Annotated in this window: 80 protein-coding genes and 3 tRNA genes (1 of these 83 running past the window's edge); 34 read left to right on the top strand and 49 right to left on the bottom strand. The window is 45.6% G+C overall.

Translation table 11 applies throughout. The features are described 5' to 3' along the window. Positions 1–523: 523 nt before the first annotated feature. From KN811_RS16860 to KN811_RS16940, 17 genes are all read right to left on the bottom strand, one after another. Positions 524–847, bottom strand: coding sequence for a DUF3024 domain-containing protein (locus tag KN811_RS16860; RefSeq protein WP_187967401.1), 324 nt, complete (start codon positions 845–847; stop codon positions 524–526). Between the two features lie 77 nt (positions 848–924). Next, on the bottom strand, positions 925–1,371 hold the full coding sequence (locus KN811_RS16865) for a hypothetical protein (protein WP_187967402.1): 447 nt from the start codon (positions 1,369–1,371) through the stop codon (positions 925–927). Between the two features lie 168 nt (positions 1,372–1,539). Continuing rightward, on the bottom strand, positions 1,540–2,034 hold the full coding sequence (locus KN811_RS16870) for a hypothetical protein (RefSeq protein ID WP_187967403.1): 495 nt from the start codon (positions 2,032–2,034) through the stop codon (positions 1,540–1,542). Then, positions 2,035–3,180: a type VI secretion system tube protein TssD gene (gene tssD / locus KN811_RS16875; protein ID WP_187967404.1), complete on the bottom strand. Its 1,146-nt coding sequence runs from the start codon at positions 3,178–3,180 to the stop codon at positions 2,035–2,037. Between the two features lie 283 nt (positions 3,181–3,463). After that, positions 3,464–3,757: a hypothetical protein gene (locus KN811_RS16880; RefSeq protein ID WP_187967405.1), complete on the bottom strand. Its 294-nt coding sequence runs from the start codon at positions 3,755–3,757 to the stop codon at positions 3,464–3,466. A gap of 143 nt (positions 3,758–3,900) precedes the next feature. Beyond that, positions 3,901–4,215 carry a hypothetical protein gene (locus tag KN811_RS16885; protein ID WP_187967406.1) on the bottom strand — a complete coding sequence of 105 codons (315 nt, stop codon included), beginning with the start codon at positions 4,213–4,215 and terminating at the stop codon, positions 3,901–3,903. Positions 4,216–4,220: 5 nt separating this feature from the next. Then, positions 4,221–5,411: a HEPN domain-containing protein gene (locus KN811_RS16890; RefSeq protein ID WP_187967407.1), complete on the bottom strand. Its 1,191-nt coding sequence runs from the start codon at positions 5,409–5,411 to the stop codon at positions 4,221–4,223. Between the two features lie 59 nt (positions 5,412–5,470). Continuing rightward, positions 5,471–6,676, bottom strand: coding sequence for a site-specific integrase (locus KN811_RS16895; protein WP_187967408.1), 1,206 nt, complete (start codon positions 6,674–6,676; stop codon positions 5,471–5,473). A 272-nt stretch (positions 6,677–6,948) separates the two neighbouring features. Continuing rightward, a tRNA-Asp gene (locus KN811_RS16900) sits at positions 6,949–7,022 on the bottom strand. Positions 7,023–7,108: 86 nt separating this feature from the next. After that, positions 7,109–8,038, bottom strand: a complete 930-nt coding sequence (locus tag KN811_RS16905; protein ID WP_187967409.1) for a DUF58 domain-containing protein — start codon at positions 8,036–8,038, stop codon at positions 7,109–7,111. Positions 8,039–8,139: 101 nt separating this feature from the next. Then, positions 8,140–8,457 carry a thioredoxin gene (trxA, locus tag KN811_RS16910; protein WP_187967410.1) on the bottom strand — a complete coding sequence of 106 codons (318 nt, stop codon included), beginning with the start codon at positions 8,455–8,457 and terminating at the stop codon, positions 8,140–8,142. A 127-nt stretch (positions 8,458–8,584) separates the two neighbouring features. Beyond that, the gene (locus tag KN811_RS16915; protein WP_187967411.1) at positions 8,585–9,970 is read right to left on the bottom strand and encodes an alpha-amylase family glycosyl hydrolase; all 1,386 of its coding nucleotides are present in this window, start codon (positions 9,968–9,970) and stop codon (positions 8,585–8,587) included. A 294-nt stretch (positions 9,971–10,264) separates the two neighbouring features. Further along, on the bottom strand, positions 10,265–12,172 hold the full coding sequence (locus tag KN811_RS16920; protein ID WP_187967412.1) for a glycoside hydrolase family 13 protein: 1,908 nt from the start codon (positions 12,170–12,172) through the stop codon (positions 10,265–10,267). A 122-nt stretch (positions 12,173–12,294) separates the two neighbouring features. Continuing rightward, a complete protein-coding gene (locus KN811_RS16925) occupies positions 12,295–14,604 on the bottom strand; it encodes a glycoside hydrolase family 65 protein (RefSeq protein ID WP_187967413.1) in 2,310 nt (769 codons plus the stop codon). A 127-nt stretch (positions 14,605–14,731) separates the two neighbouring features. Next, positions 14,732–15,397 (bottom strand): beta-phosphoglucomutase, encoded by a 666-nt coding sequence (gene pgmB / locus KN811_RS16930; protein WP_187967522.1) that lies wholly within the window; start codon positions 15,395–15,397, stop codon positions 14,732–14,734. Between the two features lie 21 nt (positions 15,398–15,418). After that, entirely contained in the window at positions 15,419–16,768 is a 1,350-nt protein-coding gene (locus tag KN811_RS16935) for an MFS transporter (protein ID WP_187967523.1), read from the bottom strand. A 360-nt stretch (positions 16,769–17,128) separates the two neighbouring features. Then, the gene (locus KN811_RS16940) at positions 17,129–18,154 is read right to left on the bottom strand and encodes a LacI family DNA-binding transcriptional regulator (protein WP_187967524.1); all 1,026 of its coding nucleotides are present in this window, start codon (positions 18,152–18,154) and stop codon (positions 17,129–17,131) included. Positions 18,155–18,553: 399 nt separating this feature from the next. Between KN811_RS16940 and KN811_RS16945 the strand changes: the two genes are divergently transcribed. The 12 genes from KN811_RS16945 to clpX all read left to right on the top strand — a co-directional run bounded on the left by KN811_RS16945 (position 18,554) and on the right by clpX (position 37,003). After that, a complete protein-coding gene (locus KN811_RS16945) occupies positions 18,554–21,499 on the top strand; it encodes a SusC/RagA family TonB-linked outer membrane protein (protein ID WP_187967525.1) in 2,946 nt (981 codons plus the stop codon). A 22-nt stretch (positions 21,500–21,521) separates the two neighbouring features. After that, entirely contained in the window at positions 21,522–23,096 is a 1,575-nt protein-coding gene (locus tag KN811_RS16950; RefSeq protein WP_187967526.1) for a RagB/SusD family nutrient uptake outer membrane protein, read from the top strand. A gap of 97 nt (positions 23,097–23,193) precedes the next feature. Then, the gene (locus tag KN811_RS16955) at positions 23,194–24,255 is read left to right on the top strand and encodes a SusE domain-containing protein (RefSeq protein WP_187967527.1); all 1,062 of its coding nucleotides are present in this window, start codon (positions 23,194–23,196) and stop codon (positions 24,253–24,255) included. Positions 24,256–24,384: 129 nt separating this feature from the next. Further along, complete coding sequence (locus KN811_RS16960) at positions 24,385–25,818, top strand: alpha-amylase (protein WP_187967528.1); 1,434 nt, start codon at positions 24,385–24,387, stop codon at positions 25,816–25,818. Between the two features lie 339 nt (positions 25,819–26,157). Continuing rightward, a complete protein-coding gene (locus KN811_RS16965) occupies positions 26,158–29,241 on the top strand; it encodes a SusC/RagA family TonB-linked outer membrane protein (protein WP_216334910.1) in 3,084 nt (1,027 codons plus the stop codon). 10 nt (positions 29,242–29,251) lie between these two features. Continuing rightward, a complete protein-coding gene (locus tag KN811_RS16970) occupies positions 29,252–30,835 on the top strand; it encodes a RagB/SusD family nutrient uptake outer membrane protein (protein WP_187964179.1) in 1,584 nt (527 codons plus the stop codon). Positions 30,836–31,060: 225 nt separating this feature from the next. Further along, a complete protein-coding gene (locus KN811_RS16975; RefSeq protein ID WP_187964178.1) occupies positions 31,061–31,414 on the top strand; it encodes a phage holin family protein in 354 nt (117 codons plus the stop codon). Positions 31,415–31,464: 50 nt separating this feature from the next. Beyond that, on the top strand, positions 31,465–32,076 hold the full coding sequence (locus KN811_RS16980) for a Crp/Fnr family transcriptional regulator (RefSeq protein ID WP_187964177.1): 612 nt from the start codon (positions 31,465–31,467) through the stop codon (positions 32,074–32,076). Between the two features lie 159 nt (positions 32,077–32,235). Continuing rightward, positions 32,236–33,354, top strand: a complete 1,119-nt coding sequence (locus tag KN811_RS16985; protein WP_187964176.1) for an oxidoreductase — start codon at positions 32,236–32,238, stop codon at positions 33,352–33,354. 143 nt (positions 33,355–33,497) lie between these two features. Beyond that, the gene (gene tig / locus KN811_RS16990) at positions 33,498–34,820 is read left to right on the top strand and encodes a trigger factor (protein ID WP_187964175.1); all 1,323 of its coding nucleotides are present in this window, start codon (positions 33,498–33,500) and stop codon (positions 34,818–34,820) included. A 177-nt stretch (positions 34,821–34,997) separates the two neighbouring features. Next, positions 34,998–35,675: an ATP-dependent Clp endopeptidase proteolytic subunit ClpP gene (gene clpP, locus KN811_RS16995; RefSeq protein WP_187964174.1), complete on the top strand. Its 678-nt coding sequence runs from the start codon at positions 34,998–35,000 to the stop codon at positions 35,673–35,675. Between the two features lie 95 nt (positions 35,676–35,770). Next, positions 35,771–37,003 carry an ATP-dependent Clp protease ATP-binding subunit ClpX gene (clpX, locus tag KN811_RS17000; RefSeq protein ID WP_187964173.1) on the top strand — a complete coding sequence of 411 codons (1,233 nt, stop codon included), beginning with the start codon at positions 35,771–35,773 and terminating at the stop codon, positions 37,001–37,003. Positions 37,004–37,189: 186 nt separating this feature from the next. Here clpX and KN811_RS17005 read toward each other — a convergent pair whose 3' ends face one another. Further along, positions 37,190–38,746, bottom strand: a complete 1,557-nt coding sequence (locus KN811_RS17005; RefSeq protein ID WP_187964172.1) for a GH3 auxin-responsive promoter family protein — start codon at positions 38,744–38,746, stop codon at positions 37,190–37,192. 68 nt (positions 38,747–38,814) lie between these two features. Here KN811_RS17005 and KN811_RS17010 point away from each other — a divergent pair, with 68 nt between their 5' ends. Continuing rightward, complete coding sequence (locus KN811_RS17010; protein WP_187964171.1) at positions 38,815–39,609, top strand: DUF2797 domain-containing protein; 795 nt, start codon at positions 38,815–38,817, stop codon at positions 39,607–39,609. Between the two features lie 185 nt (positions 39,610–39,794). Here KN811_RS17010 and KN811_RS17015 read toward each other — a convergent pair whose 3' ends face one another. The 4 genes from KN811_RS17015 to KN811_RS17030 all read right to left on the bottom strand — a co-directional run bounded on the left by KN811_RS17015 (position 39,795) and on the right by KN811_RS17030 (position 43,243). Next, entirely contained in the window at positions 39,795–40,526 is a 732-nt protein-coding gene (locus KN811_RS17015) for a LytR/AlgR family response regulator transcription factor (RefSeq protein WP_187964170.1), read from the bottom strand. Positions 40,527–40,600: 74 nt separating this feature from the next. Next, positions 40,601–41,857, bottom strand: coding sequence for a sensor histidine kinase (locus KN811_RS17020; RefSeq protein ID WP_247716535.1), 1,257 nt, complete (start codon positions 41,855–41,857; stop codon positions 40,601–40,603). 8 nt (positions 41,858–41,865) lie between these two features. Next, positions 41,866–42,201 (bottom strand): DUF4907 domain-containing protein, encoded by a 336-nt coding sequence (locus KN811_RS17025; protein ID WP_187964169.1) that lies wholly within the window; start codon positions 42,199–42,201, stop codon positions 41,866–41,868. A 34-nt stretch (positions 42,202–42,235) separates the two neighbouring features. Then, on the bottom strand, positions 42,236–43,243 hold the full coding sequence (locus tag KN811_RS17030) for a Kelch repeat-containing protein (RefSeq protein WP_247716536.1): 1,008 nt from the start codon (positions 43,241–43,243) through the stop codon (positions 42,236–42,238). Between the two features lie 248 nt (positions 43,244–43,491). On the opposite strand from KN811_RS17030, the gene KN811_RS17035 reads away from it, so the two are divergent. After that, entirely contained in the window at positions 43,492–44,826 is a 1,335-nt protein-coding gene (locus KN811_RS17035; RefSeq protein WP_187964168.1) for a DUF4270 family protein, read from the top strand. A 78-nt stretch (positions 44,827–44,904) separates the two neighbouring features. Then, complete coding sequence (gene bamG / locus KN811_RS17040; RefSeq protein WP_187964167.1) at positions 44,905–46,149, top strand: BamG family beta-barrel-assembly machinery protein; 1,245 nt, start codon at positions 44,905–44,907, stop codon at positions 46,147–46,149. Between the two features lie 130 nt (positions 46,150–46,279). Here bamG and KN811_RS17045 read toward each other — a convergent pair whose 3' ends face one another. The 3 genes from KN811_RS17045 to sppA form a co-directional block, all read right to left on the bottom strand. After that, the gene (locus KN811_RS17045; protein ID WP_187964166.1) at positions 46,280–48,922 is read right to left on the bottom strand and encodes an AsmA-like C-terminal region-containing protein; all 2,643 of its coding nucleotides are present in this window, start codon (positions 48,920–48,922) and stop codon (positions 46,280–46,282) included. Positions 48,923–49,140: 218 nt separating this feature from the next. Beyond that, entirely contained in the window at positions 49,141–49,842 is a 702-nt protein-coding gene (locus KN811_RS17050) for a queuosine precursor transporter (protein ID WP_187964165.1), read from the bottom strand. A gap of 106 nt (positions 49,843–49,948) precedes the next feature. Then, positions 49,949–51,712, bottom strand: coding sequence for a signal peptide peptidase SppA (gene sppA, locus KN811_RS17055; protein ID WP_187964164.1), 1,764 nt, complete (start codon positions 51,710–51,712; stop codon positions 49,949–49,951). A gap of 356 nt (positions 51,713–52,068) precedes the next feature. Between sppA and folK the strand changes: the two genes are divergently transcribed. Then, complete coding sequence (gene folK, locus KN811_RS17060; protein ID WP_187964163.1) at positions 52,069–53,211, top strand: 2-amino-4-hydroxy-6-hydroxymethyldihydropteridine diphosphokinase; 1,143 nt, start codon at positions 52,069–52,071, stop codon at positions 53,209–53,211. A gap of 264 nt (positions 53,212–53,475) precedes the next feature. Here the strand turns inward: folK and KN811_RS17065 are convergent, their stop codons facing one another. Both KN811_RS17065 and KN811_RS17070 read right to left on the bottom strand, forming a co-directional pair. Next, complete coding sequence (locus KN811_RS17065) at positions 53,476–53,859, bottom strand: DUF3037 domain-containing protein (RefSeq protein WP_187964162.1); 384 nt, start codon at positions 53,857–53,859, stop codon at positions 53,476–53,478. Further along, entirely contained in the window at positions 53,837–54,619 is a 783-nt protein-coding gene (locus tag KN811_RS17070) for a HipA family kinase (RefSeq protein ID WP_425596710.1), read from the bottom strand. Before KN811_RS17070 ends, KN811_RS17065 begins: the two co-directional genes overlap by 23 nt. A gap of 124 nt (positions 54,620–54,743) precedes the next feature. Between KN811_RS17070 and KN811_RS17075 the strand changes: the two genes are divergently transcribed. Then, positions 54,744–55,487, top strand: coding sequence for a hypothetical protein (locus tag KN811_RS17075; RefSeq protein WP_187964160.1), 744 nt, complete (start codon positions 54,744–54,746; stop codon positions 55,485–55,487). An 86-nt stretch (positions 55,488–55,573) separates the two neighbouring features. Here KN811_RS17075 and KN811_RS17080 read toward each other — a convergent pair whose 3' ends face one another. Next, positions 55,574–56,149: a pentapeptide repeat-containing protein gene (locus KN811_RS17080; RefSeq protein WP_187964159.1), complete on the bottom strand. Its 576-nt coding sequence runs from the start codon at positions 56,147–56,149 to the stop codon at positions 55,574–55,576. Beyond that, on the bottom strand, positions 56,146–56,685 hold the full coding sequence (locus KN811_RS17085; RefSeq protein ID WP_187964158.1) for an RNA methyltransferase: 540 nt from the start codon (positions 56,683–56,685) through the stop codon (positions 56,146–56,148). Before KN811_RS17085 ends, KN811_RS17080 begins: the two co-directional genes overlap by 4 nt. A gap of 363 nt (positions 56,686–57,048) precedes the next feature. Between KN811_RS17085 and mutS the strand changes: the two genes are divergently transcribed. The 9 genes from mutS to KN811_RS17130 all read left to right on the top strand — a co-directional run bounded on the left by mutS (position 57,049) and on the right by KN811_RS17130 (position 71,193). Continuing rightward, positions 57,049–59,619 (top strand): DNA mismatch repair protein MutS, encoded by a 2,571-nt coding sequence (gene mutS, locus KN811_RS17090; RefSeq protein ID WP_187964188.1) that lies wholly within the window; start codon positions 57,049–57,051, stop codon positions 59,617–59,619. Positions 59,620–59,790: 171 nt separating this feature from the next. Beyond that, a tRNA-Gly gene (locus tag KN811_RS17095) sits at positions 59,791–59,863 on the top strand. A 100-nt stretch (positions 59,864–59,963) separates the two neighbouring features. Then, positions 59,964–60,049, top strand: a tRNA-Leu gene (locus KN811_RS17100). A 395-nt stretch (positions 60,050–60,444) separates the two neighbouring features. Beyond that, positions 60,445–61,884 carry an MBL fold metallo-hydrolase gene (locus KN811_RS17105; RefSeq protein ID WP_187964157.1) on the top strand — a complete coding sequence of 480 codons (1,440 nt, stop codon included), beginning with the start codon at positions 60,445–60,447 and terminating at the stop codon, positions 61,882–61,884. A 382-nt stretch (positions 61,885–62,266) separates the two neighbouring features. Continuing rightward, entirely contained in the window at positions 62,267–63,796 is a 1,530-nt protein-coding gene (locus KN811_RS17110) for an alpha/beta hydrolase-fold protein (RefSeq protein WP_187964156.1), read from the top strand. A gap of 802 nt (positions 63,797–64,598) precedes the next feature. Next, on the top strand, positions 64,599–67,811 hold the full coding sequence (locus KN811_RS17115; protein ID WP_187964155.1) for a SusC/RagA family TonB-linked outer membrane protein: 3,213 nt from the start codon (positions 64,599–64,601) through the stop codon (positions 67,809–67,811). 11 nt (positions 67,812–67,822) lie between these two features. Next, the gene (locus KN811_RS17120; protein WP_187964154.1) at positions 67,823–69,367 is read left to right on the top strand and encodes a RagB/SusD family nutrient uptake outer membrane protein; all 1,545 of its coding nucleotides are present in this window, start codon (positions 67,823–67,825) and stop codon (positions 69,365–69,367) included. A gap of 20 nt (positions 69,368–69,387) precedes the next feature. Then, positions 69,388–70,041: a fasciclin domain-containing protein gene (locus KN811_RS17125; RefSeq protein ID WP_187964153.1), complete on the top strand. Its 654-nt coding sequence runs from the start codon at positions 69,388–69,390 to the stop codon at positions 70,039–70,041. 63 nt (positions 70,042–70,104) lie between these two features. Continuing rightward, a complete protein-coding gene (locus KN811_RS17130) occupies positions 70,105–71,193 on the top strand; it encodes a DUF5007 domain-containing protein (protein WP_187964152.1) in 1,089 nt (362 codons plus the stop codon). A 73-nt stretch (positions 71,194–71,266) separates the two neighbouring features. On the opposite strand, the gene KN811_RS17135 is transcribed toward KN811_RS17130, so the two are convergent. The 5 genes from KN811_RS17135 to KN811_RS17155 all read right to left on the bottom strand — a co-directional run bounded on the left by KN811_RS17135 (position 71,267) and on the right by KN811_RS17155 (position 81,507). Further along, on the bottom strand, positions 71,267–72,031 hold the full coding sequence (locus tag KN811_RS17135) for a LytR/AlgR family response regulator transcription factor (RefSeq protein ID WP_187964151.1): 765 nt from the start codon (positions 72,029–72,031) through the stop codon (positions 71,267–71,269). 89 nt (positions 72,032–72,120) lie between these two features. Then, positions 72,121–73,437: a RagB/SusD family nutrient uptake outer membrane protein gene (locus KN811_RS17140; protein WP_187964150.1), complete on the bottom strand. Its 1,317-nt coding sequence runs from the start codon at positions 73,435–73,437 to the stop codon at positions 72,121–72,123. Between the two features lie 12 nt (positions 73,438–73,449). After that, entirely contained in the window at positions 73,450–76,788 is a 3,339-nt protein-coding gene (locus KN811_RS17145) for a SusC/RagA family TonB-linked outer membrane protein (protein WP_187964149.1), read from the bottom strand. A gap of 21 nt (positions 76,789–76,809) precedes the next feature. Beyond that, positions 76,810–79,317, bottom strand: a complete 2,508-nt coding sequence (locus tag KN811_RS17150; RefSeq protein ID WP_247716545.1) for a zinc-dependent metalloprotease — start codon at positions 79,315–79,317, stop codon at positions 76,810–76,812. A gap of 633 nt (positions 79,318–79,950) precedes the next feature. Beyond that, positions 79,951–81,507: a histidine kinase gene (locus KN811_RS17155; protein WP_187964147.1), complete on the bottom strand. Its 1,557-nt coding sequence runs from the start codon at positions 81,505–81,507 to the stop codon at positions 79,951–79,953. A 460-nt stretch (positions 81,508–81,967) separates the two neighbouring features. Here KN811_RS17155 and KN811_RS17160 point away from each other — a divergent pair, with 460 nt between their 5' ends. Beyond that, positions 81,968–83,029 carry a transporter substrate-binding domain-containing protein gene (locus KN811_RS17160; RefSeq protein ID WP_187964146.1) on the top strand — a complete coding sequence of 354 codons (1,062 nt, stop codon included), beginning with the start codon at positions 81,968–81,970 and terminating at the stop codon, positions 83,027–83,029. A 124-nt stretch (positions 83,030–83,153) separates the two neighbouring features. Here KN811_RS17160 and KN811_RS17165 read toward each other — a convergent pair whose 3' ends face one another. The 8 genes from KN811_RS17165 to KN811_RS17200 form a co-directional block, all read right to left on the bottom strand. Next, the gene (locus KN811_RS17165; RefSeq protein WP_187964187.1) at positions 83,154–85,367 is read right to left on the bottom strand and encodes a S9 family peptidase; all 2,214 of its coding nucleotides are present in this window, start codon (positions 85,365–85,367) and stop codon (positions 83,154–83,156) included. Between the two features lie 53 nt (positions 85,368–85,420). After that, positions 85,421–86,812 (bottom strand): aminopeptidase P family protein, encoded by a 1,392-nt coding sequence (locus KN811_RS17170; protein WP_187964145.1) that lies wholly within the window; start codon positions 86,810–86,812, stop codon positions 85,421–85,423. A 363-nt stretch (positions 86,813–87,175) separates the two neighbouring features. Further along, positions 87,176–89,302, bottom strand: a complete 2,127-nt coding sequence (locus tag KN811_RS17175) for a thioredoxin domain-containing protein (protein ID WP_247716537.1) — start codon at positions 89,300–89,302, stop codon at positions 87,176–87,178. Between the two features lie 666 nt (positions 89,303–89,968). Then, on the bottom strand, positions 89,969–90,592 hold the full coding sequence (locus KN811_RS17180) for a thioredoxin family protein (RefSeq protein ID WP_187964144.1): 624 nt from the start codon (positions 90,590–90,592) through the stop codon (positions 89,969–89,971). 294 nt (positions 90,593–90,886) lie between these two features. Next, positions 90,887–91,300, bottom strand: a complete 414-nt coding sequence (locus KN811_RS17185; RefSeq protein ID WP_187964143.1) for an OsmC family protein — start codon at positions 91,298–91,300, stop codon at positions 90,887–90,889. An 86-nt stretch (positions 91,301–91,386) separates the two neighbouring features. Continuing rightward, complete coding sequence (locus KN811_RS17190; RefSeq protein ID WP_187964142.1) at positions 91,387–92,259, bottom strand: helix-turn-helix domain-containing protein; 873 nt, start codon at positions 92,257–92,259, stop codon at positions 91,387–91,389. 38 nt (positions 92,260–92,297) lie between these two features. Next, positions 92,298–93,389 (bottom strand): trypsin-like peptidase domain-containing protein, encoded by a 1,092-nt coding sequence (locus KN811_RS17195; protein ID WP_187964141.1) that lies wholly within the window; start codon positions 93,387–93,389, stop codon positions 92,298–92,300. Positions 93,390–93,416: 27 nt separating this feature from the next. Further along, positions 93,417–94,586: a type III secretion system chaperone family protein gene (locus tag KN811_RS17200; RefSeq protein WP_187964140.1), complete on the bottom strand. Its 1,170-nt coding sequence runs from the start codon at positions 94,584–94,586 to the stop codon at positions 93,417–93,419. Positions 94,587–95,174: 588 nt separating this feature from the next. On the opposite strand from KN811_RS17200, the gene KN811_RS17205 reads away from it, so the two are divergent. Beyond that, positions 95,175–98,246, top strand: a complete 3,072-nt coding sequence (locus KN811_RS17205; RefSeq protein WP_187964139.1) for a SusC/RagA family TonB-linked outer membrane protein — start codon at positions 95,175–95,177, stop codon at positions 98,244–98,246. A 39-nt stretch (positions 98,247–98,285) separates the two neighbouring features. Beyond that, positions 98,286–99,908 (top strand): RagB/SusD family nutrient uptake outer membrane protein, encoded by a 1,623-nt coding sequence (locus KN811_RS17210; RefSeq protein WP_187964138.1) that lies wholly within the window; start codon positions 98,286–98,288, stop codon positions 99,906–99,908. 254 nt (positions 99,909–100,162) lie between these two features. On the opposite strand, the gene KN811_RS17215 is transcribed toward KN811_RS17210, so the two are convergent. From KN811_RS17215 to KN811_RS17245, 7 genes are all read right to left on the bottom strand, one after another. Further along, positions 100,163–101,224: a substrate-binding domain-containing protein gene (locus KN811_RS17215; protein WP_187964137.1), complete on the bottom strand. Its 1,062-nt coding sequence runs from the start codon at positions 101,222–101,224 to the stop codon at positions 100,163–100,165. A 119-nt stretch (positions 101,225–101,343) separates the two neighbouring features. Next, a complete protein-coding gene (locus tag KN811_RS17220; RefSeq protein ID WP_247716538.1) occupies positions 101,344–102,921 on the bottom strand; it encodes a glycoside hydrolase family 16 protein in 1,578 nt (525 codons plus the stop codon). 26 nt (positions 102,922–102,947) lie between these two features. Then, a complete protein-coding gene (locus KN811_RS17225) occupies positions 102,948–104,465 on the bottom strand; it encodes a RagB/SusD family nutrient uptake outer membrane protein (RefSeq protein ID WP_216334911.1) in 1,518 nt (505 codons plus the stop codon). Between the two features lie 18 nt (positions 104,466–104,483). After that, positions 104,484–107,975, bottom strand: coding sequence for a TonB-dependent receptor (locus tag KN811_RS17230; protein ID WP_216334912.1), 3,492 nt, complete (start codon positions 107,973–107,975; stop codon positions 104,484–104,486). A gap of 133 nt (positions 107,976–108,108) precedes the next feature. Beyond that, positions 108,109–109,071 carry a FecR family protein gene (locus tag KN811_RS17235; RefSeq protein ID WP_187964134.1) on the bottom strand — a complete coding sequence of 321 codons (963 nt, stop codon included), beginning with the start codon at positions 109,069–109,071 and terminating at the stop codon, positions 108,109–108,111. Positions 109,072–109,165: 94 nt separating this feature from the next. Then, positions 109,166–110,434, bottom strand: a complete 1,269-nt coding sequence (locus KN811_RS17240; protein ID WP_187964133.1) for a metallophosphoesterase — start codon at positions 110,432–110,434, stop codon at positions 109,166–109,168. Positions 110,435–110,461: 27 nt separating this feature from the next. Next, positions 110,462–111,058 (bottom strand): RNA polymerase sigma-70 factor, encoded by a 597-nt coding sequence (locus KN811_RS17245; protein ID WP_187964132.1) that lies wholly within the window; start codon positions 111,056–111,058, stop codon positions 110,462–110,464. 479 nt (positions 111,059–111,537) lie between these two features. On the opposite strand from KN811_RS17245, the gene KN811_RS17250 reads away from it, so the two are divergent. The 5 genes from KN811_RS17250 to KN811_RS17270 all read left to right on the top strand — a co-directional run. After that, positions 111,538–111,954 carry an HYC_CC_PP family protein gene (locus KN811_RS17250; protein WP_187964131.1) on the top strand — a complete coding sequence of 139 codons (417 nt, stop codon included), beginning with the start codon at positions 111,538–111,540 and terminating at the stop codon, positions 111,952–111,954. A gap of 244 nt (positions 111,955–112,198) precedes the next feature. After that, positions 112,199–112,759: a DUF3347 domain-containing protein gene (locus tag KN811_RS17255; protein WP_187964130.1), complete on the top strand. Its 561-nt coding sequence runs from the start codon at positions 112,199–112,201 to the stop codon at positions 112,757–112,759. Then, complete coding sequence (locus tag KN811_RS17260; RefSeq protein WP_187964129.1) at positions 112,760–113,209, top strand: heme-binding domain-containing protein; 450 nt, start codon at positions 112,760–112,762, stop codon at positions 113,207–113,209. It abuts the gene before it with no gap. A 203-nt stretch (positions 113,210–113,412) separates the two neighbouring features. Next, positions 113,413–113,808 (top strand): hypothetical protein, encoded by a 396-nt coding sequence (locus KN811_RS17265; RefSeq protein ID WP_187964128.1) that lies wholly within the window; start codon positions 113,413–113,415, stop codon positions 113,806–113,808. A gap of 295 nt (positions 113,809–114,103) precedes the next feature. Next, a protein-coding gene (locus KN811_RS17270; protein ID WP_187964127.1) for a TolC family protein crosses the window boundary here: on the top strand, positions 114,104–115,343 show its 5' portion. Its footprint extends 122 nt past the window's final position; only the first 1,240 of its 1,362 coding nucleotides appear in the window; its start codon is at positions 114,104–114,106; its stop codon lies off the right edge, out of view.

Here is a 115,343-nt window from a genome sequence, read left to right on the forward strand (position 1 = left end):
GTCAAACTCTTTTAAAATCCTGGCGATTTGCTGGGGTGAAAATTTACTCTTTTTCATTTTTTGAACTGAGGTTTAAAATTAATCATTTTTATAATTTTAAACAGTTCAGTTTTTAGGGAAGCTTACACACTCTAACAACATATTTGTTTTTTGCATTTGAAATAAAATAAGTGTGATTTAATCCTGTTCTGAACAGTTTACATTCAAAATTTCCACTTAAATTATATTGATCTTTTACCAAATTTCCTAATTCTTTTTCCGATAGGATAGAAGCTGTTACTGGAAAAGTTGTCATTCGGATTGTTTGATTTTTAATTGTGATTAACTCGTTATTATAGGTGTTAAAATTATCATTAATTCCTGAAAATTACCGAATAATAACACTTTTTGATCTTTTTTAGTTTGGTTCGATGACGAGTAAGGTGAAAGATTTTTTTTAATATCCCTTCTCTTTTCCTGGAAAATAAGTTGGCATGTTGGCAAACGTCAAGTTGTCAAGTTTTTTGATTGAAAAGTATAGCCCCTACCCCCAAAACAGGGAATGTTCGTCTTCATCTATCAATTTCAAAAACTCATAAATATCCTTTACTTCAGGTTGTTGATTATAAGGTGTCCATTTCATATATCTCCCCATACAATATACTTTCCATATACCTCTGGACTTAATACGTTTGGCTTTGGCTATTGGAAATTTCATTTCCCCAATATCAATATCATAAATTGTATAAATTTCTAAAGTTTGATTTTCATAAGAGAAATATACAGGTGAATCTTCTTTCTTTTCATTGGGAAGTAATCGGCTATCCAAATAATCCTGGACAAGTTTAGTGATAAGGTCTATTTCCATAAGACCAAGATATAAAAACCCCTCCTGAGAAGGAAATTATTGGGGAGTGTCAAAGTTAGAAGAAAAGCCCTTAACTATTACTTGTGCTTTACTTTAATTCTTACACTTTTTACTAAAATTTCAGCAGGATAGGAATTTAGATGCCCGAACCCATTAATAGTATCTTTATTGAAAACACCTATCACCGTCATTATGGCTTTATGGGTTGGATAATTATTATATAATCTTCTTAATTGAGGGTCAATTAAATAATCTCTCTCATTTTCATAAAACTCTTCAAAATTCAAATCAACTTCATTATTTAGATCACAATCTTCAAAGCCCCTGGCACCCCAATATTCTTCCATGCCTGAATATTCTAATGTTGTTTTAATTAGCTGCCCCTGGTAGTTATTTAGCCTACAAAACTCAACTTCTGTGATTTCAGATTTATCAAAATCACTTCCTGAATTTACCATAGTGACCCCACATGATTGAAGCACTATTACCAAAATCAACAATGTTATATACTTTGGTATTTCCATATCCAAAATATTTTGCATAGATATAATCGGCTCAACCTAAAAGTGCAATTTTTTTGGCGATATACACAAATTTTTTGTTTAAATTTTTCTCTGATTTTAAACACCATTTAAAAGTCCCTTTAGCAGGGGCCTCTTGGTTAAACATATTTAGGAAGCCTTAATAGGCTTTTATTCGTAACGTTCTTTTGATAACGTGAATGCGGGAGGACTTTTCCCTGTATAGTTTAAAGTGCCGTCTTCATCTACATCAAAACGCCAAATCCTCGGATTAAAGTCGTCACTGTCTTCTGTTTCAAATAAAAATTGCTTAGGAGGTTCCCCAGTATTTAGGCACGATTTAATATCTTCATTGTTGGGATATTCATCCAATTTGTAAAAAGCCACCATTATTCCGCGCATTTCTATCCATCCATCCAATTTTAGATCGTTTAATTCTTCCGAGTAAAATGGGTCGTTAGTGATGTCTAAATACCGATGTTTTCCGTCATAACTTTTATCGAAACTAATTTTTAATATGTTAAAATAACCACCAGGGGGTATTTCAGGATTTTTTAATATTTCATCTATCACCTCATACACAGGGGTTTTATGAAATTTTTCACATGGGGCATTACACGAAATAGACAGAAGCAAAAACGCTATTACAGACAGATATTTAGCCATTTATAAAATATTTCTTGTTATACTGCTGGACACAAATTTTCGGGCTATAAAAGGGTCGTAATAGTATAGACCTTTTTGGGGAAAGTAATGGTAATGATTAAACACTCTTTTCCCTGCTTTTTCAAAACGTTCGTATCTTTCCTGGGCTCTCAATACGTCCCCTTTATTTTTAGGAGGTCGAATAACTTTTCCGTGTATTTGATTTTGCATCCATACTGATTTCATATCGCCAATACCCCAGTCTAAATCCTTGTCTATATCCACGTGAGGATAAGGATGTGAATGTATCCGAAAAGTTTGATTAAATATACTAACTCCAAGTGCAGTTTCACTATTAGGGGCTAAATTTTGATTTCTATATGTCCCTACGAAATACACCTCTTTCGATGCCTCCGTAGGCTTATGTCCGTCAAAACCCCACTCCACATTAGAATTATCTGCCGCAAACTTAAAGACCCTTGCCGCCTCATTAAAATCACGAACTATGGCAAAACTCAAGTCTTTTACCTCTACATTGCTTTTTTTGTCGTTATGTGAAAGCGAATATAAAATGGACTTATCCTGCACCTCTATCTTTTTGGACATATCTTCGTTGTACAGATAGTCTATCGGTTCTGCATCATTCTCTTCCTTACTGCAAATAAGTTCAATGCAACCGTTGGTATATAGTTTATACCCAGTTAATGTTTCTTCTTCTTCCTGATCTTCATCTTCTTCTGGTTCATAGGATTTATATGCAGTAAACGGGTCAGATATTTTCCACGGCTTTTCGGCAATAGTCCCTCCTGGGGTTTTAAAAATTCCAGGCATGAGTTTCATGGACATCCCCATTGGTTCCTCTGTGTTGTGTTTAAAATCTTCTTTCCAGTTCACACAATAACAGTCCCAAAACTCATATTTACGCTGCTCTTTCATACCGTCGGGGCCATAAAACACTATTTTTCCCTGTTTCATAGTATCGTTAGAAGTGATCCAGTGATGAAATAACTCATCGTTGTTTGTAGATTCTATTTGAACAAATATTCCCTCTAATTGAGGTCTTCTACTGGGTTTACCACTCCAATCTGTCCCCTGTTCAAAAAGTAGATCAAAGGCAAGCAAATTGCATACTTCATCCTCTACATATAATTTTCCCTGTACTATCATATTCGTAGGAAATTTAGGTCTTCAATTTACGATTTTTTAGGAAATAAAGGTTTGGAAAAAAGAAGCTGCCCTTTTACAGACAGCTCCCTGGAATTACTGCGCTTATTAAATTAACATTTATCATGTTAAACTACCCCAAAAATAAACAACAGTAAAAGTACATGCCGACTGTCATAAAGTAGGGGAAACCAAATTTAGCCAGCATATATATTTATATACTACGTGATATATACAGTCCCAAATTCTCTGCAAAAAAATTCTATCCTGCAATCAGGCATAAACTCTAAACAGTGCCTCGTTGAATATAAAGCATATAAGGAATCTTATGCCCGTACAGATGAATAACACCAAATGCGTTACTAATATACACCTTATCTACTTCAAACAAATTCTGTGTTTCGTCAATTTCAATGATTGATCCCGCAGATGGTATAAAGGGAACTGACATCTTTTTTCCTATAATGTCCCCTTTCTCAACGAGATAAATATTTACTTTGTGATCTTCCAGGAGTTCTTCACAGATGTCCTTAAAAAACCGCCTCATTTTCAAAAGTAATTTCTTTTTAAACTTGCCCATAGTCTTAGTGTTTAGATGAAATAAATAAAAAGCCCCCTCTCCATTTAAGGAAAAAGGGGGTAGTTCGATTGCAAGATATTATGAATAAGTGATATAAAATTACGGGGTTCCGTAATTGTACTATGAAACAGGTTCATTCTTAGTTAAAATAGCTTATACGCCTTATCCAAAAACTCCCCCTCCTCAAAGGGCATAAGTTTGCAAGCCAGTTCCAAAGTGAGGCGAATATTATAGATAGGAGATTTGACAAAAGGAGGCCTGTGCTGATCTTCCTGCGTAGCCAATACACATACTTTAAGTAGGGCTTCTATGGTAGCAAACAAGTCCGTGTAACCCTCAAAATTTACAAAGGGTACTTCAAATTTATCTGTGTAGCCCTTACGGGGTTGTAGTGTGATTAGCGTACTTTCTGCCAGTTCTTTTAATTCCTTTAGATTTTTCTTTTTTGTTTTCATCATCGTTTTTAATTTTCCGTGGTTGCTGCTGCCTCATTTTTAACTGGCATCATATACTCTTCTATAATCTTTTCCAAACATTCCACCTCTTCAAAAGGCAATAACTGTAAAGCATGTTTCAACGCCGTTTGTATGTTGATATGGGGTTGAGGAATAAGACTGTTAAACCTGCCATCTGCATATTCCAGAGCGATGATACAGGCCTTCATAATACCTGCTATATCATAAAGCATATCCGCAGGACCATTGACTAAAAAATCTGTTTTATAATACAGTTTATCCGAGTTAGGAGATAGTTTATGCAACTTCATTTCCATCAATCTTTCTATCCTTTCTTTGATTTTCAGGTTGTCCTGGGGAGACCATGAAGGTGATATAACAGACTTTTCTTTAGTAGACGCTGGTTGACTTGTTTTTCCTTTACAATCTTCCAGTTTTTCTCGGTATAAATCACCTATGATGCCCATTAAATGCCGTACTTTCTCCGATATGGTCTTCAACTGCAACTTTGTGATGTGATAGTTCTTATGGTAGCGGGTAGCCATATAAGCATCATCCAGTAATTTTAATAGTTCGACATCTTCCTCCTGATCCATATTGAAAATACGCCCAAGTTCTGGTACAAAAGCCCTGATATAATTTTGATGTTCCTTAATACTGTGACTTTTTCGTTCCCTGCCCAGCATGGTCAGTTCTGCATTACGGAATGATATTTCCATATACTGATGTAACAAAAGGGCTGCCAGCGGGAAATTCTCTTTTCCCATGTAAAAAGCAGCCCCATCCATCAAAGCACTGACCCGGGTGAGTTCATCTTCAAAATCCAATTCTATTTCTTCCCGTGTTTCTTCGCTTATGGCAGGTACTTTCAATCCTGTATCAATTTCATCACTTTTGTAGATTAGATTGGACGGATGACATCCATGAATAAAAAACAGGTTTTTATCCTTTAGTTGTTCCTGGGCATATTCAAATGAAAATATGCGATATAAGGCGTTGGTTTCCTCCTGGAATATCTTGGCTACCATAGCGGAGAGTTCCGTTGTTAATCCTGTTCTATTCCCTTTGAGGATAACTATCCATACGGGTTTTGAATAGTCTTTATTCCCTGTTGCAGACAAGTAGATATACTGTACTTCCAGTAGCTTGGTCAGCTTCTCTACAATCTCTTTTTCGTCTATATCTGTTTTGTAGTTCATATCACTTTAATTTTTTTGATCCTGTTTTTAAAAACTCATACACAAACGAGGATAAATAACTATTTATCAATCTTTTTGCTTAATTTTCTCATTTCCTCACTGACTTTCTTCTGTACCACCTTACCATAATGTTCTTGGGTAATCTGCATTTTGGAATGTCCTAAAAGTTCACTTACTACCTCCATAGAAACATCATTATACAGCAATACTGTGGTAGCAAAAGTTTTTCGGGCTATATGGTGAGTGAGATGTTTCTTTATACCAACCAAATCAGCTATTTCCTTCAGGTAGGCGTTAAACTTTTGGTTGGTTATTCCAGGCAATATCTTTGTATCTCCACTATACCGTTCCATTATTCGTATTGCAGGAGGCAATAAGGGTACAGAAATTGCTTTCCCTGTCTTCTTTCTGGAATCCTGTATCCATAAATTACCGTCAAACCCTTTTACGATATGCTCAGGTTCAAGATTTGCCATTTCATTAAAACCCAAACCAGTATAGCAACAGAATACAAACATATCCCTGATCTGTGCTAAACGGGGTATTTCAAACTCGTGCTGTTCCAGTTTTTGCAGCTCTTGAGTAGTAAGATATACCACTTCTTTCTTTACTCTCTTAGCCTTGTACAACATAAAAGGGTCTTTGTCCATGTAATCTTGGGCTACTGCATACCTGATCACTTTCCTAAAGCGCTGTATAGCCTTATTTATGGTACTTTGCTGAAGGTTCTTCTCTGTTTTGAGGTAATACTCATAATCCTCGATAAAGCTGTATTTCAGCTTATTTAAGGGCACATCCCTTGTCTTATACTTCCACCATATAAAATCCTCCAAATGTCCTTTGGATTCCTCGTATTTATTGTAAGTTACCTGCTTTAAATCCTTTCCTACCAGCTTTTCTATTCTGGCATTATGTTCTCTAAAGCATTCAGCGACTCTAACGTCTTTGGACAACCTCTCTCCCTTGTATTGGCGGTACAGATCATCCACAGAGAAGTCAGGTTCATTCACCTGTAAAAACAAAAAAGCCTGATTAATTTTTGATTTAACCAGGCTCAACTGAGTGTTTATAAAGTCATTTTCTTCATTGGGAGGCTCCGTTTTTTGGAGTTTGCTGTTCCAATTTCTAAGCGGGACAAATAGCCCTACTGCAAACTGTCTTCTTTTCTCTCGGTAAGTAATTCTACAATATAATGGTGAATGACCTTTCTTATTTATTCTACTTTTCGATATTACGAATAGTATTTTCAACCTATTAGCAAGCATAACAAAATATTTTAAAGTTTTGATTATTAGATTTTTAATTGCAACCTCGAAGAAAATATTGCAACCTTTTTTACACCCTTTTTAATGAAGAAATCTGGATACATAAATTAAAGAAGAAACACCCCCAAACAAAAAAAGCCCTCCGCACACGGCGGAAAAGCCTTTCATTGGTCTAACTACTAAACCTGGGCAGATCAGGTCTGCCCTAAACAACACAACTAAATTTTCAGTGCCAAAAAAAGCCCCTTTTGGCGGAGCTTTCTTTGTTTTAGCGGTCCGGACGGGATTCGAACCCGCGACCCCATGCGTGACAGGCATGTATTCTAACCAGCTGAACTACCGGACCTCCTCTGTATTGCGGATGCAAATATACACCCCATTTTTAATTCCGCAAATGTTTTCACCAAAAAAATGTCCTTTATTTCCCCTTCCTCAAATAAACTTTTGTCTTTCAACCAGGTAGGTTTGTAAAATTTTTTCGAGATCCCTGTTTATATCGGCTTCGACATATTTGATGCGGTATCGGGCCGCTCTCAGTTTTATCGTTTCAGTATAGGATTTAACAGCCTCCCGGTAATCTTCCCGGACATTGTCGGCATACAGGTTAATGTATTCCCCGGTTTCCACATCGACAAACCGCTTGGGGCGATTGTCAAAATCAAAATGATATTCACTGGCTTTGTCCATTACATGAAAGAGCACAACCTCGTGCTTATTGTATTTCAGGTGGCGAAGGGCATCGAACAGTTCTTCATCTTCCGTTTCGTCCTGGAACATGTCGGTAAAGACGAAGATCATGCTTCTGCGGTGTATCTTTTCTGCGATCTGGTGTAAATAGGTATAGGTCTTCGTAGCCCTCTCCTTTTCGGCGTGAGAGGCGATATCTTCCAGGGTTTTGAGCAACATCCGGTAATGCCGGTTGCTCCCCTTTTCCGGAGCATAAAAATTATAGGCATCGGAATAGATGCTCAATCCCATGGCATCGCGTTGCCGTTTCAGCAGGTTCATCAGGGCAGCAGCGGCCAAAACGGAAAAACCGATCTTATTGAGACTGGCTGCCGACAATTGTTTCACTTCCGGGTAGTACATGGAAGAAGAATTATCTATGATAATATGACACCTGAGATTGGTTTCCTCTTCGTAGCTCTTGGAATAAAGTTTGTCGGTCTTTGCATAGAGTTTCCAGTCTATATGCCGGGTACTTTCTCCGGGGTTATAGATACGGTGTTCTGCAAATTCGGAAGAAAACCCGTGAAAAGGGCTTTTGTGCATACCGCTGATAAACCCCTCTACGACCTGGTTGGCCAGTAGCCCGAGGTTTTTAAAAAGCTGTATATTGTTTAATTCGTTCTGTATGTCCACATGCTTGTGTTTATCGTCCTGAAAAAAGGACCGGCGTATAAAAATAAAAAAGGTTTGACTGTACGCCAAACCTTTTTTTATTTCTTATGCTGCAATAACTTTTACAGCAATGTATCGATTGCCTCGGTATAAGTAGCCTTAGGTGCTACGCCTACCTGTCTTCCGACTACTTCTCCGTTTTGGAAAACCAGTACAGTAGGAATGTTGCGCACTCCGTATTTGGCGGCAAACTCCTGGTTGGCGTCTACATCCACTTTTCCGATTACAGCTTTACCTTCATACTCGGAGCTGATCTCTTCAATGATAGGCCCTACCATTCTACAAGGCCCGCACCAGGCTGCCCAAAAGTCTACCATAACCGGTTTATCGCTTTTTAATACTACTTCCTCAAAAGTAGCGTCTGTGATCTCTAATGCCATAATATAAAATTTAAGTTTCCTAATCAGGTTTACTATGCAAATTTAATCAAATATTCTTCCAAATTTCATGCCAACATATTAGTTTTGATTATGAGTGCATTAAGAAAACCAATAACCAGAAGTTCGTTTACTTCCCGACGAGGATAAGGTATTGCCAGGGTTTAAAATCATACGGGGTTCCTGCATTGATCTGCATTTCCTCCCCGGTCATATAATTCTTGTATTCCCCATCTGTCTCCACCGTAAATTTCAGAGATTCGGCCGACAGGTTAGCGATAAACACCACACGGTCCCCATCCTTTTCCCGGACAAAGGCCAATACCTTCTCATCATCGGAAGTGCTGAGGCGTTTATAGGAAGCGGCCTTTTTACCGCCATTCAGGGCCTTGTTCCCGTTTTTCAGCTTTCCGAGCTTTTCGTACAGCGGATAGAACTTCCCTTTTTCCTTATTGATGGTATCTTTTTCAAAAAACAGCAGCCTCTTGTCCATATCGTATTCCTGTCCGCTGTAAATAAGCGGCATTCCCGGAATTGCGTAAGTCATGGCGGCAAAGGTCTCCGCAGCATCACCCATACGTTCGAAAACCGTTCCGTTCCAGGAGTTCTCATCGTGATTGGAAGTAAAGTTCATAAAAATATCATCGGCCTCCAGCAGGGTATCGTTCTTAACCATGTAGGCATCCCAGTCTTTGACATTTTTCTTGCCCTGTGCGATCTCGTTAAGGAGATGATGCCCTTCCCAGGCATATTGCATGTCAAAAGCGTTTTTCAGCAATTCGGGCTGTTCTGCTTCGGCCAGCATAAATACCGGTTTTACTTCTCTCAACCTGTCTGCGGCCTCTTCCCAGAAATCCACAGGTACCTGATGAGCCACATCGCAGCGATAGCCGTCTATGTTTTCTTCTTCAATCCAGTAGCGCATGTCTTTGATCATTTCTTCACGCATCTCGTGGTTGTCGTAATTGAGGTCGGCCACATCGGTCCAGTCCCAGGATTCGCCTGTTTCGGGGTTTATCGGGTCTATAATATGGCCTTCTTTATCCTGAGTATAGTATTCCGGGCGCTGTTCGATCCATACGTGGTCCCACCCGGTATGGTTGGCCACCCAGTCCAGGATAACGTATATACCATTGTCATGGGCCGTTTTTATTAGTTTCCTGAAATCTTCCAGCGTACCAAATTCCGGGTTAACTTTGGTGTAGTCGGTTATGGCGTAATAGCTCCCCAGCGATCCTTTGCTCTTTGTGGAAGAGATCGGGTAAACGGGCATCAGCCAGATCACTTTTACTCCCAGCCCTTTTAGTTTCGGAATATCTTGTGTAAATGCGTTAAAACTTCCCTCTTCGGAATATTGACGGATGTTGGCCTCATAGATAACAGCCGTTTCCAGTATCTCATCGGAAACGGGGGCCAGTTCTGTTTTTGGTTCGGCCTTGCCTACCTGCTTTTTCTCCTCCTTTTTGCACGATACGAAGGAAAATATTGCGATGGTAATAATTAAGATCTTTTTCATTTCAGGTTTAGTGTTTGATAATATGGTTTTAAATACTTTTTTTAGCACATAACATAAATTGAATTTCAACAACTCCCCGATTTGTTATCCCAGTTCTATAATTATGTCATCCCTTCGGGATTTAAAAGGCCTGAAAGGCTGACATTTTTATAGAAACAACGGCATTAAACCCCGAAGGGGTGATATATTATTATCAACGGCCTAAAAGGACATTACCCTTTAGGGTCGGGAGCGAGCTGATTTACCGGTGAATAGTCTCAAAAACAATTTTTGTCATGTGCTAAATACTTTTGTTTATTCGAGTTTCAGGATCATGGCTGTTTTAGACGGTATGTTTATCGTTTCGGATATATCTACCGCTTTTCCACTGAGCACTTCTTTTCCTTTAGTGTGATGACCTATACTTTCCGCAAAACGATCTGTCTTTACGGTCCGGGCTTCTGCACTGTTATTGAGCAGTACCATCACCGTGTCATTATCGTTATATCGAAAATAAACATACACATTATTCTCAGGCAGGTAGTGTTTGGTCTTTCCGGTATGGATCACCGGCGTGTGTTTTCTCCAACTGAACAGCTTTGAAGTAAAATCGAAATACTCCTTCTGTTTTTCCGTACGTCCGGAAGCGGTAAAGGCATTGTTTTCATCGCCTTCCCATCCGCCGGGAAAATCCTTACGTATATCGCCGTCGCCCTTGTCCTTATTTCCGGCCATCCCGATCTCGCTTCCGTAATATATCTGGGGAATACCACGGACCGTAGCGATCAGGGTCATGGCCATTTTGTATTTATCGATATCACCTTCATAGATATGGTTCAATCGCTGTGTATCGTGATTCTCGGCAAAGACCAGCAGGTTATTGATATCAGAATAAAGGAAGTCATTTACAAAATTGCTGTAAACCTTCACTATTCCCTTGTCCCATGTAGCCTCGTCTTCGTTAAAAACCACCCCCAGGGCATCGTGCAGGGTAAAATCCATAACACTCGGCAAATGTGAGTTGAAATCCTGAAGGGCACCGATCTCACTGTCTTTCTGCCAGTAGGCGATCTGTGCCTGGTTGTGCAGCCATATCTCTCCTACGATGTTGAAATGAGGGTATTCGTCCATAATGGCTTTGGTCCATTCAGAGATCCCTTCCTTGTCGTTATAGGAATAAGTGTCTACCCGAAAGCCATCGAGACCCGTATACTCGATCCACCAGATAGCATTCTGGATCAGGTAATTGAGCACCAGCGGATTACTTTGATTCAGGTCGGGCATGGTGGAGACGAACCAGCCATCCACACAATACTTTTTATCGATGTCGGAAGTATTGGGGTCATATTGCGTTTCCATCCTGTAATTGGAATTGGCATAGCCGGCCCTTCGGCTCCCTTCGGCTCCGCTCCGGGACCGCCGCTCAGGGAACTCCCTTCGACCATGCTCAGGGAACAGGTGTACCCAGTCATATGTAGGCAGGTCTTTGATCATCCAGTGTTCCGCCCCCCAGTGGTTAGTTACGTAATCCATTAGGAGTTTCATATCCCGTTTGTGCAGTTCATCTGCAAGGCGTTTATAATCTTCATTAGTGCCATAACGGGGGTCTATGCGATACACATCGCTCTGCGCATAGGTGTGATAGGAATATTCCGGGTCGTTGTCCTCAAGCAGCGGTGTGCTCCAGATTGCCGTGGCCCCGAGTTTTTCGATATAATCCAGGTGATCGATGATCCCTTGTATATCCCCGCCGTGGCGTCCGCCGGATTTGCTGCGGTCGGCTGCTTCGGTGGTCCCGGGATGCGAGTCATTTCCGGAATCTCCGTTGGCAAACCTGTCGGGCATCAGGAGATAGATAAGATCGGAACTGTCAAACCCTTTCCGCAGTGCCGAACCTTCTTTCCTTTCCCTGAACTCATAGACATAGCTATCTACTGCCCTTTTGCCGTTTTTCAATAGTTTAAGGGTATATTTCCCTGCGGGTACATTTTCCGTATTTATGGTTACAAACAGATAGTTCGGGTTTTCCGTTTTCCGGATATTGTTGATGGTAATTCCTTCCATTTCCGGGGTATACCGGGCAATATCCTTGCCGTAAAGCATAAGCTGCAATTCGTTACGGTGCATTCCGTTCCACCAGAACGGAGGCTCCACTTTTTCTATTTGCTGAGCGATTGAAGAAGTGGTACTCAAGAAAATTAATATGTATAGTATCTTTTTCATCTAAAGGTGTATTTCGACATAGGACTATAAGACGTATGACATAAGACTATTTTGACTTAGGGATTAGCTTTTGCTTCCCCTGTCTTATATCCTAAGTCCTGTAATCCTATGTCAATTTTTATTTAAATGGCTACGAGGTTTCCCGGTTCTACCGTCACCTGTTTTCCGTTGACGGCCACCGTAAGGGCTTTGTCGCCTTCCAGGACGAACTCGGTCCCTCCGGATTTTACAGACACTTTCAGTACCTGCCCCCTGAAATTAATCTTAAAGGAATAGCCCTCCCATTGCCCGGGTATCTTCGGACTGAAATGCAGAATATTGTCTTTGATCCGCATGCCCCCGAAGCCTTCCACAATACTCATCCAGGTTCCGGCCATTGAGGTAATGTGGCATCCTTCTTTTACTTCCCTGTTGTAGTCGTCCAGGTCCAGGCGGGATGTACGCAGGTAAAAGGCATAGGCCTGCTCCATCCTTCCGAGGAGTGCGGCCTGGATAGAATGCACACAGGGCGACAGGGACGACTCGTGTACCGTAAAGGGCTCGTAAAAATCGAAATGCTTTTCCAGTGCTGAGCGGCTGAAGTGGTCTTCAAAGAAATAAAAGCCCTGAAGTACATCGGCCTGTTTAATGTAAGGCGAACGCAATATGCGGTCCCATGACCATTTTTGATTGAGGGGACGCTGTGATACATCCAGGTCTGCTACTTTTATTAATTCTTTATCCAGGAAACCGTCCTGTTGCAGGTAGATCCCATGCTCTTCGGAATAGGGAAAGTACATATGTTCCGCAACTTCTTTCCATCGCTGTATCTCAGCATCGGACAGCCCGGTTTTTCCCGAGATACGGATATGGTCTTCTGAATATTCCTCTTTTACCTTTTCTACCTGCTCTGCAGCATACTCCAGGCACCACTTCGCCATGTAGTTGGTATACCAGTTATTGTTGACATTGTTCTCGTATTCGTTGGGACCGGTAACGCCCAGGATCACATATTTGTTCCTGGCTTTGGAGAACGTTGCCCTCTGTTGCCAGAACCGCGCTATGCCGATCAGTACTTCCAGTCCCATTTCGGGGATATAGCTGTAATCGCCCGTGTAGCGGTAATAGTTGTATATGCCAAAAGCAATGGCCCCGTTGCGGTGTATTTCCTCGAAGGTGATCTCCCACTCATTATGGCATTCTTCCCCGTTCATCGTTACCATCGGGTAAAGGGCAGCACCATTTCGGAAACCGAGCTTTTCGGCATTTTCGATGGCCTTGTCGAGCTGATTATAGCGATACGACAACAGGTTTCGCGCTACCTGCTGATTTTTCGTGGCCATATAAAAAGGTAGACAATAGGCTTCGGTATCCCAATAAGTGCTTCCGCCGTATTTCTCGCCGGTAAACCCTTTGGGGCCGATATTCAGCCGGGCATCTTTGCCCAGGTAAGTCTGGTTCAACTGGAAAATATTAAAACGTATGCCCTGTTGTGCCTTTACATCCCCTTCGATGGTGATGTCTGCCATTTCCCATATCCGGGACCAGGCTTCTTTTTGTGCTTCCAGCAGGGTTTTGTATCCTTTTTCTGCCGCTTTCCGGATCACTTCCTGTGCGGCAGGAATGAGCTTGTCCTTATCGTGATTCATGGAAACGGTATACCCGCCGAGTTTTTGGATCGAGGCCTTTTCTCCTTTTTTTACCGGGACCTCATAGCTCAATTGCACCTTGTCGTCCGCAGATTCCGTAGTTACCGGGCCAAGGGCCAGCTCTTCCTCATTCCGGAACAGGGTGTTGTGCATATATGTGGCCACCCGGAAATGTGTCTTAAAGGTCTGTGCCACAACAAAGCCTTCACGGTTGGAAAACCTGGTTTCGACCGGTTCCCAGAACTTTTCGTCCCAGTTGGCATCCTCATTGGTGATACCTGCGTCAACATAGGGGTGGAAGACAATATTGATATCCCGGTTCAACGGGGTTACCTCATAATATATCACCCCGAGCTCATCCTGTTCCAGGGAGAGGAACCTCCGGGCATCTACCCGGACTTCGGCATCATTTTGCAACACAGCTTCGAACGAACGGCGATGCCATCCTTCTTTCATGTTCAGTTCGCGGCGAAATGCCCTGATCTCCTTACATCGGGCCAGGTCCAATTTTTCCCCGTCGATCTCCACATCGATACCGATCCAGTTCGGAGCGTTGAGCACTTTGGCAAAATACTCGGGATAACCGTTTTTCCACCAGCCTACTTTGGTCTTGTCGGGATAATACACCCCGGCAATATAGCTTCCCTGGAAGGTAGGGCCGGAATAGCTTTCCTCGAAATTGGCCCGCTGCCCCATGGCCCCATTACCCAGGCTGAACAGGCTTTCGGATGATTCTACCCTGTTTTTGTCAAATCCTTCTTCTACAATAGACCATTCTTCGGGAATGATATAATCTTGGTTCATCTTTATTCTTGTTTTTTGATTTGTCGCAGCTATTTTTATGGAAACACATTGTCCTTTCCCCTGTGGGGTGATAGGCCCAAGTGGAGCCGTTGCATGCAACGGCCTTACGGCTCTGCGGTATTGTTGTTTATCGATTATTTTTTTTAGGGCTGGATCGGGATAAAAGGTTTTCCAGGTCGATCTGTGTAAAATCGGGGAAAACGCGATCCGCCTCTTCCAGGACATCGGCCTCCCCAATACCTATGCTGGCCATCCCTGCGGTATTGGCGGCCTGTATACCGGCCACCGAATCCTCAAAGACCACACAGTCCGCAGGCTCCACATGCAACTGTTTTGCCGCCAGCACAAAAACCTCCGGATCGGGCTTGGCTTTGGAAACATCATTGCCATCAACAATAGTATCGAACAGCGGCATAATTCCTGTTTTTTCCAGGATAAGCCTCGCATTCCTGCTTGCGGACCCCAGGGCAATCCTGCCATCGTTTGCCTTTAAAAACTGCAGGGCGGGGATCACTCCGGGCAGCACCTCCTGTTCGTCCATGCGGGATACATATTGGAGATAACCTTCATTCTTTTGCTGCATCCATTTTTCTTTTTCTTCTTCAGTAGCTTTGACCTCTCCCAATTCCAGGAGAATTTCCAGGGAGCGTGCCCGGCTTACGCCTTTTAGTTTTTCATTGTCCTGTACCGTAAAATCCACTCCGAGTTCTTCTGCGAGTTTTTTCCACGCCAGGAAATGATATCTGGCCGTATCTACGATGACCCCATCCAGGTCGAAAATAAATCCTTTCATTTTAGTTGTCAGGTTAATGGGTTATTGAGTTTTTCGGTCATTTGCTTCGTCTACGTCGTCCACACGGGAAACAAGTGCAGCGGCCAGTAAAAAGGAGATGCCGCTCACCACAATGGCGTAGATGGCATTACCCCCGTAGAGGTATTTTACCATAGGTCCGCCGATAAGAGCATTGATGATCTGTGGGATAACGATAAAGAAATTGAATATCCCCATATAGACTCCCATCTTCCTGGCGGGAATGGACCCGGCCAGGATGGCATAGGGCATGGCAAGGATACTGGCCCAGGCAATGCCCACGGCTAGCATGGAAGCGATAAGCCAGTATTCGTTGGGAGCGAAGTAGACAGAGATCAACCCTATTCCACCTATGACCAGTGAAATGGTATGAGTGGATTTTCTTCCTATCTTTTTGGCCATGACCGGCAGGAAAAAGGCAAATACGGCAGAGACCGCATTGTAGACGCCAAACAGTACACCTACCCAATCCCCGGCAGTCTGATATGCCCTGCTGTGCGAATCATCGAGAGGTAGCCCGTAAATATGATGAGCAATAGCGGGAGTGGAAAACACCCACATGCCGAACAGTCCGAACCAGGAAAAGAACTGTACCCAGCTGAGCTGTCTCATGGTCCCGGGCATTTTTACAAAGTCGGAAAAGATATTTAGCAATCCTGCCTTTTCTTCTGTTTCTTCCGGCTCTTCAGGCTCCATCTTTGCGAGTTCTTCCGGGCTGTACTCCTTCGTAGTGAGCACTGTAAGAAGGATACTCGCCACGAGTATCAGTGCCCCGATAATAAAAGAAAACAGCAAATTGAGCGGAACTTTACCGGCTACTGCCTCATTGGAGATCCCTATCCAGTTGGTAAGGACATAAGGCAGCCAGGAGCCGACTACGGCACCGATACCTATCAATACGGTTTGTATACTAAAGCCGAGGGTACGTTGGTCGGAAGGCAAATTATCTGCTACCAGGGCACGGAAGGGCTCCATGGCTACATTAATGGAAGCATCCATGATCATCAGCATTCCCGCCCCTACCCATAAGGCAGGGAGAAAAGCGACAAATATGTCTGCCCGGGGCAGCAGTACCAGACCTATGGAAGCCAGGATAGCCCCGGTTAAAAAGAATGGCCGCCTTCGCCCCAGCCGGGTCCAGGTCCTGTCGCTGTAATGACCAATGACAGGCTGAACAATAAGCCCGGTCAATGGTGCTACCAACCAAAACCAGGACAACTGGTGTACGTCTGCTCCGAAAATCTGTAAAATCCTGCTGGCATTGGCATTCTGGAGGGCAAAACCCATCTGTATTCCCAGAAAACCGAAACTCATGTTCCAGATCTCCAGGAAACTCAGTTTACGCTTTTTCATTATCGTAATTTATATTAATACTACGATAAGCGCTGTGAACTTGTTTAGGCTTTCCCGAATTGGCTGTAAAGTGATCTTTCAGTTCCAGACCTTGTCTTTTTATTGTCCCGTAGCCCTGCTATGCAACGCAAAAAAGACAAGGTCTGGAACTAAAATCTCTATTTTTCGCTTCAATTAAAAAAGCCTAAGCAAGTTCATGACCTATCAAGACTTGTTTATTGGGTTGAGAAGTAAAATCACAAGCCTTGACGGGTGTAAATATAAAATATTTTTCTCTGGTAAGTGGTTAATTTACAAGTTTTTTCTACTACAACGTTGTAGTCCCTCGGCTTCACTGGGAAACCGGTACAGCAGAAATCATTAGTTACTTTTGGTACTCTCTCTTTCCGTAATAGAAGTCCTGATGACTTCTGTTACATACGATTCATCATCTACCTCATCGCTTTCCAGTCTTTGTATCAACATCTTTGCAGCCATCTCTCCCATTTCCGGTCCGTGCTGGGCCACGGTGGTGAGGGCCGGAAAGGCGTATTTGGATAAAATTCCATCTGTAAAGCCCATAAACGATATATCTTCCGGTATTTTGTATCCCCGTTTCTGTGCTTCCTTCATGGCGGTGACAGCAAACAGTTCGTTTACGGCAAAGACCCCGTCGAACCCGGCACGGTCAAAAAGTTCCGCAATTTGTTTTTCGCAATTGTCAATGTCCTCTATCTTAAGGATGAGGGATTCGTCCACTTTTCCCCCGGATTCTTCCAGGGCCCGGACATAGCCTTCGGTACGCAGTTTTCCCACACTCACATAGTCTACCGTACTCAGGAGGGCTATTCGTTTACAGCCGGTTTTCATCATGTATTTTACGGCTTTTGAGGCTCCGTCCACATCGTCTATCACCACTTTATCACAAGGGATCTCCTCTGCAATACGGTCGAACATCACCAGGGGCATTCCCTGATTGATGGCTTCCTGCAGATGATGGAAGTCTTTTTTGGCCTGTGTTTCCTTCGACAGTGAAAGGATAAAACCGTCAATGCTTCCGTTGGCCAGGGTTTCCATGTTGATCACTTCTTTGTCAAACGATTCGTCAGACAGGCATACGATCACATTGTACCCGGCCTTATTCGCCTCCCGTTCTATACCACTGATCACCGTGGTAAAAAAGTGGTGCACGATCTCCGGAATGATAACACCAATATTCTTTGTTTTCCGGTTCTTCAGGCTAATGGCAATGTTATTGGGCCTGTAATTCAACAATTTGGCGAACGCCTGTACTTTTTGCCGGGTATCCAGGCTTATTTCTTTGCTGTCGCGCAATGCCTTGGACACTGTTGAAACAGATACATCGAGCTCCCGGGCTATTTGTTTTATGGTGACTTTCTTTTTCATGATCCCTACAAAGATACCCCTTCTTTTCTAATGGTCTGAACTACCCTTAAAAAACTAAAAATAAGCACGGGTAAACAGCACTTTCCCTTTTGATTGTTTCTCCTTTTACACAACCTGTTTTTATCAATACGGCAATTCGTTTCATTTATAATTCACAATTCAACAATTTCACCCTGCAAAAGCTAAAAAATTACGCGGTTTTCAAAAAGTTTTTCACACGAAAACGTTGTAATGACCACCTCCCGGTTTACTTAACATAAAATTTACATAGTTTTAGCTCCGAGAAGTAAAATTACAAGCCTGATTTTTAATCAAATCAACAAAAAAATTGCATGAAAAATACGCAAAATGTATTGAACTCATTTCATGTATGTTTTTAAAATCAAATCAATCTACAGCATGAAAAAATTCCATATTTACACTTTGCTGTCGTTGTTTTTATGTGTTCCCCTGGGAACATATGCGCAGACGACGGTAAACGGTACGGTAACTGAGGCGGGCACCTCCACCCCATTGCCGGGAGTAAATGTCGTTGTCAAGGGCACAACTACGGGGGCTACTACCGATTTTGACGGTAACTATACAATCGAAGCCAATACGGATGATGTCCTTGTTTTTTCCTATATCGGATTTAAAACGGTTGAAGTGACCGCAACCGGCACTACACTGAACGTATCCATGGAAGAGGATACCCAGAAACTGGAGGAAGTGGTCCTCATAGGGTATGGTCAGGTGAAAAAGAAAGATGCCACAGGGTCGGTAACCACGGTAAAAAGTGAAGATTTTAACAACGGTATGGTCGTATCTCCCGACCAGTTGATCTCTGGAAAGACAGCCGGAGTGCAGATCACTTCCAGCGGAGGAGAACCCGGGGCCGGCGCCAATATCCGCATCCGGGGCGGAGCTTCACTCAACGCCAACAACGACCCCCTGATCGTTATCGACGGGGTTCCGGTTGACAAGGAAGGCATCGCCGGGCTAAGTAACCCGCTGAACATTGTAAACCCCAACGACATCGAAAGTTTTACGGTACTGAAAGACGCTTCTGCAGCGGCCATTTACGGGTCCAGGGCATCCAACGGGGTGATCATCATTACCACCAAGAAGGGCAGCAGCGGCGAATTGCAGTTCAATTACAACGCCAAGACTTCCGTGAGCACCGTTACCCAAACAGTAGACGCCTTTTCTGCCGGGGCCTTCCGCGAACTCGTACAAACCCATGGCAATGAGGCCCAACAGGCCCTGCTGAGGGGAAGCAATACCAACTGGCAGGATATCATCTTCAGGGATGCCATCAGCTTTGACCAGAATTTCAGCGTAAAAGGGCAGTTGTTCGGAAACACGCCTTTCCGGGCTTCTGTGGGATACACGGAACAGGACGGGATACTCCAGACCTCCTCACTCGAAAGGTGGACGGGATCATTCGGTGTTACCCCCAGATTCTTTGACAACCACCTCAAAGTGGATATCAATGTAAAAGGCATACTGAACGACAGCCGTTTTGCCGACACCGGGGCCGTCGGTAGTGCCATACTGATGAACCCTACCAATCCGGTGTATGATAACAGCATGCCCTTTGGCGGGTATTACGAAGAATTTACCAACGGAAATGTGGAAACCCTCGCCCCGAGAAATCCCCTGGCCCTTTTAAAACAAAGGAACAACACGGGGGATGTAAAACGGAGCGTCGGGAACATCGAACTCGACTACAAATTCCATTTCCTTCCCGAGCTTCGGGCCAACCTAAACCTGGGGTATGATGTCTCCAAAGGGGAAAGGAACGATAACATATCTGAAAGCTCTGCAAACTACTACAGGAACGGAAAAGGTTACGGCCATCTGGAAACCGAATTCCAGACCAAGAGGAACCTGTTGATGGACTTTTACCTCAACTATACCAAATCGTTTGAGGACCGTTTTATTTCCAACCTCGATATCACGGCGGGGCATTCTTACCAGTCCTTTGTAAACGACGGGTACAAGAACAATTACGACTATATCAACGACCAGGTGATCATTACCCGCTACTACAATCCCGTGGTCATCGCCTCTTTCTTCGGAAGGGCCAATATTTCCATCAGGGACAAATATTTGCTGACCGCCACCCTCAGAAGGGACGGTTCTTCCAGGTTCGACCCGGATGCGAGATGGGGCAACTTCCCTTCGGCCGCTTTCGCCTGGAATATTTATGACGAACCCTGGTTGCAGGATTCCAAAACCCTGAGCAACCTGAAACTCCGCCTGGGCTGGGGTATTACCGGGCAGCAGGATCTCCCCGGCAGGTATTTCCCCTACCTGTCCGTATACCTGGCTGGGAACGAGCAGGTACAGTACCCTTTCGGGGACAACTATTACACGACCTATCGCCCCAATCCGTACAGCACCAGCCTCACCTGGGAAGAGACCACCACCTACAACGCCGGACTCGACTACGGTTTCCTGGACAACCGTATCACAGGAGCGATCGATGTGTACTACCGAAAGACCAGGGACCTTCTCAGCGAAGTGTCTACCCCGGCAGGCAGCAACCTGTCCAATGTGTTTGTAGACAATGTAGGGACCATGGAAAACAAGGGGGTAGAGTTTGAAGTAAGTGCCATCCCGGTACAGACCGACAATTTTACCTGGACCCTGGGCGGAAACGTCACCTGGACCCGATCGGAGGTCACCGGGCTCAATGCCGATACCGATTTTATTTCTGTACAGGACCGGAATATCAGCGGGGGGACCGGGCTTTTTAACCAGGTACACGCCGTAGGAGAAACACCGTATAGTTTCTATGTCTATGAACAGGTTTACGATACTGACGGAAAACCGGTGGAAAACGTGTTTGTTGACCAGAACGGTGACGGGGTGATCGACGATAACGACCGTTACATCCACAAATCGGCACTCCCTGATATGTATTATGGCTTTAGCTCACAGTTCCGCTATAAAAACTGGGACCTCAACATGGTATTCAGAGGACAGGCCGGGAACTATGTATACAACAATATCGATTCTAACGTAGGCTTCCGCAACGGGGTGTTTACCAGCTCCACCTTCCTCACCAATATCGTGGACAACTACAACGACACCGGCTTTGTACAAGCCACGGACGAAGTGCGCCTGTCTGACTACTACATTCAGGATGCCTCTTTCCTGAAACTGGACAATATTACCCTGGGATATAATGCCGGAAATTTTCTGGGGAACAGCCTCTCTGCACGTATTTACGGTTCTGTACAGAATGTGTTTACCCTTACCGGGTATGACGGCCTGGACCCTGAAGTACAGAACGGAAATGACTACAACATCTATCCGCGTCCGAGGACTTTCCTCCTGGGGCTGAGCCTGGATTTCTAAATAAACCCTAAAGACATTCGACATGCAAAAAATAAAGTTCAAAAACATATATGCCGGAGTACTGGGGCTTTTTACAGTCCTGCTAAACTCCTGTACAGGCGACCTGGACACCGATCCCCGGGTGGAACAGACTGTCGACAATATCCTCGAAAACGATCCGGAAGCCTATAAGGGCATGCTGGCCAAAATATACAGCGCCTTTATCCTCACCGGACAGGAAACCTCAGACAAGACCGATGTGGTGGCCCCCGATGCCGGAGCCTCTTCCTATATCAGGAACTACTGGAACTTCCAGGAACTGACCACCGACGAGGCCCTGAACCGTTGGGGCGACGGCGGACTGGACGCCCTCAACCACCTCGACTGGACCGCGGGCAATAACTTTGTACGGATACTCTATGACCGCATTTACCTGGAAGTGGCCATGGCCAATAACTTTCTCCGGGAGACCGAAGGTGCCGAAAATACGGAAATAGAAGATTTCAGGAACGAGGCCCGTTTTTTAAGGGCCCTCGCCTACTGGCATGCCATCGATATGTTTGGCAATGTTCCTTTCGTCACCGAAAACGACCCCGTAGGTAATTTTGAGCCGCCCAGGTATACCCGGGAAGAGCTGTTCAACTATGTAGAAAACGAACTCCTGGAGATCGCCCCGTTGATGAAAGCGCCGCGGTCTAACGAATACGCCCGTGCCGACCGGGTAGCGGCCTGGATGCTCCTGGCCAAGCTCTACCTCAATGCCGAAGTGTATACCGGGGAAGCCAAATATTCGGAGGCCCTGACCTATCTGGGCAAGATCATCAACGAAGGCGGATATACGCTCGAACCCAATTACCAGGACCTTTTCCTGGCCGACAATGACCATTCGGCCGAGATTATCCTCCCCCTGGCTTCTGACGGACTTTACAGCCGGTCCTACGGCGGCACTACCTATATCATCCACGCCGGGATCAGCAACTCTACGATGGACCCTGCCGAATTCGGCGTCAACGGGGGTTGGGAAGGCAACCGCACCACTTCTGCCTTTGCAGACCTTTTTGACGACCCCGATACCGAAGCAGACGGGCGCGCTCTTTTCCACACCGAAGGGCACATCAGGGAAAACACGGACTATACGGCGTTTAACAACGGCTATGCCATTGCCAAGTACAGGAACATCACCTCCACTGGAGAGATGGGTTCCGATATCAGCGGTGAATTTGTAGATACCGATTATCCCATGTTCCGCCTGGCAGACGCTTACCTGATGTATGCCGAAGCTGTGGTCCGCGGAGGTAGCAATGGCGATATAACTACGGCTACAAATCTCGTAAACCAATTGAGGGAACGCGCCTACGGCAATACTTCCGGAAATATTACCTCTTCACAACTAACACTGGATTTTATCCTGGATGAAAGAGGGAGGGAACTCTACTGGGAGGGGCACCGCAGAACGGACCTTATCCGCTTCGGGAAGTTTACCGGCACCGATTACCTGTGGCCCTGGAAAGGTGGCAGCCTCAGCGGTTCGGGCGTAGAATCGTTCCGTACGCTCCTGCCCATACCGCTCACAGATCTGAGTGCCAACAGCAACCTGGTCCAAAACCCGGGATACTAACGGATGTTCGGGTATACGGGTGTTCGAGTTTACTTAATTCAACCATATACTCGTGTACCTGAACACCAAAAAACACTAACCTGAAAACCCATTAATAATGAGAACAACAAGTTTTATAACCGCCCTGGCCTTTTCCGCAGGATTGTTCTGGGCGTGTTCCGGGGATGACGACGGCCCGGTCATTACAGCCAGCGACAAACCTGTTATCACAGCACCGACTTCGGGGAGCAGTTATATCCTTATGGAAGAGAACGCTGACCAACAGGCCGACCGTTTTGTGTGGAACAAGGCTAATTTCAACGTACCTACACAGATCAATTATAGCCTGCAGGCCGACTTCCCGGGAAATGACTTCCAGTCCCCGGCCATATTGGGTGAAACTACGGCCACGCAACTTGCCGTTAGTGTAGAGCACCTCAACAACACGGCCACTACACTGGGATTAACACCCGATGAAGCCACTGCAATAGAAGTCAGGGTAGTGGCATCGGTAAGCGATGATTTCGACAAGCTGATCTCAGAAGCCATCAACATCAGTATTGTCCCTTACAGCACCGAAGCGCCCGGGCCTTCCTATCTCTGGGTCCCTGGCAGCTACCAGGCTGCAGGCGGGTATGGCAGTGACTGGAGCCCGGCCGAAGCACCGCAGCTCAAATCTTCAGCCACTTCGGCTTCGGAGTTTGAAGGCTATGTCTATTTTGCCGGTGATGCCGAATACAAATTTACGGCAGCCCCCGAATGGGGCAACGGCGAATACGGGGACGGAGGTTCCGGTACCCTGCTGCTCAATGACGGAGCCAACCTGTCTGTTTCGGCCGGATACTACAGGATACAGGTAGATACCGAAGCTCTGACCTATGACCTTCTGGATACCAGTTGGGGAGTTATCGGTGATGCCACCCCGGGTGGCTGGGATGCCGACACGGATATGGCCTATAATGCCGAAAGCAAGACCTGGACCATTACTATGGACCTCCAAGCGGGTGAGATCAAGTTCCGGGCTAACGACAGCTGGGACCTGAACCTCGGTGATGACGGTGCCGACGGTTCACTCGAAGAAGGTTCGGCAAATATTGCCATAGCTGAGGCAGGCAATTACACCATAGTGCTCGACCTGAGCAATCCGAGGGAATATAACTATGCGGTGAGTGCAAACTAACCGGCAGGTCGCAGATCTCTCTGCCTGATAAAACAGAATGCGGGAAATACCTTTATCCTATCCCCGCAATAACAACAGGCTTCCTGCATTCTGTATCTTTTCCTTTCCATACCAAAAAAACAGCTTATTATGAAAACACCACGCCTATCTTTAACCACCATTATATTTACATTCTTTTTAATTACAATCCTCTCAGGCTGTAACAACGGCGACAGCGACAATTATACCGTAGCCCCACCCGAACCCCTGCCCGGAAAGGCGGACCTTTCTCAATACGACAACGGTAAAAGGGTTATGATGCAGGCCTTCTACTGGGATGTGGAGCCCCGGTTCGAATGGTGGGAAATCCTCTCCCGAAAAATAGAAGACTGGGCCGCGTCGGGTATAGACCGGATATGGCTTCCTGTAGCGACCAAGGGACAATCCGGGGAGTTTTCCATGGGATACGACCCTTCGGATTACTTCGACTTCGGCGAATTTGACCAGCACAACACCATCCCCACCCGTTTCGGTACCCGTTCAGATCTGGAAGCCCTGATCGGTAAGGCTCACAATAACGGACTGGAGGTCATTGCCGATATCGTGCTCAATCACAATTCGGGGGGCGGGGAAGAATTCAATCCGTACCGGAACAAGAACACCCATACGCTTTTTAACAAGGACCACGGCAATGCTTCCGGAATGTTCAACCGGAATTACGAAGATTTCCACCCGAACAGTATCCACGAACATGATGAGGAAGCCCTTTTCTTCGAAGAACAAGACCTCTGCCACCACCAGTCCCGGGTGCAGGAATGGCTGTGGAAAGGAGAAAATTCCGTGGCCAGGTATTATAAGGACATCATGAAATTCGACGGCTGGCGCTTCGATTACGTCAAAGGATACGGTTCCTGGGTGGTCAAGGCGTGGAACGATGAAGTTGGCGGATTTTCCGTTGGGGAATACTGGGACGGCTCTGCCCCGAAACTCATAGAATGGGTGGAGGCCTCCGGTTCGGCCGCTTTTGATTTTGCCTGTTTCTATAAACTGGATGAAGCCCTGGACCGCAACAATGACCTCACCATACTGGAAGGAGACATGCTCTGGAAAACCCATCCTGATAAGGCGGTGACCTTCGTAGCCAATCACGACACGGAAAAGGACGAAAATCCCGAAAACAATATCAGCACCGCCAATAAAATGCTCGCGTACGCCTATATCCTTACACATAATGGCTATCCGACCATATTTTACAGTGATTATGAGAACGAGACCTATAAATCGAGGCTGAAAGATCTGATACGTATCCATAACACCATGGCTACCGGACCGATAGAGGTGTTGTACAGCAGCCCTGAAGAATACATCATGCGAAGAAACGGAACGAAAGACAATCCCGGGCTTATTCTCTACATGAATATCAGTAGCGGCCACAAACAAAGAACCATTCCTTCGAACTGGAAAGACCAATCCCTAGTAGACTACTCCAATAATACCAGTGCCTGGCTTATGACAGATAGTGAAGGGCAGGTTACCATAGAAGCCCCTGCGCGTAGTTTTTCCATATGGTCCGTTTCCCAATAAGTAACGGCATTCTTTTCAAAAGTAAATGTTAATCTGTTAAGGACATCAACCCTTTATTTTTCCTAAAAAATAACACATAAACAGTCCCCAGGTTAATTATTAACGAAAAAATCAATATATTTATATAGATTGATTTTTCGGAATAACGGTATTTGTAAGTATATTTTTTACATATATATTATTTTAACAGCTTTTATAATGCATATACGTCAATTCACTAAAAGTTATCAACACTACAACGTTTTCGTGACACCAGGTCCTGGGATTAATAAAAAATTAATATAATTTTAACTTTAGTTTTGATTTAAACTAACTCAAACACACCAAAAACCACCATTTATGAAAATCGATTTACTTAAAAATCTGGTCTTTGTTTTTTCCATATTATCATATGGTGCTATACAGGCCCAGATCACGGTTTCCGGAACGGTTTCCGATGATATGGGGCCGCTGGCCGGGGCCAACATCCTGGTAAAAGGCACCACTAACGGAACACAGTCAGATTTTGACGGGAATTTTACCCTGGAAGATGTTGCAGAAGATGCTGTTCTGGTATTCAGTTACGTAGGGTTCAAAAGCCAGGAAGTGGCCGTGAACGGAAGATCCACGATCAACGTTACAATGGCCGAAGATGCACAGGCACTTGATGAAGTGGTTATTATCGGATATGGAGAAACCACCCGAAGGGATGCTACCGGTTCTGTAGTCTCCGTGAAAGCAGAAGACTTTAACAAGGGGGTCATTGCTGCTCCCGAAGAACTCATACAAGGTAAAAGCGCCGGGGTACAGATCACTTCTTCCAGCGGTGAGCCCGGTGCTGGGATCAATATCCGTATCCGGGGTACTTCTTCCGTAAGAAGTAACAACAACCCTCTGTTTGTGGTTGATGGTATTCCTCTGGCCGGGGATGACACTTCTTCCGGCAGCGCAGATATCGGCCGGGGTTCTTCATCTTCTAAAAATCCGCTGAATTTCATTAATCCAAACGACATTGCCAGTATAGACGTACTTAAAGACGCCTCGGCAACAGCCATATACGGCTCCAGGGGAGCCAACGGCGTGGTTATCATTACCACTAAAAGCGGAAGGGGTCAGGAGGGCACTCTGGAATATTCCAATACTATGAGTGTTTCCAGTGCTGCAAAGGAATACGACCTGTTGAACAGAGAACAATTTTTACAAGGTATAGACCAGTTCGGGGGCAATGTTGAAGAACAGGACCACGGATCAAGCACCGATTGGCAGGACCAAATCACACGGACATCTTTTTCCCATACCCATAATTTGTCTTATTCCAACGGGTATGACACTGGAAATTACAGGGTTTCACTGAGTTACTCAGACCAGCAGGGGATTATCAAAAACTCCTCTATGGAGCGCCTTAACGGAAGGCTGAACTTTAATCAACGTCTTTTTAAGGACAAACTGAAACTCGGAGCCCAGATCACCATTTCACGGGTAAATGACGAAGCTCCCCTAATAACAAACAATGCAGGGTTTGAAGGAGATTTACTCGGTGCCTCATATATGGCCAATCCTACCTGGCCATCTGACCCGGATTTCCAGTTTTCCAACTCCAACCTGAATCCCCTGTCCATGTTAAAATACTACCAGGACAAAACAAAAACGAACAGAAGTCTTATAAACCTGTCCGCCGAATACGATTTTACGAACGAATTCAATGTAAAGGTAAACACGGGCTTTGATAACTCTTCTTCCGACAGGGATGGTGTACTTTCACCTGAATTGTTCATGGGGGATGGAGTATTTGGGAACGGACGCGCCTTTATCTCCGAAATCGAAACCAGCAGTCAGCTACTTGAAGTACTCTTTAACTACCGAAAAGAATTTGAAAACTCTAAATTGACAGCCTTGCTGGGGTACTCTTACCAGGAGTTTAACAATGAAGGAAGAAATTATCAGGGCTGGGGTTTTTCGGGCACCAATATGAACGGAATTGTGGACGATCTGAAAGCCACTGACCGGATTGTGAGAAATTCCATTACCGGGGCCTATCAGCAATACGGTTACGGGACAGATGGCGCTTTTGTAAACCGCCTGTTTCCCGAACCTGTTTCCGAAACCATCACTGTAGCCGATACACCGGCAAGAGCGGCGGTTTCTGACTGGTATAATTACACAGACGAACTTCAGTCATTCTTCGGGCGGATAAACTATACCCTCAAAGACCGATACCTGTTTACCGCTACTCTGAGAGCCGACGGTTCTTCCAAATTTGGTGGAAATAACAAATACGGATATTTCCCCTCCGGTGCCTTCGCATGGATACTTTCCGACGAAGAATTTATCCCGGAAGCCTTTTATAATCTGAAATTACGCCTCGGTTATGGTGTTACCGGTAACCAGGAATTACCACACAACCTCTATCAGACACGGCAACGATACGGTGGGCTCGGGGTTAACGACAGCGGAGTGGTGCAATCATCCGGGCTGAACGACTTGGCCTTCGCCAATCCTGACCTCAAATGGGAACAAACCCAGCAATTTAACATAGGTATTGATTTCGGTTTCTGGGACAACCGTTTCAACGGTTCCGTAGACCTCTACCGCAAAAATACCACAGACTTGCTGATGCAAATAACATCTGCCCAACCTGCATCGCAACCCTTTGTATATCGTAACCTTGATGCCGATGTAATCAACAAGGGCTTTGAGATCACCTTGAATTATGGCCTGATAGAAACAGAAGATTTTACATGGGACCTGAGCACTAATTTTTCCTATAACGACAATGTGGTAAAAAACTTTGACGGCATTGTGGATACTGGTGGAATCAACGGACAAGGACTTACAGGAGCTTTTGCCCAAAGAATTGAGGACGGACAACCGCTGTTCTCCTATTTCCTCCGTGAATTTACCGGTTATGACGAAAACGGACTGTCCACCTACGAAGGAGGTGACCTTCAGAAGTTTGTGGGAAAAAGTGCCCTCCCCAAGTACAATCTGGGGATTTCCACCAATTTCAGGTATAAGAGCTGGGATTTATCGGCTTTTTTTTCCGGCCAGTTCGGGCACTATATATATAATAATACCCAAAACGCCTTCTTTACAGCCGGGTCCATAGGAAACGGAAGAAATGTCACTAAAGATGTCCTCGGCAGTGAAGAGTCTGGTGCCAATGCCCCAGATGTATCTACAAGGTTCCTTGAAAAGGGAGATTTTTTAAGGCTGCAGAACATCACATTAGGGCACAATTTCGAATTTGCCGACAAATCCAAAGTATTTAAATCCCTTCGAATATATCTAAATGCGCAAAACCTCGTTGTGATCACCGATTATTCTGGGCTGGATCCAGAGGTAAACACGAATAAAGAGCTCAACGGTGTTCCCTCCCTGGGTATAGATTACACCTCCTATCCGAGGCCGAGAACATTTACATTAGGGTTAAATGCATCATTCTAAAAAACACATCATGAAAAATATAACGAGAAACATTTTCACTATAGGTTTTATCATCCTCGCCTTTTCCTGTACAGACCTTGATGTAGACGAAAAAGACTCTATCGTGATACCGGATACGGACGAAGGTTTTGGAGGTGTGAATCCTGGAGAGGCACTGGGAGCTGCATATATCGATATTCGAAATACATTTAACACCCAGGAAGCCCTATATGCTCTTTCTGAAGTATCTACAGACGAAATGCTTGTACCTACAAGGGGTACCGATTGGGGAGATAACGGGGTATGGCGGGTACTGCACGAACATACCTGGGACCCCACTCACAGAGATGTGTTAAGTGCATGGAACAGGTTAAATTCCAATGTTTTCAGACTTAATCAACTCCTGGCTCCCCAATCACAGGCCAGCACACAACAAGCAGCCGAAGCCAAGTTTTTAAGAGCATTCAGTATGTTCCACGTTATGGACCTCTACGGACAAGTCCCTTTCCGGGAAGCTGACGAAGGAGTGGAAGTAGATCCCAGGGTAATGACAGCAAGTGAGGCCTTTGACTTTATTATAAACGACCTCAACGAGGCCCTTGCCGATCTTCCCTCAACCTCTCCGGGCGCCGGGACTATTAAAGCTTCCAAAGCAGCCGCCAATTTTTTACTGGCTAAGTTATATCTCAATAAACATATATATAAGGGCACCGGAAATCCCGAAGCCGCAGATATGACCATGGTGATCCAGGCTGTTGACGCCATAAAGAATGACGGTTTCGACTTACAGGAAGGGTTCTTTGACCTCTTCAAGAACGATCCGGATAACGAAACGATTTGGTATACTGATGCGGGTGTCGACACTAGAATGTGGAATGGACTTCACTACCACCAGGTTGTTCCCGATAACGACGGCGGCGGATGGAACGGTTTCTCTACCCTGGCCGAGTTTTATAACCTGTTTGAGGGCGATCCCGAAACCAATGTTGCCGGTTCCGGCCAGGAAGAAAGACGGGGATTTGTACCTGACATAGCTTCAGACAACATAGACGACACGAATTATGGCATTGGGTATGGCTTTTTGGTAGGCCAACAATATGGTGTGGCCAAAGACAACAATAATAAAATTATCGTGCCGCTCCAACCCATTGCCCTGAACGACCGCCCGGGCAACCCCCTTGTATTTACAAAAGACTTCCCGGCATTGGTAGGAAATAATGAAAGAACCGGAATAAGGGTATTAAAATACCACCCGGCCAATGGAGCTTTTGCCACGGGAATGATCATCTTCCGGTATGCCGACGCACATCTGATGAAAGCGGAAGCAATTTTAAGAGGAGGTTCTTCCGGAGAAGACGCAACGGCATTGGTAAACGAATTGAGAACCCTGAGGAAAGCCTCTACTCTCTCTTCCGTAGACCTGGAAACCCTACTCGACGAAAGAGGAAGGGAACTCTACAACGAAGGATGGAGAAGAAATGACATGATCCGTTTCGGCGCCTATACAGGACAATGGGAATTTAAAGAGAATACCGAAGAGTTCAGAGTATTGTATCCGATTCCTGCAACTGCCCTGGTATCTAACCCCAACCTGGAGCAAAACCCAGGATATTAACAGCATTTTTTTGAACGATTGTTTGTTCCTCATATCTATTTTGAATTAAAGAGACTGCTTTTCCGGCAGTCTTTTTTTTGCTTATATTCATTACAGGGGTTACTTTACTACTTTTAACTGTAAAAAACGAAAGAATTTACTTATTTTTGTTAGAACAACACATACCGGGCAGTGACAGGCAGGATAGATTTCTACAACTGTTGCCTGTCCAAAACAAAAGAGATCATGAAAACTGTTTTAAAAGTATTGCTCACTGCCTTAGCCGTGGTACTCCTTGCAAGAATACTCCCCGGCGTAAGCGTTGACAGTTACCTCACAGCCATTCTCGTAGCTGTGGTACTGGCCCTGCTGAACCTCATCGTAAAACCCGTGCTCATTATATTTACACTCCCCATTACCATACTTACACTGGGGCTTTTCCTCCTTATTATCAATGCACTGGTTATCCTGATCACGGACAGCCTGATAGGAGGTTTTCAGGTGGCCAATATCTGGTGGGCACTGCTCTTCAGCCTGCTGTTGTCTTTTCTTCAGTCCATACTGCATTCGTTCCTTCGGGAAAACCGGCAGGACGGTTAAAAGACGCTGTCAACCATGTATACAGAATAATAAAAGTACCGTACCGCGCTATGAGTGATATCCCTGCTCTATATCTCGAAAAATTCAGAGAGCACCTTCAAAAGATCATCGCGGTCAATGAAGATGACTTCAGGCTTATCTCCCCGTTTTTTACCCTGAAAACCCTCCGGAAAAAAGAATACCTGCTCCGTCCACCCCAGGTGTCCGGATATGAAAGCTATATCGTAAAAGGGTTGTTTCAAAGTTCCCTTATCGATGACAGTGGCAAGCTACACCTCCTCTATTTTCCACATGAGGATTGGTGGGTCGGGGATTTTAAAAGTTTCAGGACCGACCAGGCCTCATCCATGGAGATCGTAGCCCTGGAAGACGCCGTATTATTGCAGATCACAAAGGCATCGCTGGAAGAGCTGTACCAGAGCCTCCCCGTATTTGAACGGTTTTTCAGGATCTTGAATGAAAATTCCGCCATCGCCCTGCAAAACAGGCTTGTGCAACACTTTTCCAAGGATTCTGAAAAAAAATACCTGGACTTCCTGAAAAAATACCCCACACTGAAAAACAGGCTGACCAACCGGCAGATTGCAGGTTTTCTGGGTGTCACCCCCGAATATTTCAGTCTTATGCGTAAAAGGATACTCCAAAAAGACCGGGATTCCTGAATTCACCCTTATATCCTCATTCCGGATAAACCGAATTTGTGACAGGGCGAATCCTCATCTCGAATATTTTATAACTCCGTTAAATGTCTTAACATACCTTAAGTTTTTCCCGCCTGATGTCCCCTAAGTTTGCATTGTAAAACAAAAAACAAACGAACAATGAAAACTTTTTTTGACGAAACCCACATCAACAAAAACAAAATATCCAACCGTTTTTTTGTAGCTCCCATGTCTCGCGTAAGCGCGGAATTTTCCGGGATACCTACCGAAGAAATGGCGGCTTATTACACGGGCTTTGCCGAAGGCGGCTTCGGGGGGATCATTACCGAAGGGCTTTACACCGACGAACACTATTCCAGGTCATATCCCAATCAGCCAGGCCTGGTCTCTGAAGCTCAGATACGCGCATGGCAACATATCACCGGGGCCATCAAAAAACACAATTCGGTAGTCATTGCCCAGCTAATGCATGCGGGTTCCATTTCCCAGGTACTGGAACGGACCAAAGCACCGTCCCGCATTACACCCCTGGGCAAAAAACTGGCGGCATACGGGGGAGGCGACGGCCCGTTTCCCATCCCGGACGAAATGGATGAAAAAGACGTCCGGAATATGAAGGATGGTTTTATCCGGGCTGCAAAAAATGCAGTAAAAGCAGGGTTTCACGGCATCGAACTACACGCAGCCAACGGATATCTGCTCGATCAGTTCCACACGGATTACCTCAACCTGCGAACGGACAAATACGGCCAGACCGTAGAAAACCGCCTTAGAATAACTACCGAGATCACCGAAGAGATCAGGAACCAGGTCCCTTCCGATTTTATTGTGGGACTTAGAATTTCCGAAGGAAAAGTGAACAATCTGTCCCATCGATGGAAAGGAGGCAGCCAAACCGCCCGGGAAATCCTCAACCAGATCCGGAAAATGCCTGTCGACTACCTTCACATAGCCGCAGAACATTACGGATGGAAAGAAGAGTGCCGTTACGAAGACGGTACTTCCCTTACCGGCCTGGCCAGGGATATCCTGGAATGCCCGGTCATGGCCAACGGCGGCCTGCACGACCTCGACCTTTCCCGGGAATTACTGGAAACCAACCAGGCCGACCTGTTTTCCATAGGCAAATACGCCCTGTCCAATCCCGATTTTGTCCGCAAGGTAAAACACAACATACCGCTCACCCCTTTCCGAAAAGAATTGCTGTACCCCAACCCCTCCCTGTTCACCGACGAAAAACACAGGATGTACCTCGACGAACAGCACCGAATGGTTTAGGTCTGCAATGCCGGGAAATGTCCTTGAAATCAGGTAAAAGAAGCTCTCTAAAATTCAGGCGTTCAAAAAGTTGGTTAAAATTGCAAAATGTCATAATTTTGCACCCTGTTTTACAGGCCATGTTAATTTATTAAAGCGAATAAATGGATATTACAAGAGAGCACATTGATGAGTTGAATGCAATAGTAAAAGTTGCAATTAACAAGGACGATTACAGCGACAAAGTAGCTACGGTCCTCAACGATTACCGCAAGAAGGCAAACATCCCCGGGTTCAGAAAAGGACACGTGCCGCTGGGGCTGGTGAAGAAGCAATATGGAAAAGCGGTTCTGGTAGATGAAGTAAACAAACTTTTACAGGATGCCCTTGATAAGTATCTGACCGAGGAAAAGCTGGACGTGCTCGGCAACCCTCTGCCCAAGGCCCAGGAAGATTTTAACTGGGATGCAGAAGATTTTTCGTTTGAATTTGAACTGGGGCTCGCTCCGGAATTCGAAGTCACCCTCAAAGGAAAGAAAGCGATCACCCAGTACCATATCGTTGCAGACGACAAAATGCTCAACGAACAAGTAGAACGCATCCAGAAACAATACGGAAAACTCGTTTCCAAAGACACTGTGGAAGAAGGCGACGAAATTACCGGGACCTTTACCAGTGAAGAAAAGGAAATAGAGAACAAGGCCACTTTTTCGCTCGACAAGATCAAAGGAAAAAGGAACCTCAATAAATTTACAGATGCCAAAGTCGGCGATGTTCTGGAACTGAAGACCAAAAGTCTCTTCCAGGACGACCACGACCTGATCACTTTCCTGAAAGTGAGCCACGATGAAGCCCACGATCTGGATATCGCCGTAAGTTTTAAAGTAGAGGAAATAAACAAAAGGGAACCCGCGGAACTCAACCAGGAACTCTTCGATAAACTTTTCCCTGACGGAAGTGTAACTTCAGAAGAAGAACTGCGCACCAAGATCAAGGAAGATTCCGAAAAGCAATTCGAACAGCAGGCCGATCAGAAATTGCTGAACGACATTACAGAATACCTGGTGGATAGCACCAAATTTGACCTCCCCGGAGAATTCCTCCAGAAATGGATACAGCAAACCGGCGAAAACCCCCTCACCGAGGACGAAGCCCGGGAAGAATATGAAAAATCGGAAAAAGGCCTCCGTTATCAGCTTATCGAAGGAAAGATCATCCAGGAAAACGAACTGCAGGTAAATTTTGACGAGCTGAAAGACTTTGCCAAGGATTTCATCAAAATACAAATGGCCCAGTTCGGGCAAACCAATCCTTCCGAAGAAGAACTGGACAGTATAGCGGCCAGGATACTTTCTAACCAGGATGAAGTAAAACGTCTCTCCGAACAGCTCATGAGCCAAAAACTGCTCAATCTGTACAAGGAAAAAGCCAACCTCAAGACCAAGGAAGTCACTTACGAAGACTTCGTCAAGGAGGTTTATCAATAGGTAATTCAGTGATCGTATTCGGTAGTCGGTGATCAGTAACAAATGCCGATCACCGACAACGGATTACCGAATACCGAACACCGATCATCAAAGTCCGGAAAGACAAATAAAATAACTATATTTAAGGCGTTAAATTGTACGGATTTAACGCCTTATTATATAAAAAACAAAACGACTATGGATTACAACAAGGAATTTAAAAAATACGCCATACAACACCACGGAGTGAACAGCATGTATTACGACAAGATCGTAAGCCGGATGGCTCCTCCGGTAGGTATGACGCCGAATATCATCGAAGAGCGCCAGATGAACGCCGTGGCCATGGATGTCTTTTCCCGCCTTATGATGGACCGGATCATATTCCTCGGCACACCGGTAGACGATCAGATCGCCAACATTATCCAGGCACAGTTATTGTTCCTTTCCAGTGTAGATTCTTCCAAAGACATTGAAATATACATCAATTCTCCCGGAGGAAGTGTTTATGCCGGGTTGGGTATCTACGATACTATGCAGTTCATAAAACCCGATGTAGCCACGATCTGTACAGGCATGGCCGCCTCCATGGCTGCCGTATTGCTCTGTGCCGGAGAAAAAGGAAAAAGAAGCGGCCTTACCCACTCCAGGGTGATGATCCACCAGCCCCTCGGAGGTGCACAGGGACAGGCCAGTGACATAGAGATCACGGCCAGGGAGATCCTGAAACTCAAAGATGAACTGTACAAGATCATCGCCAGTCATTCCGGACAACCTTACAAAAAAGTCAACGAGGACAGTGACAGGGATTACTGGATGAAAGCCGAGGAAGCCAAAGAATACGGCATGATCGATGAAATATTGGTAAGAAGTTAAAGGTTGCAAGTTGTAGGTTATAGGTTACAAGTTAAAGGTTAAAAATACAACCTGCAACTTGTAACCTGCAACCTGATACCACAAACTACATTATTATGGCAAAAGAAGAATTAGAATGCTCGTTTTGCGGAAGGAAAAAACCGGAGACCAATTTACTGATCGCCGGTCTGGATGCGCATATATGCGACAGGTGTATAGAACAGGCCCATAGCATTGTACTGGAAGAGATCAAGCAATCCCAGACGGAAGAACTCTCTGCCGAGTTGATACTGAAAAAACCCCATGAGATCAAATCCTTTCTGGATCAGTATATCATAGGGCAGGATGTTACCAAAAAGGTAATGTCCGTCGCGGTCTATAACCATTACAAAAGGCTGCTGCAACCCGTTACCAAAGACGATATTGAGATCCAGAAGAGCAATATCATCATGGTAGGGCAAACAGGTACCGGAAAGACCCTGATGGCCAGAACGATCGCCAAAATGCTCAATGTGCCCCTGGCCATTGTAGATGCTACGGTACTTACCGAGGCCGGATATGTGGGAGAAGATGTGGAAAGCATCCTCACCCGCCTGTTACAGGCCGCCGATTACAATCTCGAAAAAGCAGAAAGAGGCATTGTCTTTATCGATGAGATCGACAAGATCGCCCGGAAAAGCGACAATCCTTCCATCACCAGGGACGTCTCCGGAGAAGGTGTGCAGCAGGCATTGTTAAAACTGCTGGAAGGAACCACTGTGAACGTTCCGCCCAAGGGAGGAAGAAAACACCCGGACCAGAAGTTCATCGAAGTGAATACGGAGAACATCCTGTTCATCGCAGGAGGTGCGTTTGACGGTATTGAAAAAGTCATTACCAAGCGCCTCAATATGCAAGCCATTGGATATAACGCTTCCAGGGAAGAGGAGGTCATCGATGAAGAAAACCTGCTTCAGTATATCATACCGAAAGACCTTAAAGAGTTCGGGCTCATCCCCGAGATCATCGGAAGGCTGCCCGTGCTCACCCACATGAATCCGCTGGATGCCGAGGTACTGAGGGCCATTCTCACCGAGCCGAAGAATGCTATCATAAAGCAATACAGCAAGCTCTTTGACATGGACGATATTACCCTGGATATCACAGACAATGCTCTGGATTTTATCGTGGAGAAGGCCATGGAATACAAACTCGGGGCCAGAGGACTGCGATCGCTTTGCGAAACCATCCTTACCGATGCCATGTTCGACCTACCCAGTTCCGATGAAAAAACATTGGAAGTAGACCGCGAATACGTCAGGGAAAAACTGGCAAAAGCGAAGGTAAGCAAATTAAAAGCAGCTTCTTAAGCACTTAAACTTTCAACATATATAAGAAGAGGCGGCCTTTTAAAAAATATTTTCGTCACCCTGAACTTGTTTCAGGGTCTCATCTCAATGGTCAGATCAGCAGGATGGGATTCTGAAACAAGTTCAGAATGACGGTTTTTCAAATTTTTTAAAAGGCCGCCTCTTATTTTTCTTTCCCTCTACACCCTAAACGTTAATACTGTCCCCTTCCGAAGCAGGCTGAGACCATGCACCATTCATCCCCAGCATTTCCTCCAGGTAATTCCTTTGGTTAGACAGCCGTGGCACCTTATGCTGCCCGCCCAGCTTGTTATAGGTCTTGAGCCAGTCGTAGAACAGCCCCTTCCGGGCGATATTTATCCTGGGCATATTGAGTGTCATATTGTTGTATCGCTTGGCTTCGTAATCTGAATTCAGCGACTTCAATCCTTCGTCCAGCAGTTTTATAAAATGGTCTATATTTTCAGGATGTTTGCGAAATTCGATGAGCCATTCGTGCCCTCCTTTTTCCTTTCCGTTCATAAATATCGGAGCCACGGTATAGTCTACGATCTCACAACCGGATTCCTCACACGCCTTTTTAAGGGCCTCCTCCGTGTTTTCTATGATAAGCTCCTCTCCGAAGACATTGATAAAATGCTTTGTACGCCCGGTTACCTTGATCCGGTAGGGTGAAGTACTGGTAAACCGCACCGTATCTCCTATAAGATATCTCCACAATCCGGCATTGGTCGTGATAACGATGGCATAGTTCTTACCGGTCTCCACTCCCCACAAGGGCACGACCTCCTGACGGTCTGTCCCGAAGGTATCCATCGGGATAAACTCGTAGAATATACCATAATCCAGCATCAGCAGCAGCTCGTCAGAATTATTCCGGTCCTGGATAGCAAAGAAACCTTCCGAAGCGTTGTATATTTCGTAATATTTGAAGCTGTCCCTCGGAAACAGTCTTTTATACTGGTCGCGATAGGGATTGAAATTCACACCACCGTGAAAATACACCTCGAGATTGTCCCACACTTCAAACAGGTTTTCCTTACCTGTCTTTTCCAGTACCCGGTTAAGCAAGACCAGCATCCAGGAAGGTACCCCGGCCAGGCTGGTAACATTTTCCTCTATCGTTTCATTGATAATCGCTTCCAGCTTGGTCTCCCATTCGTCCATCAGGGAGATCCTGTTGCTGGGCGTACTGCTCATTTCGGCCCAGAACGGAAGGTTATCGATAATGATTGCAGACAGGTCACCAAAAAAAGTGTTGTTGTCCTCGTACAGGGATTTGCTTCCTCCAAGCCTCAGGCTCTTGCCTGTAAAGAGTTTGGAGTCTTCGTTATTGTTAAAATACAACGATAACATATCCTTTCCGGCCTTGAAATGGCAATCTTCCAGGGATTCCGTGCTCACGGGGATAAACTTGCTCTTGGCATTGGTAGTACCACTGCTCTTGGCAAACCATTTTATGGGGGTAGGCCAGAACACATTGGGTTCCCCCCTCCTGGAACGTTCTATGTAAGGTTCTATGTCCTCGTACTTGCTTATAGGGACATTCTCCTTAAAACGTTCGTAGTTGGTCATGCCCTCAAACCCGTATTTCTTACCTATATCCGTGTTCCTGGCAGTAATGAGCAGTTGATTTAACAGTTCTACCTGGACCTCTTCCGGGTATTTCAGGAAAAGTTCCATTTGGTAAAACCGTTTTTTCAGCCACCAGGAAGCTATGGAATTAAACAGCGGAATCGGCATTTTTTGTGTATTTTTACAGTCCTTATTCTAAATTGGTTGGCAATAAAAATACTAAAAAACTTTAGACCATGTACCAAGGTGCCCTTATAAAAATGAAGACGGAATATACCGCTCCTATCAATTATTACCTGGTGTTCAGGAATGATTTTATCCATATGAACCAGCTCCTGGACCGGGAGATCAAACTGTCTTTTGTTTCTTACGAGTGCCTTAACTGCCATCTCGACAAGCCCATTTACCGGCAGGGGTTCTGCAAAAGCTGCTTTTTTGAAACAGCATCTGCCGGAGAATGGATCATCCGTCCCGAATTGAGCAAAGCACACCTGGATGAGGAAGACCGGGACTTGGCCTTTGAAAAGGAAATGCAATTACAGCCGCACATCGTGTACCTGGCCCTTTCAAGTGATGTAAAGGTCGGAGTTACCCGTAAAGCCCAGGTTCCCACACGGTGGATAGACCAGGGAGCACACCAGGCCATAGAAGTGGTGGAGGTTCCCAACCGCTACCTTGCCGGGATCACTGAAGTAGCCCTGAAAGAGCATATGACCGACAAGACCAACTGGCGTAAAATGCTCACCAATGAGCTTATAGAGGCCGACCTTGTCGCTGAAAAAGACCAACTGGACGATTTTATCCCCGAAGAAGTAAAACCCTATTACCTGGATACCAATCAAAAGATCTATGACCTCGAATATCCCGTACTGCAATACCCGAAAAAGGTAAAGAGCCTTAACCTGGACAAAACCCCTGAATACAGTGGAGTCCTGAAAGGAATAAAAGGGCAATACCTCATTTTCGAAGACAATACCGTGTTTAATGTAAGGGGAAGTGAAGGGTATGTGGTTAACCTGGCTGTTAACTGAGTATCGGCTTCGGAAGTGTGAATACCCCTCTGCCTTTACTTCGGCTATGCTCAGCAACCGCGGCATCTCCCCCAGAGGGGAGAGAAAATTACCAGATGCTTGGCAACAAGAGTTGTTAATAAATCAAAAACTTGTACTGAACCCGCCTGCACTGAGCTTGCCGAAGTGTCGAAACATCGTAAATCCTAAAGCCCCAATCGTTCCATAAACTCTGCTTTATAGCTCTCCCCGATTGGGATGCGGATATCTTCTATAACCACCTTGTTTTTCTGGATAGATTTTATATACCCTATATTGATAACGAACGACTTGTGAACACGTAAAAACTGCCCTTCCGGCACTTTTTCCATAAAATCCTTAAAACTCAGGAGGGTGAGTATGGGTTTATTGGTGCCGGTTATATGAATTTTAAGGTAATCCTTCAGCCCCTGAACATAGGTAATATCATCTATGTTGATCCTTACGTTTTCGTAATCGGCTTTGACAAAGATATATCCCGACTGTGTATCCAGTATTCCTCCGGAAGGCGATATGTGTAGTTTCATTTCCATGTTTTTTTCTTTATAACTCATCAGTTCTTTGGCCCGGACCACTGCTTTTACAAAACGGTGATACGGTATGGGTTTTACCAGGTAATCCACGGCGTTGAGCTCAAATCCTTCTATGGCATACTGGGCATATGCCGTAGTAAAAATAAAAAGCGGCCTGTTGTCCATGGAATGAATAAATTCTATGCCGCTGATCTGTGGCATTTCTATATCAGAAAAGATCAGGTCCACCTCCTTTTCCTTGATCACAGCAATGGCATCGAGGGCATTGGTGTAGGTCCCCACGACCTCCAGAAACTGTATTTTTTCGCAATACCCCTTGAGCACATCAATGGCCAGGGGTTCGTCGTCGATAATTACACATTTCATTCATTCTTTTTTATCGTTAGAATCAGGTCAGTACTTATCCCCGTATCATCGGGATGGAGTGCCCGGTGATCATTTTACCCGGCATGAAAACTTATACTTTCGGCCGTTTCATGGCCGGTAAATTTTAAAGTCAGGCTCACCGTAAAATGTTCCCCATCATCCTCTATATCCAGTTTATGGGAATCCGGATACAGCAGTTCGAGCCTGTTTTTGATGTTTTGCAGGCCTACCCCGGAACTTTCACTGTCCTTTTTATGCCTCCCGATAATATTTTTTATATAGAAATGGATGGAGTCTTCTTTTATGGTAATCACAGTCCTCACCACGGTTTTTCCGGTATAATCGGTGCCGTATTTGAACGCGTTTTCTATAAATGAAATAAACAACAGGGGCTGTATCTTCTTATCTTTTTCATCCCCGTAGATATTAAGTGTTACCTGCTCGCCATTGGACAATCGCAAACGCTGCAGTTTTATATAGTTCTTGATATATTCCAATTCTCTGGCCAGGGGAACATATTCCCGGTTAGCTTCATACAGCATATACCGCATAAGGTCTGAAAGCGTGATAACAGCTTCCGGAGTGTCGTTGGATTTCTTTACCGACAGGGAGTATATACTGTTGAGCGAATTGAACAGGAAATGCGGGTTTAGCTGCGCTTTCAGGAATTGCAGTTCTGAAGTGATCTTTTCGGACTGCACCTGGTTCCGGATAGCCTCTCCCCTTTTCCATTCCATATAGATCTTTATCGCCGCTCCTATAACAAAGTACATCCCTAACACACCCGCAGCTCTCAGAGACATGATAAAACGCATCTTCCAGGTATTAAATTCCGGAGGGATCTGTATTTCCACATTTTCCGCTCCGTGCCTTAAAAACCTGCGCCTTATCATAAAGGGTGGCCCCGGCATTATGTCTTCTCCTTTATGGGTACGGGCATATATGGAATCTGTTTCCATCGGAACAGTAACTTCCGGAGCCAACGAGTCGTTTTTTATCATTGCGGGTGTGGCAGACACCACTACCGCTCCCGGAGGCGGGGAATCTAGCCGGATGATAAAGGTGCTGAAAACAATGATCACCAAAGAGATCAACACATATTTCGGCAATTTCTTCTTTAGCAGGAACCTGGGCACCAGGAATGCATAATTGAAATAGAACAGCCCTATATTCAGTAAGGTCCTGTAAAGCGATCGATACAATATTTCCTTGGGGATATATCTTATTTCGGAATACACCTGGTAATTGAGTACCATAAAGAAAAACAGCCATATACTAATATGCATGGCTATTTCTTTCAGCACTTTTCTGTTTAAGATAGCGACGCCCATTTTCCCTTTTATTCAGCTAAATCTAAGCATTTTATCTGTACGTGAAGCGCTTTTAACTCTTCCTTAGTAATTGCAGGGTGTTCATTTCTAAGCATTTTCCGTTTGACGAGAGCAGCTACCGCCTTTGCATCATCATAAGAACAGAAAGGGGATATTTGCTGTATGGAAGGGATCATATCCTGGCGGATAAGTACCTTGCTATCATTTTTTACCAGATAGCCGTAACCTCCCGGGACTTCATAAACTTCTACGGTGATCCCCTCTTTTTTTCCGGGGTATAACAAGACCATTCCCGCAATACCGATCGCCAGGATAATCCCTGGTATTAAAATGCTCTTTCTCATGCTTTCTCATTTCATTAACCTAGCAATATACGGATCAATCATCTTCGTCATATTCTTCCCAGGGAAAGAACTCTTTCATATCGTCGAGGTACAGGTTTCCGGAACGCCCCAGTCCTACAAAGGCCTTCGAACCGTTGGAAAAGACCACCGGATTCTCCCGTGAAGTGCCTTCAAAAGCGGTTTTTCGTTCCCAGGCATCACGGGCCGGGTCATATTCCCAAACCGAAGTCAGTGCCCCTGAAGCCGTACCACAGGCTATATAGCCATAGCTACCGACGGAAAAGCCTACCGCATTACTCCTCACTATACTGTAATCGTCCTCTTCATCCAGGTTGAGAAGTTTGCTCCAGCCTTCTGTTTCGGGATCAAAAACCCAGAAATCTTTCACATAAACCCCGTTAGACACTCCTGTCCCCATATACACCTTCCCATCGATCGTAAAGCTGACAGCCCCTCTTCTCTTGTCTCCGCCAAAACCGAACAATTCTGTCCAGGTATCGGCAGAAGGGTCGTACTTCCAGAAATCTTTTCTGTCATTGTCCCCGTCGGTACCCGTGCCAAAGTAACCATAACCGTTGGCCGAAAAGGCCACGGCCTCCCTTCTCGGGTTTTCCGGAAAATCGGCAATGGCCGCCCAACTGTTGCCCGTAGGGTTATAGGCATAGAAATCGCCGAGTTCGTCAACTCCGTCATACCCGGAGCCCAGATAGCCTTTTCCGTCTATCGCAAAAGCTACGGCAGCACTTCTGGCCGTACCCGGAAAGTCCGCTTTCTGCACCCAGTAATCCCCTTCCATATCGTATTCCCAGAAGTCTGCACGATAGTCCTCACCGTCATACCCCGTTCCGGTATATCCCTTATTTCCGATGGAGAAATAGGCAGAACTGCTTCTCGGTTTCCCGTCAAATACCGAACGGACCATCCAGTTCCCCATATCTTCATCGTCATCGCTGCCGGAACAGCTCGCCAGAAAGAGCGGGAAAAACAGCAACAGGATACTATACAAGACAAAATACAAATCTCTTTTTGTAGTTCTTTTCATTTGATATATGGTTTAAAATTATGTTTGGGCCCCAACTTTTACACAAATCTAAACAGGGGGTACGCCAGGCAAAAACAGAATAGATAAACCTGTTGTATTCCTATACAAAAAGGTAGATTTTACAGACCAAACCCCATAAGCGGAACTAATAGATCAATAGGCGGTATTGGTATAGGTACGGCCGGAGATCGTCGATTTTCATTTTTCCAACGTTAGCATCCCCATATTTTTGCCCAAAACCAAATGACATGCGATACCTGTTATTTCCCTGTCTGTTATTACTCACAGGGGCTTGTGGCGACAATCTTTACGACACCGATTTTGAAGCCGGTGAAGATTTTACCGATAGTAATGTACGTGTATTGTCCATAGATACGCTTACCGTGGAAATGTCCACAATTAAATTCGACAGTCTCATCACTTCCGGTGCCACAAGGATACTGGTGGGGCAGTATATGGACACTGTATTCGGAAAAACCACTGCATCGAGTTATTTTGAATTGCTCCCGGACAGCTATAATGTGGACAATAACGGGGTTTACGACAGTATTTCCCTGTTCCTCGGGTATGACCAGTATTACTACAACGACACCCTGCGCACCTCTTCCATTCACGTTAAAAGGCTGACCTCCCGGGTCAAACCCGTCGATGGAGATTCTTTCTACAACACCCAGTCCATCGCCCATGAAACGGAAAGCCTCGGGCAGCTTTCTTTCATTCCCAGGCCACTCGGAGGCACGGATTCCGTGGAAATAGAGCTCAACGACGATTTTGGCCGGGAACTGTTTGAACGTATCCAGCAAAAGAACATCACCACAAACGACCAGCTACGGGAATACTTCAAAGGATTTACCCTGCAACCGGGAGACCATGACAACGGAGCGGTCGTAGGCTATACCACATCACCGGACCAGAGTTTTCTCAGGGTATACTATTCTACTCACGAAACGGAGGAGCCCACCGTGCAACACCTGGACTTTGCCATCACTACCGAAAGCAGTCCGCCTACTTTTTTTAACCGCATTGCGGCCGAAGACAGTGAAACACCGTTCCATGCACTTACTGATAAAAAAGTAGTGCTACCCAGTACAGAAACCGGCCACAGAACCTATATTCAATCGGGAACCGGGATCACAACAAGAATACGGTTCCCTTCCGTAAAAACCCTTTACGACATTGAAGGGACGGGAACAGTACTCAATGCCACCCTGAAGATAAAGCCTACAAATTGGTATTACGACAAAAACCTGCCCCTAAAGGACACCCTTAACCTTTACCTGGTAGATCAGAACAACGATATTACCGAACAGCTCACAAATATGGACCCATCGACTCCCCTGGCACTAAAGGCAGTACTGAACAGGGAAAACCAGGAGTTCGGCAAATTGTATTTTGAAGTTCCCCTGGGTACTTATATAGAGCGTCTTTTCACAGCCACGCGGGAAGACCGGAGCGCCCTGGTCCTTCTCCCTTCCGAATACAGTTCTACCGTGGACCGCATGGTACTCAACGGGGAGAACAATGCAGATTACAGGGCCACCCTGGAAGTTACTTATGCCGTTTATGACGAAGATGATGATTAGTTCTGTATAAAACAGAACGCTAAGACCTAAAACAATATGAGTTAGATAAGCCAAGAGCGTCAAAACAATACCATTTTTATGAAGAAACTACTATTTCCCGTTTGCTTTTCCCTGTGGTTCGGTCTATCCGCAAACGCGCAATCCGAAGGGCTTACCGGATCGCCCTATTCCATGTACGGACTGGGGACAACCAACCAGCTAAGCCTCGGGAAGTCTAACGCCCTGGGCAGGAGCGGTATTGCCCTGCCGGGAAATACTGAAATAAACAACCAGAACCCCGCATCATATGCTTCCGTTTTTGACAAATCATTTCTTTTTGATGTGGGGTTTCAATCAGAATACAATCACTATTCGAACAAGATAAGTGACGAAAGTAAATGGAGCTTTAACTTTTCGAATCTCGCTTTTGCTTTTTCCCTTTCCAAAAGGTCCGGTATAGGGCTTACCCTTATTCCGTATACCAATGTGGGATATACCCTGCTCGGCGTCTCCTCCAATATCGAAGGTTCTGACGAGCAGTTTAAAAGCACCATCACCGGGGTGGGAGGGCTTAATGCCCTAAGGATCAATTACGGTTACCGGCTCTCCGATAAGATCAGGCTCGGGGTCAGTGCTTCCTATCTGTTCGGGAGCATTGAGGAAAATGAGTTCTTTTCCATCGGCAGCAGTTACTTTGAGATGAACGAAGATACTTTTTACAACGGTTTTCGCCCCGGCCTCGGCTTGCAGTACGATATAACAAAAAACTTTTCCGCAGGGGCCACGGTGCAATTTCCGGTATCCTTACAGGGAAACATGGACAGGACAGTAACCAAGACGCTGGACGGGGCCAGTGTTATTGTAGAGGACCAGGAAGGGGACGATGTTCCCGATTTTAAGCTCCCCACAGAAGCAGGCATCGGTATTTATTTTTCCCCTTTCAAAGGTTTTTCCGTAAATGCCGATTACAGGAGAAATTTCTGGAGTGCCACGGAGCAGACGGATAATATCGGCAAATACAAGGACCAGGATATTTTTGGCATAGGGGTGGAATACCTCAAAGATGCCCGGGGGCTGGAATACACCGACCGCATCCGTTACCGGGCCGGTTTTACCGCAAACAATGGCTACCTTTCCATCAATAACAAAAAGGTAGGCGGATATGCCATTACAGCCGGACTGGGGCTCCCCATAAATCCCAATACACATTCCATGCTTAACATTTCCTATTCCTACGGACAGAAAGGGCAGTTATCCAATATTCTCGTTAAAGAGAACTATCATTTTATTACCCTGAACGTCAGCCTGGAGGATTTGTGGTTTATCAAAAGGAAATACGATTAGGAGAGTACAGAGTACAGAGTATTAAGTATCAAGTATTAAGTACCAAGCACAAGATCAGAAATATTTTAAAACCTTCATGTTCCAAACTTTATACTTGGTACTTAATACTTTGTACTTAGTACTTTATATTTTAATTCGTCGTGTCTTTTTTCTTTTTCCCGAAAAGTCCCTGCAAAACATCTTTGGCTGCTTCTTTTACGGCTTCCTGTTTCTTTGTTTTTGTGGTATCTGTTGCAGTCGTATCTTTATTTTTTCCGCTGCCGAGAAGATTTCCCAGCGCATCCTTGCCTTTACCAACCAGCTTGTCTTTTTGTTTGGCTACCAGCTGCTGTGTAAGGCCCGCTACGGCCGATTTCATATCGGTGGAGACGGACGGATTCGTATAGGTCCCTCCTATCGTCGCCTTTACCGGGACGGTCATCTCTTCCTGTTCCTGCTCATTGAGCTGTGCCAGAAGATTGTTGGCTTCCTTGCCCAGGTATTTGGCAGGTACATTAAAAGTAGCAGTATAACCGAGAGTCTTGTCAAAACCGTGACTTCCGGCCACTTCGATGTCTATGTCCTGGTATTTGATATGAAAAGGTTTTACATTGACCTTTCCGTCCTCAAAAGACAGGGCTGCCTTGATATCTTTGAGATCCAGTTTATCGGTATCCAGAAAATTGAGATTCCCGGCCAGCCCGCTGAGGAGCTTAGAATTTTTGGAATCTATCCCCGAAGTGAGCACTTCGGCAAGAGCATTCCCGGTAACGGACAACAATACCGGGGTAAGGTCGTCTTTCAGGTTTCCGGAAAGGGAGAGATCTGTATTGAGCTTACCCTGTAATATCCCGGCAATGGGTGTCAGCGCTTTCAGCATATCCAGCCCCTTAAAAGACTCAGCTATATCAAAATTCTGAATGTCCATGTTCATCTTAAAGGTAGGGGTTTCCTCTTTGGTAGATACATCTCCGTTAATGGCGAGCTGCCCGTTGAATACATCCGATCTCAGGTCCTTGAGGGTCGCTGTTTCGTCTTTGATGATCAGGATACCCTTTACGTTCTTCAGTTTCAGGTTATCATAGATCACCGTATTGGCCGAGGCATTGACTGTACAATCCAGGAACGAAGGTATTTTTATTTTTTCTCCGGCCCCTCCGCTGCTCTTTTCTCCTTCTCCTCCTTCTTTGTCCTCTGCGATACTTTCTCCTTCCTCCGCATCATCTACCATAAAGTCATTAAGGGCAAAGGTATTGGACGACAGGTTAAAATTCCCTTCTATATTTTCCTTGTTAAACATAAAGCCCATAAGGTTGTTTATCGTACCGGATGCGTTCAGGTCGGTCTGCCCGGTTTTCGCTTCAAACTTGTTAAGGTTTACTTTGGTGGGATTAAAGGTAACATTGGCCTTGCTAATGCTTACAGGGTTGGCCATTTCTTCCGACGCATAGGTAAACCCGGTGAGGTCCAGCGTTCCGGAATTTTTAGTGTTTCCGTATTTTTTGTTTTCTATGGAGGCCATGTCAAAAGCCGTGGTAATATCGGCTACGAGGATACCGCTGAGCTCCTCTTCCATCGGAAAAGGATATGCCTGTGACAGGTTGGCCAGGTTGAGCTTTCCGTCTACCCTTGCATTGACGTGCATGTTTTCGGTAACATTGTTAAGCCGTGCCCGGGCATTAAAGACATCCTGATCTATGCGGAAAGACAGTTTTTCGATTTCTACATAAGTGTCTTTGGCCAGGCCTGTCTTGTTTACCAGTTCAGTCGCCAGTCTGATATCGCTCACCGATTTGGGCAGGTCGGGATATTTGAAGGAGGCATTGTCGGAACGAATTTTTATGTCAAAGGCCGGGATATGCGTATCGTCTATAATTCCGTTTACTTTTCCTTTTACCTCAAAATTACCTGTGGTCTCTACATTCTCAATATCACTGGCATACGCTTCCGGGATCACGGCCAGGAAATTCCTGAAATCGGAAGAAGGAGTGTTGAAGGTAACATCCACTTCCTGGTTGTTTTCATTGATCTGTACATACCCGTCAAACACCAGGGGAAGCTGGTTAAACAGCAGTGTATTGTCCAGGAAAGTATAACGGTTGTTCTCCAGGTCTATACCGAGCACTGCATCCAGGCTGACCTTATTCCGCTTTACATAAGCGGTACTGTCCATCACAAAAGATACCAGCGCATCGGTCTGGGTCTCCAGCTCTGATTTGTTCAGGGAAAGGTCCCCGCTGCCGGAGTGGTTGAGTTCTTCCAGTACAAATTGCATCTTGCCTTCTTCGTCGAGATAGGAGATACGACTGTCCGTGATCTCATAATGCTGTACGGAAAAGCTGAAATCTTCGCCTTCCGCTTCCTCTGCCCCGGTTTCCCCGGTCTCTTCGCTTTCTTTGGCGATATCGTAATTGGCTTGTCCTTCACTGTTTACCAGAACATTGACATTGGCCTTGTTAACAGCAAAACTGCTTATTTCCATGCCGCTGCCCTTGAAGAGTTCACTGATCCCCATTTTCACAGATACTTTATCGGCATAAAAAAGGGTATCACCTTCAAAAGGGGCCCTGTTTATGACCGAGATCTCGTTCAGGGATACTTTTGCCTTCGGAAATCCCGACAGGAGGCTGATATCCACATCGGCAAAATCCACTTTGGCATTTACATTTTCATTGATACTTTCTTTGACCAAAGCGGTTATCTTGTCCTTGAACAACAGCGGTGTTACCGCCAATAAGACGATGATCATTCCGAGGGTTATTCCCGCTATTTTTATTCCTTTTTTGACTTTCATTGCTTTATTGACTTTTTTTATTAACGTTTTGCCATACCTGCGTATTTTTTCGGGCTGACAAAGTTAAAAGATTGACTGGAGATTGATCCGGCTACGCTCTAAGATTGAATGAGATTGAAATGCTTCAAATCAATCTCCCGGGCTACCGGGATTCAATCTTTGTTCAATCTTACAAACCCATTACTTTTTGGCACCTTACTATACATAGATACGTATGGTTACGGCAATTGGATCTCTTCTCCTTTTTCCAGGTGAAACCGCTTTCGGATAAGGTATACAAAAAAATATAAAAACGGTGTATCGAGCAAGGCTATTAACATTTTAAAAAGGACTCCTCCTATCAGCAAGCCGGTAAAACGCTCCCATGGGATGATCTCAAAAGAACACAGCAATAACAGCACGGTCATCATGTCTATGAACTGGGAGAAAAAGGTAGAAAAATTATTCCGGAGCCACAGATGTCTGCCTTTGGTATAGTTCTTCCAGAAGTGATAGATATGTATATCGATATACTGAGCTGCCAGATAGGCCAGCATGGAAGCCAGCACGGCCAGCACCGTACGGCCGAAAACCGTGCGGAAGAGCTCGTCTCCTATGGGAGACCAATCGGTAGCAGGTGCTGCCGCAGAAACGTAAATGATAAGGAGGGAAAAGAAAGAAGCGAAGATCCCTGCGGTAACGACCTGGTTCGCTTTTTTCTTCCCGAAAACCTCGGAGATCAGGTCGGTGATCAGAAAAGTGACGGGATAGGGCAATATTCCTACGGAGATCTCAAAGATCCTTTCGCCGAAAACAGTAATCTCTCCGAAAGGATACCAATAAAAGAACTTCTGAAAAATAAGGTTAGAAACCACCAGGGAGGTGATAAACAATGCGGCGAGATATAAGTATAACTGGTATGCGGCTTTCTGTTTCTGCATTAAATTCTGATCATGTGGTAATTTGATAATGAGTTAGGCCTTATCCGTCGAAGGCTGGAGTTCCGGAGTTCTTTCTAACCGGAAACCCGAATACCCGCACACCCGTTTACCGGACGATCAACTCAAACGGAAGCCTGGCCTGGACCCCTTTTTGTTGTGACAATACTTTTATTTTTTGCAATATCCGGTAGGCTTCCTCGCCTATTTCTTCTTTGAGCATATGCTCTTTACTCTGCCTTACGGAAACCCCGATGAACTTGTCTACGATCTCGTCCATGCTCGTAGTGTATACAGGATAATTCTCCACGGTATATTCTTTTGCTCCGACAGTTTCGGCAGCATATTTTACTGCATCTCCGAGCCCCCCTATTTCATCGACAAGGCCGATCTCGAGTGCTTCCCGGCCGCTCCATACCCGGCCCTGGGCTATACTGTCGACTTCATCCACGTCCATCTCCCGGCCTTTGGCAACATGGCCTATAAATGTATTGTAAATGTTTTCTATCCCTTCTTTGGTCACTTCCCGGTATTCATCGGACAAAGGTTCAAAGACGCTATATCCCTGCGCCTGTTTATTGGTCACTACCTGTTCTGCATTAATACCCCAGCGGTCAGCGAGCTGTTTAAAATTGGGCAGCATGCCAAAGACCCCGATAGACCCGGTGATGGTATTGGGTTCGGCAAATATTCTGTCGGCCCCGGCAGCGATGTAATACCCGCCTGAAGCTGCCAGGTTGCCCATAGAAACGACCACGGGTTTTTCTTTTTTGGTGATCTCCACTTCCCTCCAGATAATATCGGAAGCCAGTGCACTTCCACCGGGTGAGTTGATACGGAGCACAATAGCCCTGACCTTATCGTCTTCCCTGGCTTCTTTCAGGGCTTTGGTGATAATGCCTTGCCCTACATAGTCCTTATTCCCTTCTCCATAGACGATATCCCCTTCGGCATAGATCACAGCTATGCGGTTTTTCCCCGCCTTTTTATTCTTCCTGGCCACGTGCTCTGCATATTCCTCGGTTCTGATATACTTTAATTCTTCATCTTCTGCCAGGCCGCCGGCTTTTTTCAGGGAGGTTTCGTATTCGTCAACATAGGCTATCCGGTCCACCAGCCGGGCTTCCAGTGCTTTTGGAGGGGTCCTGGCCTCCAGGTTGTCTGCGATGACATTGAGGGCATCGGCCTGTACGCCCCTGTTCGCGGCAATATCCTCCAGCATGGTGCCCCATACCGAATGTAGCAGTTCCGAGATCTGCTCCCTGTTCTCAGGGCTCATTTTATTGTCCAGAAAAGGCTCTACGGCACTTTTGTATTTGCCGTGGCGTATCACCTCGAACTTTACTCCCGATTTTTCCTGCAGGTCCTTAAAGAACAACACTTCTGAAGCGAGCCCCTTAAAGTCTATATCTCCCACGGGATTTACAAAGACCGAATCCGCAACGGAAGCCAGGTAGTAATTCTTTTGTGAATAAAAGTCCCCGTAGGCATACACGAATTTTCCGGATGTCTTAAAGTCCTGTATAGCCTCCCTTATCGCCCTGACCTGGGCCATACCTGCGGGAAGGTAATTGCTCCTGATGCTTATCCCTTTGATATTGTCGTCGGTCTTTGCCTTTTTTATGGCCTCCAGTATATGGTTCAGGCCGTCATATTTTTCAAATTTTATCCCGAAATCGGTAAAATCAAATCTTCCGCCATAGTCCTTGAGCGGTTCGTCAATCCTTATTTCCAGGATCGAATTGCTGGATACGGTTATGGTTTTCTCCTGACTGCCGGCCAGCGCTACAAAAATAAGCAGCATAAAAAACAAGACACCGAAAGCGACGAGGCACCCCAGAATGGATGCCAGTAAATTTCTTAAAAACTTCATTCCTTAAACTATATTAATTGCGGGTAAAAAGCTCACTGTTATACTACATTTCCACAATGATCCACAAAGATAATCTTTTCGATTTACGATTTACGATTTTTGATTTTTGATTTATTCGGTCCCTGAGCGAAGCCGAAGGGTGATTTTTGATTTATTCGGCCCCTGAGCGAAGCCGAAGGGTGATTTTTGATTTATTCGGTCCCTGGGCCCTTCGGTAAATACTATACTGAGCATGTCGAAATATCGAAGTACTCAGGATAAACTTAAGCCGAAGGACAATCTTTAATTTCACTTCCCGGTTCCCGAGCGCAGCCGAGGGATTAGATTTATTGAGTTTGTTTTATTTATTTTGCACAATGAAACGCGCATATCTGTCCATAGGGAGCAATCTCGGAAACAAAATACAAAACCTACAAAACGCCATAAGCCGCCTGGAGAAAGACAACCGCCTGAAAGTGGTGTCCTGTTCGAAGGTATATCAAACCCCTGCATGGGGATTTACGGGCGACGATTTTCTCAATGCATGTATTGCGACAGAGACCACCTTTGAGCCGCTCGATCTGCTCTACCATATCCTGGAAACAGAAAAATCTCTCGGCAGGGTCAGGACCGAAGAAAAAGGATATCAGCCCCGGACCGTTGACATCGACATTTTGTTCTATGAAGACGAAATCATAAAATCGGACGAACTAATGGTCCCGCATCCCCGGATACCCAACCGGAGATTTGTATTGCAACCGCTTTCGGACATAGCTCCCGGTAAAGTTCACCCGGAACTGCAAAAAACCGTTACCCAGCTCCTGGAGGAGTGCGCGGACAACAGTGATATTTCCGTCACCGGCCACAAGCTGCAGACCCAAAGAGAAAATCCTTTTTCTTCCCTCAATTATATTGCCATAGAAGGCAATATCGGTTCGGGAAAAACGACTTTGGCCACCAAAATAGCGGAAGATTTCAACGGTAAACTGATCCTGGAACGCTTTGCAGACAATCCTTTTCTGCCAAAATTCTATAAAGACCAGAGCAGGTATGCCTTTTCGCTGGAAATGTCTTTCCTGGCCGACCGCTATCAGCAGTTTACCGACGATACTTCCCAACCGGACCTCTTTAAGAATTTTATGGTGAGCGATTACGATATATTCAAATCGCTGATATTTGCCAAAGTTACCCTGGGAGAAGATGAGTTCCGGCTCTACCGGAAACTGTTCGACATTGTGTACAAGGAGGTGATAAAACCCGATATTTACATTTACCTCTATCAAAATACGGAAAAACTACTGCAGAATATCAAAAAGAGGGGGAGAAAATACGAACAGGATATCCCGTATGATTATCTGGAAAAGATCAACAAGGGGTATTTCGATTTTATCAAAACGCACCAGTATCAAAACGTATTTATCCTGGATATTTCAGACCTGGATTTCGTTCAAAACAAGAACGACTACGAAACGATTATCGATAAAATACACGGTTTTAAGGACGAAGTGCAGCAATTATAATTTTTTTAACTTTTTCCTGTGTAGTTTAAAAAGGTTCCTTTAAATTAGTGACGTTAATAACGCTAACTAACTAACTTTTTTCATAATCCAACCCCCGGGATTCAAGCAATTGAATCCCTTTTTTTATGCTTTATTATTTCGAAACTGTCTAAACGGTTGAAGAAGATTGTCTCCCGACTTCAGTTTGTCCTGAACTCAAACCGAATCGTTTAAAAATCAATCCCCATCAATCTAATTCAATTTTTTTTACCCGGTATCTTCAGGTCACAGCACCAGTTCCCGGAACAGCTTTTGAAGGGTTTCTTCAGGATCGGAACTAAAACCGGGATGCGGCCTTGACGTTTGTATCACAGAGCTCCGTACCGCCGTAAGCCACCGGAAACGGGAAGGGAGGTCGAGCCGGGCTATAGGCCCGCCGTCTTCACAGCCACGGCTTATCTTATCAAAGGATGCCAGGTTTTCTTTCAGCTGTTCCCTGTCTGTTTCACAACCAAAAGCCTTCAGCTTTTCTTCATCGATATGGTACAGGGTTTGCAGGAAAGCGGTTTCTTTACAAAAAAGAACAACCCCCACATTGAGGAATTCCTCACGTTCTACCCGGGGCACCAGCCTTATCACCGCATATTCATACAACAGTTTCTCTCGCATGCTTCGCTTCGTTTAAAAAGATTTCGGAATTGGCCAGGCGTGTAGTCAGAAAATTAAAATAGACCTGCCTGAGCTGATCCGGTGTTTCGTTTACCTGTTCCCAGTTCAGCCATTCATCGGGAATAAGGCTTACGATCTCTTTCAACACCTCATCCGTCAGGATCTCCCGGAACGAACGGTCCGCTTCATCCAGCATATCGGCCTGTGGCAACAGTACGTGATCTTTAATATAACTGAATGGGGTTTTGGCCTGCTTTTCCCAATTATTCCAGGAGTGGTGAAAATAGAATGAGGCCCCGTTATCGATAAGCCACACTTCCTTGTTCCAATAGAGCATATTGGTGTTCCGGAACGTCCGGTCTATATTGGTAATATAAGCATCCAGCCACACTATTTCAGAGGCGAGTTCCTCGTTCACATCTACGGCTACCGGGTCGAAATTGATGGCCCCGGAAAGGAAATGCATCCCCAGATTCAGCCCCTGGCTGGCCCGGAGCAGGTCCTGGATCTCTTCGTCCCCTTCGGTTCGGCCAAAGGCTTCGTCGAGTTCGGCATATACGAGTTCCGGGATCTTCAGTCCCAGTTTCTTCGCTATTGCACCCCCGAGCAGTTCCGCGATCAACGCCTTGACACCATGTCCGGCACCCTTGAACTTCACCACATATTTAAAACCGTCGTCGGCATCGGCCACCGCAGGCAGGGAACCGCCTTCCCGCAGGGGTGTGATGTACCGGGTTACGGTTACTTTTCTGATTTCCAAAGGGGTCATCCGTTTTGATTTTCTCTGACAAATATAGGGTATTCTTCACGAGTTTAACAGGTTGCTTTTTTCGTGATGACTGAAAAACACGTATCTTTATACATCATCCCAAATATCTGGAATTATGAGACATACATGGATTTTACTGTTTTCTCTTTTTTTCTTTGCCACCACAACTGCACAGGATGTGGAAGGTGCATGGAAACTAACCCACAAAAACGGTACGGAGGTACAGGACACGGAATACATTAAAATATACCAGGACGGGTATTTTGCCTTTGGCGGTAAACGGCTGGAGGGCAACGAATTTACAGATACCGGCGGAGGGGAATATCACCTGGAGGGGAACCACTATGCGGAGATCCCGGATTTCTACACCTCAAACCCGGACAGGATCGGCAAAAAACTGGCGTATGCTGCGGATATCAACGGTGATCACATGACCATAAAGCGGAAAGACAACGGAGATACCGAAACATGGGCCCGTATCCCTAACCAAAAGAACGACCTTACAGGAAACTGGGTCATTACCGGAAGGGCCAATCCCGAAGGTGAAGTACACCAAATGACACCGGGAGACCGCAGGACCATTAAAATACTCAGCGGCGGAAGGTTTCAATGGGTGGCGTTCAACTCTGCAACCAAGGAATTCCACGGTACAGGAGGCGGAACCTATACAGCGGAAAATGGTAAATACACTGAAAATATCACCTTTTTCTCGCGTGATAACAACCGGGTAGGCGCATCACTGGGGTTCAACTACGAAGTGAAAGACGGCAAATGGCACCACAGCGGCAAGAGCTCGAAAGGGGATCCCATCTACGAGATATGGTCGAAATACAGTGAGGCCTATACCGGGGGAAAATAAGGTACCTGGAAGACTGATGGAAGATTGATCCGGCTACGCCGTAAGATTGAACGAGATTGAAATGTATAAGGCTCCTCCTTTTATATTTATTCCAGGACAAGCCCGTATTTTCCCAGCAGGCCGGATGCACCTTGCAGGGAGAACTTCGCTTTCCGGAGACGGTTTATTTCGGGATCGATGGAGAAGTTAAAGGCGGTCCTGAAATCGGCATTTTCCAATATCGTATTTTCAAAGACCGTCCCGGTGAGGTCGCAGTTTTCAAAAACCGAATCACTGAGGTCACACATCGTGAGATCCACACCTTCCAGCTTGCAATCCTTAAAGCGGATCGCTTTTAACTTTAATTGGTGGAATGACGAAAAATCAAGGCTGCAATTTTCAAAACGGAAAGCGAGTAAAATATCGTTACAACGGTCGAAAGGGATCCCCAGGAGTTTACAGTCCTTAAATTTAACATCCCGAAAACCTGTGTTTACGGTTTTTGTCATACTGAGGTCGCAATGAAGAAAATCACACTCGAAAAAATCGGTCCCTGACAGGTTTGCTCTTGCAAAACTACAACGGATGAATGTACAGTTATCGTATTCTCTTCCGGGCAGACCCTTTGCTGAAAAGTCCTCGCCTTCAAAAGTCTTGTCAAAAACCGGCCCGTTGTCTGTCATTTTTTTGCTGTTTGCATCTTGTTAAAAAAGTCCCACACCACTACCCCGGCGCTTACGGAAATGTTCAGCGAGTGCTTGGTGCCGTACTGGGGTATCTCCACGACCGTATCGCAGTCCGATACGACTTCCTGGGCCACTCCTTTGACCTCATTGCCAAAGATAAGGGCGTATTTTCTATCGGTCTCCACCCTGAAATCGTTGAGCATCTCCGCATTTTCAGCCTGTTCTATGGCTACGGTGACGACCCCTTTTTCTTTTAATTCCTTTATCAGGGCGTGAGTATCTTTTACATATTCCCAGTCCACACTTTCTGTCGCCCCAAGAGCTGTTTTGTGAATATCCTTATGGGGAGGAGTAGCCGTAATGCCGCACAGGTATATCTTTTCGACCAGAAAGGCATCTGCCGTACGGAATACCGAACCGATGTTGTTCAGGCTCCGGATATTGTCCAACACAATGATCAAAGGGGTTTTCTCCACTTTCCTGAACTCCTCTACCTGCAACCTTCCCAGTTCGTTGTTCTTCAGTTTTCGCATCCTGTTCTGTTTTGTACTTTACTGCAAGGAACAAAATTAAACTTTTACGATCCAATTCAAAGTCCGGAATCTTGTATCTTTTCCTGTGCACAAAAATTTCAAACGGATAAAATTATTCATAAATTCGCCCTTGTTAAGGTGACAGGAGAATGTGAGAATGTGAGAATGTGAGAGGGTATTCGGGGTTGAGAAATTGTTTCCCTGCCTCGCCCCTAACCTGGAACTTGTCCTTCGGCTTTAGTTTATCCTGAGTTTAACCGAAGGGCTCAGGAACCAAAAACCTGCAACCTTAAACTTTGAACTTTGAACATTAAACCATATACGACTTTGGCATCTACAAAAAGCAAGAAGGAAACGCCCTTAATGAAGCAGTACAACCAGATCAAGGCCAGGTATCCGGATGCCTTGCTCTTGTTCCGTGTGGGGGATTTTTACGAGACCTTTGGCGAAGATGCCGTAAAGACTGCGAAGATACTCGGTATTGTACTTACTCACCGGAACAACGGCGGCGACCGTACCGAGCTGGCCGGGTTTCCGCACCATTCCCTCAACACCTACCTGCCCAAGCTGGTAAAGGCCGGCGAGCGCGTAGCCATCTGTGATCAGCTCGAAGACCCCAAGCTCACCAAAAAGATCGTGAAGCGGGGGGTTACCGAACTTATTACTCCGGGGGTGGCCCTGAACGACGATATCCTCAATGCCAAGACCAATAATTTTCTCTGTGCCCTGCACTTTGGTAAAAAACAGTTCGGAATTGCCTTCCTCGACATTTCCACCGGGGAATTCCTGACCTCACAGGGAAATGCGGAATATGCAGACAAGCTCCTGCGGAACTTCAACCCCAGCGAAATCCTGATCTCCAAGAAAAACAAGCAGGATTTCCTGACCACTTTTGGCAATGACCTGCATACCTTTTTTACAGAGGACTGGATCTACCAGGAAGACTTTGCCCAGGAGACCCTGACCAATCATTTTAAGACCAACACCCTGAAAGGCTTCGGGATAGACCACCTGAGCGAAGGCATCATCGCCTCCGGCGCGGCCCTGCACTATCTCTCGGAGACCCAGCACAACCAATTACAGCACATCACTTCCGTAAACCGTATTGCGGAAAACGAATACGTATGGATGGACCGTTTTACCATCCGTAACCTGGAATTATACCATTCTACGGCAGCCAATGCAGTTACGCTGATCGATGTCATAGACAAGACCATCTCTCCCATGGGCGGCCGCATGCTGAAGCGCTGGCTGGCCCTTCCGCTGAAGAACGGGGAAAAAATAAAAAAGCGCCACGGGGTGGTCAGCTATTTCCTCCGGGAAGAACCTGTACTGCAAAAGACCCAGGAACACATTAAACAGATCGGAGATATTGAACGGCTTATTTCCAAAGTGGCTACCGGGAAGATCAATCCCCGGGAGGTCATACAGCTAAAAAACTCGCTAGAGGCTATCGTTCCTATAAAGTCACTGGCATCCGGCAGTGATGAAGCGGCCCTGAAAAATATAGGAGAGCAACTTCACCTTTGCGATACGCTGCGCTCAAAGATCAGGGAGACGCTTCACGAAGAGGCCCCGGTAAATATCCAGAAAGGCAATGCCATAGCCACAGGGTTTTCCAAAGAACTGGACGAACTGCGCAACCTGGCTTTTTCAGGAAAAGATTACCTGGACCAGATGCTGGAACGGGAATCGCAGCGAACAGGTATCCCCTCCCTGAAAATCGATTCCAACAACGTCTTCGGATATTATATCGAAGTCCGCAACGCACACAAAAACAAGGTCCCGGCCGAATGGACCCGGAAGCAGACCTTGGTCAATGCAGAGCGCTATATCACCGAGGAACTGAAAGAGTACGAAGCCAAAATACTGGGAGCCGAAGAAAAGATACTGCAACTGGAGCAACAACTCTTCGCACAACTGGTGGAATGGATGAAGCAATTCATTTCCCCGGTACAGGCCAATGCCACACTGGTGGCCCAACTCGATTGCCTGAGCGGTTTTGCACAGCTCGCCAGGGAAAATAATTATACACGCCCACAGATAGACGACTCTTTTGAACTGGAAATAAAAAACGGACGGCACCCGGTCATCGAAAAACAACTGCCCCTAGGCGAGGCCTACATTGCCAATGATATTTTCCTGGACCGGGATGCGCAACAGCTAATTATGATCACCGGCCCCAACATGAGTGGTAAATCGGCCATACTACGGCAAACGGCACTGATCGTCCTTCTCGCGCAGATGGGAAGTTTTGTCCCGGCAGACGAAGCCCGCACCGGGATCGTAGACAAGATCTTTACCCGTGTGGGAGCCAGCGACAATATTTCTATGGGCGAATCCACTTTTATGGTGGAAATGAACGAAACCGCCTCCATCCTGAACAACATTTCGGAGCGAAGCTTGGTACTGCTCGATGAGATAGGCCGGGGCACCAGCACCTACGACGGTATTTCCATAGCCTGGGCCATTTCGGAATACCTGCACGAGCATCCGGCACGGGCAAAAACGCTCTTTGCCACCCACTATCACGAACTCAACGAAATGACCGAGACCTTTACCCGTATAAAGAACTATAACGTTTCGGTAAAGGAGTTGAAAGACAAGGTATTGTTTTTGAGAAAACTGGTCCCCGGCGGCAGTGAGCACAGTTTCGGTATCCATGTGGCCAAAATGGCAGGCATGCCCCAACAGGTGATCCAGAAAGCCAACAAGATCCTGAAAAAACTGGAAAAGTCGCATTCGGCAGACGAACTCTCGGACAGCCTCAGATCCGCCCGGGACGATATGCAGTTGAGCTTTTTTAACCTGGACGATCCCCTGCTCGAAGATATTAAGGAGGAAATCCTCCACACGGATATCGACACCCTTACCCCGGTGGAAGCCCTGATGAAGCTGAACGAAATAAAACGCATGCTCACCAAACCCAAATAACACCGAATCCCGGAACGGAGATAATCATTTCGATTTCAGTGTATTCCGGGAATAACGGATGTTAGCAGGGCAAAAAAGCATTGTTTTTCATAAAAAATTCTTTGCCATTTATAGAAAAGCATTAAATTTGCATCCGCAATAAACCCTGGAAAGGGTACGTTCTTAACAAATGCGAAAATAGCTCAGTTGGTAGAGCGCCACCTTGCCAAGGTGGAGGTCGCGGGTTCGAATCCCGTTTTTCGCTCGATTTCGGCTCCAGTTTACCCTGAGCACGCCTGCGCTCAACGCAGTCGAAGTGTAAAAGGGCTCAATCACCGGAGTTCGTTGAAATATTTTAATTTCACGCTCGGGTGGTGGAATTGGTAGACACGTTGGACTTAAAATCCAATGAGCAGTAATGTTCGTGCGGGTTCAAGTCCCGCCCCGAGTACGAGAAGAGGTGCCTGTTTGGTGTCTCTTTTTTGTTTTAAGAATATTTCAATCTCTCCTTTCTCCCTGTTTTTCTATTTTCCTTTTAAATCTCCCTTGTTGTTAAAAATATTTAAATCAGAAAATTATTAAGGGAACATCCCAGCTTCCAATCCGGGCACATGTTAAAAGTGAACTGTTACCTGAAAGGTTTTAAGAACACTTCGTTATAACAAATTTTAAATGATTATTTTTGAAGATAAGACCCGGAAAACAGTTTTATTTTCCCCCTAAATACCAGAAATAAGATATCCGGGCGTCAGGCAGGCCAATCAAAAGACGACCATCAACGCAGAGAAGGAATTCATGTAGTTTGAGAAAACAGAAGTGATATTCAAACGTTTTAAAGCACAAAAAATGGAAAGAAGAAATTTTTTGTTTAACCTGGCCGGAGCAGGCGCTGTTTCTTTATTGAGCCCTTATGAACTGTTCAGCAGCACCGTGACAAGCTCCGATAATTATGTTATAGAACAATTTCAGTATAAGGGACTCGCCCACTTCTCCTATATCGTAATGGCGGATCATAAAATTATTGTCATAGACCCTCAAAGGGATGCTCAGATCTATTACGATTATGCCAAAAAGCACAATGCCCCGATCGTTGGAGTGATAGAGACACACCCGCATGCCGATTTTGCCAGCAGCCACCTGGAGATCCACAAGACCCTGAATGTACCGATCTATTCCAGCAGTTTAACAAAACCGGGATATCCTGGCACTTCTTTTGACGAGGGAATGACCATTGATCTATCAGATAAAATACAGCTGCGATCCATGTATACCCCCGGGCATGCCCCCGACCATATTGCGGCGGTACTGGTTGAGCAAGGGAAAGATATCGCCGTATTTTCCGGGGATTCATTACTGATCGGGGATGTTGGCCGGCCCGACCTGCGTGATTTCAGCAATGATGTAGAAGCACAACGACGGAAACTGGCAGGAATGATGTACGACACCGTCCATAAAAAATTTGCCTCACTGGCCGATGATGTCATCGTATATCCCGCTCACGGGGCAGGCTCCCTGTGTTCAAGGTCTACAAACAAAGCCACAAGCTCAACCATTGGTAATGAGAAGATGCTTAATAACGCTTTTCAAAAAAGGACGAAAACCGAATTTGTAGACCACCTGTTGCGCGATCAGCCTTTTATTCCCAAATATTTCCAATATGACGTAATGCTGAACATAAAAGGTGCCCCGGAACTGGAGCCGAGTATATCGAAAATAAAATCGCTTCCTGAAAATTATCGTCCCGATGCAACGGCATTGATCATTGACAGCCGTCCTTCAGCACTTTTCAAGCAGTCTTATATACCCAACGCCATTAATATCCAGGCCGGGGGGTCTTTCGAAACCTGGCTGGGAAGTACGGTAGCTCCCGACACCGAATTTTACCTGGTCGCCGGGGATGAAACAGCATTAAAATCTGCGATCGGAAAGGCCGCTTCCATCGGTTACGAATCAAAAATAAAAGGGGCGTTTGTTTACGATGCAACAGACGGCTCCAGGTTTGCTGCTTTTGACAAAGACAGGTTTAATCCTGAAGGCTCATCATATACAATTGTCGATGTCAGAACCGAAAAAGAGACGGAGGAAGCGCCCATTTTTAAAAACAGCACAAACATCCCGCTTCAGGATTTAAGTGAACGCATTTCGGAAATACCCACCGACAAGCCCATATTTGTTCACTGTGCCTCCGGTTACCGTTCTGCAACAGGGAGCAGTATTATCAAAAAATATCTCCCTTCAGCCCAGGTATACGATCTGGGGGCTGCGGTTAGCAACTATAAAAAATAGGCAGAGAAAAGCATCTGTCATGGCTGTATTGCTTTTTATCGGTTTGTGAATCCTGGTATCTCCTAAATACATAAAAAACAGACTGGTACGGCCTCGAAGGACGACCGCCTGTTTTTGTTCATTGATTTTAGTTATACCAAAAATGCTTCCCGGTTCATTTTTATCCATTCTTCCCTTGGGGTGTACTGGAAGAGGGACCTGTCTGGCACCTCTTTTTTACCCTGCTTTTCTGTTCTTCGTTTCCTCTTTTTATTAAGAAACTGTAACTTCCCGGAGGATTATTCGTCACTTAAATGTGTTGGATATGGTGTGCTAGTCAAAAATGTCATTCGCACCTTAAACCAACTTTTGGTGTTGAAAATTATTTTAAACGAATATAAAAATGAACAAGAGATTCCAGATCCTTTTCCTATTGGTATGCATGTGTGGTGGTATGACCTATAAGGTAACTGCCCAGGATACCGTTCAAAAAATACCTCTCAACGGACTATTGGATTCTGTCAATTCCAAAGTATTGGGACAGAAGCGGTATATAGAGGTATTTACTCCACCCAATTATACTCCCGAAAGCACAAATACCTACGATGTACTGTATGTGCTTGATGGTGGCAACTGGAATACAGGGCTGGTAAAACAAACCCAGCACTTTGTGGAAGGAGAGGGCAATATGCCATCTACAATTATTGTAAGTGTAATGGGCATTGACCGAAACAGGGAACTTACACCCACATCCATGGAAAACTGGAAGGGATCCGGTGAAGGGGAAAAATTCCTCCGTTTTATAAAAAGTGAGCTCGTACCCTATATAGATAAAAAATATCCTTCCAATGGCGATAATACACTTTGGGGGCATTCTTTGAGCGGAATGTTTGTGCTATATGCCATGTTACAGGAAACCAGCACATTTAAATCCTACATTGCAGTAGATCCCAGCCTTTGGTGGGATGAGTTATATATACCGAAAATGGCGGGCAGCAAATTACCTGCTTTGAATACTAAAAATACAACCCTGTTCATTGCAGGAAGGGAAGGAACCGCTCTTAATGAAATGAAGATTGATACCATGAAGGCCATCCTCAGTGAAAAGGCACCTGAAAACCTTAAATGGAAAGTAGTGCTATACCCCGATGAATCCCATAGTTCCGTCCGGCTAAAAAGCACTTATGACGGGTTGAAGTTTACCTATGACGGGCTGACCAGCCACATTGAATTCCATCCGATGAATGGTATTGTCATGAAAGACAAACCCATCCCTATCTGGTATTTTGAAGATAAGGACCGCGTGCACTATACCCTGGATGGAAGGGTCCCGACCCCTGCTTCTCCAAAGGCAAAACCGGAGATCCTTCTTTCCGGTCCTGCCAGGGTTTACTATAAACGTTTTACCAACCGAAGCAGGCATGACAAAACTGCCATTGGTGACTTTACAACCGGGGACATAATCCAATCCAATCCAAAACCGAAAAACCTGGAACCGGGCGGGTTTAAATATGCATATTATGAGGTGGACGGAGACAAGTGGCCCGATTTTAAAAAATCGAAACCCGTAAAGACCGGGGTGGCCCATAAAGATTTTAATATGGATGACCTCCCGCGGAAAGACCATTTTGCCCTGCTCATGCAGGGGTATCTGGAAGCAAAAGAAGAGGGCTACTATATTTTTCTTTTTGAAGCCGATAAACATTCAAAACTCTACCTGGACAACAAACCAATCATAGAATGGACAGGCGATTACAGGAAACGGACGTACTCCTATATTATGCCGCTCTCTAAAGGTTTTCATTCCCTGAAAATCGAATATCGCTGTTTAAATAAGGACTTCAAATTACGGTTGAGCTATCTAACACCGGGTAACTTCGATACCAGGAATGTAACCCCGATTCCTTTTGAATTGCAGTATAGGATGAGGTAAAAGGCTTGATAGCCGATCAAAGGAAAAGCGGGAGAAGCACATTACACAACAGGATAAAAACTTCCGGTAAAGGAGTTGTGTGCAACAATAACAGATGTTTTCAGAATAATTAACGTGAATAATGGATAAGCTCTTTGAAGCGAAGATGTCTTAAACTGTAATCCTATTTGAATTTTTCTAAAAAGTTCCTCTACTTCGACAGGCTCAGTACCACGCCTTCATCTGAAGAGGAGAGCCGTTTTTCTCATCCATTATTCACGTTAATTAAGATTCAAACTATGATCCCGTTAAGGAATAAACTTAACTTATTTGATTACGTTATTCCATTCTACAAGATATCAGATAATTTTTTATGTTAAATTAACATAAAAAATAATTATATGTGATTTTAAACATAAAAAAATGTATATTAGCATCCATGAATTTAAGGTTTTTCATACGTTTTACAAGTAAAAATGTGCACGAACACTATTTTTTTGAAAATATTCCGGACAATTTTAAAAACTTTCTGACAGGCTAATTTACTTTATTTAACGGACCTCAACCGAATACAATTATAATAATTGACCTGTTAAAAATGTGTTCGAGAACATATTTAAAAGGTTCTTTTTCAAACAAAGCATACAGGAGATATAATAACCATAAACCACTTAACTGATGAAAGGAAACACCAAAGCGTATCACATTCCGGTACGGGGTCTTGTACCCGGATAAAGAAAAAATCAATTTCCCCATGGCGTACAGCCGTCCCGGGAAAACACACACTAACTAAAATAAAATCAACCAACTAAAACTACGAAATATGAAGAAATACTTACTCGTGTTTTTTTCAATGTTTCAGGTTTGTATTTATGCCCAGCAATCCGGAGTAACGGTAACGGGAAAAACCACAGACTCAGAAACAGGAATTTTGATACCAGGCGCCAACGTTGTGGAAAAAGGCACCATGAACGGAGTTTCCACAGACTTTGATGGAAACTTTTCCATACAGGTTTCCGGTCCGGAAGCTGTTTTGGTAATTTCTTATGTAGGATATAGCAATCAGGAGATCCCCGTTGGAGAAAAGACCTATTTCGAAGTCCGGCTAAAAGAAGAACGTACGGAATTAGACGACGTTGTACTTGTAGGGTACCAGAAAGTACATAAAAGAGATGTCACGGGTGCCGTGTCCAGTGTCAGGAGCGATGCTTTGGAGAGTATCCCTGTCCTGAATGTGTCGGGGCTGATAGCCACGCAGGTCACCGGTATGCAAAACGTGACCATGACCGGAGCCCCGGCCGGCAGGGGCGCCCTTGTTATACGTGGAAACACAAGTATTGGCGGGGATATAGATGCCAACCTGGCTTATAGTACCCCGCTATACGTTGTAGATGGTGTTCAGACCAGTTTAGAGGACCTGGCGGGTTACGGAGTGTCCAATATGGACTTTCTCGCTTCCCTCAATCCCGATGACATTGCTAGTATCGATATATTAAAAGATGCTTCAGCAGCCGCAATATACGGATCAAGGGGCGCAAACGGTGTAATTATCATAGAAACGAAAAAAGGAGCGGCCTTAGACAAGCCGGAATTTTCCTTTTCCACCAGCATGGGTATTCAGCCACAGCCCGACTTAGTGCCGATGCTGGCAGGTGCCGCAGAACGCCGGGCTAAAATGGATATGTTATACAATTGGTGGACACCGGCAGAAATGCAATCCGGACATACGCCCATGGTGTTGACCGATAGTATAAATCCAGCATTCAATAATAATATAGACTACCAGGGGCTTTTTTATAAAACAGGGATCACCCAAAAGTATAATTTCAGTGTCCGGGGCGGAAGCGAAAAGACCAATTACAGGGTTTCCCTGGGATACGACAACCAGGAAGGGGTTATTAAAGGAACCGGTGTAGACAGGATAACGCTTTCCACGAACCTGAATTTTACAGCAGGGCAAAAATTCAGGAATCAACTCATCACCAGGTTTACTTATACCGACCAGCAAACAGGGCAGGGAAATCCGTATCTGGGATCTTTTGACCTGAACAATTCCCTGCCGGTCAATCCCGCACAATTACAATCTTCATTATTTTATGTGTCAGATGAGCGCCTAGCCTCATTGAACGGGGAGTTAAATGACAAAATGAACCAGGACAGGACGGTAAATTTCACCATTTCCAACTTTGCCACTTTAGACCTGCTGGATGGCTTAAGTGCCAATTCACAAATAAGTTTTGTATATGACAGCAACAAGAAAAATTTTTATGAGCCTTCTTCGGTAAGAACAGAAAGAGATGGTTTTGCCAGTTATGCGCTATACACCCGAAAAAACCTTACGGCGGAAACCTATCTGAGTTTATTTAAAAATTTCGGCGGAGGGAACCACGAGGTGACGGCTGTATTGGGAAACAGGGTAGACTATAACCAATATGAAGACATGGCGCTTAGTGCTATCGGTTTTGGCAGCGATGCCATTAAGGTCATAAACAGCAGGTATACCAAAGACCAAATAGAAGGGTATACCGATATTAGTGCCAATGCCTTGGTTTCGTTCTTCGGCAGGGCTACCTATGCGTATAAGGACAGGTATCAACTGGGGGTTAACTTCAGTATGGATGGTTCCTCCAGGTTTGGTAAGGACGTACGCTGGGCCAAATTCCCTTCGGTTTCCGCAGGCTGGATAGTTTCTGACGAGCCTTTCCTGGAGCCTCTTATTTCCGGGGTTGTGGATTACCTGAAATTAAGGGGGAGCTGGGGGATCAACGGAAAACAATTCCCGGAGAATTATCTGAGGTTCGGTGCCTACGACCTGGGTTATGGAGGAAACAGGTCCTGGTACAATATTAATAGCTCGTATTGGTCCAATCAAATGAATGTGTCCACATATGGAGGAATTACCGGTGTAATCCCTAATTATGATAAAATAGGGAACGCTTCCCTTTCCTGGGAGGAAACCAAACAATGGAATATTGGTTTTGACCTGGATATGTTTAACCGCAGGGTCAGTTTAACCTTCGATGCCTACCACAAGAACACTGAGAAACTCTTTTTTGACGTATTATTCCCGGCCTATTCCGGCTATAACTCGGCACCTACCAACGTGGCCGGCGTTATTAACTATGGCTGGGAGTCGATGTTGCGTTACCATGTGTTTCCCAGGACCAATGATCTGCGTCTGGAATTAATGTTCGGTTTTGCACAAAACAAGAACTACGTGTCCAAACTTCCCAATGGAAACCGCGATTATATAGGAAGTAATTATGGTTATGTGGTAGGAAGGCCGCTTAACCTGTACAAAATGTTCATCAACGATTATATCATTGACGACCTGTCGCAATTACCGGTAAACCCATTTACCGGAGAACCGTTAACGGGGAAAAGTGCATGGGCCCCCATACGGCCGGGCTTCCCTATTTGGAAAGATCTGAACGGTGACTATTTACTGAATGAAGAACACGATCAGAAGTTAACCACGGATTATTCTCCCATTCCCGATATTCAGGGTTCTTTCAATATAAACCTGCAGTACAAGAAATGGTACTTTCAGGCGTATAGCCAGTTTTCTTTCGGGGCAGATATCAAAAACACGGTGCTTAATAGTTATATGGATGCTTATGACAGGGCAAGTAGTCCCTGGGCAGAAAGAGGATTGGCAGACCTAAGCGAATACAGTTTCTGGCAACAGCCCGGAGATGGGGCAGCAGGTGTAGATTTTCCCGCTTTGTATCCAAAACCCCCGGGCTTGGGGCCCTGGTATGGATTCAGGGGAAACCAGAGCATGTGGATAGAGAGTGGTGACTATTGGAAAGTGACCAATGCTTCCATAGGTTACACGTTCGATCAGCAGGACAACTTTATGAAGAAAATAGGGTTGACACGCCTGCGGTTGTACACATCCGTATTAAACCCCTACCAATGGCAACGATCCAAAAAGGTCGTGGATGCTTCCATGGTAAATGCCAAAGGGGAAACCTATGGAAACGGATATCCCCAGGCAAGGACAATAATGATAGGGATCGACACAAAATTTTAATCTGAAAAGCGATGAAAGGAATTAAGAATATCAAAATATACGGAGTGGTCTTAACCTTATTGACTACAATGAGCTGTTCAGACCTGCTCGACCAGGAACCCGTAAGCATTACACACCCGGATGTTTTCTGGGACAGCCAGGCCAATGCAGAACAGGCACTGGCCGGAGCCTATGGCCTGTTTAAGGAAGCGATCCTGACGCAGTCGAATTTCATGTATTGGGGAGAATGGACGGGAATGACCTTTATGGACAGCCGTAACTGGATCGTAGGCTATATTGAAGGTGGCGGAAATTACGTGCTCGCCTATAGGGATACATCCAGGAACTGGAAAAATTTCTATCGTGTGGCAAACTGGGCCTATACCATGGAGCAATACGTAAAAGAAATGCCTGTCGAATTGTTCGACTCGGCATCTGAAAAAGACAGGATATTGGGAGAAGCAGCCTTTATAAGGGGGCTCACCTATTTTTATATGGCCAGGATCTGGGGCGATGTGCCCATTGTAGAGCAATCTATTGAAAGTTCAGACCAATTGATCACGGAAGACGGTTATATCGTCCAAAATCCGAGAGAACCGGAACTGGACGTCCTGAATTATGCATTGGAAGCTACGAACAGGGCCATAGGGCTATTGGAATATTCATCTCCCGGCACCCAGGGCTGGGCCATTACGGCCAATAAAGCCAGTGCCGAAGCATTAAAGGCACATATAACCCTATGGTATGCAAGCAGGGATAATGATAATGCCGATATGATCCAACAAGCCATAGCGGCCACGACTTCGGTAATTAACAACAGCGGGACCAGGTTAATAGATTATGTGGATGAAGGACAGGAAGGTTTTGACAAAATGTGTATAGGCCAGTCAGAAACGGGCTTGTTCGAGGTGAATATAAGTTCCGACATGGATGAGTCCTTTCGTTTGCGCCAATCCGATGGGAACCATACAGGGCTTACGCTTAATGCCCCTATTTGGCAGAGCTTAAATACGAGTATGAGCCCGCAAATGAACCCGGATTTTTACGGTAATGAAATGATGGCAACCCAGTCCGACAGGGAAAATGACGTCCGGAAAGAGCTCTTCTTTTACGAGTATGAGCCGGACGCCGAATACTCCTTCCTGATGAAATATTCCCATACGAAAGACGACCCGGCCTCAGAAGATGCCTACGCCCTTTTTTCTGAATCGAACATTTTGATCTTCCGCCTGGCCGATATGTACCTTTTAAGAGCCGAAGCGAATGCCAGGCTGGGAAATTCTTCAGAAACAATTATGGACCTGAACACCATTCGCAGCCAGGCCAATGTTCCGGATTATACAGGAGCTACGGACAGGGCATCACTTATGAAAGCTATTTTCGACGAAAGGGCTATTGAATTCGTAGGAGAAGCACAATCGGGATACGACAGGATCCGGATGGATTATTTTGAAGGCGTACCATGGGTAAACCAGGCGAGAAATGATAAAAAAGGTTATTTCTGGCCCGTACACCCTTCAGTGATATCCATAAATCCGGCAATTGTTCAAACCGAATACTGGAGAGGAAAATTATAAGCAAACTAAAGGTAATTAAGATGAAAAATATAGCATTAACAATAATAACAGCAACCCTGTTGTCTTTGTGCTCCTGTGACAGCAGCGGAGATTATCTGGAAGACGGCGGACTGAGCAATCCGGAAGTCGGAATGAGCACGGTAGAATTTTTTCGGTCGCATGATCAGTTAGACACCCTGGCGATCTTAATTGACCGGGCAGGAATGGAAGAGCTGTTTAACTCACAGAACACGGTCTTTGCCCCCAATAACCTCTCGATCAGGAATTACGTTAACGAGATTTTGACTGAAATGAGAAAAGAAGACCCTCAGGCCGAATTCACGGTAAATGATATTCCTGTTGACACCCTGACCACATACCTGGGAAGTTATGTTTTTGAAGAGAAGATCACCAGAGAGAATATGACGAAAGAACAAGGCAGGATCTATACCGCAGCAAACGGTGAGGAAAGAAGGATTTCGCTGGAGCCTACGGGAGCATATGAAGACCAGCTCGACTCAAGGCCGGAGTATGTATATATCACCTATAAGAACGGAGAGGAATGGAATGATTGGGATGATACTAACAGTGATGACGATAAATTCGCGGTTAAAACCTCTAACCTCATCTCTACCAACGGAATAATTCATGTGTTACAGGGAGAGCATACTCTTTTTAACTATGAAAGTGACTAACCGGTATCATTTTTAAAATGGACGGATCTTTTATTTCAAAAAATCAAGCATAAAAAGATACAGATGAAAAATATAATTTATTATTTAATGGTCATAGCCCTTGTAGTGTCGTGCAGCCCGCCCGAAGTAGGGTATATAAGTGATGACATCCACGCCCTGGAAGATACTATTTTTGTTCCGAGAGGCGTCTTTACCAAAGGTGCGGCTCCGGCCATAGAAGGATCTACCTATCCCATTCACTGGGAAATAACCGGGGTTACGGACGGACAGGGAAATTCAACAAATGCTTTATTCGAGGAATATGAATTATTGGTATGGAAAGAATCCTTTAATGCCGATACCGATACCACCCTGGCATTGGTGGAAGAGAAACTGGAGCTGGCCGATAAGCCTACCATCCTTATAAATGATGTTAGCGGGGAACTGGCTTTTTCACAGGCAAGTGAATTTGTGACAGACCATGACATATTTCACGTGAATATGAAAGCAACAAATGTTAAAGGCGAACGTGAATTCGACGATTTTGTGGTTGTAAAATTAGAGCCTTTTAAAGCAGTGGTGTTCCCTACAGAAATGAGATCGGGCTTACAGCTAGGGAAGGATGACGGAAGCTGGAATCTCGATTACACTTCCACCATTACAAATGATTTTGATGACAATGTACCCAGCGTACTCGATGGTTCTCACCCCTACTTTTCCATTCAAAAAACAAGTGACGAGCCTGCAGTGGGAGTTAAGGTAAAAATGATCATTACAGATAGTTACGACAATCCGCTAAATCCTGAAAAAGTAGCGTTCTATCCAAGTGATGCCAGTTACTTACAGAATTATCACGATAATTCGGTGGAAACCGTTTCCGATGACACATCCACCACATTTTCACTACCTGCCCCTCCGTTTCCGCAATTTTCAAGGTCATATCAAAACGGCCCCAGTAGTTATTTAATGTATTACCTGAGTACCGAAGATGCTTTTACCGTAGATAAGGAAGCCTATGAGGCAGATAACGGAGCTAAAGACTGGGCACCTTATACAGATCCGGAGACCGGGGAAATAAGGAACCGGGCATATATCCGTTGGGGCATTAAGATCATCGATTCCGGTACCTGGGAAATAAAAATGAGGATTCCTTATACGAAAGTAAAGGAATAAATCCTGTTTGATATAAGAAGCGAAGGGAGACACAACAAACAAGACGAATTCTTTCCGGGATAGTACATGAAGATCAGGCATCCAGCCATTCTTTGAAATACCTGGTTTCGGTCTTGCTGATAAAGATCCTTTCCTCACCCGGAACAGGTTGGTTTAATACAACCTCGAGCCTCAGGTTATCGTGTTTTACAATCCTGGCTACCGATGCCATACTAATGACATAATTCCTGTTGATCTTAAAAAAATCAGCAGGGTTTAACCTGGTGATCACATCCCGGATGGTGCTGTTATACAAAAAACTGTTCCCGTCCCCGGTATAAATGAACAAATGCTTGCCCGAGGCGTAGAAAAAGGAAATGTCCCCGACTTCAATGGACCGTAATTGATGGCCGTGGTTGACGAGAAACCGCTTTTGGTACCTGGTCTCCCCTTCCTTAAAAAACCGTTGTAAGGCGTCCAGCTGATATTGCTGCCCATAGGTCTGTGTAATCTCCCTGAATTTTTTTAAGGCCCTGTTCAGGTCATCGGCATCGAAGGGCTTCAGCAGGTAATCGACCGTAAAGTGTTTGAAAGCCCTGATGGCATAGGCATCGTATGCCGTAGTAAATATTATGGGGGCAGGGATCCGGACGGACTCCAGGATCTCCATGCTGTTGCCATCTTCGAGGTGTATATCCATGAACACCAGGTCGGGCATGGTATCGCTGAAATAACACAGAGCTTCTTTTACAGACTCGAGGACCGTAACCTTGTCTATGGTCACGATGTCCTGGTTTAACAGGTTTTTTTTCAGGTAATTTGCAGCCAGATCCTCATCTTCTATGATAACAACATCCATAAGCTCGAATTAAGGCCCAAAAATAGGAATAAATAGAAAAAGCCCGGCAGATGATCTGCCGGGCCTTCAGGAAATCAGCTAAATACTATTTATAATTCGGGGTTATTTAATTTCGCATCCTGGGGATAACGCAGTGTATACCGTGGGTCTCCTTCCTTCAACGTATAAATAACATCGTTAAAAGCATGTCGTATTTCTATTTGTTCCCTTCTCCTCAGGTCGAACCATCGCTGTCCTTCCAATGCTAATTCCTTTCGCCGTTCTTCAAATAACAGCCCGGAATATGTTTCCCTGTCTGCTTCAGTGAGCTGTTCTTCAACGCTGCTGTAATGATCCGGGGCATACCTGTTTTTCAATAATGTTTTAAGTGCCTTTTTCGACTGGTCGGGGTCTCCGAGCTCCAGCAGGGCTTCGGCTTTTAGTAAATACAACTCCCCTACCCTGAACGAACATTTAAATTTCTGGTCCCCGCCTTTGTTCGATTTAAACCCGGAATCATCGCTGGAGAAATAAAGGGGAAACCGAAGATCATTTTCCCGGTCGTACAATGCTATCAGATCGTCATTGACGTAGGCTGCATTATTTACCTCGGCCTCAAAGACGTCCTCAAGGGCCAGGATCGATTCTGCAGCGTTGTAGGCATTGGGTTGTACATCAGAGAAGTTCAGGTCTGTAAGGATGTTTTTAATTTCCAGCGCCCGGTCTATGGCTTCCACGGCTTTGTCCCATGCCTTCATATAGGCATGTACCCTGCCTTCGAAAGCATAAACGGCCAGCAGCGAGAAACGATAGTTCATCCCGGTTTCCTGCTCTTCCACCACCAGGAGGTCCCTGGCCTTTTCAATATCAGACAGTACCTGCTCATAGATCACTGCTACGGAAGAAGGCTCGAAAACCTGTTCCAGGTCAATTTTCAAGGCCAGGGGAACCCCCTTGTCCGATGAGGCAGAGGCCTGGTCAAAAGGCTTGCCATAAAGGTTGACCAGGTTAAAATAAGTATAGGCCCTCAATGCATAGGCTTCACCGATAAGCTGGTCTTTCTCCGCCGAATCTTCCATGGTCTTAACACCCTCGTTTATGATGTAATTGGTATAAAAGATAACATTGTAGAATTGTATCCAGGGATAGGGTGCGGTCTGCGGATCGGGATTGACATCCTCCCACAAATACACATCTTTGTATGAGGGGGCATCGGTCGAGAGTTCGTCCAGGGTCAATTCGTCGGCCCGGAAAGCCAATCGCGATTTGTGCTTCGGGAAGGCATGGTAGGCCTTGGTGAGGAGCCCCCTGTTCTCTTCCAGTGTCTTCGGTATTACCTTTCCTTCCGGTTCTATGTCGAGATAACTGTCGCAACCCGTAACCAGGACTGCTATAAACAGATATGCTATATAACTTATATTCTTCATGCTTTCCTGTGTTTAAAATGATACGTTAAGGCCCAGCGCTATTGATTTCGGAATGGGCTGTGCATAGATATTACCATAGGTTTCCGGGTCGAAATACCCCGAATAATCGGTACTGATCACGAACAGGTTCCGCCCTTCCAGTGAAAACCTTACCTGGTCCAGGTTCAGTTTTGATATTACCGTATCGGGCAGGCTGTATCCCATCCGGATACTCGAAATTCTGAGGTAGCTCATCTCGTCCACGAAGGTATCGAGATAAGACATGGTATTTACATAGTTCAGGTCTGCAAACCATTTATAGGCCATCCACGAATCGCCCGAACCTGAGGTCTCCCCGACAATTCCCGGCAGGCTGGAGCTTGTATTGGTGGACGACCATGCATTTAAAATATCGGTCGTATAATTCTGCCCCCGGTCCACCTGGGCGGCATTGTACGGCAGGTTCTTTACAACGGTCTGTTTTAAGTTAAAACTGGCCGCTACGGTAAAATCGAAGTTCTTATATGAAAAATTATTAATAATACCACCGCTGTATTTGGGGTCTCTGTCGCCTACATAAGTAAACAGGTCCCTGAACTCTTCATTGCTCAGGCCCGATTGGGTATAAAACCCGGGAAGGGTCTCCGCCCAAGGATCTATAAGGTCAAAGAACTCCACGGCACTTACCTTTTGATCGCCCTTCCGGAACAGCGGATATCCGTTTTCATCGATCCCGGCCGTTTTCAGGGCAAACACGGCATTTACGGGCAATCCTTCGCGCGATGGTAAAAAGCTGTTTTCCCTGATCTGTATCTTATCGACCTTGCTCTTGTTATGGGCGATGTTGATGTTCGTTGTCCAGCTAAAGTTTTTTGTAACTATATTCCTTGTGGTCAGGGCGAGTTCAAACCCCTTGTTCGTTACCTGGGCCCAGTTGAGATTGGTAAACTCAAAACCGTTTTCCAGGGGAACGGACTTCATCCCGATAAGATCGGAACTCCTTCTTTTATACATATCGAAGGCTATACTGATCCTGTTCCCCAGCAAGCCAATGTCGGTTCCGATATTATAATTTTCGGTTTTCTCCCATCGCAGCTTGTTATTGGGCGGAGAGGTCACAACAACGGTCTGCTCGTTAGTACCCGGCAATATCGAGGCGTTTCCGTATTCTCCGATAACAAAGGGCGAAGTGTTCCGGTCTATATTGCCCTGCAGGCCATAGGAAGCCCTTAATCTCAGGTTAGAAATGACCCTGCTCTCTTTCAGAAAATCTTCTTCAGACACCAGCCATGAAGCGGAGGTGGACCACAATGGCAAATATTTGTATTTCGGGTCCACACCAAACAGGTTGGAACCATCGTAGCGCACACTGCCGAACACGGTATATTTCCTGTCGTAGGTATAGGAGGCCGTGGCGTAGAAGGAGGCATATGCATTTTCTATCCTGCTCCTGTTATAGGCTTCATAGGTACTTTCGTTGGCTACATCATCGTTCGGGAACATGATCGGGGTGGTGGTCAGGGTCTTGGGGTCGTATCCAAAGCCTTGTGTGGCAATGATCTTTGAGTCGGACCGCCGAAGTTCGGAACCGATCATGGCATCGATCTCGTGTTTTTCAGAAATACGGGTGTTATATTCCAGCAGGGACTTCCAGTTGTACTGGAAAAACGACTCTTCCCAATTCTGAATGACTCCGCCTTCGGGCAAAAAATAATAATAATCCCCCAGTTCGGAATCGTAGCGGCGGGTCCGTTCCCGCATTTTTCTTGTGAAATAGGAATCACCCGAAGCATATTTTTCTGTGCTGTTCTTGTCTGCCTGTAAGCCCAGTTGTGTCGATATCCTGAGGTCGTCCGTAATACTATAAGAAGCATCAAAAATAGCTTTGAGGGCACTGTTTTTGAGTTCATAGGAGGTATTTTCCCTTTCTTCCAGGAAATTAAAGGGCACATACCTGCCTTCGAACCCTTCTATATCCCGGTCGTACCGGTAAGAACCGTCATCGTTGTACGGGTTCAGGTATGGGTTTGCATTCCTGGAATAATTGGCCGGGTTCGTAAAAGCGTCCGTACCTGTAACATAAGATTCCTTCCCGGATTGTGACGCGAACAGGGACACCCCTACCTTAAATTTGTCCGAAAGGTCATAATTGTTCTTCAGGGTAATATTATAGCGTTCAAAACCGGTATCGACCGTAGTTCCCTCTTCGTCGTAATATCCCAGTGAAAAGTAATAATCAGATTTTTCGCTTCCTCCAGAGATACTCAGGCTATACTGGGTGTTTGCTGCGGCGCGATAGAGCAGGTCACCCCAATCGGTGTTGTTTTGCTTTAACCGGTTAATGGAAGCCCGGGTATGGCCGCTCAATGCGGAAAAACCGTTATTCCGGTACATCTCCAGCTCACCTGCATTATTGAGTATACGCATCACCTCTCCTTTGTCGGTCCTGAAATCGAGGTCTTCTCTTCGGGCCAGTGCCAGTTCAAAATCGACTTTTTCCGATGCATTCATCAGGTTTAACTTATCGAAATCGGGACGCATCGTATAAAAGGTATTTGCCGAAAAGTTAACACTCATCCTGCCCTTCTGCCCTTTCTTCGTGGTAACGACAATAACCCCGTTTGCCGCCCTGGCCCCGTAAATTGCAGTTGCCGCCGCATCTTTGAGGATGGTAATGTCCTTGATGTCATCGGGATTGATACCTGCAATGGCATAGTTTCTCAACTGATCGATATTGTCCTTATCGCCAAAATCAGGAACATCGTTTCCTTCAAGAGGCAGACCGTCTACGACCCACAGGGGGTCCTGTGGCCCGGACAGGGAGGCTGTTCCCCGGATCCTGATTTTGGCCGGTGCCCCGGGCGCCCCGGTTTGCGGGGTAACGACCACCCCGGCCGCCTGACCCTGTAAAAGCATGTCTGCACTGGATACCCCGATCTGTCTGGCATCCTTCATTTCTACTTTGGACACGGAAGAGGTCAGCTTCCTTTTCTCCACTTTCTGGTATCCGGTGACTACCACTTCGTTGAGAGTGCTCATTTCTTCTCCCAGGTATATCTGGTAAACCGACCTGGACGAAAGGTGAATGACCTGTGTCTCGAAACCTACATAGCTCACGGTCACCTTTTCTGTGCCCCCCGGAATTTCGAGCGAAAAGTTACCGTCAAAATCTGCTACGGCCCCTACACTGGTGCTCTGTATTACACCATCCACTTCTGTTTCATTGGCTATGGTCCTGGAATCTATATACACCGAGGCCCCCGGTAAAGGCATTCCGTCCGCCTTTGAAAAGACCTGCCCCGTGATGGTCCTAGTTGTCTGGCTAAAACCGATAACCGGTAATAACAATAGTAGTAGTCTTATCCTTTGCATTACATAAAGTTTTAATAAGGTTTAGTTGTTAATCGCTTCCTCTATCCTGTTGATCAGATCCTGGTAGTGCATACGCGTATCCCTGTCACCTTTGTTCTTTTTCTTTTGAAGCAACCGGAGCAGGGTGCGCAGCTCCCCTTTTTTGACGGATGTGACTTCCGAAACTCTTTTTATCGATGTGAAATTGATATTTCTCGCGGCCTTACCGCTGTTAACAACATGGTTGCAAATGGTTGGAATTTGCAAAGATGCAGGTATTTGTAACGACTTTTTAGATGTTTTCTCAAAAAGTTTATTGATATCCACGATCAGGACATCCACATAGTTTTTCTGGGTCATCCGTTCAAAAGTGTCCAGCGATTTATTTTTCATCGTTTTGGCGAAGACGTGATTCCTCGTCTGGTCGAACAGGTCATTTACCGTAAACTTTTTTCCCTGGTCCGAGGCATACATTCCGCTTTCCAGCAGCCTTAACAACCGGTCGTCCTGAAAGAGGCTGTAAAGCACGCTGTACTGCAGTTCGCGTGCCAGGGTATACGGCGAGTATTCATAAGGTCCGAGGGGGGAATCCTTCAAAGGGAACGTCTTTTCGAGGATATCATTGACAAACAGCCATCCGGGAAAAGTAAAGACCTCGTTGTTCAGGTAGCTTACGGCCTTTTTCTGCATGTCGTACGCCACCGGTTCATAGGACCTCTTTCCGTCCCCGTGTACTGTGGTGTTCAGGTAAACCCCTCCGACATTATTGAGTACATGGTTGTTATACAGTTGCCACTGCCCTATGATCCCCATATAAAGTTTTCCCGATTTGTAATAGCTATCCCCTTCTTCATAGGTCCAGTCCAGGACATGGGCGAGAACGCGTTTCAGGTTTTTGATCCCGTATTGGCTGGCCCGAACGGCATCGTTCCCCAGGTCTTCAGACTGTGAGCGCGGGTCTATGGTATGTTTGTAGTCCTGTTGTTCCCCGTAGAAGTACAAGGGGTCGTTGTTGTGCTGTGATACAAGCTCCTTCAGGTATTTTTCTTCTTTGGAGCGGTCGTCAAACCAACGGTATCCCCATTGGATCGCATATTTATCATAGATCCCTATACTCGGGGTAATTGCTTTTAGATGGTCTTCCGGTTGTGCCACATAATTATACCTTGCATAGTCCATGATGGAAGGGGCCGTTCCGCCCATTTTATCCGTAAAGGTCCTGGACCTCAGGGAATCCACCTCAAAAGCATATGATGCCCCCATGTTGTGTTTTAAGCCGAAGGTATGCCCGACCTCGTGAGACGAAACGAAGCGTACGGCTTCTCCCATATGTTGGTCGTTAAATGTATTACTCCGGGATTTTTCGTCTATGGCCCCTGTCTGTATCCGCATCCAGCTGTGAAGTGATATCATTACATTGTGCCACCATATGATATCTGCCTCCAGGATCTCCCCGCTACGGGGATCGACCACCGAGGGTCCCATGGCATTCGATTTGGGGGATGCGGCATATGTGATCACGGAATACCGGACATCGTCAATATCAAAGTCGGCATCTTCTCCGGTCGGTTCTTTGGCAATTACGGCATTCTTAAAACCCGCCTGTTCAAAGGCGACCTGCCAGTCGAACACGCCTTGTTTGATATAGTCCCTCCATTTTTTCGGTGTGGACGGATCGATATAAAATACGATCGGGTCTTTGGGTTCTACCAGTTCCCCGCTTAAATAGCGTTCGCGGTCCCCTGCCCTGGGTTCCAGCCTCCACCGGGTGATTAATTTCCGCTCTTCCATGGCATGCTGCTCATCGTTGAAATACCAGCGTTTCTTGCTGAAATATCCGACACGCTTATCCAGGAACCTCGGTTGCATCGGCTCTCGGGGAAGAAGTACTATATTACAGGCCACCCGGATGGTTATGGGCAACGAAGCCCCGCCTTCGGAAACCGAAGTGGAAAGATCTGACTTGATCATCACATTCCGGGGAAATGCCTTGGTCCCGACTATATAGGAAAGGCCCGATTTCACAGAGCCGCCCAGGCCGGTATTGTTAAGTACATCGTTAAAGCTCTGTTCTTTTCCGTTGAATACTTTGTTGACCTTTATAACAACCGATGCTCCTTTTTTATTTTTGGAGGCAATGTCAAATGCTTCGACTATGGATGAAGAAAAATTGTTTTTCACCGAGTTGGTGATCGCATCTTCCCCGGGCGAAGACACCATCGGGACCAGAGTCCGCACCCAGATCTTCTCTCTCAGGGTGTCCTTTTCAAAAGTGATCACCTTATTTTCAAATTCCATCCCTTTATTGAGCCCTGCCTCGTTGAGCTGCAACGGCACCCTGGATATTTTATTTACAACGAGAAACTCCCTTCCCATCAGCGAATCGGGGATCTCAAAATAATAGTCCTTCTTGTTTCTGATAATATTGAATATCCCCTCTTGCAGTGTCCCGCCTTCCAGGAGCTCACTGTACTTTTTCAGTTTGGATGTATCGGAAGAATCTTTTTCCTTTTCATTCTTTTCGTCTTTCTCCTGGCCCTGTACATGCATGGAACCGGCAATTAAAAACCCCGTGAGGAGTATTCGGAAAATACGGATCATATAAACATTAACTTTTAGTTAGAAACTGTTTAAAATTTGTTTTTGGAATATTTTATGGTGTATTTTTTCGTCAGACGAAGGTATTTTGAGACACATAGCCACGGTTGCTGAGCAAAGCCGAAGTATAGCTACGTATCGAAAAATACCTGAAGTACGGTTGCTGAGCGCAGCCGAAGCATGGCGGAAAAAGACGCATAAAAGAACCGAAGGATAAAATTTAAAAGTTTCTTAAATTTCAGCTAAAAGTCCATGACCTGTACAGGTATTCAAAATAAAACGGAGTGGGTTAACAAAAAAACGGAGTGAACGGGATATATTCAGAAACTGCCTGAGCACTTCGGCAAGCTCAGTATATCACTTATCGAAAAGGCTCAGGGCATCGTCTTAAGTACTTTTAGGCGCCTTTTTCCGTGCCGTCGGTTAAAAGATTGATAGGAGATTGAATCCGGCTACGCCGGAAGATTGAACAAGATTGAAATACTTCAAATCAATCTCCTTCAATCTTACAGATCCATTATTTTCAGTACCTGGCTGTACTTCTACACAGTTCAGTAATCGTTGTTTTGTACCAAAAACAGTCCCTTATAATAACGGGAGTTCACAAATAAAATCATGCTTTTCCCGGAAGACCTTAAAGCCGGTGATCTTGTAAAAATCATAGATCCGTTTCAGGTACTGCAATCCAAGCCCTTTTCCCTGGACACGTTGAGGCTTTTCCTGATACGTGTTTTTAACGATCACCAGGTCTTCCTTTACCGTGATCTCAACCATAAGGGGGTTTTCTTTGGTGGCTTTATTGTGTTTTAAGGCATTTTCAACCACGGTCTGCAATGCCAGGTATGGAATGTTCCGTTGCAAGGCACTTTTGGAGCTGATATGGAGGTGGAACTCCAGTTTATTCCCAAATCTTATGCCCTGCAAGAACATATATTCCCGGATAAAATTCAGCTCAAACTCCAGTTTGGCAATATTAGACCTGGGAGATTGGACCAGATATCGATAGAGGTTAGAGAGTTTAAGGGTGAATTTCTTAGACAGGTCCTGGTCCTGATCGATCAGTGTATAGAGGGCATTCAGGGAATTAAACAGGAAATGCGGATTCATCTGTTTTTTTAATTGCTGTAATTGCAAAGAAGCACTTTCTTTTTGAAACACTTCCTTTTCCAGCGCCAGGGATGCCTTGTCCTTTTGCAGCAGTTCCTTTTCCCTGAATTCATTACGGATGGCCCTTGTGAAAAAATAAAATACAAACAGTAGCAGGCCTGTAGATATAAAATAGATCGCAAAACTGTATTTTTTGATCTTATTAATGTCCTGTTCATTAATGCTTTTGGGAAAATTAACGGCGATATAATACTTTTCCCCGCCTATATAAAAAGGCTGGATATACCGGATGACATCGAGCTTCAGAAACTCCGATTCCACCAGGCGTTCATTAAATTTATGTTCCTGAAGAAGTGTATCTTCCGGGATAACAGGGATAAATTCGAAAACATTCTTGCCTATATACGCCATTTCGGGATGGACCAGACACGTCCCTTCCCCACTAAAAACATAAGCATAACTAAGGGAATAGGTATCGATATCCCAAAACAGCCTTTGAATGGCTTTGAGCTCAAGGTCATACCCGTAATAGACCGTCCCGAACGATCGTCTGGCCTTTAACCGATTTCTCCACAGATAGCGCCCTTTATCGTCCCTGACAATCTCGCTGTGCGTATTCTGTGGAGACTCTGCCAGTGCTGTTATGGTACTATCGGGCAGGATCCGGCCCTTTCCGTTCCGGCTATTGGTATGAATATCCCGGATACCGGACCCGCCGCCCACGTAAAACCATGTATTGACCACCATACTGTCTGCTACCTGGAGGGTGCTCAACATGTTCAGGTCTTCGAGAACCTGTTTTTCGCCACCACCTTGAGTTATGATCCTTTTGGCATCCGACAGCGGTTTCTGTAACTGGTTCAACTGGTACCTGACATGCTCGTATTTCTTTTGAAAACTCCTGCGGGCAATATCACGGCTCACCTCCTGAACCTCACTGGACACCAGGCTACTGAGTATAAAAGTGGCCACGATTGTGATAATGACCACAACAAATATAATAGCGATATAACTTTTAACGGAAAAATATCTCATGGATATACTGCCCTTTTGAATGATCTTTTGACGCAGGGGATTGACAAAGATAAACCATGCCAGGCCTTATACGAAACACAAAGCCTTTATGTATAAAAAAAGCCGGCATACAGACCGACTTTTAAGACTAATTCAAATTACATGACCCTACGGGAACAACGTTCAACAGACGATCAGGCTTACGGGATAAAATTAAAAAATAACCCGCCCCATCAGGTTCAAAAGACCGTGAAGCCTTGTTATGTGGTAGTAAACGGGCTTTTTTGTGTAGTGAGCGGATTTGAGGTCCCGAACAACTTGTTAAACCAATTTGATTATTTAGCTTAACAGACCGTTAAACGGGTATATACAGGGAAATGGAAAAAACGCTCCGAAAGCCATGAGATCAACCGGCTTTTTTGTTTTATAGAGGCATTTTAGTAACTTCATCTCCATATAAATCCTTCCAACCATGACCGTCATGCACAAAATCCTTTTTCTTTTTTGCATCTTATTTTCAAGCCTTTTACTAAAGGCCCAGGATACCCTGAACGTGGTGCCGGATAAAAAAGTGGTGATCGGCATTACGGAAACCCCACCTTTTGTGGTTGAGGAAGGCGAAGAACTCTCCGGACTGAGCATAGCTTCCTGGGAGCTGATAAACCGGAAACTGTCTCTTGATTACGAATACAAAAGTTATCCCGACCTTACCACATTACTACAAGCGGTAGAAGACGGAGCGGTAGATTTCAGTATCAATCCTGTTACGGTTACCGACCTGCGTATGGAGCGGGTAAACTTCTCTCAGCCTTATTTTATATCGCATACTGCCATCGCCAAACGAAAGGAACACCTGGTATGGCGTTTCTTCAAGAACCTGTGGAGCTGGAAATTTATGTCGGCCCTGCTCCTTTTACTAGGAGTGATCTTTATATTCGGGCTCCTTATATGGTTTTTTGAACGCAAACACAATCCCGATGAGTTCGGCGGGGGAGCCAGGGGAATAGCGCAGGGGTTCTGGTGGAGTGCCGTTACCATGACCACGGTGGGTTACGGAGATAAATCTCCACGTACCACCGGAGGCAGGTTTGTAGGGTTTATCTGGATGTTTCTCGCTATTATTATTATTTCCAGTTTAACCGCAGGGATCGCTTCTGCGCTGACGGTACAGAGCATGAACGACAAGATCGGGGCGGTTTCGGACCTGGAACGGTTTCACGTAGCCACAGTCAGGAATTCCGGTTCGCAGGAATTCCTGGACCAGTACGACATCAAATACATGGCCCTGGAGAACCGCCGGCAGGGATTTGATCTGCTCGATAAGGACCCCGAAGCCGTTTTCATTTACGACCAGCCCATTCTTCAATACGAGATCGAAAAACAGGATATCGGGGACAAAGTGGAAGTATTGCAGAAAACCCTGAAAAAAGACTATTACAGTTATTCCTTTCCCAAGGGTTCGCCCTGGTTATCCCTTATTAATCCCGAACTTGTAAAAACCCTGAAAACCATGGAATGGCGCAGGCTCATACGGGATTACTAACCTGCCTCAGCCGATCAATTCCAATAAACGGGCATTGTATGCTGTCTTCGTGGGTAACGATCAGCAAATCCCTTTCCGCCGGAATAACAAGAACACCTTCGGGCATCTACAATGGGCTGTATGGCTATTGATCCATCCCGTTCTTTTCCAGCAGATAATTGGTGATCAGGGTGTATAAATGCCGTTGTGTATTTGCTCCTTCATCTATATGGTGCGAACGGTTGGGATAGGACATCATACGGAATTGTTTATTATGCCGTATGAGTTCGTTGACCAGGTATTCCATATTCTGATAATGCACGTTGTCATCTCCTGTTCCGTGGATGATCAGTAAGTCCCCTTCGAGGTTTTTGGCATAGGTTACGGGAGATCCTTCGATAAAGTCTTCTTTGTTTTCCTGTGGCAATCCCATATAGCGTTCCTGGTAAACGTTATCGTAAAAAAACTGATTGGCCACGGCAGCTACGGCGACTCCTGTCTTATAGACCTCCGGATACCGGAACATAAGGTTCAGTGTCATGGAGCCTCCCCCGCTCCAGCCCCATACGGAAACCCTTTCTTTATCTATAAAATCCCATTGAAGCACTTCTCTGGCCGCCAGGGCCTGATCATCGGTGTTCAGCACTCCGACTTTCCGGTAAATGCTCTTGCGCCATGCACTTCCTCTGAGCGATGGAGTACCGCGGTTGTCTAAATTTACAATGATAAAATCTTTCTGCGCCAGAAAAATATCATACAGGCCAATCCAGGTATCGGTTGCCATCTGTTTCCACGGCTCGCCATAGACATGGAAAATAACCGGGTATTTTTTCGAAGGGTCAAAACCAGCCGGTTTTATGACCCTGCCATCCACGTCCACACCTTCTGAAGTGTTGACCCGGAAAAATTCTACCGAAGGGAGTTCCAGGGCCTTTAATTTACTCTTTAACTCACTGTTGTCTACCAATGTGCTTATGGTTTTATGCCCCGGTAAACTGATGAGCCTTGTGGTAATCGGGGTTTCGGCATCGGTATGGTCATGAATGGCGTATTTGCCGTTCGGTGAAATATTGTAAGTGTTCACACCGCTAAAGGTTTCCGGGGTCAATCGCTTTATTTTTCCTTTGCCGTTAAGGGAAACACTGTATAAATACCGCTGCGCGGGATCATCGGGAGAGGCACTGATATAAATGTCCTTTTCAGTCATGGCATAGTATGCGGCCACATCAAAATTGCCGGGCGTGAGCAGGGTCTGTTTGCCGTTATCGATATCTACCCTGTAAATATGCCGCCAGCCGTCATTTTCGGTCATCCGCAGGAATGCCGAATTGTTGTCGGTAAGCAAGAGGTCATTATCTCCCCATTGATTGGACGAGAGGTCCGGGTACTTCAGGTCTACCCAGGTGTCTTCAGTCTCGGTATATATTTTTTTCAGCCTTTGGGAAGAGGGCCTGTACGTATAGATATTCAGTTCGTTTTGCTTCCGGTTCAGTTGCTGAACGAGCAGCAGGTCATCGTTTACCCATTGCATGGCCGGCAAATAGTGCTGTACGGCATCTCCGGGAACGGGGATCCAGGTGATCTCTCCGGAATTAACATCAATCACCCCTACCCTGGCCGAAGAAGGATCGTAACCCGCTTTCGGATATTGAAGCGGAACAGGTTTTGCATAGACGGAATCCGTATTGTTAATCATATAAAAGGTCCCGATCTCCGAGGCATCCAGTTGCCAGAAGGCTATTTTTTTGGCGTCGGGGCTCCAGCTAAAACCGTCGCGCGTTCCGAACTCTTCTTCGTAGACCCAGTCAAAAGTCCCGTTAATAATGTCGCCGTTGCCATCTTCCGTAAGCCGGGTGGTCTGTCCGGTCGTAAAACCTTCTTTGTAAATATTAAAATCGTGGACATAGGCCACAAAGGCGTTATCATCGGAAAATTTGGCAAACATTAATGATGATGCGGGAAAGTCCTTCCCTATTTGTTGCAACCTGCCGCTGTTAAAATCGTATACCCAGTAATCCCCCTTGGTATTGGAACGCCATACACGGCTGGAATTGGTAAAGATCAACACCTTGGTTTCGTCCGGGCTCAGGGTAAAATCTTCTATACTTAAGGCCCTATCCTCTCCTTCCGGGGTTATTTTGGCTGCGGACAGATATACACTTTTTTTGTTGTTTCTGCTGACATACCGGATCAGTTGATCTTCCCCTTCAGCAGAAGGTTCAACAGTTACAAAAGCATCTCCGTTCTCCACCCAAAAGACGGGCCGTTGGCTGTCCGTATGAAATTCAGAAGAATTGTATATACGATCTAAGGTGAGTAGCGGATCTGTTTGTTGTCCGTGCAACAATACTGTCCCCATTGTGATAAGGACAAATAACAATATGCTGTTTCTTTTCACTTTCGTTGAAGTTTTTACACGTTTTTGAGATTCTCTATATCCTCCGGTGTTTTGGCCAGGGGCTCTCCCAGCAGTTCACTTCCGGAAGGGGTGATCACAAAATCTTCTTCGACACGGATACCCCCAAAACCTTTGAATTTCTCCACTTCGTCGTAGTTTACAAACTCGGTGTATTTTTTCTGTGATCGCCACGAATCGATCAGGAACGGGTTGAAATAGATCCCGGGCTCGACCGTAAGCACATAACCCGGCTCCAAAGCCTTGCCCAGCCTCAGGGATTTAAGGCCGAATGCCGTGCTTTTCTTCAGGTCTTCGGTATAACCTACATAGGCTTCTCCCAAATTCTCCATATCGTGTACATCCATTCCCATCATATGTCCCAGTCCGCATTGAAAAAACAGGGTATGGGCACCGGCAGCCACGGCTTCTTCGGTATTTCCTTTCATCAGCCCCATTTCCTTGAGGCCTTCTGTGAGCCTGGTACAGGCCAGCAGGTGGATATCTTTAAAACGAACCCCGGGCTTTAGTGCTTCTACGGCCGAATTGTGCGCGTTTAAAACGATATTATAAACCTGTTTTTGCAAGGGTGAAAAAGTTTTTCCCGCGGGGAAAGTCCGGGTCATGTCACCGGCGTAGTTCATGGCCGTTTCGGCCCCGCAGTCGCACAATATGAGATCTCCTTCTTCGATCACAGCCTGGGTAGCATGGTTGTGCAGGTATTGTCCGTTTTTGGTGAGGATGATGGGAAAGGAAATATTTCCACCACCACCAATGGCAATAGCCTGTAAATCTCCTGCAATTTCCTTTTCTGTTTTTCCGGGAACAGCATTTTGAATGGCATAGGTATGCATTTTTGCCGTAATATTTACCGCCTTATGAAGTTCCCGGATCTCTTCGGGAGATTTTACGGCGCGTTGCTTTGCTACGGCCTTTATAAATGCTTCAGACTTGTTTTTCTCCACTTCCCCGACAGGAATGCCCAGGAAATTGCTCAACTGAAAGGTGGTTTCTGACCGGTATGGGGGGAGAAAGTGTATTTTGTTGCCCTTTTGTTTTTGTCGTGCCAGGAATGTGGAAAGTTCTTTAAACGGCTTTACGCCGGATATGCCCGATCTTTCGGCAAGGTCCGAAAGGGGAGTTGCAGCTCCTATCCATACCATTTCCTCCGGGGTGGGATCGTCGCCGAAGAGGATCTCCCGGTCATTCTCAATATCGATAACAAAATAAATACCGGGAATATTATTGATCCCTGTGTAATACAAAAAACTGCTGTCCTGCCGGAAAGGGTACCAGTTGTCTTTGTAGTTCATACTGCTCTCTCCATTGCCGGGAAACAGCAAAATACCTTGTTTAACTTCGGTTTTTAATTCCTGCCTTCTGGCGATATAGGTTTCTCTGGAAAACATTAAGATCGTTATTTTACGGGATTATTTTACCTGTTTTATCTTCTGGCCGGGGGATAGGTGACGGCTGACCGATGACTGATTACCGATAACCGATGCGCCAACTGTTTAAAAATAGGTTAATCGTTGAAACATAAAAAACGCATATCCCGACCAGGTTTTTATCATCATTTATTTGCGTATAAACCTATAAATAATCGCCAAGTTTCTGTGTGTGTATATTAGCAAAAACTGATATTTTATTAACAGGGATGCTAACCAAAACGGTTAAATCATGTAATTTTAATATGAGCTTTCCAGCCTTTACGAACCGAAGAAGTCATCGGCATTTCCTCATAGCCGGGTCAAACTCCCCGTCCTCTTTCGTTACCAGTCTTTTTCCAACTGGTCCAGGGCGTCCCTTACCTCCTGTACTGGTAATTGGCATACTTTATCACGACATACATAGATCATCGTTTCTCCGTCTACCAGTTTATTTTCCAGCAAAGGGAGGTTTTCCGCCGTGCCTCCCATAAAAAGGGCTGTGGGGAGATATTTCTTTTGCAGGTCGTGACTTTTGGTCCCGGCATCGCCTCCCATAACGGCAATTTCATAGGGCTGGTAGGCGATCAATCCCATCAGCATGGCCCAGTTGGCGTAGTAAGGGCCTCCTTTGGCCATGTATTCTTCGGTGTGGGCCAGCATGGTCCTGCTCATCCGGATATGATCTTTATCGTAGAAATATTCGCCCAGGCGATACAGCACCCCGGCCATTACCGAATTGGAAGCGGGAATAACATTATCGGTAATTTCCATTTTGCGGGCCACAAGGTTTTCCGATTGGTCGGAAGTATAATAGAACATTCCGCTGTTCTCATCCCTGAAATGGGTAATGGCATAGCCGGTAATTTTCTTTGCGAGCCTCAGCCAATGGACGTTAAAAGTGGCCTGATAGAGTTGTATGTAAGCATCGGCCAGCAAGGCATAATCGTCCAGGAAGCCATCTATTCCGGCCTCTCCGTCCTTGTAATTTCGCCAAAGGTGCCCGTCCTCCCCCATCATATTTTTTTCCAGGAACCCGGCATTCTTTACGGCGGCTTCGAGATAGCTCTTTTCCCCAAGGGCCAGGTAGGCGTTGACATAACCTTTCAGCATCAGGGCATTCCACCCGGTGAGTATCTTATCGTCCGTAGTAGGGCGGATGCGTTTGCTGCGTTCCTTCAGCAATGTTTTCCTGGCCTGTGCAAGTGTTTCTTCCCACTGTTCCCGCGCAATGTTATGTTTTTGTGCAAATGTCCCCGCATCCGATTTCCGGTACAGGATATTCTTACCGCCTTCCCAGTTGCCCGATACGGTGACCTGGAAATAATCGATCAGCAGTTTTGCCGTTTTGGAGTCCAGCGCATTTTCCAGTTCTTTCTTTGTCCACACGTAGAACTTTCCTTCTTCACCTTCGCTGTCGGCATTCAGGGAAGAATAAAATCCTCCGCTGGTATGAGTCATTTCCCGGGCTATAAAATCGAGGGTTTCACGGATCACCCCGGCATATTTTTCCTCATTGGTCACCTGATAGGCATGAGCATATAAGCTGACGAGCTGTCCATTGTCATACAGCATCTTTTCAAAGTGCGGGGCAAACCAGCGGGCATCGGTGGAATACCGGGCAAAGCCTCCTCCTACCTGATCGTAGATACCGCCCCTGCTCATGGCATCGAGAGTGGTGGTTACAGCTTTCAGGGCCTCTTTATTTCCGGTCAGATAGTGATATTGCAATAAAAATTCCCAGCCCACGGGCAAAGGGAACTTCGGTGCCCGGGCATAACCGCCCCGTTTGTGATCGATCCGGGAATCCCAGCCGTCAAACAGTTTGTCGTAGGCTTCTGTGGTAAAACCGGGATCGGCCTTACCGGCTACCGTAATCACTTCCTGGCTGCGTATTCCCTGTGTCACTGCCTTGGCCTGGGCTACTGCTTTTTCGTGCTGGTTTTTATAGATATCGGAGATCTGGCGGAGTAAATCCTTCCATTGGGCTTTCGGGAAATAGGTACCTGCATAGAACGGCCTCCCGTCGGGCAGGGCAAAAGCGTTCAGGGGCCACCCTCCGCTACCGGTGAGCAGTTGAGCCGCATTCATATAGATCTGGTCGATGTCCGGGCGTTCTTCGCGGTCTATCTTGATGGCCACAAAATTGTCGTTCATCAGTTTTGCCACCGTACTGTCCATAAAAGACTCGTGTTCCATGACATGACACCAGTGACAGGCCGCATAACCAATACTGATAATCAACGGCTTGTTTTCCTTCCGGGCTTTTTCAAGCGCCTCATCCCCCCATTCATACCAGTCCACAGGATTGTCTGCATGCTGCTGTAAATAAGGGCTCCTGGCCTTGTTCAGCCGGTTGAGGCTCCTGCTGTGCTGCAATTTGTCTTTCTCCGGCTGTTTACCCTGGGCATATCCGGAAGTGACAAACAACAACATGCACACCCCCAAAACCCAGATCTTCCCCCACTCCATAGCCGTTTTTTCTTTTAAATTTACAAATGAACCCGTTTAACGTTCAACCCTTTACTCCCACTTTAATTTATCCTGAGTACTTCGATACTTCGACATGCTCAGTACAGGTAAACTCAGTATAGTATTTGACCGAAGGACTCAGGATAAACTTTTGTGCCCAGGGCGGCAGGTTCAAGGTTAATTAATTCAATCCGCACCGAATACCATTTACCTACCGAGCACATCTCATCCTTCTTGCATTTTATAACTTTCCGTTATAAATTAAGTTTTCTATAAGTCTTTGTCAACACCTCCTGCGGATATCCCGGGTAATACAGACTATAAATATAAAGGAATATTCTTCTACCACTGTTTTAGCATTTCCGGGGTATTACAAGCATTTTCTTGGCATTGGTATTCCCCCATAAACCGCTCTTTAATCCCGTTGTAAATGTTAAAGTTAATCATTTTTTTAAGTTACTTTATATCAGGACCCTCGGGGGCACATGCATTTTAAAACGGAATATGGCGGGGTTCAGGATTAAAATTCAAAGGTTCAACATCATTGATCCCTGAGCCCTTCGGTCAAATACTATACTGAGTTTACCTGTACTGAGCATGTCGAAGTATCGAAGTACTCAGGATAAACTTAAGACCACCCTTTATTTCCTTACTCCTCTACGGGGATCAACCGATAGCTTTAACCGGAGTATTTTTTTTCAACAGGGCGATAAATTCCTGCTGCATCGTTTGTGTTTTATCTTTGGCATACCAGGTGTGCAGTTCTTTTTCGAAATCGTCCCAGCTACGGTCGCCGGGTGCCGCTTTCCAGTCCAGGAGCAATTGCTGTGCCGGCTCGGGCCTTGGTCCCCAGGTAAACAACTCGTTCCCGGACGGATCAAAGGCCGCCAGTTTGGGAATGGACCGGGCGCCGTTAGTCAGATAACGGTCCATCAGGTCCGGATTTTTATCCCGGAGGATCATATGAAGGCGGATCATTCCGTTACTTTCTGCTGCCATTTTTGCCATGACCGGGATATTCTGTGCACCATCCCCGCACCAGGCTTCTGTGATCACCCACCAGTCTTGTGGTTGTTCCAAACCGGACAGCAGTTCTTTGAGTTCAGCTTCTATTTTGGCTGTTTTGTCCAGCCGTTGCGTCCGTTTCAGGTTTAAGGCTGTAAATCCGGCCAGGGCTTCCGTTTGTTTGGAGCCGGAAGTCCTGCCGTTCCTGACAAGTTCTTCCATCCATGCCACGTATTCCGAATAGTTAAAAATATTTCCTTGAATTGAAGTTTCCAATTTATTCATGATCTCTAAAAATATTTTGACCGGCCTTTCCAAAAAAACAAGCGTATCATGGCAAGTGACAACACCTTTCGGTCCATTGCCCGTACGCTCAGACCGGCGGCCGGCGTGCTTCGTTTATTTTTGTATAAATTACCGGAAAAATACCAAAAGAACCTTTCAAATAGATATTTTGAAAGGTCCTTCGGCTGTATTTCCCCTCCCCTTTACATGAAGGGGAAAAGTCTAAAGAAAAAAGATGGTGTTTCGCTTAAAATATGTGATTGTTTTCACGATGTTCCCAATTCATATTAATGATCAGGAAATAAGCTGTGCTTGCAGTTCAATTTCAAAGCTAAAGGCCTGGCTTACCGGACAGGTGGCTTCGGCATTTTTGGCTATGGACTGAAAAGTCTCTTCATCTATACCGGGAACCCTGGCTTCCAGTTGCAGCAATGACCTGGTGATCTTACCATCCTCCAGCGTAACGGTAGAAGTTGTATTGAGTTCTCCGGGTTCATAACCGGCATTGGTGAGGTCCAGGCTGAGTTTCATGGTAAAACAGCCTGCATGTGCCGCTGCGAGGAGCTCTTCCGGGTTTGTACCTGTGCCCTCGGCAAAACGTGAGTTAAAAGAATACTGGGTTTGATCCAGAACAGAACTGCCGGTGGTAAGGTGTCCTTTTCCGTCTTTGATGGTACCGTTCCATACGGCTTTTGCTTTACGTTTCATAATTGTTTTATTTAAGATCAGACATGAATTAATTTTTGATAAAACAAAGATACGTCCGTCCAAAGCCGTTAGAAATACATAAAAGTCTATTCTGATTGTACATTTTTCCCTTGAAGATATTTTTTCTTAAATACAGCAGGGCTATCTCCCACTTTACCGGTAAAAAGGCGGTTAAAATAGGCCGGGTCTTCATAGCCCAGGTCGTAGGCGATCTCTTTTACACTCAGGTCGGTGTAGTTCAGCAGTCGTTTGGCTTCGAGCATGATCCTGTTCTTGATGACCTCATTGGGCTGGGGCAGGTTAAAACGTTTGAATTTATTGGATAAGGTCTTGGGCGCTACGCTCAGTAGTTCGGCATAATCGGCTACGGTATGCCTGGTCCTGAAATGGATCTCCACCAGGCGGCTAAAGTCCCTGAAAAATTCAATTTCCGGGAGAGGCTCGTGATTCAGTTTACCGAGTTGTTGCTGTTTCCACAATCGGGTGGCCCGGATAATGATCTGCTTGAGGTATATCCGCAGCATTTCTTCCTTAGCAGATGCTTCCTCTTCAAATTCTTCCCGGATCTGCTCATACAGGTTCAGCACAAGAGTATTTTCCTTTGGGGAAAGTTCGGTGACCGGTACCTGGTACACATTGTTAAAAAGCAATCCGTCGCAGGCCACTTCGGCATCGTGGATCTGGATGCAATAAAAGTCACGGTTATAATACATAAAATGGCCCTGTTCTTTTCCCGCTTTGTGAATGTGCATATGCTGGTTGCTGTTCACAAAGAACAAAGCCGGCTTTCGGGTGCGATAGTCCGTAAAATCCACAGTAAGCTCATATCCCTGAGGGAGGTACAGGATCTTGATATAGGAAATATAATCAGGACTGTTGATCTCCTGAAGGGAAACTTCGGAAACAGGCAGGAGGCCTATTTCCTTATAGTGATCGGTATATTGCATATTCCGGTTCATGCTATGTGTAAAAAAATTGTCAGTTTATAAGCCACAGCTTACAGTTGATTTTCGACAATTTTAGAGAACGAGGTCATCTTACAATTGTAATTATCCACAAAGAAATCATCGAGTTCATCGGCTTTTTGAAGCAACCCTACAATATTCTTTTTAATATCATCTGCCTTTGACGAGAACGCATCGGTCACGGCAACCCTGTAAGAAACATAAATGGTATCTTTAAAAATACCCAGTTTATAAGGGTTTACATTATCTTTCAACAGGTATTCGAGCAGGGGTTCCAGATTGCCTTTGGGCAATTCGTTTAAGGGAGATGTGACATACAGGTAATTATTCTTAAAAAGGAATATCCGTATCAGGGAGCTACCGTGGTGAAACTCCCACAGGTTGGCCCCATTCCTTGCCAGGACCGGATTAGTACCTGCTTCTGCCAGTGCTTCTTCTACAAATACGGCTATTTTACTCAACTGTTGGGTCTCGAAGGCAAAGACCCTGGTGTCTACATTGCTGCCGCAGCTATTGCAGTATTCCACCTTTTCGGAGATCAGGGCACCACAGGAATCGCATTTCAGCGAATATGAGGTATAGTCGGTGATGGACGACCATGTATCCAGTTCTTCCATCACGGTTTTCAACGGGATCCCGAAACCTACATTGTCGGCATTGTTAAATTTTGAGGTGGTTACCGCAACCAGTTCATCGCTGTGGTTCAGCATGGGGCCTCCGCTGTTCCCGGGGTTTACCGCGGCATCCGTTTGCAGATAATGCCTGCCGTCCATTAACTGGTCGGGAGCAGAGATAATGCCCTGGGTCACCGTATAAGGCATTCCGAAAGGAAAGCCGTGCACAAAGATCTGGTCCCTGCCATACGGGACAATTTCTTCATTGATCCTTACCCCGGCTGCATTAAGGCTGTCCCAGCATTTGAGAAAAGCCAGGTCGGTCACGGGGTTCACCATGACCACATTGGCCAGATAGCGTTCTTTTCTCGTGTTTTCGACCGAAACCTCCCTGTTCCCGTCAACTACGTGATAGTTGGTGATGATAACATCGTGTTCTTTAACATAAAACCCGGAACCACTTCCCGCGGCCGTGTTGATCTTGAATATTGATTCTGAAACATTTCCCATGACGAAATGATTATTTTTTTAATGATACTAATTGAATAACCTGGAGAAAAAACCCTTGCTTTTTTTCGTGCCCGAAGCCGCTGCTGAAAGCCGGTCGGTCATGATATTGTCCAGGGCCCTGAAAAGTATTTTGCCCGATTCCTCCCACGATCTTTCCCCCGATCTTTCTAGGGCATTATAGATCTCGTTCGTGTATTTATCCTCTATCGAATTATAATACATCAGGTAATAAAAGATGTATTGAACGGAAAGACTGCAGGCCATGTAATCTCTCTTGCCAAATTCCGTTTTTGCCCTTTCATAAATACTCTTCATAATCTCCTTGACAGCTGCGTCATTTGCATTTCGCTTGGGAGACACAAAATTTTCGATCTCGTAAAGGTCATTCCTAAACTTATCCGCATCCCAATCCTGCAATTTTCTCAGGAAGTCCCTGGCGTAATTGATCCTTTGCGGAATCTGGTCTTTGGTGGTCATCTGATAGCTGATCTCCTTTTCCAGTTCGGTCCTCAAATAGCCCTGGGGAAAGCAATAGTTATCTATTTTAAAAAGCGTAATGGCCACCATGTCCCAGGAAAAATATTCCCAGCGCTTATCTTCAAAATAGTCTATATACCGGATGGCTTCGTCCACGATCTTCATTACATTGCCGTGGAGCTCCTCCTGTTTTTCCGGTGTGTATTCCCGGACAATGGGTTCGCTGATCCTTCCGGCCTTGAACTGCTCTATGAATTTATCGTCATAACTGTCTGCATAAATACAGATGTCGTATAAAATATCCCATACTTTATAAGGCTCACAAGTCTCTATCGGGCATTCGTATTCAAAAGACAGCCGCCCTTCCTTTAGCACTATATGGACCAGGTTGAGGGGCGAAAAATTGATCTGGGTGACCTGCCTGTACAGGGGGATGGGATTTTCTGCCGGAACCGTCAGAAACGGAGCGCTCACCTTAAAGCTCTGGTCCGTGACCTTTATATTGACCATCACCGAACCATGCGGAATATTGAATTCGGTCTTATCAGTATTGCCATATTTTTCAAACAGTACCGGATTGGCATACCGGATGACCCCTATGGCCGATTCTTTATATTTCTTTGCTTCATAAGAATCCATTACATGGTCCCAGTAAGCAATATCGACCTGGCTCCTGTTGCTCTTCAGGACGGAAGGAAAATATTTTGGCGACTTATTCATGTTTTTATTTTTACGAATTAACAATTCTATGATTCAACGGCCAGGCCTGTCGGGACCCACATTTATCCGGGGCGAAGCAGTTTATGGATACACTATGAACAAAGGGCAGAAATGCAATCCCTTCCCTTCGTATTGACAGGGGCCGTCTTTCCTTCTTTCACTTCTTCAGTACATCCTGTCCGCAAACAGGTAATGGCTAATTGATCTAACGGTTGGAGTATAAACAGATACCGGAGTTTTTGATCCGGGTAAAAAACTTTTTCAAAAATACGCATTTCATCCTCGTAAAAAAATCCCCGGGAACCGGTATTTTTTACCCGGGTATAAAATGCAGTCCGGAGGTTTTGCAGGACTTTAAGGGCCCTGATACATACGCCCTCCTGAGAGGTCCAACAAACTTTTTGATCATTTTGCATTTCGTTGTTGTTTTCCAAAAAGAAAGGTGTTTTTACGCAGTACAATTAATACTTTATTGAAAATATAACATTTTTAAACCGAAAAACATATCAAATATATTTTTTTGACTTCCATTTGTTTCTATATTCGTTAACGTTAACGAAATCTAATTATTCAATCAAACTCCAAATCATGAAAAAAGAATTCCGGAAAAAGATCCGGCTTCCGAGCAAGGGTCTATTACTGAAACACCTGGTCTTACAGTTTTTGCTAAGCTCGTGTTTTATCTTTAACGGTACTTCCAAAGAAGCTGCCCATGTACCTATGCAGCAGCAAATACAGGGCACAGTATCTGACAGCAACAATACGCCCTTGCCAGGGGTTAGCGTATTGATCGTAGGAACCACCCAGGGCGTGGTGACAGACTTTGACGGCAAATTCAGCATTGAAGCCGAAGACGGGGACGTCCTGGAATTTTCTTATATGGGTATGAACACCAAACGTATTACGGTGTCCGGAACTGCTCCTGTACAGGTTGTAATGGAAGAGAATTTCGAATCGCTGGATGAAGTGATCGTCACAGGTTACGGTACCCAGAAAAAGGGAGAGGTCACCGCGGCCATATCGTCTATAGATGCCGGTGCTATTGAAAAAATTGCCACTTCCAGCGGTATAGATGCCATAAAAGGTCAGGTTGCAGGTGTAGACATACAGTCCCAGGGGGGAAGGCCCGGTGAAAATGTCACGGTAAGAATAAGAGGAAGGAGATCCATAGGAGCTTCAAACGACCCCCTGTATGTCATTGACGGAATTCCGCAGATCAGTGGTTCCAGCTCTATTTCCGACATCAACCCTCAAGACATCGAATCCATGCAGGTCCTGAAAGATGCGGCAGCAACAGCTATTTACGGTTCGAGAGGCGCCAACGGGGTCATTCTCATCTCCACAAAACGGGGTAAAGCGGGAAAAACCACCGTAAGCTACAGCAGTCACTTTGGTGTGACCTCGGCAACCCGCCTGGTGGATATGATGAACGGACAGGAATACGCCGATATGAAACGGGAGTCCAGAAGGTCGTCCTGGGATGGCAGTATTCCGGACGATTCAAAAGTTTTTTTAGATCCCGTTGAATTAAAATCCATAGCTGAGGGCCGCTCAACCGACTGGCTGGACAAGGTAGTTGGTTCCGGCTGGCAGACCAACCACCAGATAGGGATCAGCGGCGGATCTGAAAAAACCACCTTTAATGCCGCAATAGGGTACTTTAAAGAGGAAGGCACCATCCCTACCATGGATTATGAACGCTATACCGGAAGGATCAATTTAGATCACAAGATCAGTGACATGTTTAAAGTCGGGATGTCTTTTACGGTATCTCACGCCATACAAAACTGGGGTTCCTCCTCGACAATCGGAGAAGCATTGGCCATCAACCCCCTGGGTGTTCCTTATGATAATGAGGGTAACCTGTTGTTCTTACCCACAAACGACGGACAACGGACCAACCCGCTGAACGAACTGGTGGACGGGGCTTATATAGACGAACGTAAGTTTTCCAGGATCTTTGTTCCGATATACCTGGATATCTATATAAACCAGAATCTGAAATGGACCACCACCTTTGGCCCGGACATTCGCTATCGCAGGCGCGGCCTGTTCAGGGGCAGCCTCACCAACGCCAACAGAGGCGGACCGGGGGATGCTTCCATAGAACACAATGATAATTTCGGTTATACCCTGGAAAATTTACTCACTTACAATCAGTCCATCGCTGAGGACCACAATTTAAAGGTAACCTTATTACAAAGTATCCAGAAATCCAGACAGGAAAACTCCAAGTCCGGCGTGTCCAATATTCCATACGAAGAACAACAGTTCTATAACCTCGGTTCGGCATCGGTAAAAGGGGATATTACATCCGGCCTCATAGAATGGAGCCTGGCATCCTTTATGGGCAGGGTAAATTACGATATCGGAGGAAAATATCTGTTTCAGGCTTCCCTGAGGGCAGACGGATCTTCTCGCCTGGCCCAGGGGAACAAGTGGAATTATTTCCCGGGGCTTTCCGCAGGATGGAGAATCTCCGAAGAACCGTTTATGGAAAATGTGAAAATGGTGAATGACTTAAAGATCAGGGCTTCCTACGGGGAGGTTGGCAATACCTCAGTAGATCCGTATCAGACCGCAGGGAGACTGGAAGGCACTACCTATGCCTTCGGAAAAGCTCCTGCCCTTGGCTTCGGCCTGAATGAACTCCCGAACCCCAATTTGGGCTGGGAAGTTTCCAAGACCATAGACATAGGTCTGGATTACAGCTTATTTAACGGAAAAATACAGGGAAGCGTGGACTGGTATCGCACTCAAACTTCAGACATCCTCCTGAACCGAAGCCTCCCCTACACCTCGGGTTATGAGAAAATCTTACAGAACATCGGGGCCACCAGCAGCAAGGGACTGGAATTTAATATAGATGCCAATATCATTGACAATGAAGACGGGTTTAAGTGGAACCTTGCATTTAATATAGCGGGGTATAAAGAGAAAATAACAGAACTGGCCCTAAAGGACGAAAATGGAAATTCAATAGATGACGTAGGCAATCAATGGTTTATCGGCAAACCCATCAATGTGTTTTACGATTATAAAAAAACAGGGATATATCAGGCAGACGAAGCAGAACTGGCCGTTGCCATGGAAGACAAGGTTCCCGGTGAAATAAAACTGGAGGACATCAACGGAGATGGAATTATTACTCCGGAAGACAGGGTTATCCTGGGGTCGGATGTTCCCGATTTTTACGGAGGAATCACCAATTCCTTTGCGTACAAGGGCATTGACCTGAGTTTCTTTTTCTATTTCCGCCAGGGGCAGATGATACAAAGTCGTTTTCACAATGATAACAATGCCTTATTCGGGAGGTATAATAATCTGGATGTGGATTACTGGACCATTAACAATCCTACCAATGCCTATCCCAGGCCCAATGAAAACCAGGAAAGACCGAGAAATTCGTCGACCATAACCTATTTCGATGGCAGCTATATCAAATTGAGAGATATAAGCCTGGGCTATAATTTTCCCAAATCAGTGACCGAGCGTTTGGGCATGTCCAATTTAAGGCTATATCTCTCGGGCCAGAACCTGTTCTTTATTACCAAATATGATACGTTTGATCCGGAAGAGGCTGAAAAGGCCTCTAATGCAGAACGCAATATCATTCCCAGTAACAAAATGTATTTGTTGGGACTGAAAGTGACGTTTTAAAATAGCATCTCAACAATATTCTAATTAAAGATCCATATCATGAAGAACAAAATATATTTATCTTTTGTAGTATCCCTGGCTTTTTTAAGCTGGTCCTGCAATAAATTTCTGGAGGAAGACCTGGTATCTGACGTATCGGCGACTCATTATTATACCACAGAAAAAGGTTTTCAGGACGCAGTAAACGCCACCTATTCCAGGTTAAAGGTATTTTACGGGCAGGAAATAGGTTTTACCATGACCACCTTTGGCACCGATATTTTTACCAATGGTTCTGACGGCGGTCATAAATTCTTTAATCTCTATGACGGTACTCTCGATCCCTCCGGGAGCTTTGTCCGCGATGCGTGGAAGGACTGGTATAAAGGTATTAACCAGGCCAATGCGGTGATCCACAGGTCTGAAGAGCTGGAAATGGATGAAGCCCTGAAAAATGTGAGATTGGCCGAAGTACACTTTTTAAGGGCATTGTTCTATTTTAATATCGTAACCACCTACGGGGATGCCCACCTCAGCCTGGAAGAAACAGAAGGTATGGAGTTAGAGGCTAACAGGACGGCCAGTGCGGAAATATACAAGCAGGCCATTGTTCCGGACCTGGAATTTGCCGTGGCGAATTTGCCGGATACCCAATCCGATTACGGCCGTGCTACAAAGGCAGCCGCAGAGTTTCTCCTGGGAAAAGTACTGCTTACGAGAAGTTATACCTCTTATGCCGATGGGAACGACGCTACGCGTTCGGAAGCCCTGTTTACTAACGTCATTGAAAATTACGGTTTTTCTCTCCTCCGGGACTACGGTGACCTCTGGGATATTGAAAACCAGGAAAACCAGGAGATCATTTTTTCCGTGATCAATTCCAAGACCCAGGTAGACGATGGCACGGACGAATCGGGACACCGGGCACATCTGTTCTTTTTGATGGAATACGACGTTTTGCCCGGAATGAAAAGAGATGTAAAGAACGGAAGACCGTGGAAAAGATTCAAACCCACAGATTTTCTGCTCTCGCTCTGGGACCGGGACAAAGATACCAGGTATGATAAAGGCTTTACACATGTCTGGTACACCAATAATCCCAATGAAACGCTTCAAACGGGAGATACAGCCGTTTATATCCCGGGACCCGGGAAAGACCAGTTGTGGCCGGAATCCCGACAGGACAGCAAGCCCTATATGGTCATTACCCACGAGGAATATACAGAGCGGTTCTATCCCAGCATGTTAAAATGGCTGGACCCGACCAGGCCCGACCATCAAAAGGAACAGGGACAGCGCAACCATATTTTAATGCGCCTTGCCGACGCTTATTTACTAAGGGCCGAAGCAAGACTACAACAAAACAATACCGCAGGGGCTGCCGAAGATGTAAATACGGTGAGGCGAAGAGCGGCAAAAGGAGGAATGGAAACGGAAATGGAGGTAACTGCAACCCGGGTAAACCTGGATTTTATCCTGGACGAAAGGGCGCGGGAACTCTATGGCGAAGGCTACCGCTGGTGGGACCTGGTCAGGACCGGAAAGCTGGTAGAAAGAGTGCGCCTGTATAACCCTGCAGGTGCCGTAAATATAAAGGACTATCACGTTTTGAGGCCTATTCCCCAGGATCAGATAGACCGGACACTGAATGAATACCCGCAAAACCCCGGGTACCCGAACTAGATCTTAAGAGATCTTGCGCTAAGTTTATAAAGTAAAAAAGAAAGCTATGACGTAAGACTTCAAGACATAAGATATAGGACTTTAAAATGTGGAAAAAAGACGTTAAGCACAACCCCATAAACTAAATAATCTGTAAATAAGATGACTAAAATTAAATGGATAATTTCAAAATTTGTAAAGTTTGACCATCCTTCAGTCCTACGTCTTAAGTCTTGAAGTCTTACGTCTAAAAATAATGGGGTTTTTATTTTTTGTCATGTACTGAACACTTCGGTATAAAGATTTTCCTTTACAATAATTTCTACGGAAATATCTACATACAATTCGGAAGCATCCTTTTCGGTCAAAAACCGGAACAAGCCTTTTATGGCCGTGTATCCCTGATATTCCGGTTTTTGGTTGATCAAAAAGGCAATTTCTTCGTCTTTTAAACATTTCCGGTTTTCCCGGTTCAGGTCAAAGCCTACTATTGATGCATTATCTATACCGTATTTCCGGAGGATCTCCGGGATGACGTATGCGCGGGAATTCGTGACAAATATACCTTTAGGCCGCTTATTCTTTAACCAGCTTTCCATATCGGGCGTAATTTCGAACGAACGATCCAAAGGGTGGTTCACGGTCTGTATTTCTATATCTTTACCTGTACAGTTCTCCCTGAAAAATTCCCTGAACCCCGATTCTCTTTGCTTATTATTGGCATGCGGCCCCTTCGCATTGATCAGGTTGACCACCACGTAGAGCCCTTCATCTCCTGCCAGGCCGTGTAACAATCTGCCTGCCACCTTCCCGGCATGATGCGAATTCTGACATATAAAATAACCGGGATGGTCCAATGCTATTTCCGTATCGAGAAAAACAACGGGAATACTTTTTTGCTTTGCTCTCTTCATCAGATCGTTACTTTCCGCCTTAAAAAAGGGAACTGTGACCATACCGTCGAAATCCGCTTCCAGGACCTTATCGCATCCTGCCATGAATGAGAGCGGATCGGAAAAATAGTAATAGGTGACCAGGATGCCCAGTTCGCTTAATTCATCGACAGCCTTATTGATCCCCTTTTTGGGAAGCTCCCAGTATCTCCAGTTATTGGTGACTTCGGGGATCAAAACAGCGATCTTTATCTTTTTATGAGAAGCCAGTTTAAGGCGACTGGCTACCGTGTTCTTTTTATACCCGGCTTCTTTGATCACCGCCAGTACCCTTTGCCGTGTTGTTTTCGAAACACCTTCCCTATCGTGTAATACCCGATCGACTGTTCCGATTGACACCTCAGCCAGTTTCGCTATTTGCTTAATTCCTATTGGTCCTTCCATATGAGAAAAGTTTCGGGGGCCGGTGCTTCAAGGTACGCACTATCCTACGAAAATAAAAAACTATACCAATATAAAAAAGACGCTTTTTACGGATATTTTCCAATACACAAAGGACAACTTCAATCTTCGGACGCTCTTTTTTTAACCGTAATATCATCGAGCAGGACATCCTTATCCCCTTCATTTGAAATGGATATCCGTACGGTTTTCATATGATCCCCAAATTCCTCTCCTGTTCTGAAATCTATCGATTTTCCGGTATACTTTCCCTTCCCCCTGTTCTCACGGCTCACTATCTGACCCGGTTCGCCTGTGACCAGGGTTATATTATCAATACCGGTCTTTACACTTCCTTTTCCCTTGATCCAATACTCCAGTTTATAGGCTGTATTATTATTTAAATATACATATTGTTCGACGGCCTGTCCCGGTTTTAACAGTACAGCTTTACTTTCATTTCTCCCCGCCCCGTTCCTGAGCTCGCCCGTTCCTTCCCAGGGCAACAGGCTTCCGCTCTCTTCAAAACCGGGATTGGGAAGTTCGTTCCCGTCGTTTAAGGGCCATTGATATCCGCGTATATAATCCACTTCCATATGTACTGATCCGCCACCGCCATAGCTTCCCAGCAGGACATTCATAAAATGGTTGGGAGAATAGATCTGGTGCTTGTCGGTATATTCCCTGATCAGGTCGCCATTGATATAGTGTTTGATACTGTTCGGTGTCCAGAGAATGCCATGCGTTACCCAGTTGTCCACATGTTTGTAGCCTTTGGCAATATGGGTGGCCAGGTTGTGCTGGAATTGCCCGTTCTTATCCACATGGCCATGCAGGACAAATTGTGCATTGAGGTATTCAAAAATATCGATCTCAAAGACCTGTCCCTTGGGCCTGATCCCTTTTACACCGTTTAATGTGGTCCCTTCTTCCAGGTAATACCTAAGGTCAGGCCCGGGTGAGTCGAACCAGAAAGCGGTGTTAAGGCCGCTGGGCTTACCTGTGCTGCTTCTCTTTACCCTGGCTTCGAAATATCCGCCCCGGCTATTGTCCAGGAGGTTTTCATCGGTCCTCCAGTTGTAGGTCTGTATGGAAGATATCTTTTTTCCGCTCTTTTTGTCGTAAACCTTTTCGGGGAGGAAGTCATTGACAAAAATATCTATGGTTTTTCCGTTAAGCGTGTATGCGGCTTCGGGAAGGTTGCCTTCGCGCATGTCTTTTTCAAATTCCCCGCGCAAATGGTCTATGGAAGAATAATAGTTCGTAAACCACTTGTTCCTGTTGAGCAACAGATCGTTAAACTCATCGTGCCAGAACAATTGCATGCCTTCGGGAACAGCTTTTGAACCTGGATTCGTTGTCAGTTCTTCCAATTCCTCCGGCACCAGTCTCCAATTCTTTTCCGTAAAGACTTTTCCTGTGACAGTGCCCAGGGTTTCCGTGCTGTTATAGGGTTCGATCCAGACATGATATGTTGTTTCCGGTTTAATATCCTGTATGTAATAGCGGGATTGATCCTTGTCCAGAACGGCATTTGGCTCATCAGGCCTCTGTCCGTTTAAAGACCAGAACAGGCGATATCCGCCTGCATGTTCCGCAAGGCCTTCCAGATCGATCCGGATCCAGCTACGGGTTCCCAATAATTGAAGCGTTGAAGAAGAGGGAGCCTGTGCACAGACTCCCACCCATAAAATTGTCAATAAACAAAACAATGTGTTTTTCATGATTAATTATATCCGGGATTTTGCTTTATAACTCCATTGCTCTGATTGACCGCCGTTCTCGGGATAGGGTATAACACCTTAAACGGTTCTGCAGTACCGGAGCCGTCATCCGCGGCCCTTTGGACATACTGCCCCCAACGGATAAGGTCGTCCCTTCGCCATCCTTCGGCCCAGAGTTCGAAAAGGCGTTCATCCTGTATTCTGGCCAGGAACTGTTCTTTCGTAAGCCCCTGGGAGACCGGCTGCACCCCGGCCCTTGCCCTTACGGCATTGATCGCTTCATAGGCTTCGGTATCAGGCCCTCCATGCACTTCGTTCAGGCTTTCGGCGAGCATTAACAATACATCTGCGTAGCGATAGACCGGAAAATCGACCGCGCTTTTCTGTGCATTTGCTCCTGACGGATCCGGTCCGAACTTTACGGCCACTGCACCGATATCCCCGTTTTCCCTTGCATTCTTGTAGATGATATTGCCTTCCTCGTCCTTACCTACGGGATATTCTTCAAGCAGTACGTTCAGCCTTTTGTCCTCCGGGTCGAATTTGTCATACGTCTTCCACGGAACCTTATAGCCTCCCCAGGCCGTAAGATCAAGCCCGGAAGGGTCCCTGTAATCGGCGGGCAGTGCATGAGCAAGCCACATATTGGTATAATTATCCCCTCCGGTAGCCGTACAGACCACAGCGAGGATAATTTCGGACGAAGCTCCCCCTTTGTTATTGATATTAAAAAGGTCTTCATATTCGGGTTGAAGGGAATAGCCCAGTTCTGTGATCTGTTTCCCAGCGGAGACGGCTTTATCCCATTGTTTTTCGTGCATATACAATTTCATCAGGCCCGTAAGCGCCGCTGCTTTGGAAAAACGGCCGTAATCGTCCCCGGCAAATTTCGGCGGGAGCACTTCGGAGGCTTCCAGCCAGTCCTTTTCGATCTGTTGTACCATTTCCTCGCTACTCGGTCTGGGTACGGCCGGTGCATCCGGATCGGCAGCAATCGCGGCATCTGTAATGATGGTCAAAGGGCCATAGGCAAAATACAGCAGTTGTGCATAATGTGCCCGAAGCGCTTTTAACTCGGCAACATACCGGTTTTTTAGCTCCCCGTCCATTTCAATATCCTTGATATCATTGAGGGTAATGGCAATCCGGGAAATATAAGGCAGGTAACGGGAGTAATTATGTGTTACCCAATCAAAGTCGGGATTGAAATTAAGGGTCTGCATCCGCGCCCAGTCTCCGCCCCATGCACAAACACCTTCATCGGTGGTCATCATGGCCTGGGCACGCCATCCGTATGTACCGGAACCCCAGCCTCCCTGCCAGTCCGATCCCCCGGCAAGGCCTGTATAGGCCGCGCTAACGGCCGCTTCCACCCCTTCGGGCGTATCCACGATTGAATTGAGGTCCCCGTAACTAACGTAGTCCAGGTCTTTTTCACAGGCAATGAACAACAGGATGCTGCTGAACCAACCCGCAAGAGACATCCATTTAACTATTTTATGTTTTTTCTTGATCTTCATGAGCGTATTTTTAACGGTTTAGAAAGTGGCGTGGATACCAAATACATAGCTTTTTACCAGGGGATAGAAATTATCCGGATTGAGTTCAGGGTCCAGTCCCGGGTAATTGGTTATGGTAAACAGGTTTTGCATATCAAATGACAGCTTTAGCGAAGAGATCACTTTCTGTTTTTTCATCAGTTTTTCGGGAAGGGTATAACCGAGCGTAATATTCCTGGCCCGGAGGAAAGAGGCATCTACCAGCCAGTAATCCGCCCCGTTCTGGTATCCGGAATAAGTTTCATCATTCAGTGCCGTGGGAAATGTTCCATTGGTATTCTGCACGTTCCACCTCCCGGCAGAGACAGGCATGGCATTAAAGCCAAAGGCATCCATGGTATTCTCCGCGGCCCTGCCACCTTCATAAGGCGACCATTTTTTCTGTTTCATGCCCGACAGATAGACATACAGGTCAAAGCCTTTATATTCAAAGGTATTACCGATCCCGAAGATCAGGTCGGGGTCCTCATTTCCGATATAAGTTCTGTCCGCTGCAGTGATCGCACCGTCGGGAGCTATCAGGTTGCCTTCGTCGTCATACCCGTGTATATCTTTCAGGATAATACCTCCGGGCAGCATTCCCGGCATATGGCCCGGGGCAGTACCGTACTCTCCCTTGAACAATCCGTCCGACTTATACCCGAAAAAGGGATTGAACAGTGCCTTTTTACCTTTTTCAACCTCATACTTTTCGAGTACTTTAAGGGCTTGTTCAGACCTTTCCACCCAGTAATTGAGGTAGTGCGAAAGGTTTATATTGGTGGTCCACCGAAAGCCATCCGGGGTCGCCGGCTGTATATTCCGGGCCTTCAGGCTGATCTCGTAACCTGTTGACCGGGTTTTTCCCGCATTGGCATACACCCCGTCAATGACAAACCCGGTAGGATAAGGGACAAACGAGATGAGATTACGGATTGTCTTGTTAAAATAGTCTACCGTACCGGACACCCGGTCGTTGAAAAAGCCGAAATCCAGGCCCACGTTAAACTCCCCTGCCGTTTCCCAGGTCAGATCGGGATTGCCTGCCCTGGACAGTGAAAGGCCGGAGCTTACGCTATTGGACCCGAAATAGGCACTTAAATCTGTATTATACAATGCAAATGCAGCGGATTGGAAAGAGCTGTTCCCCGTTTCTCCGTAGCCTGCTCGCAATTTGAGGAATGAGATCTGATCCACGGACCTCATCCAGGATTCGTCAGATATCACCCAGCCTGCGGACACCGCGGGGAAATACCCCCATTTCCTGTTCTCGGCAAAGATCGATGAACCGTCCCTCCTCAGGGAAGCCTGCAGGATGACATTGTCTTTATAGGTATAAATAACCCTGGCAAAATAGGACGCCCAGGTAGTCTGGCTCTTTCGGGATCCCACGGTCGGCCGGTCGGACTGGCCGGACTCCAGGGAATAATAGGAAAGGCCATCGGATATAAAATCCTGGTTCCCCGCATTAAAGCCACCCCAATCCGTTTGCTGATACGTATAGCCGACAACAACGTTCAAATGGTGTTTTTCGGCCAGGTACTTATCGTAATTCAGCGTATATTCATATAACTTGGACTGTGAATCGGACTCGGTGATACTGGCCGCTCCGTTGGCCTGGGCCCCGTAAAGAAAGGTCGTCGGAAAATAGGAAGAGCGTTTGGAATAGGACTGGTCATAGCTAAACCTCGCCTTGGCCTTCAATCCGTCTATGATATTCCATTCACCGAAGGCGCTGCTGAGCAAACGGTTGGATTTGGTGAGATCTGTAATGGTCTCATAAGACAGGGGATTGGGAATGTTCGGGTAATACGGGCTTAAAGGATAGCTGCCATCCTCTCCCCTGAGTGCAACCGAAGGCGCCCAGTAGATCGCCGATGTTACGATCCCCCCGTTTTCCAATGTTCCTCCCGTTATGGTATTATCGGCACGCGAATTGGACATCACGATATTTGCCCCCAGCTTTATTTTGTCGGACAGGGTGTGTTCGAGATTGAGCCTTCCGTTGTATCGTTTGTAGTCCGAACCGATGATCACCCCTTTCTGGTCAAAGTAGTTTGCAGATGCGAAATAGGTCGTTTTCTTATTCCCCCCGGACAAAGTGATATTGTGCTGCTGGGTATACCCGTTCCGGGTTATGGCATCCGTAGCAGCCTCCCGGTTCGCAGGGATGTTGTTAATTTCTTCCTGAGTAAACACCGGGGTATACGGATCTACGGTCGAAGGGTCTGTTGTACCGTAATAAGGGGCTATCTTATTATCCTTATACCACTTTTCCTCCCGCAGCAGGTTGCGCTGCTCCATATATTCCCTGGCACCGAATACCGGGTACATCCTATCGGCCCGCTGAAACCCATAGTTTGAAGAATAGGACAGGCTCGACCTTCCTTCTTTTCCTTTTTTGGTAGTGATAAGGACGACCCCTGCTCCTGCCCGGGCCCCGTAAATGGAAGCGGCACTCGCGTCTTTCAGGAACTGGATGGATTCGATATCATTGGGATTAATAAAGTTTAGCGGGGATTTATCCACACCGCCTTCTCCGTATTTAGAACCGACTCCCCCTCCAAAATCAGGCTGGCCGGCAGAATCGTTTACAGGGACACCGTCAATAACATACAACACCCCTGCATTGGCAAACGACGGGTTGCTCCTGATCTGTACCGATACCCCGGCCCCGGGCTGCCCGGTAGACTGTATAACCTGCACACCGGCCGCTTTTCCCTGAAGGGTCTGCTGAAAATTGGAAGCTACCCCCATGTTCAGGTCGTCGCTGTCCACCTTGGTCACGGCGCCGGTTACATTCTTCTGTTTAACGGACCCGTAGCCGATGACCACTACTTCATCCAACTGGGACATGCTTTCCTTTAAGGTTACATCGAGTACGGATTGATTATTCACCGGAAGCTCTATGGTCTCAAAACCCATATAGGAAAATACCAGGACGGTACCGGGTTCTGTATGTTGCAGGCTATATTTCCCGTCAAAATCGGTTGCCGTACCGGTTGAGCTCCCTTTGATCACTACACTCACCCCGGCCAGCGGAATACCGCTTGCATCGGTCACGGTACCACTGACCCGGTCCTGTGCCGACGACCGTATCAGGCTGTTGATCATACCAGGATTAAGCGATGTCAACTGTCCGTTTTCTTCCTTTCGCAACAGGCTGGCCAGTTTTTCCCTGATCTCTGGGTTATTCCCGGGGTATAATACGATCTGTTCATCCACCACCTGGTAGCTGATACCGGTATCTTTTAAGAGTTCCTGTAAAATATCCTCTACCTGCTTATTGTTCACGGACAGGGACCTCTTCTGTGAGATATCAATAATACTGTTGTTGTAAAAGAAATTGTAATCGCTTTTACGCTCTATCTCTTTGAGAATACTTTTCAGCTCCTTGTTATTGGCATGCAGGGAAATATTTTGCGAAAAAACATCGTCTGCTGCAAACAACCGGACCATACTAAAGCAAAGTAATGCGACGTATATCTTCATAATCCGAAATAACGGGATTCCGGACGGGAAAGTCCCGTAACCGTTTTTTTTCATAATTTTGATTAGTTTTAATTATTTAATTGTTCTCAATTAGATAGTTTCGAGGGAGTGTTGGCGCACTCCCTTTTTTGGTTTATTTCATTTCTAGCACAATGGTATCCTTGTTTTTAATGTTATACGTTATGGGTGAGGAAATGGTAAAAAGGTTCAGCACCTTGTCCAGGCCTGCATTGTTAAATGTCCCGGTATATTTGTAGTTCAGGAGTTTTTCGGACCGGAGGACAAAGGTCACGCCATATTTTCGCTCCAGGTCGCGCACTACCTGGCGCATGGGGGTGGCATCAAAGGAAAGCCTGCCCTCCTGCCATGCCGTGACATGGCGGGTATTTGCCCTTTCAACTTTCAGCCTTTTGCCGGACTTGCTGTAGGTAGCTTTTTGAGCGGGTTTTAATATCACGGTTTCCCTGTCCCCCTCGCGGCCCACCTCTACCTTGCCTTGGACCAGGGTAGTTTCTACCTGTTCGTCTTCGCGGTATGATTTTACGTTAAAGGAAGTGCCCAGCACTTTTACCTTAACGCCATTGGCCGTAACAATAAAGGGCATTTTTTCATTGCGACTGACTTTGAAAAAAGCCTCTCCGTTAAGCTCCACATTCCTGACCGAACCATTAAATTCTTCCGGATAAATCAATTCGCTATTGGCATTGAGGGTGACCCGGGTGCCGTCGGAAAGTGAAATTTCCCTGGTATCCCCGACAGAAGTCGTTGCGATCAGCAGGCCTTTCTGTCCCGGTTGGAGAAAGGAAGGCATTTTTTCCATGTAGACACCAGACAGTGCTAAAAACAATAACACGGTAGCTGCTATCCCGGTATAGCGATATAATTTTTTCTTCCTTGCTTTTCTGATGATCCTTTTGCGCGCATATTCCCGGTCGCCGGGCAGGTTTTCGCCAAGCCCTTCGGCGACATACCGGGCTTTTAAGCTATTGAATTTTTTCTGCAATCCGGGGTCGGTACGCAAGCGGCGCAGTACTTCCTTTTTTTCAGTGGAAGACAGCTCTCCCCTGATATATTGCAACAGTCTTTTTTCTTCCATTTTAACCGTAGGTTCTATATACAGTACGTAAATATGCATATAGCCCCCCCAATCAAAAGGGCAGTTTTTTTGTCAACCGGTATTAATTAGGTGTTTAGGCGTTGAAACGCAACTCTTTCAGCACCTGTCCGTCGAGAGCAGACATTACGACCTTTAACTCTTTTGAAGTGGCATGTCCGGTGATGCACGTAGCCGCTCCGGGTTTGGGCCCTCCGCCGATCAGTTGGCCGTAGGGGCGTTTTTCATTCGGCGGGAAATAGGCATGCCGATGTGTATGCCCGGAGATGATCAGTTGTACATTTCCCCTGACGAGCAGGTCGTGCCATTTGTCATATCCGTCCTCACATATCCATCCGTTATGACCGCCCCATATCGAAGGCCATCGTTCGGGGACTTCCGCGTCCCATATCAGCGGGATATGCATAAAAGCGATCCGGAAGGGGGCTGAGGTAAACCACGGCTGTTCGATCACTTCTGCGAGCCACCAGGCCTGCTCTTCGCGGAAATTCTCAAAATCGAGAAGCCCTGCATAGGACTTATAGTCATCGGGTTTGTCTTCGCCGGTGTCGAGTACAATACAGGCCAGCGGCCCCTGGCGGAAACCGTAGTAATACTGGTCGCCGGGCCCTGTCAGGTAGTCCTGTAAGTGCCTGGCGCTGCGCCCGCGCACATCGTGATTGCCCCGGGAGAGCATCAGCGGTACGGAGGCGGCCGAGGCTTTTCCGCCCGGTTTCAGGAACTGGTCTACAATTTGTTCTTCCCTGAAAATGTTGTTGGTGATGTCGCCGTTCCACATCAGCCAGTCCGGTCGCTGATCTTCTAACATGGCAGTCAGTTGTTCGAGCGTCTCCTGGTATTCGTGGGTGTCGTTCCAGCAGGAAAACACAGCGGTATCTGCGTTGGCATCGAGCGTACGGAAACGCAGGATATCACTGTTTACCGCTTCGCCCTGTTCATGCTTGTAGTCGGTTTTGTAAACGATCTGTTGTAAATGTACCCTGTAAAAATATTCTTTTCCGGGTTTAAGGCCGGTCAGCTTAAAGCGCAATACCCGTTCCGAAGTGGGGAACATGCCGTACTGAGCTGCGTCTGTCCTGAGCCCGAGCTGTTCGTTGCGGCCATATTCTACCCATCCGGTAGCCAGGTCGTGGGGTGCTACAATAATTTCGGCTTCATCAGGGCCAATATTGGCCAAAACGGGAGGTGCTCCAAATCCGAACTCTTTTTCGCCCTCAGGTTGTTTACCTGCCGTAACGGCCAGTAGCGGGGCTGCGGGCATTCCCAATCCCGCTACGGAAAGGACTGTGGCATTTTTCAGAAAATTTCTCCGGCCGGGAAGTTGGTTGTTCAGTTTTTTCATCATGTTGTATCGGTGCGATTTTATCGGTTTTTAAAACAGGGAAAGAAACTCCTGGAGATGCACTCTCATATGTTTCAATGCCCTGGTCAGATGGTTTTCTACGGTTTTTACGGAAATATGAAGCTCTTCCGATATCTCTTTGCGTTTAAGCCCTTCAAACCTGCTCTTTACAAATACAGTTTTACATTTTTCGGGGAGCAACTCCAGTGCTTTCAACACCTGTTTTTCCAATTCTTTTTCAATAACGGAAGAAGAAACATCATCGGCCAGGGCTGAATAATTTACAAGGGCTTCTTCCTGCAGGGTATCGCGGTAAATATTTAACCGGGACTTTCTTTTCCTCAGGAAATCCAGGCAGGCATTCCTGGTCATGCGATACAGGTAGTTATTGACGTTCCTATTCCTGTCTATTACATTTCTCTTGTTCCATATCTTAACAAAGACATCCTGGACAATTTCCTGGGCATCCTCCCTGTTACCTATATAATTTACCGCTATATAGAGGAGTTTGTCGTAATACAGTTCAAACAATATCTCATAAGCTCTTTCATCCCCCCGGTTGACCCGGGCTATAACAGCTTCATTGTCGATGCGGATTTCTTCCTCCCGATGTAAAGAGTGGTCCATTGTATCGTTGGTTAGTGAACTCTCGTATCACAGCACTATCATACTTCCTCAACAACGCTCCATCCGGGGGCAAAAGCGCGTTTTGTTCAAATACAAAATGTCAGGAAAACAGTTTTAAAGAAAACAGACAGATCTATGGCACTGTTCCGGACAGACCGGATATTATCCTTTTTGTATTATTTATATTTTTTATAGGTTACATTAAATAAAAGTTCATTTCTTCCGTCTAAAGTATCAAATATTTTTTTGTGTTCGAAAACATTTGTAAAAAAAATTAAATTTCACCCTGAAAATATAACAACTGACAGAAGGGTTTACTGCACCAATTTTGACCGGGGCAACATTTAATCGTCCGGGGAACTTTTGTAATTTCCATAAGCAGACTGAATATCCTGACGATCCGGGCCCGGTTGGTTTCCTTCTCAAAATATTGTTAAAAGGAAGTATTCATAAAACAAATTTTATAGTTTTGTTTTGAAATGAAAGGTTTTATCCACAAGATCGCAGCCGTGTTCATGACATTTGTAGTGCTTTTGTCTACAATGTCGTTCACCATAAATATGCATTGTTGTGGAGACTCCATAAGAGATATTTCTCTTCTTGACAAAGCAGAGGCTTGTAGCATGGACATGCAAAAAAGTTTAACTACACCCGATTGTACTATTTCTTCAGAGGATTGTTGTAGTGACAAATGCATCGTCATAGAAGGACAGGGACAACTTAAACCCACTTCGAGCACTACTGTTATTGAACAACAGGCATTTGTTGCTGCCTTTATTTATACCTATCTCAACCTGTTTGAAGGCTTAGAAAAAGGATTTGTTCCCTTCAGGGATTATGAACCGCCTTTATTGACATCCGATGTCCAGGTCCTTTACGAAACTTACCTTATTTGATATTTAAGCATCAGGCATTTTCCGCCTGTATGCCCTGTTCCCTCCTATGAGGCGAATCCCTTATGCCCGGGATCTGCCTGGGCATTCTTTATGCATACCTAATTATCAACGCATTAACCTTTTACATCGTGAAACGGCATATCAATCCCGGTTAACCATATGTTCGCCCGGAAGAAGTCATATTGGCCTTTCCGCGAGATTTTAACAAGAACACTTTATTATTTCAACCTTTAAATCTATCATTATGAGAGTACTCCAAGTAAGTCTGGGAATTGCAATACTATCTTTTGCATCCCTCAGTGCAATGCCTGGCGCAAGCACCCCAATGCAGAACAGGCCGGAAAAGAACGGCAACGGCATCAATGCCATCGTGCAGGACGAGATTGCCACTACCATTGTAAACCAGTATTTAGACCTGAAAAATGCCCTGGTGGAAAGCAATTCCGAAAAAGCTGCACAGGCCGGCGGCAAACTGGCCAAAACACTAAAAAAGTTTGATGTTAGCAGCTATGAACAAGGACAGCAACAGGAATTAAAAGAGATTGTTGAGGATGCCATTGAGCACGGAGAGCACATTTCGAAAAGCAAAATCGGCCACCAGCGGGAACACTTTGAGATATTAAGCGAAGACATTGTGGACATGGTAGCCATAACCGGCACCTCCCAAACATTATATCAACAGTACTGTCCGATGTACAATGAGAACAAAGGAGGTTTTTGGCTAAGTACGGAAGAGGAGATCAAAAACCCGTACTTTGGAAGCAAGATGCTGACATGTGGAAAAGTACAAAAGAAGATCGGTTAAATGAAGTATCTTAAAATTTCAGGATTACTGATATTGGTTGCGCTTGTGGGTATACAATTTATACCCACTTCGCTCAACCAAAGCGAGGTTGTACCCCCATCGGACTTTATGATCTCCAACGAGGTACCGGAACATATAGAACGAAAAATCCGGGTGTCGTGTTACGACTGCCATAGCAACAACACTGAATATCCGTGGTATAGTACGGTTCAGCCTATGGCATGGATATTGGAAGATCATATTACCGAAGGAAAGGAGGAACTGAACTTCAGTGAATGGGACGACTATTCTTCCAGAAAAAAAAGGAGCAAGCTAAGGTCCGTTAAAAGTCAGATCGAAAGCAATAAAATGCCGCTTTCTTCTTATACCCTGTTACACCGGGATGCCGTAATCAGTGAAAAAGAAAAAAAGATGCTCCTGGAATGGTTAGAGACTCTCGAGGCTCGCTGATCAGTTCCCGATGTAGCCGGAAAACCCAAAGCCGTTTCGGCCGGGGTAGCAGAAATTCATAAAGCAGGCGCAAAGTGACACAGAGATTATACAGAAGTGGCAAATATGACCCGAAATTATTAATGTAAAGTTAATTCCCCCAGGTTAAAGGGTTGTCCGGAAGCATTTTTATACTTTTGGGAGCCTTACTGATAAAGCAGCGTATGAGAAACGGCTTATCGATCTTATTAACCCTTATTATTTTCTTCACGTCTTCCTGTGCGGTGAAAAAGGTCGTTATGCATTATCTCGATATGCATCAGGGGATCCCTGCAAAGGCCCATATGCCCACGAATCCGGCAGAAGCCCGGGCGGCCTATTTTATCAATTGTACATTCAAGAGCGGAGCAGACTTTCAATATAATACCAATGATGTATTGGCCGTTCTTCAGACCCTGAAGCTCCAGGCTCCCCTTTTATTGCTAAGCTCGCTTATCCTTGTATTTTTAAGCCTGCATTATTCTTCTCCCTTAAACTTCCGTGTACCTGCTCAAAACGGAGGTTTTCCAATAAAGATACCCATTTACAAACAATTAAGACAATTCGTCCTCTACGCCTGATCTCCCGTTTTTAGTACTGTCAATATTTTAACCTGTAAGATTGAAGAAGATTGATGAAAGATTGAATTCCGATAGCTATCGGGAGATTGATCTTAAACATTTCAATCCCGTTCAATCTTGCCGCGTAGCGGATCAATCTCCTGTCAATCTTTTAACCTTGCCTTTGTCTGCACGGAAAAAGACGCATAAGAGAACCAAAGGCGATGCCCTGAGTTTCTCGAAGGGGATAAAATTCAGACAGTTTCTTAAATATACATTTTTTTAGTTTCAACAATCATCACAACTCTTAAAAATCATGAGGTATTATATACCGCTGGTGGTCATTTTATGGTGTACCAGCTGGAAAACTCAGGCACAGGAGAGGGACATGATCTCCTTAACAGCCCTGTACAATGCTGCCATGCAATATCCCGACATCAAAGCCCGGGAAGCCGCAATAGCGGAAACCAATGTTCAGTACAACCTGATACAGCTTGCCAATCTTCCCCGAATAGATATCCAGGCACAGAACACTTTTGGAAGTGCTCAGAGAACGGGAGGGGCTTTCTTTCCCCTTCCGGGCATTTTTAATATAAGCGGAACCGGCACGGAGGCCTATGCCACTGCTACCAACATGGTAGCTTCGGGAACCGTTCAATGGAACGCTATTCAATTCGGAAAACACCGGAACCGTGTAAAGGCCAGCCGTATCCGGAAAGAACAGGCTATAACTTCCATGGACCTGGAGAAATTAAGCCTTAAACGCAAAATATCCCGGGCGTATATAGACTGGTTATATTATCACAACATGAAAAACTGGGCGGCAAGAGAAATAGGCCGTTTTAGTCAGCTCATGGACATTTCCAGGAGTTTAGTAAGATCGGGCATTGCAGCAGCCGGGGATTCGCTAATGGTAAAGGCCTCTCTGCAACAGGCAGAGGCCTTAAAGGAATCCTGGAAAGGCAGAATAGCTTCGACAAGCAACACCCTCACCCGGTTTACCGGTATACCATTACAAAGTGTACAGCAAACTACATCGCGTTTTTTTACCACGATCGGAGAAAACATGTGGATGGATCCCATACCGGAAAATCACCCTGTTGTACAATTGCAGCAACAGGAAATAGCTTTTACAAAAAAACAAAAGCAAATAGCTGGCAAAAATATCCTTCCGGACATTTCTCTTTTAGCCGGAGGCCAGTTGCGGGGTGTTTCTTTTTCCGATACAGCAGGCGGATCATGGGAGGACAGCTATAATATGCCCGTACAAAATTACCTGGTGGGGGTCGGTATGACCTGGAACCTCAACAGCGTTTACACCGCACCTTTGGAAGTCCGCCGGTATGAGGAACAGATAAACCGCTATAAAGCAGAAGAAGAAAGTATAAACCTGGGCATCCTGGAAGACCACGAATCTGCACAGCAACAGCTCATACATACGGCAAAACAGATCCGGGAAGCAGAACAGGCTTATGCTGCTGCAAAAAAGGCCTATCAGTTATACGAGGTAAGATACCGCAACGGCATCATTGACCTCACCGACCTGCTTCAAATAC

Source organism: Sinomicrobium weinanense, assembly GCF_018863395.1.
Classification (GTDB): domain Bacteria; phylum Bacteroidota; class Bacteroidia; order Flavobacteriales; family Flavobacteriaceae; genus Sinomicrobium; species Sinomicrobium weinanense.

What these genes read in the sequence shown, in the direction of transcription:
- KN811_RS17160 (WP_187964146.1), top strand. Translation starts at nt 81,968, where the DNA reads ATGCACAAAATCCTTTTTCTTTTTTGCATCTTATTTTCAAGCCTTTTA.
- KN811_RS17185 (WP_187964143.1), bottom strand. Translation starts at nt 91,300, where the DNA reads ATGAAACGTAAAGCAAAAGCCGTATGGAACGGTACCATCAAAGACGGA.
- KN811_RS17230 (WP_216334912.1), bottom strand. Translation starts at nt 107,975, where the DNA reads ATGAAGATATACGTCGCATTACTTTGCTTTAGTATGGTCCGGTTGTTT.
- KN811_RS17225 (WP_216334911.1), bottom strand. Translation starts at nt 104,465, where the DNA reads ATGAAGATCAAGAAAAAACATAAAATAGTTAAATGGATGTCTCTTGCG.
- KN811_RS17170 (WP_187964145.1), bottom strand. Translation starts at nt 86,812, where the DNA reads ATGTTTTCCAGAGAAACCTATATCGCCAGAAGGCAGGAATTAAAAACC.
- KN811_RS17250 (WP_187964131.1), top strand. Translation starts at nt 111,538, where the DNA reads ATGAAAGGTTTTATCCACAAGATCGCAGCCGTGTTCATGACATTTGTA.
- KN811_RS16890 (WP_187967407.1), bottom strand. Translation starts at nt 5,411, where the DNA reads ATGAACTACAAAACAGATATAGACGAAAAAGAGATTGTAGAGAAGCTG.
- mutS (WP_187964188.1), top strand. Translation starts at nt 57,049, where the DNA reads ATGAAGCAGTACAACCAGATCAAGGCCAGGTATCCGGATGCCTTGCTC.
- KN811_RS17130 (WP_187964152.1), top strand. Translation starts at nt 70,105, where the DNA reads ATGAAAAATATAATTTATTATTTAATGGTCATAGCCCTTGTAGTGTCG.
- KN811_RS17150 (WP_247716545.1), bottom strand. Translation starts at nt 79,317, where the DNA reads ATGCATGTACAGGGCCAGGAGAAAGACGAAAAGAATGAAAAGGAAAAA.
- KN811_RS17080 (WP_187964159.1), bottom strand. Translation starts at nt 56,149, where the DNA reads ATGACAGACAACGGGCCGGTTTTTGACAAGACTTTTGAAGGCGAGGAC.
- KN811_RS17135 (WP_187964151.1), bottom strand. Translation starts at nt 72,031, where the DNA reads ATGGATGTTGTTATCATAGAAGATGAGGATCTGGCTGCAAATTACCTG.
- clpP (WP_187964174.1), top strand. Translation starts at nt 34,998, where the DNA reads ATGGATTACAACAAGGAATTTAAAAAATACGCCATACAACACCACGGA.
- KN811_RS17045 (WP_187964166.1), bottom strand. Translation starts at nt 48,922, where the DNA reads ATGAAAGTCAAAAAAGGAATAAAAATAGCGGGAATAACCCTCGGAATG.
- KN811_RS17050 (WP_187964165.1), bottom strand. Translation starts at nt 49,842, where the DNA reads ATGCAGAAACAGAAAGCCGCATACCAGTTATACTTATATCTCGCCGCA.
- KN811_RS16865 (WP_187967402.1), bottom strand. Translation starts at nt 1,371, where the DNA reads ATGGAAATACCAAAGTATATAACATTGTTGATTTTGGTAATAGTGCTT.
- KN811_RS16915 (WP_187967411.1), bottom strand. Translation starts at nt 9,970, where the DNA reads ATGAAAAAGATCTTAATTATTACCATCGCAATATTTTCCTTCGTATCG.
- KN811_RS16970 (WP_187964179.1), top strand. Translation starts at nt 29,252, where the DNA reads ATGAAAAATATAACGAGAAACATTTTCACTATAGGTTTTATCATCCTC.
- KN811_RS17210 (WP_187964138.1), top strand. Translation starts at nt 98,286, where the DNA reads ATGAAGAACAAAATATATTTATCTTTTGTAGTATCCCTGGCTTTTTTA.
- KN811_RS17235 (WP_187964134.1), bottom strand. Translation starts at nt 109,071, where the DNA reads ATGGAAGAAAAAAGACTGTTGCAATATATCAGGGGAGAGCTGTCTTCC.
- KN811_RS17125 (WP_187964153.1), top strand. Translation starts at nt 69,388, where the DNA reads ATGAAAAATATAGCATTAACAATAATAACAGCAACCCTGTTGTCTTTG.
- sppA (WP_187964164.1), bottom strand. Translation starts at nt 51,712, where the DNA reads ATGAAGTTTTTAAGAAATTTACTGGCATCCATTCTGGGGTGCCTCGTC.
- tssD (WP_187967404.1), bottom strand. Translation starts at nt 3,180, where the DNA reads ATGATAGTACAGGGAAAATTATATGTAGAGGATGAAGTATGCAATTTG.
- trxA (WP_187967410.1), bottom strand. Translation starts at nt 8,457, where the DNA reads ATGGCATTAGAGATCACAGACGCTACTTTTGAGGAAGTAGTATTAAAA.
- KN811_RS16885 (WP_187967406.1), bottom strand. Translation starts at nt 4,215, where the DNA reads ATGATGAAAACAAAAAAGAAAAATCTAAAGGAATTAAAAGAACTGGCA.
- KN811_RS16940 (WP_187967524.1), bottom strand. Translation starts at nt 18,154, where the DNA reads ATGAAAAAGAAAGTCACCATAAAACAAATAGCCCGGGAGCTCGATGTA.
- KN811_RS17260 (WP_187964129.1), top strand. Translation starts at nt 112,760, where the DNA reads ATGAAGTATCTTAAAATTTCAGGATTACTGATATTGGTTGCGCTTGTG.
- KN811_RS17085 (WP_187964158.1), bottom strand. Translation starts at nt 56,685, where the DNA reads ATGCGAAAACTGAAGAACAACGAACTGGGAAGGTTGCAGGTAGAGGAG.
- bamG (WP_187964167.1), top strand. Translation starts at nt 44,905, where the DNA reads ATGAAGAAACTACTATTTCCCGTTTGCTTTTCCCTGTGGTTCGGTCTA.
- KN811_RS17205 (WP_187964139.1), top strand. Translation starts at nt 95,175, where the DNA reads ATGAAAAAAGAATTCCGGAAAAAGATCCGGCTTCCGAGCAAGGGTCTA.
- KN811_RS16920 (WP_187967412.1), bottom strand. Translation starts at nt 12,172, where the DNA reads ATGAAAAAGATACTATACATATTAATTTTCTTGAGTACCACTTCTTCA.
- KN811_RS16935 (WP_187967523.1), bottom strand. Translation starts at nt 16,768, where the DNA reads ATGAAAAAGCGTAAACTGAGTTTCCTGGAGATCTGGAACATGAGTTTC.
- KN811_RS17255 (WP_187964130.1), top strand. Translation starts at nt 112,199, where the DNA reads ATGAGAGTACTCCAAGTAAGTCTGGGAATTGCAATACTATCTTTTGCA.
- KN811_RS17010 (WP_187964171.1), top strand. Translation starts at nt 38,815, where the DNA reads ATGTACCAAGGTGCCCTTATAAAAATGAAGACGGAATATACCGCTCCT.
- KN811_RS17145 (WP_187964149.1), bottom strand. Translation starts at nt 76,788, where the DNA reads ATGCAAAGGATAAGACTACTACTATTGTTATTACCGGTTATCGGTTTT.
- KN811_RS16975 (WP_187964178.1), top strand. Translation starts at nt 31,061, where the DNA reads ATGAAAACTGTTTTAAAAGTATTGCTCACTGCCTTAGCCGTGGTACTC.
- KN811_RS17200 (WP_187964140.1), bottom strand. Translation starts at nt 94,586, where the DNA reads ATGAATAAGTCGCCAAAATATTTTCCTTCCGTCCTGAAGAGCAACAGG.
- KN811_RS17155 (WP_187964147.1), bottom strand. Translation starts at nt 81,507, where the DNA reads ATGAGATATTTTTCCGTTAAAAGTTATATCGCTATTATATTTGTTGTG.
- KN811_RS17120 (WP_187964154.1), top strand. Translation starts at nt 67,823, where the DNA reads ATGAAAGGAATTAAGAATATCAAAATATACGGAGTGGTCTTAACCTTA.
- KN811_RS17020 (WP_247716535.1), bottom strand. Translation starts at nt 41,857, where the DNA reads ATGGGCGTCGCTATCTTAAACAGAAAAGTGCTGAAAGAAATAGCCATG.
- KN811_RS17215 (WP_187964137.1), bottom strand. Translation starts at nt 101,224, where the DNA reads ATGGAAGGACCAATAGGAATTAAGCAAATAGCGAAACTGGCTGAGGTG.
- KN811_RS16965 (WP_216334910.1), top strand. Translation starts at nt 26,158, where the DNA reads ATGAAAATCGATTTACTTAAAAATCTGGTCTTTGTTTTTTCCATATTA.
- KN811_RS16860 (WP_187967401.1), bottom strand. Translation starts at nt 847, where the DNA reads ATGGAAATAGACCTTATCACTAAACTTGTCCAGGATTATTTGGATAGC.
- KN811_RS16985 (WP_187964176.1), top strand. Translation starts at nt 32,236, where the DNA reads ATGAAAACTTTTTTTGACGAAACCCACATCAACAAAAACAAAATATCC.
- KN811_RS17165 (WP_187964187.1), bottom strand. Translation starts at nt 85,367, where the DNA reads ATGGGGACAGTATTGTTGCACGGACAACAAACAGATCCGCTACTCACC.
- KN811_RS17015 (WP_187964170.1), bottom strand. Translation starts at nt 40,526, where the DNA reads ATGAAATGTGTAATTATCGACGACGAACCCCTGGCCATTGATGTGCTC.
- KN811_RS17240 (WP_187964133.1), bottom strand. Translation starts at nt 110,434, where the DNA reads ATGATGAAAAAACTGAACAACCAACTTCCCGGCCGGAGAAATTTTCTG.
- KN811_RS16925 (WP_187967413.1), bottom strand. Translation starts at nt 14,604, where the DNA reads ATGAACCAAGATTATATCATTCCCGAAGAATGGTCTATTGTAGAAGAA.
- KN811_RS17190 (WP_187964142.1), bottom strand. Translation starts at nt 92,259, where the DNA reads ATGAACCGGAATATGCAATATACCGATCACTATAAGGAAATAGGCCTC.
- KN811_RS16870 (WP_187967403.1), bottom strand. Translation starts at nt 2,034, where the DNA reads ATGGCTAAATATCTGTCTGTAATAGCGTTTTTGCTTCTGTCTATTTCG.
- KN811_RS16955 (WP_187967527.1), top strand. Translation starts at nt 23,194, where the DNA reads ATGAGAACAACAAGTTTTATAACCGCCCTGGCCTTTTCCGCAGGATTG.
- KN811_RS16950 (WP_187967526.1), top strand. Translation starts at nt 21,522, where the DNA reads ATGCAAAAAATAAAGTTCAAAAACATATATGCCGGAGTACTGGGGCTT.
- KN811_RS16980 (WP_187964177.1), top strand. Translation starts at nt 31,465, where the DNA reads ATGAGTGATATCCCTGCTCTATATCTCGAAAAATTCAGAGAGCACCTT.
- KN811_RS17035 (WP_187964168.1), top strand. Translation starts at nt 43,492, where the DNA reads ATGCGATACCTGTTATTTCCCTGTCTGTTATTACTCACAGGGGCTTGT.
- clpX (WP_187964173.1), top strand. Translation starts at nt 35,771, where the DNA reads ATGGCAAAAGAAGAATTAGAATGCTCGTTTTGCGGAAGGAAAAAACCG.
- KN811_RS16960 (WP_187967528.1), top strand. Translation starts at nt 24,385, where the DNA reads ATGAAAACACCACGCCTATCTTTAACCACCATTATATTTACATTCTTT.
- KN811_RS17005 (WP_187964172.1), bottom strand. Translation starts at nt 38,746, where the DNA reads ATGCCGATTCCGCTGTTTAATTCCATAGCTTCCTGGTGGCTGAAAAAA.
- KN811_RS17245 (WP_187964132.1), bottom strand. Translation starts at nt 111,058, where the DNA reads ATGGACCACTCTTTACATCGGGAGGAAGAAATCCGCATCGACAATGAA.
- KN811_RS17115 (WP_187964155.1), top strand. Translation starts at nt 64,599, where the DNA reads ATGAAGAAATACTTACTCGTGTTTTTTTCAATGTTTCAGGTTTGTATT.
- KN811_RS17105 (WP_187964157.1), top strand. Translation starts at nt 60,445, where the DNA reads ATGGAAAGAAGAAATTTTTTGTTTAACCTGGCCGGAGCAGGCGCTGTT.
- KN811_RS17025 (WP_187964169.1), bottom strand. Translation starts at nt 42,201, where the DNA reads ATGAGAAAGAGCATTTTAATACCAGGGATTATCCTGGCGATCGGTATT.
- KN811_RS17065 (WP_187964162.1), bottom strand. Translation starts at nt 53,859, where the DNA reads ATGCGAGAGAAACTGTTGTATGAATATGCGGTGATAAGGCTGGTGCCC.
- KN811_RS17180 (WP_187964144.1), bottom strand. Translation starts at nt 90,592, where the DNA reads ATGAATAAATTGGAAACTTCAATTCAAGGAAATATTTTTAACTATTCG.
- pgmB (WP_187967522.1), bottom strand. Translation starts at nt 15,397, where the DNA reads ATGAAAGGATTTATTTTCGACCTGGATGGGGTCATCGTAGATACGGCC.
- KN811_RS17265 (WP_187964128.1), top strand. Translation starts at nt 113,413, where the DNA reads ATGAGAAACGGCTTATCGATCTTATTAACCCTTATTATTTTCTTCACG.
- KN811_RS17140 (WP_187964150.1), bottom strand. Translation starts at nt 73,437, where the DNA reads ATGAAGAATATAAGTTATATAGCATATCTGTTTATAGCAGTCCTGGTT.
- KN811_RS17075 (WP_187964160.1), top strand. Translation starts at nt 54,744, where the DNA reads ATGAGACATACATGGATTTTACTGTTTTCTCTTTTTTTCTTTGCCACC.
- folK (WP_187964163.1), top strand. Translation starts at nt 52,069, where the DNA reads ATGAAACGCGCATATCTGTCCATAGGGAGCAATCTCGGAAACAAAATA.
- KN811_RS17195 (WP_187964141.1), bottom strand. Translation starts at nt 93,389, where the DNA reads ATGGGAAATGTTTCAGAATCAATATTCAAGATCAACACGGCCGCGGGA.
- tig (WP_187964175.1), top strand. Translation starts at nt 33,498, where the DNA reads ATGGATATTACAAGAGAGCACATTGATGAGTTGAATGCAATAGTAAAA.
- KN811_RS17030 (WP_247716536.1), bottom strand. Translation starts at nt 43,243, where the DNA reads ATGAAAAGAACTACAAAAAGAGATTTGTATTTTGTCTTGTATAGTATC.
- KN811_RS16895 (WP_187967408.1), bottom strand. Translation starts at nt 6,676, where the DNA reads ATGCTTGCTAATAGGTTGAAAATACTATTCGTAATATCGAAAAGTAGA.
- KN811_RS16945 (WP_187967525.1), top strand. Translation starts at nt 18,554, where the DNA reads ATGAAAAAATTCCATATTTACACTTTGCTGTCGTTGTTTTTATGTGTT.
- KN811_RS17175 (WP_247716537.1), bottom strand. Translation starts at nt 89,302, where the DNA reads ATGGAGTGGGGGAAGATCTGGGTTTTGGGGGTGTGCATGTTGTTGTTT.
- KN811_RS16880 (WP_187967405.1), bottom strand. Translation starts at nt 3,757, where the DNA reads ATGGGCAAGTTTAAAAAGAAATTACTTTTGAAAATGAGGCGGTTTTTT.
- KN811_RS17110 (WP_187964156.1), top strand. Translation starts at nt 62,267, where the DNA reads ATGAACAAGAGATTCCAGATCCTTTTCCTATTGGTATGCATGTGTGGT.